The organism is Desulfatiferula olefinivorans (assembly GCF_054657895.1).
Window position 1 is genome coordinate 1 of record NZ_BAAHXV010000004.1, and the last position, 115,343, is coordinate 115,343.

Below are 115,343 nucleotides of genomic sequence, written 5' to 3' on the forward strand. Positions count from 1 at the left end.
TTGCCCGAATTCGTGCGCGAGGTGAAGCAGACTTTTTCCCGCTATTACAACAAAATCAAAGGGCGCAAGGGAACCCTGTGGGGCGAGCGGTTCAAAAGCTTGATCGTCGAAAAAGGAGAAACGCTGATCAACTGCCTGGCCTACATCGACCTGAATGCCGTCCGGGCGGGTATCGTCAAGCGCCCAGAGGACTATCGCTGGTGCTCGATGGGCTATCACAGCCAGACCGGCAACCGGGACGGCTTTCTTTCCACGGATTTCGGACTGGTGGAATTCGGTGAGATGGACGAGGCGGAGCGATTCCGCCGTTATCGTCGTTATGTGTATGAAGCCGGGGCGATAGGCCGGGCAGATGGGAAAAGTAAAAACGTCATCGCAAGGGCCATTGTCGAAAAAGAGCGTGAGCGGAATTTCGAACCCGCCCGAGCCGCCAGATTCATGAACAAAACCAGGTATTTTACCGATGCCGGCATCATCGGCTCCCGAGCCTTCGTGGCCGAACATTCCCAACAGTTCAGACATATCTTCCAATGCAGGCATGACAAAAAGCCCAGGCCCATCCAGGGGCTTGACGGGATTTATTCACTTAAGCGTTTGGGCACCTAAACCGGTTTTAACGCCATTTTTTATCACAGCAGCTGTCACCCTTGATGAAAAGGGGCCGGAGAGCTGTTTCTATTTTTGGGGTGTGGTGGCAACAAAACCTATCGGTCCGGATGCTTTGCTGAAAAGATCCTGAGAAAATTGGGCTTGGTCGGGCGATTTAACTCATTGGCATGAACGCCTCCCTGATGAATGGAGGGTGGCGGGGAGGTGTATCTGGTAAATGTGTATAGTTTGACTGTCCCTGTGTGCAGTTTGACTGTCCCTATGTGCAAGGCAATGGGGTGACGGGTGGATGGGACATGGGATTATTGGCTGTCGGGTTTCTCCGCTAGGGGGGCTTTGTAGTCGCAGCCGTCGTTGACGCATTTGAGATAGGTGCCTTCCCGCTTGCTGGTTTTTTCGACGAGATAGGGGGCGCCGCAGCGGGGGCAGGGCTGGTTGACGGGTTTGTCCCAGCTGGCGAAGGTGCAGTCGGGGTATTTGTTGCAGCCGTAAAAGACTTTGCCGCGCTTGGATTGCTTTTCGACGATTTCGCCGGTGCAGCCGGAGGTGGGGCAGGGTACGCCCAGGGAAGCGCCTGGACCGGTGTCCGCGTGGGCGGACTGGGTGTTCTTGCATTCGGGGTAGCCGCTGCAGGCGAGGAACTCACCGTACCGTCCCTGTTTGATCAGCATGGGCTTTCCGCATTTGCTGCACACTTTGCCTTCGGCCAGTTCGAAGGAGGGTTCCACAGGATGGATAACGCCTTTTTCATCGCGTTCGTAATTTCGGGAATAGGTGCAGTCCGGATAGTTGTTGCAGGCGATGAATGTTCCGTTTTTTCCGATTTTGATGTGCAGCTTGCCGGTTTTGCAGCTTGGGCAGGAAAGACCGGTGTCAAGACCCACGCCTTTGACGCTGACCATGGTGTCCTTGGCTTTTTCGAGTTCCACGGAAAAGGGGCTGTAAAAATCTTCGAGAAGCTTCTTGTAATCCATCTCGGACGATTCCACGCGGTCCAGGTTGTTTTCCATGCGGGCGGTGAAGGCGATGTCGAATACATCCGAGAAATTGGCGACCAGCAGGTCGTTGACGATGAATCCGAGCTCACTGGGTCTGAAGTATTTGTTGACCAGCTCCACATAGCCCTTGCTGCGGATGGTCGACAGGATCGATGCATAGGTAGACGGCCGTCCGATACCGTTTTCCTCGAGTTCCTTGACCAGCGACGCTTCGGAAAACCGGGGCGGGGGCATGGTGAAATGCTGTTTGGGTTCCAGTTTCTGAAGCGTCAGACGCATGCCCTCGGAAAGATCGGGAAGGACTTGTTTGCGTCCGTCTTCCTCCTTTTCCTTTTCGGCTTCGGTGGACATGTAAAGGGTCATGAATCCGGGAAACCTTACGGTCGAACCCGTCAGGCTCAAGGTGTAGGGACCGGCTTCGATGGAGAGGGTATTCTGGTCGATCAGGGCTTCTTTCATCTGGGAGGCCAGGAAACGACGCCAGATCAGGGTGTAGAGATCAAGCTGGGCTTTGTCGAGATAAGGGGCCAGGGCCTCCGGCGTGTTGTGTACCGAGGTGGGTCGGATGGCCTCGTGGGCGTCCTGGACCTTGTTTTTGTTTTTGAAAAACCGGGGCTTGTCGATGGCGTAATCCGAACCGAAACGCTCGTTGATGAACGCGATGGCTTCATTGGCGGCGTCGTCGGCGATGCGGGTGGAGTCGGTACGCATGTAGGTGATCAGGCCCACGGGCTCGCCGGGGCCGAGTTCGATGCCCTCATACAGCTGCTGGGCCACCAGCATGGTCTTGCCGGCGGTGAATTTTAACCGGTTGATGGCGTCCTGCTGGAGCTTGCTGGTGGTGAAAGGCGGCAGGGGATTCCGCCTGGTGGTTTTTTTGGTAATTTTATCGACCCGGTAATCCTGGGTTTCAAGTTCCCGGGTGACGGCCATGGCCGTGTCCTGATCGCCGATCTTGATTTTTTTGCCGTCTTTTTTGGTCAGTTTGGCCTGGAAGGGCGGCGGGGTGTCACCGAGTAGGTCGGCGGTGATCGACCAGTATTCTTCGGGAATGAAAGCCTGAATAGCCCGCTCGCGCTCGCAGATGATCCGAACGGCCACGCTCTGTACCCGTCCGGCACTCAAGCCCCCCTGGATTTTTCGCCACAGAATGGGGGACACCTGATAGCCCACCAGGCGATCGAGGATGCGACGGGCCTGCTGGGCATTATATTTATCGACATTCAGCGTCAACGGCCTGCTCAGGGCCTCGTTGATGCCTTTCGGAGTGAGTTCGTGGAACAGCACGCGGTGAAAGATTCGGTCTTTTTTCTTGAGAATATCGGCGGTGTGGTAGGCGATGGCCTCCCCTTCACGGTCCGGGTCAGGCGCCAGATACACGTCACTTGCGTTGTCCGCGGCGGCCTTCAGGCTTTTGATGATGTTGGCTTTGCCTTTGATGTTCTGGTATTTGGCCTTGAATCCGTCTTCGATGTCGATGCCGATTTCCTTGGGCGGCAGATCCTTGATGTGGCCGGAGGTGGCGGTGATGTTGAACTGTTTGCCGATATATTTTTTCAAGGTTTTCACCTTGGTGGGGGACTCGACGATAATAAGCGGTTTACTCACAATACATCCTTTTTGAGCGAAAACTGTTTCCCGGGGGATTGATCGACCAGCCCCAGGAGTTCAAGTTTCAATAAAATGCCGGAAAGAAGACCCGGTTCCACGGATACCCTCTCCAGGATATCATCGATATGAACGGGATAAGAATCCAGCACCTTTAATACAGACAATTCATTAAAATCAAGACTAAACTTTTTTTTTAAAACGTCAAGCCCCGGGGTTTCCGTTTCCGGAAAAGGCGGGGTGTGCGGGTCAGCCTGAGCGATTCCGGGGAGTTCCTCCAGGATGTCCGAAAGGGTTTCCACCAGTTTGGCCCCCTGTTTGAGAAGGCTGTGGGTCCCGCTGCTTTTGAACGAGCGAATGCTCCCGGGGACGGCGAACACTTCGCGGTTCTGTTCGGCAGCCAGCCTGGCCGTGATCAGTGATCCGCTTTTCTGGGCCGCTTCGATCACCAGGGTCCCGAGGGTCATACCGCTGATGATCCGGTTGCGCATGGGAAAATTCTTGGGCTCCGGTGCGGTGAAAAACGGAAACTCGGAGACCAGGGCACCGTTGTCTGCAATGCGATCTGCCAGCCGGCTGTTTTCCGGCGGATAGATACCGGAAAGGCCGTTGCCCAGAACGGCGACGGTCGGGCCGCCTGCAGCCAGCGCACCCTCGTGGGCTGCGGTGTCAATGCCCCGGGCCAGGCCGCTGACCACCGTTAATCCGGCGCCGGCCAGCCCGGAAGACAGATGTCGGGCATTGGACAATCCGTAACTGCTGGCGCCGCGTGAACCCACAACGGCAAGGCCTGGCCTGTCAGGCAGAGCCCCCCTGACGTACAGGACCGGCGGCGGATCGGGTATTTCCCGCAGCAGGGACGGGTAGTCCGGATCCGCCAGTGTCAGTATCCGGCAGCCCCGGGAGAGGGCGGCCTCGGTGTCACGGACAAGAGTCCCTGGGATGACGTGACCGGTGATGGCCCGGGCCAGCCTTGGCGAAATGCCGGGAACGGTCGCCAGATCCTCCGGGGATGCGCTGAGTACCCTCCCGGCCTGTTCGAAACGGTCGATAAGACGTTTGAAAAGAAGGTTGCCGATACCCGGCACACTTTTCAGGGTTAACCATGAAAGATCATTCATAGAGGCAGAAAAACGGCGTCAACGGGCAGACGGGCACAGGCAGCAGCCGGAGCCGACAGCGGCGCAGGGCCTTGGTGTTCGTGTCATTCAATTTTGTCGAGCATGGCCTCGGCCTTGCTCCCGGGAACGGTGAAGGGGTAGTTCACCACCACTTTTTTCAAATAGGCGACGGCATTTTCCGTGTCTTTCAATGCATGATACGAGTAGCCGATTTTCAGAAGGGCATCGGGTACCTTGCCGCCGTCCGGGTAGGTGTCGATCAGGTGTTTGAAGGTACTGACGGCCTCGGTGTACTGATTCCGGGAATAATGGATTTCCCCGGTCCAGTAAATGGCGTTGTCCGCCAGGGAATGATCGGGAAACCGGGTGGCCACGTCCTGGAACAGGGCCATGGCCCGATCGAAGTCCTTGTTTTTCAGGGCGGAAAAGCCCTGATTGTACAGGGCATCGGCCGAGGCTGTATCGGTCCGGACGGGGGCAAGCGGTTCTTCGGTGACCGATGCCGCCGACAGATCGTTGTCGGTGCGAGTGACCTGATCACGAGACGCGGGGCGGAATGCGCTTTCTGTCTGCTTTGGTGCGATGGGGGCTGTGAGTGTGGTGAGCCCCGATTGCCGGAGATTTTTTTCAAGATCGGCCAGGGTCAGTTCATGGGTGTCGACCATGAACTGAATCACGGAAACCCGATGGTAGATCTCTTCGATTTTCTGATGGGCTTCTTCGAGTTCGGCGGACAACTGGGTCACGGCCTGGCCGGAGTCCGGGCGCATGGTCCGGCATCCCGGGGCGAATGCGACCAGCAGGGCCGTGATCCCAAGGACAACGATACCGTGGATGGAAGAAAACGTCCGGGAATGTGTCATGAGGGCCTCCTCAGGCTGTTTCCGGCAGCCGTGCCGGGCTGCCGGAAACGTGAATCATTGCTCTTTACTTTTCCAGGCCATCAGGATGGGGCTGGCCACGAAAATTGATGAATAGGTCCCGATGACGATGCCGATCAGCATGGCCAGGGCGAAATGGTGGATGACACCGCCGCCGAACAGGAACAGGGCCACGACGACGATCAGGGTGGTGGTCGAGGTCAGGATGGTTCGGGACAGTGTTTCGTTGATGCTCATGTTGATCACCCGGTCAAGGGGCCTGCGGACGTCTTTGGCGATATTTTCACGGATCCGGTCGTAGACGATGATGGTATCGTTGAGCGAGTAACCGATGATGGTCAGAAGGGCCGCGATAATCGGAAGGTTGAACTCGATGTTCAACAGGGAAAAGACCCCAACGGTAATGGTTACGTCATGGACCAGGGCCACAATGGCCCCCAGGGCGAACTTTAGCTCGAGAAACCAGCAGAAGGCGATGCTGATCACAAGGGCGAACAGGATCATGAAAGGCATGCCCGCGCTGACGTTCACAAAGGGCAGTTTGTCGATCTGGGAGATGAAATACACGGGAATGCCGATGGCGGCGGCCATCAGGGCGCTCATCATCCATTTCAGTTCGAATCGGCCGGAAATGTAGATGGCGATCAGAAGGAGGGCAAAAAACATGGCCAGCAAGGCTTTTTTGCGGAGATCCTGGCTGATCTGGGGTCCGACCATGTCCACGCTGACGTCCACCACGCCCACACCGGTCACCCGGGTGAGGGTGGCCTTTAATTCGTCGATGAACGCCGAGTCGGCCATGAACGCCTGGGGTGTCCGGATCTGGAATTCGTTGTCCGAGTCATCGCCGAAACGCTGGACTGCCGACTGGGCAAGATTCGCTTCGGGCAGGGCTTTCTTGATGCCCTCGATGGGAAGCGGTCCGTCGAACTTGATCTGAATGGCCGTGCCGCCCTCGAAGTCAACCCCGTAGCGGGGGCCTTTGTGGGCGATCAGCGAGACGATGCTGACCAGCACCAGGCAGATGGAGACAAGGTAGGCCGCCTTGCGGATGCCGATGAAGTTGATGTTCGTGTCTGATTTGATAAACTGCATATCACGGTTCCTTTATCGTGGGAGAGCTAAATGCTGAGTTTTTTGATATCAAACGATGAAATCATAAAATCGAAAATCATCCGGGTGATGACCAGCGCCGTGAACAGACTGGCCACGATACCCAGGCTCAGGGTCACGGCAAAGCCCTTGACCGGACCCGTCCCGAACTGGAACAGAACCAGGGCGGCGATCAGGGTGGTCACGTTGGCGTCCAGAATGGTCAGGGTGGCCTTGTCAAATCCGGCCGCCACGGCGGCCGCCGGGCTCTGCCCCAATCGGATTTCTTCACGTATGCGTTCGAAAATCAACACGTTGGCGTCCACGGCCATGCCAATGGTCAGAATAAAACCGGCGATGCCCGGCAGGGTCAGGGTGGCCTGGACCATGGCAAGCCCGGCGGCCATCAAAAGGATGTTCAGCACCAGGGCGATGTCGGCGATGAGCCCCGCTCCGTTGTAATAAATGATCATGAACAGAATCACGAGGCCGCCGCCGATGGCCATGGACAGAAGACCCTTGCGGATGGAGTCCATGCCCAGGGTGGGTCCGACGGTCCGTTCTTCGAGAATTTCCACGGGTGCGGGAAGGGCGCCGGCCCGAAGGGCGATGGCCAGCACCTTGCCTTCTTCCTGGGTGAAACTGCCCGTGATGCGGGCGTGGCCGCCGGGTATCCTCATCTGGATGACCGGCGCCGAATACACGGTGTTGTCCAGAACGATGGCCAGGCGTTTGTTGACGTTTTCTCCGGTGATCCGCGCAAATTCCTTGCCGCCTTTCCGGTCGAAATCGATGGACACGAAGTATTCGTTATCCATGGAATCGAAGGACAGGCGGGCGTCGGTCAGGGCCTCGCCGGTCAGCAGCACCTCTTTCTTGATCAGGTAGGGCGTGCCTTTGACGCTGGTCCCGGTGGCGGGGTTTTTCACCATTTCATAGAGAATTTCCGATCCCGGAGGCGGTCCGTTGCGCAGGGCCTGCTGGACGTCGTGGGCTTCATCGACGAGTCGGAATTCAAGGACGGCGGTTTTACCGATCAGGTCCTTGGCGTTTTTTGTATCCCGGATGCCGGGCAGCTGAATGAGAATCCGGTTTTCGCCCTGTTTCCGGATGTCGGGTTCACTGACGCCGAACTCGTCAATGCGGTTCCGGATGGTTTCAAGGGCCTGGTCCGCCGATGATTTCTTGATGCGGGTCACTTCATCCTCGATCAGTGAAAGCGTGACTTCGGTGGATTCCGGGGTGTCCTTCCGGGACTGGATTTCAAGATCCTGAAAATCGTCCTTGAGCAGTGTTTTCAGTTTTTCCCCGGCCTCGAACGAATCAAGCACCACCAGAAGGTCCGGGCTGTTTTCGATCCGTTTGATGGTCCGTGCCCGGATCTGGGCTTTGATCAGGCTGCGCTTGAGATCGTAGAGCCGGGCGTCCATGGAATTCTCCACCGCCTTGTCGGTCAGGACTTCGAGTACGAGATGCATGCCCCCCTGGAGATCCAGGCCCAGATTGATTTTCTTGTGGGGCCAGAGTTCAGGCTCGCCGGTTCCCTTGGAGTACATGACAAGGGTCGGCAGGACAAAAATGACGGCAACGACCATGACCAGAAGAACACCAATAAGTTTCCAGGAAAACGCTTTCAATGCTTCAATCCTTTCTTGATCAATGATGGGCCCAAAACCCTGGGTACAGAGCGTTTCGGGGGGGCCGGATCACGGAAATTACAGTTTGACGGCAATGTTGGCACGGGTGACTTTGATACGGATTTTTTCAGCGATTTCAAGCTGGACATCCGTGTCTTCGACCTTGGCGATCACCCCGTGTATTCCTCCGGATGTGACCACCTTGTCCCCTTTTTTAAGGTTGTTGACCATTTCCTGATGCTCCTTGGCCCGTTTCTGCTGGGGCCGGATCAGAAGGAAATAGAAAATCACGAACATGAGAATCAGGGGGACGAAGGCGGCGAGCCCGCCGCCGGACTGGGAGGCTCCCTGGCTGGGGGCCATGGCATATGCAACGTTGATCACAACTGAACTCCTTTGGATGCAATAATAAATGATGGACGGGTACGACACCCGCCCGGGGCTTTTTCGTCTGATTCGGTTTCCGGCCCGAACGCCGCAGGAAACCGACCTGTAATCAGGACCGATATCGTGTCAACTGATACAGTAAAGCGAAAAAGGTGTCAACCTGCAAATCAGACGGGCCCTATTCGCAAACGATGCGGCTTTCTCCGGACAGCATGGCGTCCGAACCCTCGATGACGACGGCGATGTTCCGCTTTTCCTCGATGGCCAGGATGTCCCCGCGCTTTTTGTTAAGCAGGTACCAGGCCACATCCGCGGGTACATATCCCTTGGCGGTGGTGGCCCCCTCCTTGATGGTTTCCATACTCAGCTTGCGGAGAAAGGACAGGGCGAAGGCCTCGGTGGACTGAACCAGCCCCTTGCCCTTGCAGTGCTTGCAGGTGATGTAATTGCCGAATTCGATGGGTGGACGGATCCGCTGCCGCGACATCTCAAGAAGTCCGAACTGGGAAATCCGGCTGATCTTGGTCCGGGCCTTGTCTTCCTTGAGAAAGTTCTTGATGGTGGTTTCCACGGCGATCTTGTTTTTCGATTCCTTCATGTCGATGAAATCGATGACGATCAGCCCCCCAAGGTCCCGGAGACGCAGCTGGCGGGCGATTTCTTCGGCGGCCTCGATGTTGGTCTGACGGGCCGTTTCCTCGATGTTCCGGCTTTTGGTGGACTTGCCCGAGTTGACGTCGATGGCCACCAGGGCCTCGGTCTGGTCGATGACGATGGATCCGCCCGAGGGCAGGGGCACACGGCTTTCGAAGATCGATGCGATCTGACGTTCCAGCTGGAATCGGGCAAAAATCGGTTTGTCGCCCTTGTGCTGTTTGACCAGGCCCATCTGCCGGGGAGAGATCAGTTTGAGAAAGGTTTTGACCTCTTTGAGGATATTGGGGTCGTCGATCAGAATTTCGGAGACGTCCGGGGTCAGGTAGTCACGGATGGCGCGCACGGCCAGGGTCATTTCCTTGTACAAAAGCGTGGGTGCCGGTTCTTTTTCCGCGATTTTGTTGATGTCCTTCCACAGACGCATCAGATAGCTGACATCTTTGGCCATCAGGGTTTTGGTGGCGTTCTCGCCGGCGGTGCGGATGATCAGACCATACCCTTCGGGCAGCTTCAGCTTGGGAATGATTTCCTTGAGGCGGGTCCGTTCGGCTTCGTCTTCAATTTGCCGGGAAACCCCTTTGTTTTCACTGCCGGGCATGAGAACCACATGACGGCCGGGCAGGGAAATGAAGGTGGACAGCATGGCTCCCTTGTTCATGGAGGCGTCTTTGGTCACCTGGACAATCAGTTCCTGGCCGCGCTTGATGACTTTTTTCAGGCTGCGGTCGCCGGTGGGGTTGTCGTGGAAATAGTCACTGTGAATTTCCTGCATCTGGAGAAAGCCGTGACGGTCACTGCCGAAATCGACAAACACCGCCTGGAGACTGGGCTCGATCCGGGTGACAATCCCTTTGTAGATGTTTCCCTGGATGCTTTCCTTGGATGTGGTCTCGAGATGGAATTCTTCGAGTTTTGATTCGTTGACCCGCGCAATGCGGCATTCTTCGGAGTCAACGGCGTTGATGAGAATTTTTCTTGCCATAAGGGTTATGTTCTGGTTACCTCCACTTAAAGATAAGGGTGCATTTCGTTAATGATAAAAATAATTTATGTATCAATAGATAATTGATCGCGACACGTCAACACAAATGTGCCGAAGGGGGCCGGAAGGCCTGCCGCAACACACAAAAGCCAGGGAAACCGGGTCCGTCGCGGACAGGGGCGGGCCTCTGAATGGTACGCCGGGCTGTTATCGGGCTCCGATTATATAGAAATGATGAAAATTTGCAAGCGGTTGATGAGCATGGTCAATGTCAAATCGAAAAACAGGACCGGTTCCGACGACGATACCGATACAGACAGCCATGGCGGATCATGCCGATGGGACGTGCGTCTGCCCTGTTCCGGCCGCCCTTTTTCTTGCTATTTTCATCATTGTATGGCAATACAAGTGACTGCTCCGGATGATAATTTTTTGTTTTTTCAATTCATTGACCGTCAATCGAGATTGTGGGCAACGCGAAAGGTAAGAAAGTACCATGGATGAAAAGTACATTCCCGAGGTGATCGAGGCGAAGTGGCAGAAAAAATGGGACGACGAAAAGGTATTCAACGTCGCCCTGGCTCCCGATAAAAAGAAATACTATCTCCTTGAAATGTTTCCGTATCCATCCGGTAATATCCATATGGGCCATGTGCGGAACTATTCCATCGGCGATGTGGTGGCCCGGTACAAGACCATGCAGGGGTACAATGTGCTCCATCCCATGGGCTGGGACGCGTTCGGCATGCCCGCCGAGAACGCGGCCATCTCCAACAAGACCCATCCGGCGGCCTGGACCTACGCCAACATCGCCACCATGCGCGCCCAGCTGAAACGCCTGGGCTTCAGTTACGACTGGAGCCGGGAGCTGGCCACCTGCACCCCCGACTACTACCGCTGGGAGCAATGGCTGTTTATCAAGATGTTTGAAAAGGGCATCGCCTACCGGAAGGAATCCTTTGTGAACTGGTGCGAACCCTGTCAGACGGTTCTGGCCAACGAGCAGGTGGAAAACGACTGCTGCTGGCGCTGCGGAAAACCCGTGCGCCAGAAAAAGCTCTGGCAGTGGTTTTTCCGGATCACCGATTACGCCGAGGACCTTCTGGTGCATTGCGATCAGCTTCCCGGCTGGCCGGAAAAGGTCACCACCATGCAGAAAAACTGGATCGGGAAGAGTGAGGGCTCCGAAGCGGTGTTTGCCGTCGACGGCTCGGACGCTGCGATCCGGGTCTTCACCACTCGACCGGACACGATATTCGGGGCCACCTTCATGTGTCTGGCTCCCGAACATCCCCTGGTCGAGGAATTGTCCCGGGGCACGGACCAGGAAGCGGCGGTCAAGGCCTTTGTCGATCGGATTGCCATGCAGGATCGGTCGAGCAAGGCCCTGGAGAACTACGAAAAGGAAGGGGTGTTTCTCGGGGTTTACTGTATCAACCCCCTGACCGGCATGCGCATGCCGGTGTACACCGCCAATTTCGCCCTGATGGAATACGGCACCGGCGCCGTGATGTCCGTGCCCGCCCATGACCAGCGTGATTTTGATTTTGCCAAAAAATACGGTCTGGACATCATCGTGGTGGTCAGTCCCGAGGGGGGCGCCCTCGATGCCGCCGCCATGACTGAGGCCTACACCGAACCCGGTGTGATGGTCAACTCCGGCGAGTTCGACGGCATGCCCAGTGACGAGGCCAAGATCCGTATCACCGATCATCTGGAATCCCGCGGGCAGGGAAAACGCACCGTGTCCTTCCGTCTGAGGGACTGGGGCATCTCACGCCAGCGCTACTGGGGAACGCCCATTCCCATGATTCATTGCCCCACTTGCGGACCTGTGCCCGTGCCCGAGACCGATCTTCCCATTGTGTTGCCCGAAGACGCCGACCTCTTGGAATCCGGCGGATCCCCCCTGGGCACCCTGGATTACTTCAAGCGGGCCGTCTGTCCGTCCTGCGGCAACACCGAGGCCCGGCGCGACACCGACACCATGGACACCTTTGTGGAATCGTCCTGGTATTTCATGCGTTACTGCTGCCCGGATTACGACAAGGGCATGGTCGATCCCGAGGCCGTCCGGTACTGGATGCCGGTGGATCAGTATATCGGCGGCGTGGAGCACGCCATTTTGCATCTCTTGTATTCCCGCTACTTCACGCGGGTCATGAAGGATCAGGGGCTGATCGATTTCAAGGAGCCCTTTACCCGGCTGCTTACCCAGGGCATGGTCAACAAGGCCACCATTTCCTGCCCCGTGCATCATTATATATTCCCGACCGATGTCGTCGAGGGGGAGAACGGTCCCAGCTGCCGTCATTGCGGCAGTCCGGTGGAAATCGGACGGGTGATCAAGATGTCCAAGTCCAAGAAAAACGTCGTGGACCCCAACGAACTGCTCGATCGATATGGGGCCGACACCACCCGGTTGTTCTGCCTGTTCGCCGCTCCGCCCGAGCGGGGTCTGGACTGGAGTGACGAAGGGGTCGAGGGAAGTTTCCGCTTTCTCAGTCGTGTCTGGCGCATGGTCAAGGGCAGTGAGGACCTGCTGCGCAGGACCCCTCCCTATGCGGGCGGTCTGGACGGCCTTTCGGACAAGACGCGGGAGTTGTTCGCAAAAACCCATGCCGCCATCCGAAAGGTCACGTTCGACATCGAAGATGATTTCCATTTCAATACCGCCATCAGCGCCGTCATGGAACTGGTCAACGTGATGACCGCCATGGATCTGGACGGCGAAGACGAGATCCGGGACCGGGTCTTCCGCTTTGCCGTTGAATCCCTGGTGCTTCTGCTTTCTCCCTTTGTGCCCCATTTCTGTGAGGAGATCTGGGAAATGCTGGGCCATGATCAAAGCCTGCTGTCAGAACCCTGGCCCGTCCATGATGAGGCGGCCCTGGCGGTGGATGACATGCTGATCGTCATCCAGGTCAACGGCAAGCTCCGGGGCAAATTCACCATCGCCGCCGATGCCGATGAGGCCGCCGTCAAGGCCCGGGCCCTGGACGATCCGCTGGTGGCCAAGTTCATCGGCGACCAGCCGATCCGCAAGGTCATCGTGGTCAAAAACAAGCTCGTGAATATTGTGATATGAGACGTCTGTTTTTTCAATGGCTTGCAACGATTGCCCTCCTGGCTCTTTTGGTCCCGGGACTCTCGGCCTGCGGCTACCGGTTGGCGGGCGGGGGGGCCCTGCCGTCGAACGTCCGGACGGTCTGCGTGTCGATTTTCGAGAACCGGTCACGGGAAACGGGCATGGAGAACCGGCTGGTGGACGATTTGATGTATGAGTTTACCCGGAACGGCCAGAAGGTGGTTGGCGATCCCGGGGCCGCTCAGGCCGTGTTGTCCGGGACGATTACCTCGGTGTCCGTGGATACGGTCAGCTATGGTGCGGATCTGACCAGTCTGGAAAGCCGTGTGACGCTGACGGCCGATGTATTTCTGCGTTCGTCAACCGGCGAGGAGCTCTGGTCGGTCCGGGGGCTGGTCGAACGGCAGGCCTACGGCACCAGTCGGGATGACAGCCAGATGGGAGACGCCAACCGGCAGGAGGCCCTGGCCCTGGCGTCCCGTCGGTTTGCCGAATCGGTCTATGCCCGCATGACCGATGATTTCTGACAACGACGGGCGTTTTACGAAGCCGTCCAAACAGTGACTTTTGCGAGACCACGCAAAAAAGGCCTGCCGACGGGTATCGGTCAGACCTTTTTGATGGTGAAACGGTGTCTCGGTCGGCGGGGCTTAGGCGTTCATGCTGTTGACCAGTTTGGCCAGCCGGGAAATTTTTCTCGCCATGTTCTTTTTGTTGATCACGCCTTTTTTCGCTGATACGGCAATCACGGACTTTGCCTTGTTCAGAATTTCCATAGCATTTTCAGCGTTTTCAGCCTTGGCGGCACGCACAGATTTGATGGCGTTTTTCATTTTGGTTTTGATCATCATGTTGCGCTTGCGTTTGGTTTCGCTCTGAATGGCGCGTTTTTTTGCTGATTTATGGTTTGCCAACGATCCTACTCCTTATCTTTACGTGTTGAATGGATATTTTTTTAAAATCTGTCGGTGTCGCACCGGCCTGACCGGGCAATCACACGGTATAGGCTCATAAACTTCGACAAATTATAGTTTTTTCTGCGACAAGTCAAGGGAAAAAACGGCTGGGGCAGGGCAATCGCATGCCCCACGGCCATGCTCCGGATTTCGATGAGCGGCACCGTGTGACATGCGAAGGCATGTCCGGCTTTACTCTGTGTCTTTGTGCCTCTGTGAGAGCGATAAAACCGGCGTCTCGTCTCCGAAGGGGACGAGTGATTTCTCACGGAGACACAAAGTCACAAAGAGGGTGTCGTGTGTTCAAGCGGTGTATTCCCTGCCGGCACGGATGACGTGTTTAAGTCGACAGGATTGATCTGAGATCAATCCGCTGAGATGCTCACGGAGGCCGTTTTTTGCTTTTCTTCAAGGATATGAAACATGCGATTACCCTGCGGTGGGGGCCGGGGCATCGGAATCGGCCCTTTTCATTTCATTGAAAAGAGGGTATGCATGGCGGGCAGGGATTGACCGGAAAAGAGAAAAAAGCATGGATGAACACAGTCGGGTGGTGAAGGCGGCAGGCACGGTGGGGGGCTATACCCTCCTGAGCCGGATTCTGGGTTTTGTCCGGGATATGATCACGGCCAATTTTTTTGGGTCGGGCATGATCGCCGACGCGTTTTTTGCGGCCTTTCGCCTGCCCAATCTGATGCGACGCCTGTTTGCCGAAGGCTCCCTGGTTCTCTCCTTTGTCCCCGTGTTCACCGATGTGCTCGAAAAAAAAGGGCGGCATGAGGCCTTTCGGCTGGCGGGATCGGTCCAGAACATTCTCTGCCTGATGCTTGTGGCGCTCACCGTGCTGGGGCTGGTGCTCGCCCCCCTGATCCTGGCCCTTCTGGCACCGGGATTTGGCGAGAGTCCGGAAAAAATGGCCCTTGCCGTGACCCTGGCGCGGATTCTGTTTCCCTATGTTCTGTTTGTCTGTCTGGTGGCCCTGGCCATGGGGATTCTCAACAGCCTGGGGTATTTTTCAGCGCCGGCTCTGTCGCCGGTGTTGCTCAATGTGGTGATGATCCTGGCCCTTTTGATCGGGGTCCGGCTGTCCGATGATCCGGTGTTCCGGATCAAGGCCCTGGCCTGGGGGGTGATCGTCGGCGGGCTGGTTCAGCTGATCCTCCAGATTCCGTTTCTGATCCGTCTGGGTTACCGGTTCAGGGGTCCCCTGTTTCATCCCGGTCTGATCCGGATCGGCCGGATGATGCTGCCCTCGGTGTTGGGCGCGGGGGTGTACCAGGTGAACATCGTCGTCGGAACCGTGCTGGCGTCGCTGCTTATCGAGGGCAGCATCAGCTGGCTTTACTATGCGGACCGCGTGTTCCAGTTCCCCCTGGGACTCTTTGCCGTTTCCATGGGCACGGCGGTGTTGCCCACCTTGTCCCGTCAGGCGGCCATGGACGATCTGGAGGGACTCAAAGACACCTTTGCCCGGGGGCTGTCCTTTGTTTTTTTTATCACCCTTCCGGCCTGCGCGGGACTGGTGGCCTTGAGCGAGCCCATTGTGGGGGTTCTGTTTCTCCGGGGGGAGTTCGGGCCGGCCGACCTGGTGATGACGGCCCGGGCCCTCGTCTTCTACGCTCTGGGTCTGTGCGCGGTATCGGCGGTGAGGATCGCGGCGCCGGTGTTTTACGCCCGCCACGATGCCCGGACACCGGTGACCGTTGCGATCGTTGCCATTCTGGGCCATGTTGTGCTGAGCGTTCTTTTGATGGGGCCCATGGGGCATGCGGGCCTCGCCCTGGCCACCTCGCTGTCGGCCCTTATCAACGCCGCCCTGCTGGTTCGGGCCCTGCGGCGGGCCCTGGGTCCCTTGGGGGGACGGGCCATCGCTCTGTCGTTCTGCCGGTCCCTGGCCGGCGCCCTTTCGATGGGTCTGGGTGTATATGGTCTTGCGGGATATCTGTTTCCGGCCTATAATAGCCCCGTCCTTTTGCGGATCGGGGCACTTTCGCTGTGCATTGCCGCCGGTGTGGGGCTTTATGCCCTTTTTGCCCTGATTGTACGCAGTCCCGAACTTGGCCGCGTGATCGGCATGCTTCACTCAAAGGAAACGCGTGACGGTGAGCCCATTTAAGAAAATTGTCCTGGCCCTTTCCGGATTCGGCCTTCTTGTCCTGGCCCTGGTGATCGTTTTCAGGGAAAACGGTCTTCTGGATTTGAGGGCCAGGCGTCAGCAGCTGGCCCGGGCCGTGTCGGAAAACGAAGCGCTCGAGCAGAAAAACATGGCATTGTACCATGAGGTCCGGCGCCTGAAACACGATGACGTCTATCTGGACCATGTGGCCAGAAAGGAATTGGGCATGGTCAAGCACGACGAAATCATCATCAGGTTCCATTCGGATAAAAAGAAATGATGCGTCATCCCCATCGATTTTATACCCGAACCCTGGCGGACCTTTATCTGGCCCAGGGCTATCTGTCCGATGCCGAGGCGGCATACCGCTTTCTGCTTGATCAGCACCCGGATCACCCGGAAATTACGGCCGCCCTGGAACGGATCGCCCGTCTTCGGGGTCCGTCGGACCCGGGAGATCTGGTTTGTCTGATGAAAACCTGGGCCCGTCTGCTGCGCCGTGAAAAGCATCGGGCCGGATCGGATGGCACATGCTGACGGCACGTTCGATGGCGTTTGAGATCGGCCTGATTCTCCTTCTGGCCGTATTGACGGGCTTTGGCGTAAACGCCCTGTCTCCCCGCGGCATCGCCCTTGTGGGACAGTGGGATGTGGACAAGGGGGTCGTCACCGCCGCAGCGAAAAACGGCCCGGTGGTTCACGACCTCGAGATCCGGCGGGTCCGGGAGGCCTATGATCTGTTCCGGTCGGCCGGGGCGCTGTTTGTCGACGCCCGGGATGAATCCGTGTACCGGGAAGGGCACATCCGGGGGGCCGTATCCCTGTTTCCCTACGATTACGACCGTCTGTTCGGGGATTTCACGGCCCGGTATCCGGACCGGGACCGGCTGATCGTGACCTACTGCTCGGGCCGGGAATGCGAAGACAGCCATATGCTGGCCCAGTACCTGATCGAAGACGGCTACACCCGGGTCCGGGTGTTTATCGACGGGTACCCGGCGTGGGTTGCGGAGGGATTTCCGATTGATGTCACGGATTGACAGGATGTTGAAATCGCCCCGGGCGGAGTGTCTGGCCCGGTGGATTCTTGGGGGGGTGTTCGTTTATGCGAGCATCCACAAGATCACGGATCCCGGGTCCTTTGCCCGGATCATCTACGGATACCAGCTCGTTCCCGGCGTTTTGATCAACGCGCTGGCCATCGTCATGCCCTATGTGGAATTTTACGGCGGGGTATGCCTTGTGCTGGGGGTTTTCCCTCGGGCGGCGGCTGTTCTGATCGAAGGTCTGCTGGCCGTTTTCATTGCGGCCATCGCCGTCAACCTGGTCCGTGGGCACGAATTCGACTGCGGATGTTTTTCCGTGAACACGGGCAGTAATACCCTGTCGAACATCGAGCTGCTGGCCCGGGACCTTCTTCTGTTTCTTGTCGGCCTCATTCCCGTCGTTTTCAGGGGCAGGCCCCTGACGCTCAGGGACCTTTTCCGAGACCCTCATTCATAGCCGGCGATGGTCCGGAAAAATTTGCTGCGGTAAAGACAATGCTCGAGCCGGATCCGGATCACCTCATAGAATCGGCGTGCCGGAAAGCGCATCAGGGCGTACAGCCCTTTGACCAGTTTCATAACCTGCCTCCATGTTCGCGTGTTCGATCAGCGTCTGACGCGGGCCTGCGGGATTTTCGGTTGTCGGCCCCGAATGACTCAAAAAACGCTGTAACGGTATGCCTCCCGATATCAGATTTTCATTGCAGGATAAAGTCTTTTGTTGAAACCATGCGAATTTTCGGGTCACAGGTAGCGAATTTCCGTTTGTTCACGGGCGAAGGAGCCGTCCAGAATTTTTTCGAGGACGTCGACGATGTCACGGTGGCAGGGGTCACTGAAATGCTTGTACTCGTCGACAATGACCTTGAGTTTGGCGGGAATACGGTAATCGATGAGAATCAGTTCGTCCCGCTTCAGACCGCAGTTGTAGATCAGAAGATGCCGGCTGTCCCGGTTGACGTAGAGAAAGATGGGCGTATCCAGGCAGTTGGTGCGCATGACCCTGCTGTATCCCATGTTTTCCGCGCCGCTGAGCAGAAGGGGTCTGAGGGCTGAATCCTTGATCAGTGAAATCCGTTCCATCATCGTCACTCATGGGCCCGGACCGGGCCGTTTCAGGATGAAAAACTGCCTTTTCAAACGCATGAAATGCTGGTAGTGTCGTTAACTGACATTGCGGAAAACCCGAACGACGTGAGGGCTCATCCGGAGCCATCATATTTAAATCACACATGATGCGCTGGCCTCTGTCATAACAGTCTCCCTTCGGTCTGTCAAACCAAAACACCGCTGACCGGGGGACCGTGAGGATGACCGAAGACGGATCTGACGCGGACCGGATTTACGGCTGGAGTAACGATGATCAAAGTCACATACCGAAGTGCGCTGCTCAAAGAATTCATCAAGGCCCTGATGCTGATGATCTTCTGCACTACCCTCTGGTTTCAGGTGTTCGGTGATTTTATCAATATTTATTTCAGGGTCCTTGCCATTGTCGTGACGGCACTGTGTCTGCTGGGCCTGGCGGCGGTGCTTCAGTATATCAACCGGCTCGAAAAAACCATCAAAGAGGCTTACGGCGAATTGTGGTACGCCGACTGAGGCTGAAGGACGCGGACACGAAGAGAAGATGGGCCGATTCGTGACGGCAGGAGGCCGAAGCGTTCACCGGACAGACGGCGCCCGCTTCGGGTGCGGAACCGGAGTCCTCGCAGGGCCGATCAACGATGTCTTGACATAATCCGGCAGGTTGGGTATCTGTTACGGCGTTTAAAAAAGGACTGTTCCATCGGCCCAAGGGGCCGGTTAAGAATCATACGGGATAGCGACAGACAAGGCGGGAAGGGGTATCGCCCTTCTTTTTTGTTTTCGTCATCGGTAAGCCTCTGCGGCTTTTACCGGCTTTTTCCAGAAAAACCGGCCGCTGATCCGTACCGTGATCATTCTTCGTTTCAATGCTGACTGTTTTCGGACAGGTTTTGGAGGAACTTTATGACTGAAATCATTGATATCGTTGCACGTGAAATTCTTGATTCACGGGGCAATCCCACGGTGGAAGCCGATGTGACCCTGGCCTGCGGCGTGACCGGCCGTGCCGCCGTGCCCTCGGGCGCATCCACGGGGGTGCGTGAAGCCCTCGAACTGCGGGACAATGACAAGGGGCGCTATCTGGGCAAAGGGGTTCTGGCAGCCGTCCGCCATGTTCATGACCTCATCGCCCCCGAGCTGATCGGCATGGATGCGGCCCGCCAGAAAGACATCGACCAGGCCATGCTGGCCCTCGACGGCACCGAGAACAAATCCCGCCTGGGGGCCAATGCCGTTCTCAGCGTGTCCATGGCGGCCGCCCGGGCCGCGGCCATGGCTTACGACCTTCCCCTTTACCGCTATCTGGGCGGCATCAACGCCCGGATGCTGCCGGTCCCCATGATGAACATCATCAACGGCGGGGCCCATGCGGCCAACAGCCTGGACATCCAGGAATTCATGGTCATGCCGGTTTCCGCCGTCAATATCCGTGAAGCCGTGCGGATGGGGGCCGAGGTCTTTCATCATCTGAAAAAGATTTTAAAGGCCGAACGTCTCAATACGGCCGTGGGGGACGAGGGCGGGTTCGCTCCGGACCTTTCGTCCAACGAGCAGGCCCTCCAGTACATCATGAAGGCCATCGACGCCGCCGGGTACAAGGCGGGTTCGGATATCGCCATCGCCATGGACGCCGCGGCCAGCGAGTTTTTCAAGGACGGGAAATACGTTCTCGAATCCGACGGACGCAGCCTGAGCGCTGCGGACATGATCGACTACTACGCCGACCTTGTCGATCGGTATCCGATCATTTCCATCGAAGACGGTCTGGCTGAGGGGGACTGGGACAACTGGGCCCTGATGACGGAAAAACTCGGTTCCTCGGTGCAGCTGGTGGGTGACGATGTGTTCGTGACCAACCCGACGATCTTCAAAAAGGGCATCGGTGACGGGATCGCCAATTCCATTCTGATCAAGCTCAACCAGATCGGAACGGTCACCGAGACCATGGATGCCGTTGCCATGGCCAAACAGGCCGGTTACACCACGGTGATTTCCCACCGTTCCGGTGAGACGGCCGACACCTTCATCGCCGACCTGGCCGTGGCCCTCAACAGCGGTCAGATCAAGACCGGCTCTCTGTCGCGCAGCGACCGGATCGCCAAGTACAATCAGCTGATCCGTATTGAAGAGGAACTGGGCCAGGCCGCGGTGTTCTCCGGAGAGCTTCTGGTGGCACGGTCCTGATAGCAACACGGCGGGGGTATGGGGCGTTGAACGTGAAACGGTATGTCTGTCACATCATGGTGGGGCTGGCCCTGGTCGGGGTGTTCGGACCGGTTCGACCGGTTTGCGGCTATGTGCCGGGCACGGCCCAGATTGTCGACCAGTATCTGAAGACCGTGGGCGTCTGTGACAGCCTGACGGTCGAGCAGGAGCACGTCGTTTTCGATTCGACGCTTGAGACGGGCATGGCGGTTTTCAAGGAAACGGTCTCTTACCTGTTTCCGAATCGCTTTCGGTCGGACATCCGGTTGGCCGACGGCTCCGGCGGCCGCACGTTGGTGACGGCTCCGGGCCGGGCCCTGGTTCTGGTCGACGGCCGCGTGTCGGCGGACCGTCAATCCGGGTTTGACGTATACAAGGATGTGCTGCTGTTCAGAAACAGTCTGCTTTTCACGTCCGCGCTCGAACGTCTGGGCATCGATGGGACACAGACCCGGCTGGACCGGTTCGAGGATCGGGTGGTGTTCGTGATCGGCGGACGGGACACCCGGGGTCATACGATTCCGGCCCTTTTTCTGGACAAGAAAACCTTTCTGCCCCTGCGTCTGGTGATCACCGGTTCGGCCGACCATGACCGGGGCGATCTGATCGAAATCCTGTATCTGGACTGGAAAAAATACGGCAAAACCAAATACCCGTCCCGGATCGAGTGCTTCAGAAATCATGTTCTGGAACGGGATATCCGGGTCGAGAAAATCCTGATCGATCCGCCGCTTGACGAAGCCGTGTTCGATGTGACGGCCATCCGGGCCCAGGCTGTCGAGGCAGACACCCCGGCCGTCACGGCGGCTGAACCGGATTCCGAGGATCAGGTTGAAAAAACCATCGATGAATTGGGCCGGATCATCGACAAGGACCCTCTGGCCTTTTGACGCCGGCCCGTCCGGGAAAGACGGGCTTCAGGGCATGGGTAAACCGGTTATTGAATCATTGTGAAAAAACGCGAGGGGGAGGTGACATGGGAAACAGCACAAAATTCATATTCGTGACGGGGGGCGTCGTTTCCTCGCTGGGCAAGGGACTGGCGTCCTCGGTGATCGGGGCGCTTCTCGAGGCGCGGGGGCTGACCGTGTCCATCCAGAAACTCGATCCCTATATCAATGTGGATCCGGGTACCATGAACCCTTTTCAGCACGGGGAAGTGTTCGTCACCGACGACGGGGCGGAAACCGACCTCGATCTGGGGCACTACGAACGCTTCACCAGCGCCTCGCTGGGCAAGGACAACAACTTCACCACCGGCCGGATCTACAATTCCGTGATCACCAAGGAACGGCGGGGGGAATATCTGGGCGGCACCGTCCAGGTGATTCCCCACATCACCGACGAGATCAAACGGAGCATCCTGCTTCTTTCGGGCCGGGTGGATATCGCCATCATCGAAATCGGCGGCACCATCGGAGACATTGAAAGCCTGCCCTTCCTTGAAGCCATCCGCCAGCTGAGGGCCGATCTGGGCAAGGACAATGTCCTTTACATCCATCTGACCCTGATCCCCTACATCGCCGCCGCCGGCGAACTGAAAACCAAGCCCACCCAGCACAGCGTCAAGGAACTTCGAAGCATCGGTATCCAGCCGGACATTCTCTTGTGCCGTGCCGACCGGGAAATTCCCCAGGACATGAAATCCAAGATCGCCCTGTTCTGCAGCGTGGACAAGGACGCCGTAATCACGGCCAAGGATCTGGGTTGCATCTATGAACTGCCCCTTGTGTTTCACGAGGAAGGCCTTGACGAGAAAATCGTCAAGTGTCTGCATATCTGGACCCGGGCGCCCCGTCTGGGCAACTGGAAGGAATTCGTCGATCGGTTCAAGAATCCCAAATATGCGGTGACCATCGGCATCGTGGGCAAGTACGTGGATCTGACCGAGTCTTACAAGAGCCTCAATGAAGCCCTTTACCATGCCGGGATTCCCAATGACAGCCGGGTGACCCTCGAGTTCATCGATTCCGAAAAAATCGACGAATCCAACCAGGAGACCCTGCTCGGTCATCTGGACGGCATCCTGGTCCCCGGCGGATTCGGTTCCCGCGGGGTGGAAGGCAAGATCATGGCCGCCCGCTACGCCCGTGAGAATCATGTGCCTTACTTCGGGATCTGTCTTGGCATGCAGATCGCCGTCATCGAGTTCGCCCGTCACATCGCGGGGCTGACCGACGCCAACAGCACCGAGTTCGACAAGAAGACCCTGTACCCCGTCATCTATCTGATGAAAGAGTGGGTCAACGAACGCACCGGGGAGGTCGAACGGCGGGACGTGACCTCGGACAAAGGCGGGACCCTTCGACTGGGGGCCTATCCCTGCCGTCTCCAGAAAGAGACCTTCGCCTATGAAGCCTACGGACACGAGAATATTTCAGAGCGTCACCGTCACCGTTATGAGTTCAACAATGAATTTCTCGACATTCTCAGGAACAAGGGACTGGTGATCAGCGGCACCTCTCCCAACGGCGGGCTGGTGGAGATCGTCGAAATCCAGAACCATCCCTGGTACCTCGGTTGCCAGTTCCATCCGGAATTTAAATCCAAGCCCATGGCCCCCCACCCCCTGTTCGTGGATTTTATCCGCGCGTCCCTGAAAAAAGCCCGAAGTCAGTCATCATAGACAGACCCCGGCAGGGGCCCTGGTGCCCCTGCCGGATCGACACGCCTCTGCTTTGAATCACCGTTCCGTGAAGGAGAATACCATCCATGAAAGCGTCACAGTTGCGTAAAGGCCATGTGGTCAGTGTGAACGGTTCCCCGTTCCGTGTCCGCGATATCGAGGTGTCGACCCCCACCGCCCGGGGCGGAAACACCCTGTACCGGGTCAAATTCACCGGCGTCACCACCGGTCAGAATCTTGACCAGAGTTTCAAGAGTAATGACACCCTGGAAGAATTAACGCTGGACCGCCGTCCCATCACCTATCTGTACAGTGATCCGGACGGGTATCATTTTATGGATGCGGAGAATTTTGAGCAGTACTCGCTGGCTGTCGATCAGGTCGAGGATCAGAAGGACTGGCTGATCGAGAACATGGAAGGCCTTTTTGCCCTGCTTCTGGACGGACGCATCGTGGCCATCGAACTTCCCGCCGCCGTGGACCTGGACATTGTGGAGACGGCGCCGATGATCAAGGGGGCCACGGCCACCAGCCGGAACAAGCCGGCCACATTGAGCAACGGCCGGGTGGTGCTGGTGCCCGAGTATCTGTCCAGCGGAGAGCGGGTGCGGGTCAACACCGAAACCGGCAAGTTCATGTCACGGGTCAAATAGTTTCCATCCCTTTGGACTCTAAGGAAAGCAGGCGTTTTTTCAGGGCAAGACCTCCGGCATATCCCCGCAGATCCCCGTTTTTTCCGATGATCCGGTGGCAGGGGATGATGATTCCAATGGGATTGCGGGCAAGGGCCCCCGCCACGGCCCGGACCGCCGTCGGGCGTCCGACGGCACGGGCCAGGTCCTGATACGACATCGTTTCACCGTAGCCGACGTGGGCCAGGGCCGCCCAGACCATCTGCTGAAAATCCGTGCCCCGGGGCGCGAGGGGAAAGGACCAGTCGGGCCGCCGGCCGTTCAGGTAGGCCGATAAGGCCCGTCGAACCGGGGCAAGGGCGGCTTCATCCCTGATCGCAGGCTCCGGCAGGATGATCCCGGAGCCGTTGGACCGGTATTCGAGCCGGGTCAGGGCGCCGTTCTCGTTCATTACGAGAAGAAAGCCCCCCCAGTCGTTTTCCATCAGATCATACCGCACCATGGTCCTCATCGACGGTGCGTGAGAACCGTTTCTCATAGATCTTGTCCGTCTCGTCGACGACATGGGCATGCAGACTCCTGAACTCGTCGATCAGACGTCTGGCCAGATCGGTCAATTGGGAACCGCCCCCGGCGTCACCCCCGGTTTTGCGGTTCAGCAGCGGCGCCCCCAGCCCTTCCTCGGTGGCCTTGATCTTCCCCCAGAGTCCGCGGTAACTCATTTTCAACTCTTTGGCGGCGGCGTTGAGCGACCCGCAGCGGTCGATGGCCACCAGCATGCGCAGCCGTCCCAGCCCGAAAATCACATTCCCCTGATCATCCTCGATCCAGATTTTCGAACGGATATGGTAGTTTTGTGGTCGCTCTGCCATGACGTCATCCTTTCATTTCCGAAGGACTATGGCAAAAAAAACGCCGTGGCTCAAGGGTTTTGTGGACCGCGTCAGAGCGCCCGGCCGATGGGGCCGGGCGCTTTCGGTTTTTGATTCCGATACCGAGTGAGGCGGCAGGGGTCAGGGTAAGATGCGTTTTACGAAGCCGTCAGGGTTTGAGCATGCGGGGCATAACCCTGAGCAGGCGGAGCCCGCCGGCCAGGCGTTTGCCGAGGCCTGTGCCGTAGAAAAAATGGACCGCGCCCTTGATGCCCTGGTAGATGGACGCATCGAAGGGGTGCCACCAGAGGTTTCTCCGGGCAGGCGGGGTATAGTAATCGTGCACCACCACCTGGGGATAGGTCATTTCCGCAAAGCCGATGTCGCCGTGGGTCCTTCCGCCGCCGGTTTCCTTGGGGCCGCCCCAGGGGGTTTCGGCCAGGCCGTGGCTCATCAGGTGATCGTTGACCATGGCCACGCCGGTTTTGATCTGCCGTGCCAGATTCTCGGCTTTTTTCCGGTCTTTGGACCAGACCGAGCAGGTCAGGCCCAGGTTGGAATCGTTGGCCAGCGTCACCGCTTCGTCCATGGTTTTCACTTTCATGACCCCCACCACGGGGCCGAAGGTCTCATCGTTCATCACCAGCATGTCGTGGTTGACGTCGGTCAGCACCATGGGGGCCACAAAATGGGAGGTGTCCCCCGTTTTGGGCATTTTGGCCTGGGCGTAGATCACGGCGCCTTTGGACAGGGCGTCATCCACATGCCGTTTGACCGTCTCCACCTGGCGAAGGGTGGTCATGGCGCCGATGTCGGTTGTGAAATCGGTGTCATAGCCCACCTTCAGGCGTTCGGTTTTCTGTTTGAGGATGGACAGGAACGAGGTGTAGACCGATTCATGGACGTAGATTCTTTCGACACCGCCGCAGGACTGGCCCGCATTCTGGAATCCGGCCCAGATGGCGCCCGTGGACGCCCGGTAAAGATCGGCGTCTTCACAGACCAGCATGGCGTCGTTGCCGCCCAACTCCAGGCAGACCGGGGTGAGGGTTTTGGCCGCCAGTTCGGACAGTTGCTTGCCCACGGAAACCGAACCGGTGAAGAACAGCTTGTCGATGCCGTTGTCGAGCAGGGCCTTGGACGCTTGGGAACCCCTCAGGTTCACGTAGGAAAACACGCCCTTGGGCAGACCGGCGGCCTCGATGCATTTGGCAAGGGCAAGACCGGCGAGCTGGGTTTCCGTGGCGGCTTTGAGAATCACGCAGTTCCCGGCCAGAAGAGCCATGATGACTTCGGAAAAGGGGATGGAGAACGGATAGTTCCACGGCGAGATAATGCCCACGACACCGTAGGGAACCCGGACGATCTTGCTTTTTTTGTTGATCAGGAGAAGCCCGCCGGGCATGAGGGATCGGTCCTTGAGAAAGGATTTGGCCTTGCGGCAGTAGTAGGCCACGGCGGCGACGGCAGGGAAAATTTCCGAAGCCAGGGCGTCGATGCGTGTTTTTCCGTTGTTCCGGGCCACGGCTTCGGCCAGCTCGTCCATGTGTGCAACCATGTACGGCCGGATCTTGGCGATCATGGCGACGCGCTCTTTGACCGATAGGGCCTGCCAGGCGGGCTGGGCGGCCCGGGCGTCTTCGATAAAGCGGGCCACGGTTTCGGGGCTGTGGATCGGCGAGTAACCGATGATTTCGGATGTGGCGGGGTTTACACACGGGGTCGTCTCGTCCGATGACAGGGGGGCGTTCTGGTACATGGGGACTCCTTTATGGATGAAGGGAACGAATTGTCGACAATCGATTTTGATTCAGGTAACACACACCCATCCATTGTGTCAAGAATGACATAATGGATGGGTGTAAAAAAACGGTTGGGATAAGGGGAGGGGCGCTCAGCCGTGGCGTCGGGTGATTTTCTCGAACATCACCACCAGCCCGGCGGAAAGGGTGTACAGCGACCGGATGGGGAGCTTCTCTTCGACCCGGGCGTCGAAGAACACATTTAAGTCGGAGCCCATGCCTTCATCGGGTTTCCAGTAGCAGATCAGGACCGGCACCGTTGGAAAGGGGTGAAGCACCAGAGAGATGTCCGATTCGTAATGGTTGTCCACCTTTTTCCCGTTGAACAGGCGCACCAGGTCCTCGAACAGCTCGGTGTGGGTGTCGGCAATGGCTTTCAGAGGTTTTTCACAGCGCTGGTCGAACAGACGGAAGCCGTCTTTGCCGCCGGGCAGCTCCCGGTAGGGCACCCAGTTGCCCGAAAGACCCGTGTGCCGTGCGTTTATGACATGCTGATAAAAGGGCACGGCAAACCAGTGATTGATGTGGATATCGGTGATCAGCCGTCCGTCTTCGGTCAGATGCACTTCCTTGCCCAGACATCGGACGGTCAGGCGGCCGTTTTCGAAGGTTCCGCCCACGGCATCGGCCCGTTCGGCCAAATCGATATCCCGGATTTTCATTTTCAGTTCGTCCATCAGGGCAAAGAACCCGTCGTCTCTTGGGGTGAAGGCCGTTTCTTCCGATGCGTGGGCCGCGATGACCGAAGGGGGGAGTTTCGGGCAGTCGGACAGCTTCATTTTGCCGGTAAACACCTCGGCCGCGAAGGCCATGCAGGTTTTTTGGTTGCACCTTCGGCAGTTGGACTTGTCGAGCAGTTTGAAGATTTCCATGAGGTTCTTGAACTGTGCCATGGTACCTCCTTGCAGGATTGCGTTATTTTTTTCAGGCATTATAACCCCCTGACCCGCCGAAAGGTCAAAGAAAAAACAGGTCCGAAGGGTGTCAAATGAAAAAAACGCATTATATTGTGGTCCGGTCATCCGGCGTAACGGCCGGTGAAACCCTTTGCAAATCAAACGGGTCTGTGCTTGAACGGGCAAGACATCTTTTTTATGTGACTGACGGGGAAAACACGCATGGCGGATTCGAAAAAACCAAAAGGACGTCCGGAGACCGAAACCGAGATCATCCTTGAAAGCATCTCCGACGGGGTGTTCACCGTGGATCATGAATGGCGGATCATGAGTTTCAACCGTGCCGCCGAAGAGATCACCGGCATTCCCCGGAACGAGGCCATCGGCCGTTACTGCTGGGAGGTGTTCCGGTCCAACATGTGCGAGAGGGACTGCGCGCTCAGGAAAACCATGAAAGAGGGGCGGGCCTTTGTCAGCAGTTCCACCTATATCATCAACCGGGACCGGAAACGCATTCCCATCACGGTGTCCACCTCCCTTTTGCGGGACCAGAAGGGAAAGGTGCTGGGGGGCGTGGAAACCTTCCGGGACCACAGTCTGGTCGAAGAGCTTCGCAAGGAGCTGACCTCGCGGTTTCAACTGGGGGACATGGTCAGCGGTTCCGAGGCCCTGAAAAAGATCTTCGCCATCCTGCCCCAGGTGTCTGAAAGCAGCAGTACGGTGCTCATTCAGGGTGAAACCGGAACGGGCAAGGAACTTCTGGCCCGGGCCATCCATGATCTCAGCCCCCGGAAAGACAAGCCCTTTTTTGCCATCAACTGCGGGGCCCTGCCCGACACCCTTCTGGAATCCGAACTGTTCGGTTATAAGAAAGGCGCGTTTACCCACGCGGAAAAGGACAAGCCCGGCCATTTCGCCCTGGCCGAAGGCGGCACGATCTTTCTCGATGAAATCGGCGACACCAGTCCGGCCTTTCAGGTCAAGCTTCTGCGGGTTCTGGAAGAGAAGGCCTATCTGCCCCTGGGCGGCCTGAAAAAGGAGAAAACCGATACCCGGATTATCGCGGCCACCAACCGGGATCTGGCTGCCATGGTCGAGGCAGGGGATTTCAGACGGGATCTGTATTACCGCATCAATGTGGTTCGCCTGTTTCTGCCCCCCCTGCGTGAGCGCATGGAAGACATCCCCCTTCTGGTCGAACGGTTCATCGCCAAAATGAACCGGATCAGGGGCTCCTATGTGAGCGGCCTGTCCCATCCGGCCCTTGCCCGTCTGATGGCCCACGATTATCCGGGCAACATCCGGGAACTTGAAAACATCATCGAACACGCCTTCATTCTCTGCTCCGAGGGGGAAATCGAACTTCGCCATCTGCCGGCGGCCTTTGCCGACAGCCCCATGCCCGATGCGCCGAAGGTGTCGAGCGACCCGGTCCGGGCCGCCGAAACCGACCTTCTGATCCGCACCCTCACCGAACACGGCAACAACCGCCAGGCCGCCGCCCGGGCCCTGGGCATCAACAAGAGCACCCTGTACCGCAAAATGAAACGTCTGGGCATTCCTCTGCCCGAGGGCGACGGACGGTCTCAGTGACCGGTCCATGCCGTCGCGTTATTGCCCCGTAACCGGCGCATATCCGATGCATTTGTGCGACGGTGACTGGTTGGTTTTGTTTTACCTCCCGCAATCATTTCTTGCATAACATTCTTTAATCAAACGATTTGTTTTCGATTTGACCGGAGCACCCCCTTTTCGGCACGGTTGTCGCATGGTGGGATAGCGGTTGCGCCCTGACCGGCGGACCGGAGACCCGGACCACGGCAAATAAATGCCGGGGCCGGTTTAGTGTTAACTGGAATCGGCGGTATGATGAATGTGGCGTTTACAGTCTGGGAAGACCGGATTTCTCCGGTGTTCGATGCGGCTCATGATCTGATGGTCGCGGTGATTGACGATCGGTGTGTCCGTGAGAAGCGTTTTTTTTCCTTTGATCCCAATCGGGTGGCCACATTGATCGGCATGCTTCGGCACGATGCGGTGGATGTCCTGGTCTGCGGTGCCATTTCCGAAACTCCGGCCCGGCTGATATCGGAAAGCGGCATCCATCTGATTCCCTTTATCTCCGGAAATGTGGATCGTGTCCTTGCCGCCGTTGCAACGGGTCGCCCCCTGACGCCGGTGTTTCTGATGCCGGGCTGCGGTCGGAGACGGCCGATGTGCGGCCGAAGGGCCGGATGCCCCCGGGTGGCCGTTGACGGCCGTGAGGGGAAAGAACGAGGCACGGGACCGGGCGGAAATATAAAAAACAAGGCCTGACGGGTCATTAACGACGGTGAAGGACGGATAAAACGGTGAAGATGACATTTCTGCTGGTCTGTGACGGACCGGAAAAACTCAAGGGATTGGAGGCGGGCCTGACGGGTCTGGCCGACACAAAGGTTGTGCGCATGGATTCAGGGTCGACGGTTCTTGCGGGCCTCGAAAACAAGACCCTTTCGGCGGACCTCTTCGTGGTCGACGACACCGTGGGCGGCCTGCCGGGTATGAAACTGATCGAACAAATGGTGGCCGTCAATGCCATGGTCAACACGGCCCTGGTCAGCGACCTCTCCGATGAGGACTTTCACGAATACACCGAGGGACTCGGTATCCTGATACGTATCCCCAAGGACGCCAAACCGGCCGATGCGGCCCGTGTGGCCGAGCACCTGGGCAAGGTACTGAGCCTTTATCAACAGATGGGGTCATAAGGAAAACGTCATGAAGATCAGTGTTGCAAGCGGTAAGGGAGGGACGGGTAAAACCACGGTGGCCACCAATCTGGCCTTCTCCCTGGGCAAACGGGCCATGATTCTCGACTGCGATGTGGAAGAACCCAATGCCCATCTTTTTTTAAATCCGGTCATCGAGACGTCGGAGACGGTGTCGGTCACGGTGCCCGAGGTCAACATGAGCCGATGCACCCTCTGCCGGAAATGCGCAGAGATCTGCCGGTTCCGGGCCATTGCCGTGGTGGGAAAATCCGTGGTGGTGTTCCCCGAACTCTGCCACAGCTGCGGCGGCTGTTTCGAAGTCTGCCCGGAAAACGCCCTGAACGAGGGGTCGCGCGAACTCGGACAGGTGGAAGCGGGCCGGGTCGATGGCCTGAATTTCGCCATGGGCTGCCTGAGGGTGGGGGAAGCCATGAGCCCGCCTCTTATTAAAAATGTGCTGGCCCGGGTCCAGGAGGATCGCATCAACATCATCGACGCGCCGCCGGGAACGTCCTGTCCGGTGATCGCCGCCATGAAGGGATCGGACTTCGTGCTGATGGTCACCGAGCCCACCCCCTTCGGGCTCCATGATCTGGTACTCGCGGTGGAGGCGGTCAAGGTGCTGGGGCTGCCCCACGGGCTGGTGATCAACCGGGCCGACATGGGCGATGACCGGGTCAGGAATTACGCGAGGCAGGAAGGGATTCCCATTCTTCTGGAGATCCCCTATGACAGAAACATCGCCGAATGTTATTCAAGGGGTGTGTTGATCGCCGAAGAATGGCCCGAGTGGAAAGAGATCTTTCAGGAAGTGTTTCAGAAAATTCAATCGTGTCTGCTGTGACACGGACGGTGCGGGTGTAAGTTATGCAGGAAATCAGAGAGTTGGTTGTCATCAGTGGTAAGGGCGGGACGGGCAAGACCAGTCTGACGGCGGCCTTTGCCTCGCTTTGTCAAAACAGTGTGCTGTGCGATGCCGATGTGGATGCGGCGGACCTTCATCTCCTGATGGCGCCCGAGGTGCTGACCCGGACGGATTTCAAGGGCGGCTTCGAAGCGCACATCCGCAAGGACGACTGCATCGAGTGCGGCCGGTGCCGGGAGCTGTGTCGCTTCGACGCCGTTTCCGAGGACTATGTCATCGACCCCATCGCGTGCGAGGGCTGCGGGGTCTGCGTGGATTTCTGCCCGGAGAAGGCCATTGATTTTCCGGAAAAAACATGCGGCGAGTGGTATCTGTCCAACACCCGCTTCGCTCCCATGGTCCATGCGCGGCTGGGTATCGCCGAGGAAAATTCCGGCCGTCTGGTCAGTCTGATCCGTCAGCAGGCCAGAGTCTATGCCGAGACCCACGGCCGGGATCTGATCATCACCGACGGCCCTCCGGGTGTGGGATGCCCGGTGATCGCCGCCCTCAGCGGAGCCACCGCCGTGTGCATCGTTACCGAGCCGACGGTGTCGGGTCTTCACGATATGGAACGGGTGGTCCGTCTGGCGGCCCATTTCAAGATCCCCGGCATGGTTCTGGTCAACAAATGCGACCTGAACCCCGACATGACCGCAAAGATCGAAGCCCTGGCCAAGGAAAGAAACATCACCCACCTGGGAAATCTTCCCTATGATTCGTTTTTCACCAAGGCAATGATCGAGGGAAAAACCATCATGGAATACGGGGAGGATTCCGATATGAAGAAAAACGTACGATTGATCTGGAATAAAATCATGGTGTCTCCCGCGCTGAATTCGAAGGGGATCATTGATTTCAGGCAGGTCATCAAATAACGGCCGTGGCCGCCTTGTAAAGCGCCCGGCCTGCAACGACGAATGAAAGACGTTTGACGCGGTGCGACCGTCGTCTTTCATATAAACACAAACAAGGAGATGTACGAAGTATGATAAGCGGAAGAATTGCAGTTCCCTCCATGAACCCCGGGGGACTCGACGGGATGAGAGCCGGCCATTTCGGCCACTGTGACGTGTTCACCCTGATCGATGTGAAAGACGGTGAAATCATCGAAGTGAAAACCATCGACAACATGGAGCATGTTCAGGGCGGGTGCATGGTGCCCGTGAACCTTCTGGCCGGCCACAAGGTCAATTACCTGGTGGTGGGCGGTATCGGCATGCGTCCCCTGATGGGTTTCAAACAGGTGGGCATCGAGGTGTTCCACGATGACCAGCGTCCGGAAATCCGTCCGGTGGTGGAAGACTTGATTGCCGGGAAACTTTCCATGATCCGTCAGGATCAGGTCTGCGGCGGCGGTGGCGGCCGTTAAAACCCCATCCGAGGGAGGTGCAGCATGAAAATTGCGATCACATCACGGGGCAAAGACCTGGACGCCCAGGTGGATCCCCGTTTCGGTCGGGCCGCCTACATTGTCCTGGTGGATTCCGATACCCTGGCCTTCGAGGTCATCGACAATTCTGAAAATCTCAATGCCTTCAAGGGTGCGGGGATCCAGGCGGCTACCCTGGTCAGCGACAAGGGGGCCGAGGTTCTTCTGACCGGGCACTGCGGTCCCAACGCCTTCAAGGCCTTGGATGCCGCCGGCGTCAAGGTGGCCAACGACGCCCAGGGAACCGTCCGGGACGTGGTGGCCGCGTTCAACGAAGGCAGGTTCACCTACGCCACGGAAGCCGATGTGGACGGCCACTGGTAACAGATAGACGGTTTGGGGCGGCGGACGGGCAGTTGGGATAAAACCATAAGACGATCAGGGACATGACCTGTCCTGCCGCCGCCCCAATTTTGAGGGCTTCGAAAAATGTCCGATATCTGCGTTACGCGTCAGCCCTCGTCACTGCGGCGTACCCTCAGTACGCCTCATTCCTCGGCCTTCGCAAGCCTTGATCTCGAACATTTTTCGAAGCCGTCTAAATATTGACATTTGATGAGACCCTCAATGTTCACCCCAGGGCAGGGACGCCGTTTCTGCCCGACAACCGATGAAAGGACCGGATCGATGAAAAAAGTTGCAGTGGTTGGTTGCGGCTCGTACATGGACAGCGGATACGGATGCCCCGGCGAATGGCGTTGCCTCAAGGCCGCCGCCATGGGCGAGGGAACCTTTGATGAACCCAAGGCCGTGGTGGCCTTCGTGAAATGCCAGTGTCCCGGCCGCAGCATGGTGGCCAATACCGGCATGGCCGTCAAACTTCTCGAGATGAAACCCGATGAAATTTATCTGAGTTCCTGTATGGTTAACGCCAAACCGGGTTGCCCCTACAGCACCCCCGAAGAAAAAGCCGCCATGATCGAAGGAAAAACCGGCATCAAGGTGACGCTGGGCACCCACGCCTACCCCTGATGCTTTAGAAAAGGCCCTATTCACTTGAGAAAATGGTAAATCATTATGCCGATTTATGACTTCATGTGCAACGACTGCGGAAAACTCTCGGAGATTCTTGTGACGTCGGCCGATCAGGAACCGGTCTGCCGGTTTTGCGGCGGACGGAAGCTGGAAAAACGCATGTCCGCCCCCTCGTCCTACACCGGAAGCCGGTCCATGCCGGGCCCCGGTGACACGGCCTGCTGCGGGTCCTCTCCGGACAAGGCGGCAGGCTGCGCCGGACCGGGCAGCTGTTGCGGTCGGACCCAGGGCTGGTAAGTCAGACGGGTGCGGCTCTTTTGTAACATGGGGAGTCTCTTGATCTGATCCACGTTGTTCCGGAAGCGTCGCGCCCGAATCATATCATCGCTTCGGCGAAGGTCCGGGGATCGAAATCCTGGAGGTCGCCGATCTGTTCTCCCACCCCCACATACTTGAGCGGTACATTCAGGGTATGGCTGATGGCAACGGCAATACCGCCTTTGGCCGTACCGTCCAGCTTGGTCAGGGCGATGCTGCTGATGCCGATGGCCTCATTGAACAGTCTGGCCTGCTGAAGGGCGTTCTGGCCCGTGGTGCCGTCTAAAACCATCAGGGTTTCATGGGGCGCACCGGGGAGTTTGGCGGCCACGGTGCGCTTGATCTTTTTCAGTTCTTCCATCAGGTTGACCTTGGTATGCAGTCGTCCGGCCGTGTCGATGATCACGATATCCACATGGCGGGAAAGGGCGGCCTCCATGCCGTCGAAGGCCACGGCGGCCGGGTCGGAGTTGTCCTTGTGGCGTACGATGGAGGCGCCGGAGCGTTCGGCCCAGATGCCCAGCTGTTCCGATGCGGCGGCCCGGAAGGTGTCGGCGGCCACGATCAGCACCGATTTTCCCCGGCCGACGAACCGGGCGGCCAGCTTGCCGATGGTGGTGGTCTTGCCCACGCCGTTGACGCCGACGACCATGATCACATGGGGGCCCGAGGGCGGAAGACCGGCTTCGACCTGGCCGACGTTGAGCATGGAAAAAATCTCTTCGCGCATGGCCGTTTTCAGATTCTCGGCCGAGGTGATGAACGAGGACCGACAGGACAGGTTTTCGATCAGTTTCATGGACGTTTCGACCCCCACGTCCGAGGTGATCAGCAACTCCTCCAGTTCTTCGAGCATGGCGTCATCGAACCCTGTCCCCCCCAGAAACAACTTGTCCACCCTGGCCGACAGGGCTTTGCGGGTCTTTGCCAGGCCGCTTCGGATCGTGCCGATCATTCCGGCCGGGGCGTCGGCTTTCGGGGGCGCAGGGGCCGGTTCTTCAGCCTGAGCCCCCGACTCGGGCGTGCCTTTCGCCGGTCGGGGGGCCGAGGGCCGGGGCTGTGCGGCCGTTTTTTTTCGGGCGGCCTTTCGCCGGAGGACGATCCACAGTAAAACGAGGTCGCTCAGCAGAATCAGGGCGATGATCCAAAGCAGCATCGTTTCGGGGACTCCCGTCAGGGCTGAAAGTCGGGTCAGAAGGGGTGCCGCCGCCGCCGTCACGGTGTCGGCCGTCTGTGTGATAGACGCGGTCAGCTGTTCGATGAGCCGAGCTGGTTCGATAGTAGTCATGGGGTATCCTTACAAAGGTTCTCAATCGGTGATCCCGGGGATCGATAACGCAAGAACCTATGACAGCTTGGCCGATTAGTCAACAGGGCGCTTTCGAAAAAATCAAGGCATTCGGCGGTTTGAGCGTATGTTTCATCCGTTGGTTCAGGCCACCGCCGCCCGATCCTGTTCCGGGTCGGGCAGGCCCGAGAGGTTCACCGAAACGATTTTGGACACGCCTTTTTTCTCCATGGTCACACCGAACAGGATGTCGGCGAACTCCATGGTCAGCTTGTTGTGGGTGATCATCAGGATCTGGGACTGTTTTCCGATGTGCCTGACCAGGGCGTTGAAGCGCATCACGTTGGCGTCGTCCAGGGGGGCGTCGATCTCGTCCATGATGCAGAACGACGAGGGCTTGATCAGGAAGATGGAAAAGACGAAGGCAATGGCCGACAGGGCCTTTTCCCCGCCGGACAGCAAAGACAGCCGGGTGAGCCGCTTGCCGGGCGGCTGGATCATCAGCTCCACGCCCGTGGTCAGGGGCGAGGACGGCTCCGTGAGAACCATCCTGGCCGATCCCCCCTCGAACAGGGTGGGAAACAGTTCGCCCAGTTTGTCGTTGATCAGGTTGAAGGTTTCGAGGAACCGTTCCTGGGAGACCCGGTTGATTTTGGCGATGATGGCTTCGAGGTCGGAAAGGGACCGTGTCAGGTCGTTCTGCTGGTCGATCAGGAAATCGTAGCGGGTTTTCAGTTCCTCGAATTCGGAAATGGCCGACAGGTTCACATCCCCCAGCTGGGTGATTTTGCGGGTCAGATCCTTGAGCTCCGTTTCCATGGCCGTGATGTCGAAGGCGGAAAGCGAGGCCGTGTCGACCTCCTTTTCCTCGAATTCCAGGCTGTACTGGTTGATCCGGTGATGGTATTTTTCCTCGATCCGGGCGGTGAGGCTCTCCCGCTTGAGCCGGAGCTGGGACAGTTCAAGCTCTAAGGCCTGAAGCCTTCCGTTGTCCCGGTCCCGTTCCTTGAGCCGTTCCGCCCTGAGGCGTTCCTTCTCCCTCCGAGAGGCTTCGATGGCCGCAAGGCCGTTTCGGGCCACCCGGTCCTCCTCGGCCGTCCGGGCAAGGTCTTTGGCCAACTGATCCAGCAGGCCCCGGTCCGCATCCAGGGTCCGGCTGATCTGCTCCGATCGTTCCTTCTTTTCAAACATCTCCTGCTCGAGCCTTGATTTCCGTTTCTGTCCTTCAAAAAGAAAGCCCTCCAGGCGCTTGAGGGAGGTGCGGTGGTTGTCCCGCCTTGCGGCAAGGGAGGTGATGCGGACCTGTAGATCAACCACGGCCTTGTTCCGGGCTTCGAGAAGGCTGCTTACGTCGGTCACCGTTGCGGCGGATGATTCCAGGCGGCCTTCGATCACCCGGATATCGTCCCCGATATGCTGGAGACGGTCCGACAGTTCGCTGATTTCCTGCTCGATATCCTCCCGTTCACCGGCCAGTTGTTCCTGCTCCAACTCAAGAACCGTCCGACGCTTTTTGGCCTGTTTGAGGGTCTCCTCACTGAGAAGCTGGGCTCTTTCCGCCTCCTGTTTTTCGGTTTCGGCATCGTTCAGTGCGTCGCCAAGGCCCTGTTCCTCAGCCCGCAGGGCCGACATGGCCTGATCCAGCCTGTCGAGGTCCTGCCTGAGATCCCGCTGCCGGGCCTCCATGGAACGGATGAGGGCTTCGAGTTCCTCAATTTCCTGCTTTTTATGAAAAATCGAGTTGTCTGTGTCCCTGCTGCCGCCGATGATCAGTCCCCGTTCGGTGATCAGATCACCATCCAGGGTCACCCGGGGGCCCCGGTGATCCGGAAGGGACAGGCCCGCCGCAAGGCTTGGAACCACGAGGGCATTGGCCAACAGAGTCCGGGCCAGATTCCGGTCATCGTCGTCAAGGTCCATGTGGTCGATCAGAGACGTGCACCCCTCAGGCACCGGGGACGCGGGCGGCGGGCGAAGACCCAGGCGGACAAGGAAGCCGCATTGTCCTTCCCGCTGTGTCCTGAGATGATCGATCAGGTCCAGGGCTTCTTCAGGGGCATCAACCAGGACCGCCTGAAGGGCCTCGGCGAGGACGGCTTCGGCGGCGGCTTCGTACCCCGGTGCAGGGCGGAGACGTTCGGCAACCAGACGTTGCGCCGAGACGTTTCCGTCCTTGTTGAGCGTCTTCATCACCGTCTTCACACCCTTCTGGTACCAGCCGAACTGGTCGTGGATGGCCGCAAGGGTCGTGTACCGTGAACGGTGGCCGCTGTGTTCCATGTCCAGTGTTCTTAACGCGGCACGCCGGTCGGTGTGGTCGGCTGCATGCCGGGCCAGTTCCCCCCGAACTCGATCCCGATCCCGGCTCAGATCCCGGAGGGTCAGTCGGAGTTCTTCCAGGGCCAGATCGGCCTGCTTTTTCTCGTTTCGGGCCTCGTCGAGACGTCGGGACGAATCCAGGAAATCCTCGTCGATGCGTCGCAAGCGCCGGTCCAGATCGATTTCCCGCTGGCGTGCGTGATCGAGAATGCTGCCCGCCCGGGCCTGGTCTCCGGCCAGCACCATGTGCTGCCGGTGCAGGTCTTTGACGCTTTTCTCCAGGTCCTGAAGCTGTGTTTTCAGAGTGTCCCGGGCCTCCCGCTCTCCGGCCAGTTCGCTTTCGGCCCGGATCAGGTCATCGTCGAGGCCCTCATGGCTGCTTCGGGCCTGTTCGATTTCCCGGGCCAGTTCCTGATTTTTTCGATCCAGCTCTTCGGCGTGGGCTTCGGCGTCGATCATTTCCCGACCCAGCCGGTCGATGTCCCGGGTCAGATGCTCCCGGTCGTTTTCTTTTTTGTCGACGGCACGCTGGAGGTCGAAACGCTGCTGCTCCAGGTCTTCGATGATCTCCCGCTGCCGGGCGGCGTCCCGGGCGATGCCCGAAAGGCGGGCATCTATCTCGATCAGTTCCCGGGATCGACGTTCCTCCGCCTCGGACAGGTCGGCGCAGGCCGTCCGTTTGGCGGAGATGTCCCGGCTGTACCGGTCGAAATACCAGAGGGCGATGCGGATATCCAGGTCCCTTGCCCGGCTCCGGTATTCCTTGAATTTTTTGGCTTTGGCGGCCTGGCGGTCCAGGCTTTCGATCCGGCGTTTGAGTTCGGTGATGATGTCGGACAGCCGAAGCAGGTTTTCTTCGGTGCTTTTGATGCGGGAGAGGGTTTCTTTTTTTCGTTCCTTGAATTTGGTGATGTCGGCGGCGTCTTCGATGAAGAAGCGCCTTTCCTCGGGCCCTGCGTCGGTCAGTGCCCCGATGTTGCCCTGCTGAATGACCGCAAAGGAATGCTTCCCCGATCCGCTGCCCAGGAACAGGTTGTGGATGTCCTTGAGGCGGCAGGGCTGCCGGTTGATCAGATAGGCGCTTTCCCCGGACCTATAGATCCTTCGGGTGATCATGATTTCCGTGTAGGGGTTCATCGTCGATTCGGCGGCGTCGCCCCCGCTGTTGTCAATGGTCAGCGATACCTCTGCCATGTTCAGAGGCTGTTTGCCGTCGGCCCCGGCGAAAATCAGATCCTCAACGGCTTTGCCGCGAAGCTGCTTGACGCTTTGTTCACCCATGACCCACCTGAGCGCATCGACGATATTGCTCTTGCCGCAGCCGTTGGGACCCACCACGGCGGTGATGCCCCTTGGAAACACAAGGGAAACCTTTTCCTGGAAGGATTTGAAGCCGGCGATGTCGAGTTTGATCAGACGCATGGGCAACGGGCCTTTGTCCCGGTCGGGTGACGGATGACGGTCGGGGCGGCGGACCCCCTGGGGCTCCACCCTGAATTTACACTTCTCATAACATGGGACGCCCGACTTGTAAAGCCGGGGATGCTTTTAAGAAAAAAGAGCTGAATCAAGTAGTTATCATTGATCGTGGGGGCCTGTTTTCTATTGACAAACGCCGCGACTTCACATATTGAGTAGGGCGAAAATGGGGAGGGTTGACCACGGTGTCCCGCCTGTCTGTGTGGAAGGTCGTGCCGCATATCGACCGCGATGCCCCGCCGACGAATCGTAAATGCCGGAAAACCATTGAAACGCGAAACGAAACAGGACAAGTCCCGTCATCTGAGCCCCGAGGACCGGGACAAGTATTTTAAAAAGCACATGCAGGGTGCGGTGGTGCGGAGTTTTGGCGGTCTGATCATGATCGGGTTCGCCCTGGCCCTGTACCTGACCGGCTGCGGCAGTGTCCAGGCCTTTGTCGGCGCCGTGATCAGCGGTTTTTTCGTGATTCTGCTCAATTTCCCGGCCTTGTTCGTTATCGAACTGATCCGCAACCGCCTCCTGTTCGATCTCGTATCCTTTCTGATCAATGTGGCCGAAATCGTGGGCTACACCGCCGTCATCTATTTTCTCGGCGATATCCGGGCCGCCTTCCTGGTCCCGGTATACACGGCCCTCATCGCCTATGTCGGGGTCATCGCCCCGAAACGCTATCCTTATATTATCGCCGTCACCTCGTCGGTGGCCTTCGGCGTCATGGTCATCGCCGTGAATCTGGGTATTTTGCCGCCCCAGAATCTGGGGCATCCCACCGGGCCCGGATGGGTCTACGAAACCTGGGTGATCATCATGGTGACCTCCGCCCTGCTCGGAGTGGCCGTGATCACCAGCTATTCCTCGGGCATTCTCAAGGCCGTCCGCAACGACCTGATTCAGAAAAACCGTGAACTGGAACAGTCCCGCCAGGAACTCCGGCTTTACAGCGACAGCCTCGAGCAGAGTGAATGGAAATACCGGCGGGTGTTTGAAAGCATCCAGACCATTTACCTGGAAGTGGAAAAGGACGGCACGGTCATTGAAATCAGTCCGTCGGTGAAAACGGTACTCGGACTCGACCGGGAGACGCTCATCGGATCGTCGATCTTCAGCGGATCTTACCCGGACCCCGCCGAGATAAGGGCCCTGTTCGATGAGACGCTGGCCGCGGGGCAGGTGAGGGACCGGGAGGTCCGGTTCTGCAATACGGACGGCACGGTGCATCATCTGACCGTTTCGGCCCGTCTGGTGGCCGACGACTATAGGCCCGAGGGGCGGCTGGTCATCGATGCCGGCGACGTCACGGCCCGAAAGAAGGCGGAAATGGCTTTGAGGGAAAGCGAGGAGCGGTATCGCATGCTCATCGAGGAGCTCAAGGACGTGGTGTTCATCGTCACCCCCGAAGGGTTCATTGAATTCACCAGCGCGGCGTCCATAGCGTTTGGAGGTTATCGGCCCGAAGACGCCCAGGGCAAGCACGTCAGTGAATTCATCGCCGATGATGAAGGCATCGAGCGGGCCGTTATGCTGCTTCTGGAAATGATGACCCACAAGAAACCGGTGGAATGCGAATTTATCTACAAACCCCTTGTCAAAAAGCCCTTTTATGTCGAGGTTTCGGCCACGCCCATTTTAAAAGAGGGCGAGGTGGCAGGGGTGCTGTGCATCATGCGGGACATTTCCCACCGCAAGCTGACCGAAGAACAGATCCGTCTGCTCACCCAGGAACTGATGAATATCCAGGAAAAGGAGCGCAAGCGCATCTCCTGCGATCTTCATGACGATGTGGCCCAGAATCTGGCGTCGCTGATGATATCCTGTGAAACCTTTTTCGACAACTACGACGACATCCCGCCGGATCTGACTAAGAAGATGAAAAGTTTTTCTTCCGTGCTCCGCCGATCGCTGACCTTTGTCCGGGATCTTTCCTATGAACTTCGGCCGCCGGGTCTTGATCAGCTGGGGCTGATCAAGACCCTGTCGCGCTACTGCGAGGACTTTTCCGAAAAGCATCTGCTCCGGGTGGACTTTTTTTCCGTGGGCATGGGGGGCATCGCCTTTGACGCCGATACGGAAATCAACGTGTACCGCCTGATCCAGGAGGCGCTCAACAATGTGAAAAAACATGCGGATGCCGGCCACGTGGTCATCAAGTTCGTGGCCTCGGTTCCCGATGTCATCATAAGGATCCAGGACGACGGCCGGGGCTTTGACGTGAACACCCGGCTGGCCCAGGCCATGGCAGAAAAACGCATGGGCCTCCACAGCATGACCGAGAGAGTCAATTTCATGAACGGTAAAATCCGCATCAACTCCAAACCGGGGGAGGGGACCACCCTGATCGTCACCATCCCCGGCGACCGGTTCCGGGTATGACCGATCGGTCCGTTTGGACTGAATCTTTTTCGTCCCTGCAGCCACTGGCGTCTTGACCGCAGGGCCGGGAATCCGTATGATACATCCATGACATGGGGGCCGGACCAGCGGTTTTCGCTTTTGCCCCGCCGTGTCGAACAATCGCCTCCCCGTTTTTTTCGTGCCTTTTGAACACCCCGATACGCCTTACAGATTGAGGAGTCATGGTCATGACCAGCGATGAAAAAACCAGAATCATGGAAGAGTTGTCGGAAATCGCCATTTCCGGCCTTCGGAGCGTGGTGGCCGACGGCCGCAAACCCACCCGGGATGCCCTGGTGGCCTATTTTGATGAAATGCCCGAAATTCAGAATTTTATCGATAAACGAGTGGGCGGAGGCGGCGCCCCTGCCGCCGAAGAGAACGAACGGCTGAAAACCCAGAAGGAAAAGCTGGCCCGGCAGCTGACCGCCGTGGAGGAACGGCTCGAAAAGCAGGACCGCATGTCCCGGCGCATCATGGTGTTTCTGGCCGAATGGATGAGAAACGATGCCGATGAGGCCATGGACCAGGCCGTCAGCCGGTTCAAGGAAGCCTTGAAACGGACCGATCCCGAGCTGATCGAAGAGGCCTTCAACGCCTTGAAGACCCTGGCCCTGCGTGGCGATATCGGTTCGGGTGAAAAACAGGAAAAGCCCAAAAAGTCCCTGGTGGGCCGCCTGATGGCCCGGGATTCGGCCGACGAGATCCAGGCCCGCTATATCGAACAGTTTCGGGTGATGTACCAGGAGATCATCAACGAACTGGGTCTTGACCTGGGGGTGGGCTTTCTGCCCAGGCTGCTCCATCTGGGACGACGGATCAACAGTTCCGTGACCTTCGAGGATTTTGCGACCCTTCGAAAAGATATTCTGGACCTGCTCCACGCCTACATCGAAACGGTCTCCACGGACCGCGAGAGCACCGCCGAATTCATCCGGGACATCGGACGAAAACTGGTGGAGGTGGAAAAAGACCTGATCCGGACCTTCGGCCTGACCGACGAGGTCCTGTCGGACAACACCCGCTTCGGAAACGCCCTGATCGACGACCTCAGCGACCTTGAAACCACCGTGAACACGGCCGGCAAGCTCGAGGAACTCAAGGGGATGGTGACCAGTAAACTCAGTTTCATCAAATCCGCCGTCATGAAGAAAAAAGAGACGGACGGCGGCTACAAGCAGCGGCTGGACGAGGATATCCATGCCCTGAAAACCGAATTCGAAGGGCTGAAGAAAGAGGCTCTGGACGCCCGGACCCAGGCCGAGAAACTGGAACGGGAGGTGTTCACGGATCCCTTGACCGGCGCCATGAACCGCAGGGCCTACGAAAAACGGATCAAGGAGGAGTTCGACCGCTACCTGCGCTACAAGCGGACCTTTTCGACCCTTCTGTTCGATGTGGATCATTTCAAGAACTTCAACGATACCTACGGCCACGCCACCGGGGACACGGTGCTGATGGAAATCATCAAACGGGTCAATCCCCTGATCCGTGAAAGCGACATGCTTGCCCGGTACGGTGGGGAGGAATTTGTGGTAATTCTCCCTGAAACCGACCGGAAAGGGGCCCAGGAGGTGGCTGAAAAACTCAGGAAAACCGTGGAGAACATCGCCTTTATCCATCGGGACCAGACCCTTCGGATCACCATCAGCGTGGGGGTCGCCGAAGTCCGCGCCGAGGACCTGAATCCCCTGGACCTGTTCAACCGCATGGACGCGGCCATGTACGACGCCAAGGGAAAGGGCCGCAACACCGTGGCGGTGCGTTAGACGCCTTGTGTTTGCACTGTCTTTTTCATCCTTTGGTCTTGCATCCGTTTGTCTCTTTCTGCTATATCAACGAAAAAAATCGTGACCGTACCCTTGACCGATCCGGGATTCTCGATTGAATCACTATCAAATATTTTCTATCGCGGCCGTATGGAGGAACGCATGACGGATGGAACATCTGTGAGCCTGGAAGATCTGCTGAATCATGAGGATGTGCGTGACATCATCGGCGATGTCAGTCAGGAGACCCGGGAAAGGCGGGCCTTTGTCCCTCCGATCTGTGATGTGTTCTATACCCCTTACACCATCCTCCGGGATGACGATCGCTACCGTTTCGAGATCGATCAGGAAACCCGCAGGCAGCTCCCCCATATCATCGGCAACAAGGTTCAGTCGGTGATCGGGGTCGAATCGGGCGAGGGCGTTTCGCTGGAAGCCGTCAAGGAGAATATCTCGCGGGCCCGGACCATCGGCATCGTCTTTTCAGGCGGCCCGGCCCCGGGGGGGCACAACGTGATCGCCGGCCTGTACGACGCCGCCAAAAAGGCCAATCCCGCCAACACGATCCTCGGCTTTTACATGGGGCCCGACGGCATCATCGAGGGCAATACCGTTCCCATCACCCGGGAACTGGTGGACCGCTACCGGAATCTGGGCGGTTTTTCCATGATCAAGACCGGGCGGACCAAGATCGACACGGCGGAGAAGATGAGCCTGTCCCGGGAGACCTGTAAGAAGCTCGGGCTCGACGCCATCGTCGTGGTGGGCGGGGACGATTCCAACACCAACGCGGCCTTTATGGCCCAGGAATTCTACAATGACGGCATCCAGGTGATCGGTGTGCCGAAAACCATCGACGGCGATATTCAGGTCAAGGATGCCTCGGGGCAGGTGATCTGCGCCATGTCCTTCGGCTTCCATACCGCGGCCCGGTCCTTTGCCAAGAACATCAGCGATCTGTGTACCGACGGCAGTTCCGATGTCAAATACTGGCACGTGTGCAAGGTCATGGGTCGGGTGGCCAGCCACCTGGCCCTGGAGGTGGCCCTCCAGACCCATGCCAACCTGACCCTCATCGGCGAGGATCTGGCCGATTACATCGACGTCAAACGTATGAAAAAAGCCGAAGAAGCCGGCACGGTGGATTACACCGCCTACGGCATGACCCTGCGCCATCTGTCCCGGGTGATCTGCAAGGCCATCATGAAGCGGGCCGCCGTGGGCAAGAATTACGGCGTCATCGTGATTCCCGAAGGTCTTCTGGAGTTCATCGACGAGGTCCAGCTGTTCATCATCAAGCTCAACACCATCATCGCCGATTACAATGAGGATCATGACCGGGATTTCCACTCGACCTTTCCCCTGCTGGAAGACAAGCTCGAGTACCTTCGCCGCCTGGTGCGCGGCATCCGGAAAGACGGCCCCACCATCTGGAACGCCCGGGACGACGAGCTGTTCAACGACATCCCCAGTTTCTTCCAGGAAGGGCTCCTGATGGAGCGGGACAGCCACGGCAACTTCCAGTTCTCCCAGGTCCAGACGGAAAAAATCCTGGTGCAGATGGTTGAGGACTATCTGGAGATTCTCAAGGAAAAGGGCCGTTACAAGATGGGAATCAGCCATGAGTATTTCCGGGAAACCATGGTCCGGGCGGGCCTGGATCCCGACGTGATCGGACCCTCCATTTTCAGGAATTACAACGGCGAGCCCTTCTGTCTGGTCAAGGAGGACATTTTCACCCACAAGACCCTGAAAAAGGCCCTGGTTCGGGACAACATCATCGGCGAGGACGACAAGGTTCCTGCGGCGGTACTCAAGATCTACAACAAATCCGTGCCCAAACTGAAGGTCCAGTCCCATTTCTACGGCTACGACGGCAGGGGGGCGGACCCCACCCGGTTCGACTGCAAATACACCTACAACCTGGGCATGACCGTGTTCAGCCTGGTGGCCAACGGAGCCACCGGTCAGATGGCCGCCATTCGGAACCTGGAAAAGGATTTTTCGAAGTGGGAACCCATCGGCATTCCCATTGCGCCGTTGATGCATCTTGAAGAGCGTGGCGGGAAAATGACCCTGGTGCTTGAAAAGAGTCTGGTGGACCTAAACTCCAACGCGTTCCGGGTGGTCAAGGCGTTGCGGGACACCTGGCTGGCCGCCACCCCCGTCGAGGATCATTTCCGCAAACCCGGTCCCTTGCGCTTTACCGGCGCCAGTGAGGAGGATCGGCCCATGACCCTGGTCCTCAACGCCATCCGGGGATAGCGTCGTGAGGTCAACAGAACCTTATTGCGCGGTCGCCGTCAGGGCAGGGGGGTTACCGTGAAGGACCCCTCGCCGTCCGATTCCGCCCCCGCAGGTTTTTCCTCAATCCTAATATGCTCGTAAGGCTTCGGAAGAATGGCCGCGGCCGCGTATCCGTTGATTTTTGTTCCCGCCGCCACGGTTCCTTCAACCTCAAGCAAAGCCCGGGTTACGAGGGTGTTTTCCCAGGCTGTCAGGGCGGTCCGGTCCAGCATGAGCCGGGCGTGTGCCTCCTCCCGTTTCCGGATTTCCTCGGGAATGCCCCGGGCGTCTTCCTGAAGGTCCTTGAGTCTGTCCGAAAAGGTTCGGATCGAGTCCAGGGCCGACTGGTCCCGGGCCTTGAGTTCGTTTAGGTTTTTTTCCTCGGTGAGGGGCCGTTTGCGCCTCTGTTTCTTCTTCAGCTCGTCCACACGGATTTCGGTGATCCTTATGGCCTGCGCAGCCTTTTTATGAAAGGTGATCAGCGGGGCGATCTGCCGGCTGACCTTGAGCGTTTCGTCGGCCAGGGACGCGTTGGTTTTTTCCAGTTCGGCGATGACGTTCCGGTTTTCGTCGATGGCACGGTCCAGCCGTTCGAGGAGCGTCCGGGCATGGGTCGTAACACCCACGGTGATCTCGCAGGGCACGCTGGTCAGGGTGCCGATTCCCATGGCGCGGACCCCGGCGGCGGCGCAGATGGTGCCGGCCACGATTTTGCTTTTCCGGCATATGCAAACCCCGCTGCACACAATGACGGAGTCCATGATTTCCTGCTCAACGATGACGCTGCCGCAGGTTTCGATGCGGCTTCCCCGGATATATGCGGCCCGCACGTCCCCCTCGGCCCGGATGACGCTGCCGATGATTCCCAGGCCGGCGGTGACGCTGCCCACCACGTCGATGCGGGCGCCGCGGATTTCCCGGGCATCGAGATTGCCGCCGCCGATGGGGTATTCCCCGGTCAGGGTGCCGGAGGTCCGAAGACAGCAATCCCGTTCCACCGGACCGGTGCCCACGCCGTAATCCTTGTCGAAACGCACCTCGGGAAAGACAGACACCGTTCCCCGGACGGACAGAAAGGGTACGCCGGAGGTGGTGGCGAAAATTTTGAGCCGGTCCTCGAACACCTCGGCCCCCGGTCCGGTTCGGATGATCACGTCGTCGACGGGTGCGGCTTCGATGGGACGGCCGAAGACATCCACCCCGGAGTCGGGGGGGATCATCGGTGTTTTTTCGGCCAGAAGGTCGCCGTCGGACACCCGGGGCGGTTCGGGAATCATGATGCCACCCTCGGCCCTCACGTCGGTCAAGGGCCTTCTGGGATGACCCGCGTCGAAACGGTACGTCACCCGGGGCGCTTTGCCCGGGTCCGGGGGGGTGCCACGGGCGATGATGACGGGGCTGCCGCTGTCCGGATTCGCAAGGGCCGCCGTCAGGATGGATTCCCGAACCAGGCCGTGGACGATGCCCATGTCCCGGGCCAGGGCGACTGCCTCCGAAACGGACAGGGGGGCGGTGTTTTGTCGGGGCCGGATCAGCCGTGCCGTGAGGCGGTCGTCGGAAACCTCGATCCTCACGGTATCGGCGTCCTTTTCCCGTTGATCGCCCGCTTCCGTACCGGACGCCTGCCCGGCCCCGTCCTCCGTCGCCGGATGAATCAGGTCGAACAGGGCCTGCATGGCCTCGGCGCTGATCATGCCCGTTCGGACGAAAATGTCCTGGAGGGACGGGGGAATCCCCTTTTGTTTTTCCTCGTTCTGAATGTCGATGGCCTGCCGCAGCTGGTCTTTGGTGATGTAACCTTCTTTGACGGCCAATTTGGCAATCAGGGGCAGCGTGCGCCGGGTCTTGTCGGATTGGGTCATGGCGTCCACGGATAAGGGGTGTGGGTTAGTGACTGATGATCATGGAGGCGAGTATACCATGATCCGCTTAAAATGCAAACGGCCCTGCGGGATCAGGGCAGGGCGATCGCATGTCTGTTCATTAAAACACATGGGCCCCATATATTCATGCCGTTCACGTTTACGGTCACGCGCACGAGCACGTTTACGATGGCGGTGCCGGGCTGTGACAAACCATGCTTCCTTCGTGGTCTTCGTGTGCTTCAGGGAGCGCAGCGACCGGGTGGTTGAATGGTTTGACCTCGAAGCTCACGAAGAAGGAAAAGAGCCCCGGCCCTTTTCTGCCATGACATGCCCACAGGAGCCTTGCCGAGGGACATGCCCCGGCATGTCCGGCTTTTCTCCGCCTTTGTGCCTCTGTGAGAGCGGACGGTCTATGTGATTTCTCACGGAGACACAAAGGCACAAAGTGGGTGTCGTGTATTCAAGCGGTGTCTTTCCTGCCGGCATGATGCCTTGTTTAAGTCGACAGGATTGATCTCAGATCAATCCACGGAGATTCTCACAAAGGCCTTTTTTGCTTTTCTTCAAGGACACATCCATGCGATTGCCCGCCCTGCGGGATCAGTGCAGGGCCGTGGATTATGCCATCTTTTGGGGGATGTAGGTGCACAGGGGCTCTTCGGCCAGAAAGTCGCCGGTGGCTTCGAAGGCCCGGGCCCGGCAGCCCCCGCAGACCCGTTTGTATTCGCAGGCCCCGCATTTCCCTTTGAGCAGGTCGTAATTCCGCAGTTGAAGAAATTTTTCCGAATGGGCCCAGATATAATCAAAGGGCTTCTCGGTCACGTTGCCGCAGTCGGTGTGCAGGTAGCCGCAGGGCTGAACCACACCGGTGTGGGAGATGAAGCAGAAGCCGATGCCGCCCAGGCAGCCCCGGGTCACCGCGTCGAGGCCGTGGGAATCGAAGGTGATGGTCTTGCCCTCCTCACGGGCGCGCTGGCGCAGGATCCGGTAATAATGGGGGGCACAGGTGGCCTTGAGCTGGAGGCTGGTCTTGTCCCGCTGGTCGTAGAACCAGTTGAGGGTCTTCTCGTATTCCCGGGCCGTGATTTCCTGGTCGAGCATGTATTTCCCCCGGCCCGTGGGAACCAGGAGGAAGATGTGATGGGCGGCCGCACCCAGTTTTTCGGCGGTCTGGAGGATCAGGGGAATCTGATCCAGATTGGCCTTGGTGATGGTGGTGTTGATCTGAAATTCCAGCCCCGCTTCTTTGGCGTAGGCAATGCCCTGCATGGCGCCGTCAAAGGCCCCGTCCACACCGCGGAACCGGTCGTGGAAGGTCTTGTCGGCCCCGTCCAGGCTCACGCTGATGCGCTTGATGCCGGATTCGACCATTTTTTTGGTGTTCTCTCGGGTCATCAGGGTGCCGTTGACGGCCATGACCATCCGCAGGCCCTTTTGCGTACCGTACTCGGCAATGTCGAAAATGTCCGGGCGCATCAGGGGTTCCCCGCCGGTCAGAATGATGATGGGGTCGCCCACCCGGGCGATCTGGTCGAGGAGTTCGAAGGAGGCCTTCGTGTCCAGTTCCCCCTCGTAGGGGCCGTTGTCGGCGGCGGCGCGGCAGTGCACGCAGGACAGGTTGCAGCTTCGGGTCGTTTCCCAGGCCACCAGGCGTAGGGTGTCGTTTTTCGACTCCCGGCCCGGATGTCCGGGGTGCTTGGCATGGGGATGGGTCATAGCGTTTTCGTTCCGATTCACGTTAGGCGTTGAGTATCTTGGCCGCGTCCACGGCCGAATAGGTCAGGATCATGTCGGCCCCGGCCCGTTTGATGGAGGTCAGGGTTTCCATCATCACCTTTTCTCCGTCGATCCAGCCCATCTTCTCGGCCGCCTTGATCATGGCGTATTCGCCGCTGACATTGTAGGCCGCCACGGGCAGGTCGATTTCATCTCTGACCCGGCAGATGATGTCCAGATAGGACAGGGCCGGTTTGACCATGATGATGTCGGCGCCTTCCTCCACGTCCATGGCGGCTTCCCGGATGGCTTCCAGGGCGTTGCCCGGGTCCATCTGATAGGTGCGGCGGTCGCCGAATTTGGGGGCCGAATGGGCGGCGGCCCGGAAGGGGCCGTAATACGCCGAACAGTATTTCACGGCGTAGCTCATGATCGGCACCTGGGACAAGTCGTTGTCGTCCAGCGCTTCGCGGATGATGCCGACCCTGCCGTCCATCATGTCCGAGGGGGCCACCATGTCGGCGCCGGCCTTGGCGTGGGACACGGCGGTCCGGGCCAGAAGGTCCAGGGTTGAGTCGTTGTCGATGATGCCTTTGTCCACCATGCCGCAGTGGCCGTGGTCCGTGTACTGGCAGAGGCAGACATCGGTGATGACGGCCAGATCGGGCAGGGCGTTTTTTACCTCCTTGACCGCTTTCTGGACGATGCCGTTTGGCGCATAGGCCTGGGTGCCCAGGGGATCTTTTTTGTCGGGAATGCCGAAAAGCATCACGGCGGGAATGCCCAGGTCAAAGGCCTCCCGGGCCGTTTTTTTCAGGTTGTCGACGGACAGCTGGTAGTGCCCCGGCATGGAGGCGATGGGGTTTTTTACATCTTTCCCGCCGATGGCGAACAGGGGAAGAATCAGGTCGTTGACGGAAAGGACCGTCTCACAGATCATGCGCCGGAAGGCGTTGTTGGCCCTCAGTCGTCGGGCTCGGTATTCGGGGAAGAGCATGGTGCCTCCTTGGGGTCCATGATGAAAAGACCCGCAGGGCCCTTGCCGTGGGCAGGCCCTGCGGGCGGGTTCGAATCCGTATTGATTGCCGGATCAGGGTCTTGTGATTTCTTCGTCGGTCAGATAACAGGCCGGATCTTCGGCCCAGACATCGTCGGTGAGCGCCTCGGCCCGGACCCTGAAATTGCCGCCGCAGATATCCAGCCAGCGGCATGTTGCGCAACGCCCGCCCACGTGTTTTTTCTTTTCCTTGAGCTGAAGCAGAAGCGGATCTTCCGGTTCGGTCCAGATTTTTGAAAAGGGCCGGTTCCGGATGTTTCCGAAACTCGTATGCCGCCAGAACTGATCGGCGTGAACATCGCCGTTCCAGCTGACGCAGCCGATGCCGTGCCCAGAGCTGTTGCCCTCGTTCATCTGGAGGAGTTCCAGCACCTCGGCGGCCCGGGCGGGGTCTTCCTTGAGCAGCCTCAGGTAGACCAGGGGGCCGTCGGCGTGGTTGTCCACGGTCAGCACCTCCTTGGCTTTGCCCAGGTCATGGAGCCGTCGGGTCTCGTCCATGATCAGGTTGACCACCCGTCGGGTTTCCTCGTGCGACAGATCCTCTTCGACCAGTTTCGATCCCCGGCCCGCATACACGAGATGGTAGAAGCAGACCCTCGGGATGTCCATTTCTTCGAGGAGGGCGAACACGGCGGGAATGTCCTTGACGTTGATTTTGTTCATGGTGAAGCGCAGGCCCACCTTGATTCCGGCGTCCTGGCAGTTCCGGATGCCTTCGAGGGAGGCGTCGTACGCTCCCGGAACGCCCCGGAACCGGTCGTGGATGTCTTTCATGCCGTCCAGGCTGATGCCCACGTAGGACAGGCCGATTTCCTTGAGGGTTTTCGCCATGGGTGCCGTGATCAGGGTGCCGTTGGTGGAAATGACGGCACGCATGCCTTTGGAGACCGCGTATTCGGCCAGTTCGGGAAGATCCTCGCGCATCAGGGGCTCACCCCCGGAAAACAGAAGCACCGGAGACCCGAAGGCGGCGAGGTCGTCGATCAGGGTCTTGCCTTCGGCGGTGGACAGTTCGTCGGCATCGGCCTTGGTTTTGGCGTGGGCGTAGCAGTGGATGCATTTGAGATTGCATCTGCGGGTCATGTTCCAGACCACCACCGGTTTCTTGTCAATGGAAAATTGAAGCAGGTGGGAGGGCAGTTTGCCCGAATGACGGCCGTAACGCAGGGCGTCGGAGGGTTCCACCGTGCCGCAGTAGAGTTTGGATATACCGATCATAGAGTCAGCGTCCCATGGGGCTTGGGGTTAAAAACCATTCGGCGGGCCCCCGTCAGTCCGTTCCCGAATGGCCGAGTTCCCGTTTGACCAGGGCGTTCAGGAACGTGTCCGGATCAATCAGGGCGTCGCGTGAAATAAAAAAGCGGCTCCGACCGGTTTTTTCCTGAATCAGCTTCAGGGCCAGCTCAAAACCTGATGAGAATGCGTCGTAAACCTCTTCGAAACGGGCTCCCGGATCGATGAACCGTCCGATCAGATGATCCACGGCGTCCTCTTCGAAGATGATGTTGATGTCGTGTTCTGAAAAAAAGCTCATTTCCAGCTTTTTCACTTCGTCGTAATAGGATTTGACGGTGTCGACGGCGTGGCCGATGCTGGTGACGTTTTTACAGTAGTAGTGGGCCACATGATCGATGCGGTACTGGGTCAGCGTCAGGTTGTGGCGCAGGGAAAGCTGTTTCCAGTTGGCGTCCACAAAGTGTCGGACGGCGGCACGCTCATCGGCCTCCACCTTGCGGTATCGGGCTTCCCAGATGTCGTCGTCGGCCCGGGAACAGAGCGAGGCGATGGCGGCGTCCGGGTCGTCGACGACCTCACGGGTGATCGGGAAATACGGGGTCTGCTCGGTGGGCAGTCTCGTTTCGAAGGGCAGCAGCAGCTCTTCGATGGCGTTGACCAGCCCCCGGGCCCCGGTATTTTCCGCATAGGCGTTTCGGGCGATGCGTTTCAGAACCTCGTCGGTGAACCGCGCGGCGATGCCGTAGGCGGCAAAATCGAGTTTTTTGCCCAGGACCACCGGGTTGTTGGGGTTTTTCAGGATGGAGAACAGGTCGTCTTCGGTCAACCGTTCAAACACGGCCCGCACCGGCAGACGTCCCACAAATTCCGACTCGAACCCGTAATTGACCAGATCTTCCGTACGAAGGCGTGAAAGGAGGTTGAACGAGGCGTCGATGGACGACAGTTCCGAGCCGAATCCGATGGTCTTTCCGGCCGTGCGCTTTTTGATGATCTCGGCAAGGCCGTTGAAGGCGCCGCTGACGATAAAAAGGATGTTGGCGGTGTTGATGACCTGTTTGTCCTTGCGGCCCGTTTTCTGGTAGCGTTCCATTTCCTGGAGCATGGATACCGGATCATGGGGGACCTTGAGTTCCACGTCGGTGTCCTCCATGGGCTTGAGAAGGGCCCGCTGGACGCCGGTCCGGGAAATGTCCGCGCCGATGAGGTTGTGCGCCGAGGCGATTTTGTCGATTTCGTCAATATAGATGATGCCGTGCTGGGCCAGTTCGATGTCGTCATCGGCCTCGCGCACGAGATCACGGACCAGATCCTCGACGTTGCCGCCCACATAGCCGGTTTCGGTGAATTTGGTGGCATCGCCCTTGACAAAGGGAACCCCCAGTTTTTTGGCGATCAGCCGGACCATGTAGGTTTTGCCCACGCCCGTGGGGCCCACCATCAGGATGTTGCTCTTGATGCCGCCGACCATGACGTCCGTCTTGTTGCCGGCGTTTTCAAGGTGTTTGATGCGGTTGAAATGGGTGCAGATTTTAGTCGAAAGGATGGCTTTGGCCTGATCCTGTTTGATGATGTACTGGTCCAGATACGAGATCAGCTCTTCGGGTTTGAGATCGAAGTTGATGCTCTTTTTGGGGGGTGTGTCTCTGGATTCCCTGGCCTGGGACGATCTCTGGGTGAGAACGCCGGGCGAAACGATCTTTACGTTGCCGCCGAACTTCTTGTTCAGAAATTCGCCCAGCTCCTTTTCGATTTCCTTGGGATCGGGTATTTTCTTTTCTGTGTTATCGCTCATAGCCGGATAATATAAACACAGCCCGGCCAAAATGCAAGGGTCGTCACCCTGGAATTCAGGGCGATCGCATGTATGATCGTTAAAACACATGGATCTCTTCCTTCGTGACGGATCATGCCGTTCACGTTTACGGTCATGAGCACGAGCACGATGCCGGAAGGCAACACGTGAACGCAACCGTCAGAGGCTTCAACCGGCGTGGGATGAGAGGCTCGATTAGGTCTCTGCCTTTCGTGCTCGTGCTCGTGAACATGCACGTGAACGAATAGGGCAGCCATGAAATACCGGCAGCCGGACCGTTTGCGTTCAACCCGGCCGATATTTTTTTTAAAGAAATCACCGGTACCGGTCGATAACAGTCAAAAACGTGTATGCCCGTCCGGAGCCTTGATGAACACGTAAAAAGTCAATTTTTGGACGGCGTCGTAACATGTTCGAGATCAAGGCTTGCGAATCCGCAAGGAATGAGGCGTACTAAGGGTACGCCGCAGTGACGAGGGATGAAGCTCAACGCAGAAATCGGACGTTTTATGAAGCCGTCAACCTTAAGGAGTCTTCCGGTGAAACGGAGCGGTACCATCGAAACAGGCGGCGCGGCCTATATTCTGTCGATTGACCATCGACGGGCCGGGACCGATGCGCCTTTTCGCCGCAATCGTTTCTCTCCAACAATATCGGGCAAAGGGGCTCTGTTCGCTTCCTTGCCGGCGGCCCGCATCGTTGCCGTTGCGGTGCTTTTCCTCGTCTGTGTGCGTCCGGACGGAGCCGGGGCGTCCGATTTCCGCGACGTGTCCTGGGGGATGAGCCGTCTGGATGTGCTGGCCGTGGAGGAGGCCGAGCCGGTTTCCCTGAAAGCCCCCTTTATTCATTACCGGTCACGGATCTCCGGGCGTCTTCATCATCTGGTCTACGGGTTTATCGAAGACAGGCTCGCCGGTGCCGTTTATATTGTGGTCACTCGGCGGCCCGACGAATACCGGGTTCTCAAGCAGTATATTGAGAACAAGTACGGACGGCCCCGGACGGCCTATGACGGAGGAAGCGGGAATTATCGCTTTTTCTGGGATGCGGACGACCAGGAAATTACCATCCGGCCGGGCAGGCTGAGGGAGTGTCGCATCGAATACACGGCGAAACACTACAAAGAATTGCGTGCGGATAAGGAAAAAAAGAGAAAAAAAAGGATCGAGGAGGAGCGGCGGTGGGCGTATTAACAGCCTTTGACGTACTTCGAAATCGTGAAGGCCCCCGGGCTTAAAACATTCCGACACACAGAAAATGATTTGCTATTTGACCCGAAAGTGATAATGAACTATAACATGTTATACGTTCCATTCAATATTACAGTAAGTTACCTGCTGTTTTTTTACCACAAAGCCAATTTTAAGGAGAGGGGTATGAGGAGAAAGTGTCTGTTGGGCTTTTTTGTTCTGGCAATCGTCGGAATGGTCTATACATTCCCTGGAATGGCCGTTGCGGACGATCTTATCGTGATCGGCAACCGAAGCGTTCCTGAATCTGAACTGTCTGCGGGGGATATCCAGAGCATCTTCCTGGGCAAGAAAAAAATGTGGGGCAACGGCCTGAAGGTCGAGATGTCCACGCTCGCCGACGGCGAACTCACCGACCGTTTTCTTGACGCCTATGTGAAGAAGAACGCCAATACGTTCAAAAATTATTGGAAAAAACAAGTGTTTACCGGCGGCGGTAAGCCTCCGGTGTCTTTTGATCGTGAAAAAGATCTTGTGGACTATGTCTCCAAAACCAAAGGGGCTGTGGGCTATGTCTCGTCCCAGTCGTACACGGACAGTGTGAAAATTCTCGCCGTCCTCCATTGATGAACCCAACCATCGATTGACGCTATAGACGAATTGCTAAGGATGTATTATACAGGAGGTCAAATCATGAACAAAAGACTTGCGACACTGGCAATAACGATGCTTGTCATGGCATTTTCCGGCCATGCCCAGGCCCTGGATCTCACCGAGACCGGCAAGGTGACCATGCACGGGTTCATCACCCAGGGTTACCTGCTGACGGATGACAATAACTTTCTGGCCGACACCGAAGACGACGGGACCAGCCAGTTCAACGAAATCGGTATCAACTTCTCGAGCGACGTCAGCGAACGTCTGCGCATGGGTATCCAGTTCATCGCCCGCGACCTGGGCCAGATGGGTAACCACGAGGTCACCATCGACTGGGCCGTGGCCGACTACAGCATCATCGACTGGTTCAACGTCCGGGCCGGTAAAATCAAGATGCCCCGGGGCCTTTACAACACGGGCCGCGACATCGACATGCTCCGTACCTTCGTGTTCCTGCCCCAGAGTATCTACACCGAAGGCTGGCGTGACTCCATCAACACCCTGAGCGGCGCAAGCGTCTACGGCTACGTGCCCGTGAGCTTCCTGGGCGACATGACCTACGACCTGTTGGGCGGCAACATCGCCATGGCCCCCGACGGCGGTGAAGCCCGACTGCTCGAAGATCAAGTGCCCACCCTGCTCAATCTCGATGTCCAGGACATGAACACCGTGATGTCCTGGGACGCCTCCCTCACCCTGGACAGCTTTCTGACCCTCGACGGCCTCAAGCTGGCCACCAACTACCTGTATCATGAATTCGACGCCACCTGTGATGTCTGGGATGGGACGGTCGTACCCACGATTATTCCTGGTGTAGGAGCAAGCGGGGATTATATTTTTCCTTCTGAACAGAGCCTGTTCCACGTCGAGATGGACGTGATCAGCGTGGGTCTGGAATACACCTTCGGCAACACCGTGTTTGCGGCCGAGTATTCGGACACGGGATATAAGCTGAATATGCCTTTGTTCAAAAACACACGGGCCATTGACAAGGACTTCCATTCCGTCGGGTATTACGGCAGCGTGAGCCACCGGTTCACGGACTGGTTTGAACTGGGCGTCTACTACTCCGAATACTATGCCAACAAGGATGACAAGGACGGCAAGGACGCCGTGGCGGAATCAGTGGCCTTCAATTCACTGTTCACTGGTCTTGTGGGTGTCACACCGCCGGTCCAGGACCATGCCAAATGGCTGAAGGACACCTGTGTGGCCTTCCGGTTTGACCTGACGCCCAACTGGATCCTGAAGGCGGAAACCCATTTCATGGACGGTGCGGCCCTGCTGTTCAGCGCCGACGGCAACATGAACGCCGCCGGGACGGCCACGGACTACGAGGACAAGTGGATGCTCTACGCCATGAAACTGTCTTACAGCTTCTAAGGTCTGCAAAGGACATTCAAACGGCGCATGAGGCATCATGTGCCGTTTTTTCATGACAGGGGCGCCGCGTCCGGCCTGGAATGACATCGGACGCGGTCTGCCCCGGGGTGCCGTGACCGGTTTTGAAGAATTATTCAATTTTGGGGGATACATGATGCAGAAAAAAACGATCGTTCACATGCTGATGACCATGCTGTTTGTCTGTTCAGGATGGATGACCTCGGTCCAGGCCAAAGAGGTCCGGACCTTTGACGAGCTTTACAAGGCGCTTCCGGGGTATGGTTCGGTCGATCAGGCGCCTGAAATCGACCGGGCCCTGAAAACGGTGATCAAACTTCAGGAACTCCGGGAACAGCGACTGGTGACCATCGACAATCCCAGGGACGTTCAGGTGTACAACCCCCGTTTCCTGTCCATCGGGTTCGATGCCGGCATCCGCCGTCCGGGCAGCAGCGCCAGGGCCAAGGCGACGCCTGCGGTCTATACCCTTCTGTTTGAAAAAAACGACGCCAACGCCCTGACCTTTTACAAAAGCATCTTTCTGGTCTGGGCCGGCGATCAGGACGTGGCCGCCTACAAATCGGTGTCGCCCGACAAGATGACGGAATACTACAGGTCAAAGGGCGCCGAGTACGTGTTTCTTGAAAAAGAGAAGAAGGGTGAACCGGCCAAGCAGGAGGAACTGGTGATCAGCGGTTCCCAGATCAAAAGCGGCGTCATCGCCGAGGCGTTTATTGACCCGGCCGTCACCCGGGACAGTGAACTCCAGTCCATCCTGACCAACTACGCCCTCAAGTCGGCCGAGCCGACCAAGGCGGCCGCGCCCGAAGATTCCACGCGGATCCAGCAGCTCGAAGCCCGCATCAAGCGTCTTGAAGCCCTTCTGGCCAATGTGACCCGGAACGGTAACGAGCTGGTGTTTGCCGGCATGAATGTGCACATCCAGAACGGCACGGGATCGGTGTCCAAAGTCAACGGGACCGGAAACCTCATCGTGGGGTACGATGATCCCGGCGCGGGATCACACAACGTGCTGGTCGGCGCAAAAAACACCTGCAATTCCTACGGCGGCCTCGTGACCGGCGTGGGTCATACCGTATCCAAGAAATACGGCGCCATCACCGGCGGCTCGAACAATGAGGCCACCGGCGATTACGCCGTGATCGTGGGCGGGCACGACAACAAGGCCAGTGGCGATTTTTCAAGCATTCTGGGCGGTCATACCAACAAGGCTCAGGGCAACTATTCGAGCATCAACGGTCAGCAGGAGCGCACCAAGGTCGGCGAAGGCGATAACAAACATTTCCGTAAGGAATAGGCCGGATACGCGGCGTTGATGTTACAACAGTCAAAGGAAACAACGGTATGATGAAAAAACGTCTATCAACCCTGGGCCTTTCGTGTCTGATGCTGATCGGGGCCGTCTGCCTGGTGACGGCCGCTCCGTCGAAGATCGAGGACATGAGCCATAAAGGCGGGAAAATCGGTGCATATCATGCGCTGTTGTTCGGTATCGACACCTATCAGGATGCCGCGATTCCCGGAGTGAAATCATCGTCCAAGGGGGCCGCGGAACTGGCGGCCGTTCTCCGGCAGAACTACGGGTTCAACACGGACCTGATCGTCAACGGCAAAGCCACCGGTGAGGCCGTGGTCAGCGCCATCCAGCTTCTTTCCAAGCAGGTGGGGCTCAACGACACGGTGATCATTTATTTTTCCGGACGGGGCGAGGTGGATCCGTCCGGCAATCAGGGGTACTGGTACCCCGTTGATGCCAAATCCGGCGACGTGTCCACCTACGTGAAAAACGAAACCATCCAGAACCTGATCCGGGATATGAATGCCAACGATATCCTTCTCATCTCGGATTCAAGCTACGCGGACACCTTCTTCGGATCGGCCCACAAACTTCCCGGCGAATTCACCGCCGACTATTACCTGGATCTGTACAACCGGCAGAGTCGATGGGGAATCACCTCGGGAACGGACGGTTCCAAAGAGAACGGGATCAGCACCTTTACGGATCGGATCATCCAGGTGCTGAAGAGCAATGAGAAACCCCATTTCGCCCTTCAGGAACTGTATGAAAAAATCAAGGGTGACATACGGAAAGCCAGTGTCCGGCCCCCGCGCTGCCGATCACTGAGAAGTACAGGTGACCAGGGTGGAGAGCCGGTGTTTGTGCTGGTGCCCTCGGTTCTCGAAAAACTGGCCGCCGCCAAAGACGCCCAGGCCAAGCCCGGTGACAAAGCGGTGCCCAAGGACAAACCGGTCGGCGAGACCACCCTTGCCCTCACCGTCAACATTCCCGGGGCCGAGGTGATCATGGACGGTGTGCCGCTGGGCAAGGCCCCCATTGCCAAAACGGCCGTCACACCGGGAATGCACCAGCTTGAAATCAGCCGTGAGGGCTATGTGACGGTACGGAAGAATGTGCTTGTCAAACGGGGAACCTCCGTGCCCGTGACGGTGGATCTGGTCAAGGAGGAAGTCAAATCCACCAAGGGCAACCTGATGGTCACGGTCGCTCCGGACAACGCAGAGGTCCGCATCGTCAATCTGAACGCGGCCTATGCCCCGGGAATGCTGATCGAAAGCGGCACCTACACCCTGGAGATAACGGCGCCGTTTTGTGAGAAACTGACCCGGGAGGTGACGGTCAAGCCAAGGGAAACCAACAGTTTTTCATTCAAACTGGACTTCGCCAAATCCATCAGCCATAAGACCCTCGGCAATTTTGTGCTGATCAATCCCGGTTCCTTTGTCATGGGAAGTCCCGACACTGAATCGGTCATGCGCAACGACAACGAAAAACAGCACAAGGTGACCTTCTCCCGTCGCATTTACATGCAGGAAAAGGAGGTGACCCTTTCCCAGTGGCGGGCCTTCATCAAATCGGCCAACTACAAAACCGAAGCCGAGGCCGGTGAAGGGGCCCACATCCTGGTGGATTACAACTGGGAAAAGGATACCGAGTACAACTGGGGCATTCCCGGTTTTACCCAGAACGACAAGCATCCCGTGGTTTGTGTGTCCTGGAACGATACCCAGGCCTTTATCAAGTGGATGAACAAGAACAGCAAGGACGGCCTGACGTTCCGTCTGCCCACCGAAGCGGAATGGGAATATGCCTGCCGGGCGGGCACCACCGACCGGTTCTCCTACGGTCCCTGCCTGTCGCGGGATCAGGCGAATTTCGACGGAAACGCCAAGTGGGAAAACTGCCCCGTGGGTCCGAGCAGCACCTCGACCATGGAGGTTGGACAGTTCCCGCCCAACGCCTGGGGATTGTATGACATGCACGGCAATGTGATGGAATGGTGCCAGGATTGGCTGGGCAACTATCCGGACGGTGATGCCGCCGATCCCAAGGGCCCGGGCTCGGGAACCGCCAAAGTGGTTCGCGGCGGCGGCTGGACCAGTTATTCCTACAACTCCCGGTCCGCCAAGCGCTTCAGCCGCAGCCCCAATGCCAGCTATAGCGATATGGGGTTCAGGCTGGTTATCGAACCCTGATAGTTTGTCGGTTGCATGAACAAAAAAAGGCCCCCGTTTCGGGGGCCTTTTTTGTTTTGGGCGCGGCTCTTCCTTTTCGTACCCTTGTGGTTGGACAGTTAAACCACCCGGTCGCTGCGGTCCCTGCAGAGTACGAAGGACACGAAAAAAAATGGATCGGTCATTGGCATGCCACAGCCTGACGCCGTGTGCCATGCCTTGGGCATGGTTTTGTTCTCTCTGTTCGTTAACGCTCGCTGAAGATCGAAAGGCACGTTGGGGGAAGGTCAATTTTGTTTTTTCTGGTTATGCACTTCCCTCAAGTTAGAGGTGATTTTTCAATTGTTAAACCACCCGTTCGCGTTGCTCACTGAAGGGCACGAAGAGTACGAAGAAGTACGTAAATAGTGGGCTTTTCTTCGTGATCCTTCGTGTTCTTCAGTGAGTGCAGCGAACGGGTGGTTAATAAATCTGTAGCTTTTCTCAAGGGGATAACCCCTCACCTTATAGACACATCGACAAAGCCATAACCAACCCAATGTCATTATTTTAAGACCATGATGGGCACGCTGCGTTTTGCCCATCCTACGGGGTGTCGCCTGGGGATGCCTCTTTTCTAAGGGTCATTCAAGGTGTCGATTTAATACTTACCGAATTCTGTGTCATCAAGCCGGATGACGGTTTCCGGCAGAGGGCCGGGAGGGGGAGGGCCATCATGGGGGGGGCGGTGATGACGGGAGCGCGCCGGTGTCTGGGGCCGTCCTTCGGGGAGTTCAAGGGGACGTCCGGGAACCTGCGGTTTCAATTGGAAAATACCCAGAATGTTCCGGGCCTGGCGGGCCTGGGTGGACAGCTCTTCGGCCGCCGTGGAGGTCTCTTCGGCATGGGCCGTGTTCTGGCGGGTGGCATCGTCGATGTATGACAGGCTTTTGTTGACCTGGGAAATGCTCTGGGCCTGTTCGTTGCTGGCGTCGGCGATGTCGCCGACCAGGCCGGCCACCTGACTGATGGATTCGTTCATGGCGGTCAGCGCTTCGGCGGTTTTTTCAGCGATCTGACTGCCGCCTTCCACACGCTTGACGGAGTTTTCGATGAGCTGGGTGGTGTTCTGGGCCGCTTTGGCGCTCAAGGCCGCCAGGTTTCGGACCTCCTGAGCCACCACCGCGAAGCCTTTGCCGTGTTTTCCGGCCCGGGCCGCTTCCACCGCCGCGTTCAGGGCCAAAAGGTTGGTCTGGAAGGCGATGGAATCGATGGTCTGGATGATCTTGGAGATTTCCCGGCTGGATTCGCTGATCGAATCCATGGCCTGCATCATCTTGTTCATCTTCTCAACCCCGTTCTGGCTGGCGTTGCGGGCCATGTTGGCCAGCTCCCTGGCCTGGAAGGCATTCTGGGCGTTGGCGCGGGTCTGGGCCCCGATTTGTGCCATGGTGGCCACGGTCTCCTCGATGGAGGCGGCCTGGTTGGAGGCACTTTCCGTCAGGGAGGTGCTTGAGTCAAGCACCTGATGGGATCCCGCATCGACCTGTTCGGCCGTGGCCAAAAGGTCGCTGACGATGCTGTTCAGGTTGTCGATCATCCGGATCAGGGCCGCACCGAGTTCATCCTTGTCCGAGGCCATGGGCAGATCGATTTCAAGATTGCCCCGTGCGATGTCCGAGGCGGCCCGGGCCTTGATTTTCAATTCGTCGGTGACGGCGTTCAAGGCTGCGCTCATGCGCCCGATTTCATCGACCCCTTCGGGCAGGCGCAGTGAAAGATCTCCGGTTTTCAGAACGGCGGCGAAATCGGCGATCCGGTAGACCGGCCGGATAATGTAGCGACTCATGCTGACAAACAGGGTGATCAGCAGTGCGAGGTTGGTGAACAGGTTGGCGATGGCGATGGTGATCATGGACTGTCGGAGCTCCTGTTCGACGAATCGCTTGGTGGTATAGAGAGTCACGGTGCCCAGCACCGTTTTGTTGTGAATGATATCGATGGTTTTCACCATGTGGTTTCCGGCAATGGGCTCCCGGGCCGGAATGATGCTGCCGTCGGAATCCTTCATTTTTCCGGCGAGAATCGCCTCCCGGCCCTGTTCCTTGACCAGGATGGCGAAGGTGTTTTTCGCCCGCATCTCCGAGACGATGGCGTCATCCATCTGCTGGTCGTCAAAATCCCAGAGGGGAGAGGCCAGGGTGGTGGCGATGCGGACGGCGGTCTGCTCGGCGTCGATGCCCAGGGTCCTTATTTTCGCTCTGCTGTCCATGCGGTACTGAACCACGCCGTAAATGCCTAAAATCAGCGTGGTCACACTGATCAGAATGATCGCCAGCTTGGTCTGAATGCTTTGGTGCCATTTGATGTTCATCGTATGCGTCTCGTGGTTCAATGCATGGGGGCAGAACTGCGTGCGAACGCACAAATCTGCCGGGATGACGACAGGATGTCGCGGGATCGGTGTCCAAAAACGTGTCAGATGGACTTAGGATACAAAAAACAGGCGGTTATGTCAACGCATCTGTTCGTTTTGAAAGGCAAAGAGCGGTTTCGATAACCGAGAAAACATGCTCCGGAGTCAGGCCGAAGGAAGGGTCCCGGTTGTCCCTGTCCGGGTTGTGAAGATGATGGTGGGTCGGGAAAATGCCGGCCGGTGACCAGCAGCGGGGGTCCGTCGGTCCGAACACGGAAAAGGTGGTGACGCCGAAGGCCGTCGAACAGTGATTCACGGCGTTGTCGTTGCAGACCAAAAGGGTTGCGTTTTCAAGGATGGCCCCCAGCTGTTGGAACGTGGTTGGCGGGGCAGGAATCACAGGTCGTTTAGCCAGTGAGGCGACGCGCAGGGCGTCGTCTTTTTCGTCGGGACCCCAGACCACAAGGGACCGGAATCCATGATGATCGGCCATCATGTCCGCGACTTTGGCGAAACAGTCCGCCGGCCATTTTTTAACGGGAAACCGGCTGCCCGGAGACAGGACCAGGGTTCGTTCCGGGGAAAATCCCTGATCCCTGAGGAAACCCTTCATGGCGTTCCGGTCGGCCTCGGATATGGGAATGGTCAGATGACACGACCTTTCGACCATGCCCAGGGGCTTTAAGATGTCGAATTTCTGCTGACCGCTGTATCGGGCCGGACCGAAACGGGCGTGGATGTTGTAAAGAAAATTCAGGTTGTTGCGGTCGTCGGTGTAGCCGACGCGGTAGGGCGCGCCGGTGATGAATGCAAGGATCTGCGAGCTGGGCATGTTCTGCTGGTCGATGACCAGGTCGAATTTCTCCCGGCGGAGGCGACGAAACATTTTCAATCGTTCGATGAGGTACCTAAGGCCCGATTGTTTCGGGATCACGATCAGTTCATCGATGTAGGGATGGTCGCTGACGATCTTCTGGTAGGGCGCCTTCATCAGGTAATACAGACGGGCTTTGGGGTAGCGGGCTTTGAGCGCCTTGAAATAGGCGGTGGTCAGAAACACGTCCCCGAAGGGCTGGAGCTGGATCACCAAAATCTTCCGGATGGTCCGGTGTCTGATTCTCATGCCTTGGTTTTGTAGTCCACGTACTGTTTTTCTTCGACCAGCTCGGAATTGTACGCGAGGTTGATCCGTTTCTTGATGTCGGCCCGCTCGTCGTTGGTGATGTAGACGCTGCGCGCCAGTTCGATGAACTCGGCGTCGAAGGCGTTTTGGGCCTCCTTGATCCGGATTTTGTCCTCGATGTCCCAGAGCGCGAGGTTGACGGCCTTGAGCGATGTGAATTCAGGCGAATCCAGGGAAATGCCGCAGGCGGTCATCGGTTCGAGAAGGATGTCGTATTCCTTCCGGATGTTTGCGCGTTTTGCCGGATCACTGATTTTTTCGAGTTTGATCGAAAGGATGCTGACCTTGTCGACCAGCTCTCCGGTGGAAATGTCTATTTTCATCGGACGTCCTATTGTCAAATGGCGGGTATCATCCCGTGAATGCACTGTTTTTTGAGGTCGGACTATAAAGTCTCGTCAGGAGGATGTCAAGACCAATGTCGTCGGGGCAAAGGGCAATCGCATGTAGGATCTTTTTCCTGGGGGAGGGATTCATGCCGTTCACGTTTACGGTTACGATCACGAGCACGTTCATGACAAATCCTTCCAGAATGCTTTTTATCGGTGTCCGTCCTGATTTTTCCGGTTGATCGGAACTGAATTTAAACGTATGGTGCCTTGATCCGATAACGAAACCGACGATACGTGGACCATGATGACGACGCCTGAACGCATACTGATTATCCGGCTTTCCGCCCTGGGGGATGTGGTGCATACCCTGGCCTTTGTGAACCGCCTCAGAGCGGCCAAACCCGATGCCCATATCACCTGGATCCTTCAGCCCCTGACCCATGACCTGGTCCGGCACCAGACCAATGTGGACCGCTTTGTGGTGTTTGACCGAAAAGGCGGTTTCGGGGCCTTCCGGGCCGTCTGGAACACGCTGGGAAACGAGGTTTTTGACACGGTGTTCATGCTCCAGGTCAGTTTGAAGGCCGGCCTGATTTCTCTGGGGGTCAAAAGCCGGGTCAAGCTGGGATTTGATTTCCGGCGGTCCCGGGAAGGGCAGTGGCTGTTTTCCAACCGGCGGATTCCCCACCGCCCGCCGGGCCATGTGCTTGATCAGTTTTTTGAATTTCTGGACGACCAGAAGGTTCCCGCCTGTCCCCTGGACTGGCATATCGACGTGACCGAGGAAGAGAGGGCCTTTCAGCGCTCTTTTTTCAAGGGCATCGGGCGCCCCGTGGTCTCGTTTGTCATCGCCTCGTCCAATCCTGAAAAAGACTGGCACGCCGAAGGCTATGCCCGGGTGATCGATGCGGTGGATGCCGAACTGAACCTTCAGCCGATGATTGTGGGCGGCCCCAGTGCCCATGAGCGGGATCTTGCGGAGACGATCTGCGCGATGTGCCGGACCCGGCCCATCCTCGCCCTTGAAAAACCCGTGAGGCACACCCTGCTCCAACTGGCCGGATCGGCCGTGGTGGTGGCCCCGGACACCGGCCCCATGCACATGGCCGTGGCCCTTTCCGTGCCCACCGTGGCCTTGTACGGCTTCACCGACCCCCGTCGTTGCGGTCCTTACGTCCGGTTCCAGGACCTTCTGATCGACGCCTATAACCGTCCCGGTGAGACGCCCGGCACCATCACCCGCAAGACCCGGCCCGGCCGGATGGCGACCATCACCGCCGAGGAGGTCCTCGCCAAAATCCGTTATGCCATAGAGACCTACGGCGTGTCGGGAACCACCGGACAGGCGGCGTCTCCGGCGGATTGATTCAGGTTTTTGGAGAGACGGCCTATCTTAGGTTAACCACCCGTTCGCGTTGCTCACTGAAGGACATGAAGAGCACGAAGAAGGTCGTAAAGAGTGGTTTTTTCTCCGTGTCTTGGTGCCTCTGTGAGAGACCTTAAACCGGCTTTCCCGAAGGGAAGCCGGTTTTTTGATTTCTCACGGAGACACAAAGTCACGGAGAGGGCGTCGTGTGCTTGAACGGCGCGTTTTCTTCGGACTTTGGGGCGTGTAGAAGACGACAGGATTGATCTGAGATCAATCCACTGAGATTCTTACAGAAGCAGTTTTTTGTTTTTCTTCGTGGTCCTTCGTGACCTTCAGTGAGCGCAGCGAACGGGTGGTCAACAAACGCCCGGCTTTTCCCCATCAAAGCCATATTGAGCCCGTCAGACCATGATGGGAACGCGTTGCTTTGCCCATCAATTGAACAACGTGAATATGTGTGTCACCCATTGATCGGATCATTGGCCGAGCAGCTTCTGTGCAAACAGCTCCCCCATGGCCGGCGGGAGGGCGTGTTTTTTGACGGCCCGTTGCCAGCGCCGGGCGATGAGGCGGGTGAGCTTCTTTTTTGACAGGCGGCTGTCGCAGGCTTTGTCGAAGTCGATGAGGTACACGGTGCCCGACTCGTCGACCAGGACGTTGCCCGGGTGGAGGTCCACGTGGTGGATGTGGTGTTCGATCAGGCGTTTCGCGTGATCGGCGGCCGTTTGAAGGGCGGTAATCCCTGCGGTTTCGTCGTCATGGAACAGCTCGATCAGGGATCGGTTGTTTTCGATGGTCCGGGTGATCAGAAAGGCCCGGTAGAACATGCTTCCCCGGATGGCCCAGATGAGCGGTTCGGGGCAGGGGATGCCCAGATTGCGTACCTTTTCGAGCATCTCGTATTCCAGGCGGGGCCGGGGTTTTCCCGATCTGAAAAAAGCGTCGCGGGACAGATGTCGCATAAGCCCCCCGCGTTTGTAGTATTTGATGATCACCGGGCCTTCGTTGTCAAGGTGGGTCACGGCTACCTGGGCCCGTCCTCCCAGAATGTCCTCGCCGTCCATGGGCGGTTTTTCAAACAGGCGGATCAACCTGTCTCGGGTCGCAGAATCCAGATCAAGGCAGGTGCCGAACTGATAGGGGAAGTATCGGATGATTCGTGTCATGTCATTTCCATGAGGTCATTGACGGCGTTGATTACGTCGCTTGCGGACAAATCGTTCATGCAGGCGCCGGTGCCTAAGGGGCATCGCCTTTGGCCGTGACGGCTGCAGGGCCTGCAGGAAAGGTCTTTTTCGACCACCCGGGCCCGGTTCTGCCAGGGACCGAATCCGAAGGACGGGGAGGTGGCACAGAAGATCGCCACCGTGGGAATTTTGAAGGCCGAGGCCATGTGAAGGGACATGCTGTCGTTGCAGACCACAAGGCGCGCGTTTTTTACGATGTAAAGGGCGTCGGACACGCTGGTTTTTCCGGCCAGATCGACGGCCGCCGTACCGTCGGCCACCCTGGCGTTGGTCTCCCGGTCTTCGGGCGCGCCGAGAAGGAGGACCGGAAACCCTTTTTCCATCAGATAAAGGGCCGTCTTTCGGAATCCCTGGTGATGCCACATCTTGGTTTCCCAGGCGCTGCCCGGTACCAGAACGGCGTAGGGGCCATCGGGGACAAGGCGTTGAACGGCTTCAGTCAGCTCTGCCCTTTCCGGTGCGAACAGGCGAAGGGCGGTGGAGAAGGACTCGGGCTCGCCATGGCCCCGTAAAATGGTGAGGTTGCGCAGCACATCGTGGTCGTTGGGATTCCGGGCGAAGGTCTGATGGTACATGAACCGGAGACGGGCCTCGCGAAAGCCGATGCGCAGGGGAATCGTCGCAAGAGTGAGAAGGGCCGCGGTCCGGTAGGACCGGTGCAGGGAGTAGACTCGGTCAAAGCCCATGGCCCGAAGGTGTCTGGCCATGGCAAACAGCCCGGAAAACCCCTTGTCCTTCCCCCTTTTGTCGTAGGCGATCACCCCTTTAAGCAGGGGGTCCCGACGGACCAGATGGGTCGAAAGGGGCGTGGTCATCATCCACAGTTCGGCCTCCGGATAAACCTGTTTGATGCCGGCGATGACCGGGGTGGACAAAATGGTGTCCCCGAGAAAGCTGGTTTGAACGATCAGAATTTTCATGACGCCGTGACCGCCTTCAGACTCGCTCACGCCCCGCCCGATCGGATCAGGGTGTCGAAATATTCGATGGTTTTCACCAGGCCCTCCTTGAGGGGCACCCGGGGTTCCCAGTCGAGCAGGTCTTTGGCCAGGGTGATATCGGGTTTGCGCTGCTTCGGGTCATCCTGGGGCAGGGGCTCGAAACGCAGTTCCGATGATGATCCGGTCATCTCGATGATCTGCCGGGTCAACTCAAGGATGGTGAATTCGCCGGGATTGCCGAGATTCACCGGTCCGGTGACCGTATCGGGCGAGTTCATCAGGCGGACGAACCCCTCGATCAGGTCGTCCACATAGCAGAAGGATCGGGTCTGGGAGCCCTCGCCGTAGACGGTGATGGGCTTGCCGGTCAGGGCCTGGACGATGAAGTTTGACACCACGCGGCCGTCGTTGGGATGCATGCGCGGGCCGTAGGTGTTGAAAATCCGGGCCACTTTGATGTTCAGGTTGTGCTGGCGGCGGTAGTCGAAGAACAGGGTTTCGGCGCAGCGTTTTCCCTCGTCGTAACAGGACCGTGGGCCGATGCAGTTCACGTTGCCCCAGTAGCTTTCAGGCTGGGGATGGACGTCCGGGTCACCGTAGACCTCCGACGTGGACGCCTGGAAGATTTTCGCCTTGACCCGTTTGGCCAGGCCCAGCATGTTGATGGCACCGTGAACGTTGACCTTGGTGGTCTGGACCGGGTCGTTCTGGTAGTGGATGGGCGAGGCCGGGCAGGCCAGGTTATAGATTTCATCCACCTCGATATAAAGCGGAAAGGTGATGTCGTGACGGATCACCTCGAAATACGGATGGGCCAGAAGGTGGACGATGTTCTGTTTGGAGCCTGTGTAGAAATTGTCCACACAGATCACTTCGCAGCCGTCGTTGAGCAGCCTCTCACAGAGAAAGGATCCCAGAAAGCCGGCGCCGCCGGTCACCAGAACCCGTTTTCGACTATGCATAATTGTCTCCTCGAATAAGAATCGTCAATGGTTGGTCGACAGGTATCATAAACCCGCGAGGAAGGCCAGATAATTCAATACTTCACCGGAACAGGCGCCGAAACGATTTTTTATAGATTTTTTGAAGGGACCAGTCCAGCTTTCGCATCAGGTTGCCCTTGCGTTTCTGATCGATAGCCGACTCGAACAGACCGTTCATGCTGCCCTGCTCGACGATGGTCGGATGGCACCAGAAAGGGGTGACGCCGATTTGCGGGTCCATCAGGTTGAACTGGTGGTCGATGATGCGGGTGAACGGCCGGGTCGCCAGGAAATCCAGCCGCTTTTGGGCGACGGTCCGGGAAATCGAATAGGAATCGGCCGCCCGGGAGTTGGGGGCTTTGTACAGATGCCTGCCTTTTTTGATTTTGAAAAACGGCACATACATGTTGCAGGCGTTGCTGTAATAGACGGAGGCATCTTCGCCAAGACCCCGGACTTCCTCCATGCAGCGGTTGAAAATTTCTTCGAACCGTTTGTCAAGAACCACATCGTCTTCAAAGATCAGGGCATTGGCGTGTCCGCCGTCGATGAGCCTTTGCCAGGCCGTTGCATGCTTCATGTTGACGGACATGGCCACGGGCTGGTTGTGCATGCAGGGATCGAAACGGGTGGTGATGATCTCGTCGGTCAGATCCGGGATATCGTAATCGAGGATGAATTCGAAATCGATGCCGAAGCTCTTGAACTGGTCGATGATGAACCGTTCCCGATCCTCGTATCCCTGTTTGACATGCAGTACGAACACCTTGTCGATATGAAGCATAAGATTGGAATCCTTGTCGTTAGAAAAATAAATCGATGGACCGCCACGCCGGTCAGAAGGCGAACAGAACGATCAGGTTCGAGAACGCTTCCTCGTCGTCGGTTTTGTAGCCCACTTCCAGGCCCAGCTCCAGGGGAAGCATGGAAAAGAGGGTGGTCTTGGCGCGGAAGGAGCCGCCCACCACGGTGCGGGCTATGTCGGTAAAATGATCCGCGCTGAATGCCCCGTCCCATCCGGCGCCCCAGTCGGCGAACACCGTGCCCTTGAGCAGATTGACATGGAGAACGGAGAGCCCCAGGCCCCGGTCCGGGAAATGGATGGGGAAGTGATATTCCAGGGACAGAAGCAGGTTTTTGGGCAGATACAGGTCGCCTTCGGTGTCGCTGGTCGAGTAGCCCCGGGGCAGGCTGTAGTCCTTGTCGTAGGCCAGTTGCCCCCATTGTTTCTGCACGGCGATGCGGGCTTCCAGGTTGTGGTGGGAAGCGATGGAGGGTAAATACTGGCTGAATGAGACCATCGCGTTTTTACCGGACAGTTCCGAGTCGAGATCAGGCATGGTTTTTTCGTACATGAAAATAATCGACTGGCCCCAGGTGGGCAGCATGTCCCGTTCGGGGGCGTCGGGGCTGCGCTGAACCACAAGATCGGCGAAAAAGGACCGGGCCTCGTTGAAATCGTCATGGAAGGAAAGACCCCGGGTCAGGCTGTCCAGCCATTTGACCCGAAGGCCCGATGTCAGTCGGGACACGATTTCGTCGGGCACCACCCGGTTGATCATGTTGGCGGACAGGGCCAGTTCGACACCCTGTTCCTCGATCCAGTAGTCCCGCCCGGCATAGGAAATCTCGTCGGCCTCGTTGTAGATCCGGGCCAGGATGTCGGGCCGGAAGGACCGGTGGGTCAGGCTCAGGTCGTAGCCCGCGTGCTCGGAATCGAGGCCGTAGTTCACAAAGGCCGAATAGCTGTTCATGCCCACGGGGTCGCCGCCCAGGGCCCAGATGCCGATCTGGGTGTCGTCTTCGTTTGACATGATGTAGGGAATATGGAGAAAGGGCGTCAGAATCCGGGCGTAGGGCACGGGTTTGGGTGTTCCGGCAAAGGCGGGGCAGAGGCGTTCCAGATCGGGATCTGCGGGCTTGCCGCCGGGTTTGACGAAGTATTTCTGACCTTTGACCGGATCGAAGGGCAGGGTGCAGAGTCTGCGCACGCCCCGGTGCAGAGTCAGAAAGGACAGGGTCTTCCCGTCCGGTGAGATTTTCGGGCTGGTGGCGCCGTAGTCCACGGAGGTGAGCTGGTAAAGTTTTTCCTTGAGCATGTCCCAGGCGAAGATGTTCCAGATGCCCGACCGGTTGGAGGAAAACACCAGAAAGGTGCCGTCGGGTGAAAAACAGGGGTCGTTGTCCTCGAACCGGTCCGGTTCGAACAGGGTCCGGAGCTTGCCGGTCAGGGGATCGACCAGGGCGATGTCCGCGTTGGCGCCGCTTTTCACAACGCAGGCGATGGACGAATCGTCCGGAGACCAGACCGGGGCTTCAAACAGCCAGCCGGGTTGGGACACCAGGGGAAAGATATTTTTTCCCGCATCGTCGACGACGATCAGATCGGTCCACATGCCGTTGCGCCGGGCGGCCACATACTGTCCGGTGGATCGGCTGAGATCGGCGGAAAACACGTGGGCGTTTTGGGTGAGCCGGGCGCGTTTGCCGGAGGCGAGATCGAGAACGGTCAGGTCCGCGTCGATCAGATCCCCCTCACCGAGAAGGCGGGGATAATAGCCCCCGTACACCACGCCTGCCCCCCCGTTGACGGGTGAGATCCCATTGATGACATTCATGGTACCCGTTTCGACGGTCCGAAGCACAGCGAAGGTCCGGGGATCGATCTCCACAAAGGCGTTTTTCGAATCGTAGGCGGTCCGGTAGGCCATCAGGCTGCCCGCCTCCGTCCAGAAATGGGCCTCGATGTCTCCCAAAGGCTCGGCCAGGACGACCCGGGCTTCGGGGAGGACCGCCTCGTTTGCCAGATCCTTGAAGGCCTGGGCTTGTTTCTGGTAGTCGAACAGGAATTCCTGATAGAAAAGATCGGCGCTTTTGTGGGTCACGTGGCGCAGGGCTTCATCGGTAAGGCCCAAGGGATGCATGGCCTGGTATGTGCTGAGCCGTGCAAAGGCGTCCTCGCCGTAAGTCCGGGTCAGGTACTCGACCATGTGGTACCCGGCCAGGTAAAACCGGTCCCCCGGCGGCTGGTAGGGGGGATAGATCCCGGCGGCGGAAAGGTTCCACAGCCCCTCGTCCTCGCTCATCGACAGCATTTTCCCCCGGAAATAGGAACAGCGGCCCCGGCCCCCGTCGGTAAAGAGGGTTTCCGCGTTGGTGGTGACCCCTTCGATGATCCAGCCCGGTGACAGGATGTTGGTGATGGCGCTGTCACGTCCCAGATATCGGCTCAGTTTTCCGTACCAGCCCAGTTTGGTGGTGATGTGGGCGAAATGGGCGTATTCATGGGTGAACACCGCGTCCATGGCATCGGAGACGGGGCCGAACCCCCGGACGCCGGCATGGGGCGTTTCGTACAGGGAAATCCGGTTGGGAAAGGGCGAATAAAAGCCGTTGAACAGGTCCGTTCCAGGATTCAGGACCACGGGGCAGCGATCCGGAGACACGCCCAGCCAGCCCGAGACATCGGTGTAGACCTCGTCTGAAAGGGACATAACCCGGGCTGCAAAGGCTTCGTATCCCTTGGGATAGTACAGGGTGTGGTGCTCCGTTTCGATGGTCTGCCATTCCCAGCCGGGGTTGTAACGGGCCAGGGACAGGGCCGGACAGAGAAGGATGATCGTGCCAAGGACAAGGCCTCCGATGGAGAATCGTTTCATGACGGCTCCGGTTTTTTTGTGTAAAGGGACCGATAGGATAATCAATGTTCACCATACCTACACAAAGGCGGCGAAAAATTCAAACCTGAAATGCGGTTGGACGGGGTGGAAGGCGTTTTTTCAGACGATCAGGACCCCGAATCGACGGGGACGATGTAATCGGCCAGGTGGCTGGAGGTGCGCCGCATGTTCAGGCTGAGCAGGCGGGCGATACCTTTGAGGATTTTGATGCCGATTTTGGGGTGCTTGTCGAGGATGGTGTTGAACCCCTTGCGGGACAGGATCACCAGGGTGGAATTTTTCCGGGCTTTGACCGTGGCGGACCGGGCGATGTTGTCGATGATCGACATTTCACCGATGGTGCTGCCCCGGGTCAGGGTGGCGATGACGGCCCGCTGTCCGGTCGCCGACAGTTTGAGGATGTCCACGGCGCCCTCGACCACGAAACAGATGTAATCCCCGGGGTCCCCTTCCTTGAACAGAACCTTGCCCTGTTCAAATTCGAAGAAATTCATGTAATCGGCCGCAAGGCCCAGTTCCACGGGGGTCAGTTCATCGAACAGGGACATGGTGATCAGAAAATCGATGATCGTTTGTTTGACTTTGCCGGCCTGCTTTGGTTTGACATCCATATCGGTCTGATCCACATGCCTTTCGATCGGAATACGGGTGCGGGGCCGGACATACGGAGCATGATAAACCTCGGCCCATTCTTGTTTTTCACTGGGAAAACTGGTAGAAACGACAGTATTAAAATAATGAAAAAGATCGAGGATGTAAAGCTTTTCCTCCAAGGCAGACGCCTGCGGCTTCGGCCTTTCCGTTTCAACGAAGACAAAACCGGAAAAGACCTGCGATGCGCGACAGAAATTTCGACGATCTGGCCGAGAGACTGAAAACCAGGGTTTACGGGTCACCCAAGGGGCGGCTCCGCATGGATCTGTTGAAGGAGGATCTTCTTGCGGCCGTGCCCGGTATCGACGGCCCCGAGGCCCTGTCCGTGCTCGATGCCGGGGGCGGCATGGGCCAGGTCGGTGTGGAGTTGGCCCGCTTGGGGCATCGCATCGTTTTGTGCGATATTTCAAACGTCATGATCCGGGAGGCGGTTGCCCGGTTTCGAAAGGAAAAGCTCGACGACCGCTTGACCGTGGTTCACGGACCCTTTCAGGATCTGGCACGCAACCGGGACCGGTCATTTGATCTGGTGCTGTCCCATGCGGTGCTCGAATGGCTTGCCGATCCCCGGTCGGCCATCGGTGATCTGGCCGCCTGCCTTAAACCGGGGGGGCATCTGTCGTTGATGTTCTACAATCAAAACGCCCTGATCGTTCACAACGCCCTCAAGGGCAACCTGAAAAAAATCAGGGACGGGTGTTTCGCCGGGCAGAAGGGCAGCCTGACGCCCCAGAACCCCCTTTTGCCGGACCATGTTCTTTATGACCTTGCGGCGGCCGGTTTTTCCGTGGACCGGATGACCGGCATCCGTGTGTTTTACGATGCCATGCCCCACGAGGTCCGCAAGAAACTGACCTACGAGGATATTCTCGATCTGGAGAGAACCCACGGCCGCCGGGAGCCTTTTGTCCGGTTGGGCCGTTATATCCATGTGATCGCACACCATCAAGGAGGACCGACATCATGACCGATTCATTGCTTGGCGCCGTTGAATGGCTGGGACATTCGTCGTTTCGGATTCTTGGAGACCCGGTGATCTATATCGATCCCTACGGCATCGAGCCCGGCCCGCCGGCGGACCTGATTTTGATCTCCCACAGCCATTACGATCACCTGTCCCCGGAAGACGTGAAGAAAATTCAGAAGAAAGAGACCGTTATCGTCACGGAAAAAAGCGGCGCGAAAAAACTCTCCGGCGACGTGCGTGTCGTCGCACCCGGTGACACGCTGACCGTCTGCGGTGTGACCGTCGAGGCGGTCCCGGCCTACAACATCGGCAAGACCTTTCATCCGAAAAAAAACGGCTGGCTCGGTTTTGTCATCGATATTCGCGGCGAGCGGATCTATCACACCGGCGATTCGGATCTGATCCCTGAGATGAAGGCGATCCGGGCAGACATCGCCCTTCTGCCCGTGTCCGGCACCTACGTGATGACCGCGCAGGAGGCGGTGGATGCGGCCCTTCTGATCAAACCCTCCGTGGCCGTTCCCATGCATTACGGAACCCTGGTGGGAGAGGCCTCGGACGCCGAAGTGTTCAGAGACGGCCTCAGGGGAAAGATCCGTGTGGTGATCCCCGAAAAAAAATAAGGGATGCTCGAAAAAATCAAACCCCTTTGACCGGATCTGTCAAACCCCCGTGTTAATCTGGCGTCAACATCAACCTCAACAGCACGGGAGGACGACCATGACACGATCCCTTGATCAGACCGGCGACAACCATCGGGAATACCTGGAATACCACGGCAACACCAGTATTGTGAGGGTTCGGATCACGCGACGGAAGACGGTGGAACGGACCTGGCTTCTGTTCGATACCGTCGAGGAGGCCATGGAGTATTTCCATAACGCCATGGCCTGAGGCAGGCCGGGGTTTCAGGCCGGACCAAGAATTTTTTTGGCTTCCTCATGAATGGAACGCCTGAGAGACTCGGGCTCGAGGACGTCGGCCCCGGCGCCCCAGCTGAGGAGCCAGAACCGGATTTCGTCGCTGCCTTCGACCTCGGCTTCGAACAAAATGGAGCCGTCCGGGTTGTCGGTGATGCGCTGGCTTTCGTGCCACTTTTTCTCCCGGATGTACCCGGCCACCTCGGGCGCGAAGCGGACTTTGACCCGCAGCACGTCGCCCTTGAACACCCCGAAGCTGGCTTTCATGAATTCTTCGGCGGTGAAGTCGTCGGGTTTTTCGAAGGTCTCTTCGGTGACCTCCGGACGGCTGATCCGGTCCACCGCGAAGATCCGCACGGCCTTGCGCACCGTGCAGTAAGCGATCAGGTAAAAGGAGTCGTCGAAAAACCATATGGTGTAAGGCGCCACGATCCGGGTGCTTCGGGAATTCCGGCTCATGGTGTGGTAGGAGATGGATAGATAGTGCCGGCTGTTCAGGGCCCCGTTGATGATGTCCAGGGTTTCCGTAAGGCCCCCCTGTTCCTTATAAGGCCGGTGACCGATCTGAACGTTGGCTTCCAGGTCGCTCAGGTAGCCGAGCAGTTCATCGGGCAGGGAGGTCTTGATTTTGTGGAACAGGGATTTCAGCGAACTGTAGAACACCGTGTGTTTGAGCACCTTGAGCATGTCCCGGGCCAGATAAAGGGACATTAGCTCGGTGAGGGTCATGGGAATGGGCATGTTACCCCGGGCCGAATCCATGATGGTCCACACATTCCGGCCGTCCACCGTTTCGAAATAAATGGGGAATCCCCCCGCCTGGAGAGCCTCCAGATCCCGGTATACGGTTCTCGGGTGGCAGTCCAGCTCCAATTCCTCGACCAGTTCGTTGACCGTTTTTCCCTGATGGGCCGTCATCAGGGTCTGGATGACCTTCCACTGACGTCCCAACTGATCGCCTCGCGCCATATTCTCGCTCCTCGAATGGATGTGTGATGTCCGCCAGTGTAATGCGCCTCTACGGTCAGGTCCAGAAAAATGTGAAATGCAATACACAGTTGGTCGGGATGATTACACGGTGTTGTGTGGACGGAGATGTGGTTATTTTTTAACTATTTGAAAAAACGAATGATATTTAAATTGATTTGTGGCATTTCACGGCATGTTAATTGCAAAGCCTCAAGTCGGCAATGCCGGTATGAACGAAATTCAATAATCACAAAAACAGGAAGGAGTAAACGCAGATGAAGCATTTTTTATTTTTTTTAATCATTGCAGGGGCCGTTATGATCGGTCACGGTACGGCAAACGCGATTGTTTTTTCAGGAACGGCAATGGGCGAATGGACCGATGTCAGCTCAAACGATGAAAGCGACAGATATAGTGTCTCCAATAATGATAACGGCGGTACGGCACGGTTTAACTGGGGTATTCCTGCAACCACGGATTTTGACAATCAGTTTTCCTTTGACGGTGTGGGAAGTGATCCCGGAGAGGCCGGTTGGACAACGGATTCGGACACCGGCGATTATTTTAGCGTGGGTCAGTTTTCATACCGCAACGGCAGCACGACAAATTCCACCGGCATCACAGGCGTCACCCTGGATCTGACCTTGAGGATCACCGATCCTACCAGCATGGACAATGAGTTCCTGTTTGATTTCAGTATCACCAATACGCCGAACACGACCGGAAATCCCGTGGAAGACGGTGATTTCGTGTCCACCATCAATTCATTTTCAAACACTGTTTTTACCTACGACGGTATTGATTACACCCTGGAATTGCTGGGCTTTTCAGATGATTTTGGCGAAACGATCCGTCAGGATTTCAGCAGTCCCGAAGGCGGCATGGCGTTCGCCGGCATTTATGCCCGAATCACGTCGGATATTCCCGATGCAGCTCCGGTGCCCGAGCCTGCAACCATGCTGCTTTTGGGCTCAGGGCTTTTGGGCCTTGTGGGTTTCGGACGAAAGAAACGAAAAAACTAACGGTCCTGCTTAGATTTTTAAGCGCGGCAGTTATCAGTATTGAAAACGGTAATCTTCGGTTAAGGGGGTTACCGTTTTTTTATGCACTCATGATTCGGTTAAACGCTTTTTATCAGATGCCCCGTCAGACCTTCGTCCCGGACCCCGTCGAGCTCTACCGTCTGAAGCGTGTTGAATAAATTGTCCGGGCCGTCGATGAACACGGTGGCGTAGTTGCCGGTGAGGCCTTTGAGCCGGCCGCTTTTCCGGTCCCGCCGGGTTTCGATGAGCACCTCAGAGCGGGTCCCGGCCAATGATTCGAGAAAGGCCTGTTTCTTGGCGACGCCCAGGGCCCGGAGCCGTTCGGTCCGCTGTTTGACGATGTCTGCGGGTACCGGATCGGGAAAGGAAGCCGCCGGGGTCCGGGGACGGGGTGAAAAGGGAAAGACGTGCAGGTACATGATCGAAAGGGAATCGATCAGATCGTACGTGTTGGCGAAGGCCTGCTCCGTTTCGCCGGGAAAGCCGATGAGGGTGTCCACCCCGATGGCCGCATGGGGAATCCGGGTGGTGATGGCCGTGACCCGGTCCCGGAACAGCTCCCGGTCGTAGGGCCGGTGCATGCGTTTAAGAATGGTGTCGTCGCCGCTTTGAAGGGGAATGTGGACGTGGGGGCAGAAAAGATCCGAGGCGGCGAGAAGGTCGATGATCTCGTCGCTGATTTCCGCAGGTTCGATGGAGCCGATCCGGATTCGGGGAAGGGGGCGCTCGGTCTCGATGCGCCGGAGCAGGTCGGCGAAGGTCTGTGCCGGGGAAAGATCAAGCCCCCAGTGGCCGATGTGGATGCCGGTCAGGACCGCTTCCTTGTAACCGGCCCGCCCCAGGTCGTGGAGACGTCTTACCGCCTCGTCCGGTTCCATGCTCCGACTCCGTCCCCGGGTATGGGGAACGATGCAGTAGGTGCAGAAGGCGTTGCAGCCGTCCTGGATTTTCAGAAAGGGCCGGGTCCTGCTTCCGGCCACCGTTACGTCGATGGCCGAAAACCGCGTCTCCTTGCAGCTCGTGTCGCAGTCCGCCGAGACCAGGAGTCTGGAATGGGGCGATGCGGCGTCCATGTCTGCGAGGATCAGGTCGGGAATCAGGTGCTTTTCCCGGTGGCTGATGATGCGGTGGACGCCCTCGATTTTGCTGATCTCTGAGGCTTCGGTCTGGGCGTAGCAGCCGGTGACGATGATCCGGGCCCGGGGACAGTTTCGGATGATGTTCCGGATGGTCTGGCGAGACTGCATGGAGGCCTTGCCGGTGACCGTGCAGGTGTTGATGATGCAGACATCGGCCTCCCGGCCCTTGCCGGTGCGGGTCCAGCCCTTGCGGGAGAGGGCCAGGCCGATGGCTTCCGTTTCGAACTGGTTGACCTTGCAGCCCAGGGTGGTGATCATGAAGGTGGTCATGGCAAACTCCTTGAGGGCCTCACGCAATCCATCCTCCGCCCAGCACCTCGTCTCCGTCGTAGAACACCGCCCCCTGGCCAGGGGTGACGGACATCACCGGTTCGTGAAAACGGACGATCACGGCGGAGGGGCCGTCAGCCGTCAGGGTGGCTGCGGTTCCGGGATGGGCATACCGGATCCGGACGGTCAGGTCGGCCGGGAACGAGGGGGTGCGGCCGATGAACGTCACGTCCGTCACACGGCAGTGATCGCGGAACAACGCTTCTTTGGGGCCCACGATCAGGGTGCAGGACTCCGTGTCAAGGCCGGTCACATAATAGGGATACGCCGCCGGGCAGTTGATGCCCCGCCGCTGGCCGATGGTGAAGCCGGATAATCCCTGATGCCGTCCGATGGTTTTCCCGTCCACGGTGACAATGGGGCCGGGAGATGCCGCGAAACCGGGTCGGGAGGATAGAAATTCCTTGTAATCTCCGGTAATGAAGCAGATATCCTGGCTCTCTTTGGCGGATACGGGGGCAAGCCCCATGGCCTCTGCTTCACGGCGGATGTCGTCCTTGCTGGTTTCCCCCAGGGGGAAGAGGGCGCGTTTCAATTGTTCCTGATTCAGAAAAGCCAGAAAATAGGCCTGGTCCTTGGCGGGGTCCAGCCCCCGGTGAAGATGGACCGTCTGATCGGCGTCAGTCCGGGTCCGCACATAATGACCCGTGGCAATTCGGCCGATGCCCAGGTTCCCTGCGGCCTCGAGCAGCACGCCGAATTTGATCCGGGGGTTGCAGCGCAGGCAGGGGTTGGGGGTTCGGCCTTTCCGGTATTCATCGACAAAATAGTTGACCACGTGTTGCTCAAAGGTGTCGGACAGATCGATCACATGGATGGGAATATCGAGCTGGTCGGCAATGCGGGCCATGGCGGCCCGGGCTTCGTCGGGTCGGGCAAGGGCACCGTAACCGGTGACAAAATGGATGCCGGTGACCCGGTATCCCTCGCGGATCAGAAGGTGGGCTGAAAACAGGGAATCAATGCCGCCGCTGACGGCGACGGCCACACGCGTACTCATCAGAAAAACTGTTCGTCCTTGGGATTGACCTTCATCGCCCGGGTCGGACAGGTGAGCACGCACAGTTCGCAGGCGTTGCATTTTTTCTGATCAAATTCCACGCTCATTTCAGGACGCTTGATCCACAGAGCCCCGGTGGGGCAGACCGCCGTACAGGCCCCGCACTGGGTGCAGTTCTCCATCACGCGGATCACCTCCTGGGCCGCGTTCTGGACCTTGACGCCCCGGCTTTTGAGAAAGTCTACGCCTTTTTTGAAGTTCGATTTGGTGCCCGACAGTTCAAGGACCATCACCCCTTCCTGGCGGGGAAAAATGCTGGCATGCTGGATGGCAAAGGTCAGGTTGAAGTCCTTGGCCAGATAGCAGACCACCGGGTCACTGATGGTTTCCTTGGGGAAACGGAGCATTAAAATTCTTGAATACACAGAAAAACCTCCAGCCGGTATAGGGGTTGGGCTAAAAAAAGCACTTTATCCCTAATACCCGGCCCTGTCAATCGTGACGGCTTCGTAAAACGTCCGATATCTGTGTTACGCTTCATCGATCCCCGTTGGCGGCCCGGATGATCCGCTCGCCGATCTTTTCGGCGGACAGGCCGAACAGGTCGTCCATCCTGAGCAGCTCCAGGTGTTTGTCGTCCCAGTTGACGCCGCCTTCCTGGACGATGTTCCGGATGCGCTCGTGCTTGCCGCCCAGGGCCTTGACCTTGGTGAACAGGGGGAGCCGCTCTTCCTTGAAGGTCACGTTGACCGACAGGATGTATTCGATGACACTGGCAGTTTTCGACATGATGGGAATGGACAGGATGTTCCGCTCGTCCTTGAGCCCTTTGCCGATAAAGACGTTTCCTTCGCGCACGATGATGCTCTTGGTTCCCTTGAGCCGGTGGTCCGTTTCCACCCGTGAGGGGATGGTTTTAAAAACCCCTTCCTTCCGGATCACGTCGATGGTGGTCTGGGGACCGGCCTGCCCCAAAAGGCTCAGGTTGTTGATCTTGTACATGACCAGGCCGGCGATGCCCGCAATGACGCCCTGGAGGTTGCGCAGCACCAGGATGTTCGAGCTGGTCAGCTGGGACAGGGCCACGCCCAGGCGGTTCAGGGTTTCGAACAGGAGCCCTTCGACCTTTTCGCTGATGCGGCTGGTGCCGACGGTGACGGTCTTGGCCTGGTGTTTGATGGCGTCGATGGGCCTTGCCATGCTGTTGATGGATTCGTTCATGCACTCGAACAGGGCGTCTAACATGTTGAGCGGCGTGCCCTTGATGGCGAAGTCGGTTTCGAAGTCCGACACCGGCAGTTTGCCGGACAGGTATTTGAGGATCAGGGTCAAATCCGAGGCCGTGTTGAATCCGATGACGGCGGGCAGGGTCTTTTCCCGGCGGCGGCGCCGGAATTCGTTGTAGAAGCTGGTGATTTTCTCCCTGAACTTGTTCTCGAGAAAGACCTCGTAAACGTTGAGGCCCTTCTGGGCGTAATCGTCGATGATGGCGGCCAGTTCCTCGCGCTGGGTGAACATGAACCGGGACCCCTCGTTGATGGCAAGGGCCGCGTAGTATCCCCAGATGTGACCGGCCAGGGTGTTGACCAGGGGCGCGAAATGCTCCCGCACCGCCGGGACGCGGAACACGCTTTTGGCGTAGGCGTCGAACCGCGTCTCGCCCTCGCTTGTGATAACGATGGGCAGCGCCTTGTGGGCGTGGAAGATCGCCGTGTCCTTGATGATGTCTCCGAGCACGCTTTCCCGGGTTCCCGCCGCGCAGACGATGATCAGGGGTTCCGACGAGAGATCGATGTGTTTTTTGTCTTCGACGAAATCAGACGAAATGGTTTTGTAGCACAGTTCGCTGAGCTTGATGCGGATCTCGTCGGACGAGGCCTTGTTGGCACCGCTTCCCACGGCGGCCCAGTAAGTTTTTTGAACGGCGTAGGTGAGCGCCGATTCCCGGATCTGCTCCCGGAGCGAAAGCACCTGTTTCATGATCCGGGGCAGGGTGAGGATGTGGGCGATTTCATCGGACACGAAGGCCTCGTCCCGCTTGCCGGTCAGGGCGGCGATGTGGAGACTTAAGAGGGATCCGGCCACGATTTGTGAATAGAAGGCCTTGGTCGAGGCCACGGACATTTCGATGTCCCTTCCGCTGCTGGTGTAGATCACCCCCTTTACCTTGAAGGTCAGGTCCGAATCCCGCCGGTTGACGATGGCCAGGGTGTGGGCGCCCCGTTCCCGGACCATGTCCACGGCCAGGTTGGTGTCCGTGGTGGTGCCGGACTGGCTGATGGCGATGACCAGGGTGTCTTCCATGCTGGTCGGCCCGTCCTGGTCTTTCATCATGAACCCGGAAAATTCCGAAGCCTTGAGTGCGGTGATCTGGACGGCGGGATCGTGGATGTAGTGGTTCATGATGCCCGCGCAGGCCAGGGCCGCCACGCCGGCCGTACCCTGGCCCACCAGGAAGACACGGCGGATCCGGTTTTCCCTGAAGGCCGAGACGATGGACGGCGGCACCACGGTCTCGCCCAGGCTGGTCACATAGCGTTCCGTGTCGCCGTCTTGTTTGATTTTCCAGCGGTTGCGGATGGTTTTTTCCACAGACAGCGGTGATTCGCTGATTTCCTTGAGAAAATAGTGGGGGAAATCCTGGCGGTCGATGTCCCGGGAGGTGATCTGGGTGGTTTTGACATCGGCATCGGTGAGGTCGATGGGGGTGCCGTCGTAGTACATGGCCTCGATGCCGGACACCAGGGACGTGTCGTCATGGGCGTTCTGGTCGAGGATGAACACCTGGCCCTGGGTTTTTCCGTTGACGCCGTCGACGATCTTTTCACCGTCCATTTTGATGAAAAAAGGCGTTTCCTCGACGAAACCGTAAACTTCCGAGGCGGAAATGAAATGGTCCTTGGCAAGACCCACGAACACGGCCTGGCCGCTGCCCCGCTGGGCCAGAAAGAGTTTTCCCGGGGCGAGGTCCGTGTGCATGGCGATGGCATGGGACCCTTCGAAGTCGTTGAGGGCCTTTAAAAAGGCGTCTTTGACGGGAAGCCCGCTTTTCAGGTACCGCTCGATCTGCATGGGGATGATCTTGGTATCCGTGGTGATTTCGGCCTGGAGCTTGTCGTAGCGGTCTTCGTATTCGTCCTTGAGTTTGCGGTAGTTGTCGATGTCTCCGTTGAGACAGACGTGGATGATCCCGCTTTTTTCCGTGCGGCAGCCGGTGGTTTCGTTGTCCACGGGGTGACAGTTGGCTTCGGTGATGGCGCCCACCGAGGCCCATCGGGTGTGAGCCGATACCGTATGATTCGTCACGGGGCAGCCCGAAAGGGTCTGGAGCATGGTGTCTCCGGCGATGCGACGGCGCAGGAAATGGACATTGTCTCCTAGGCTTCCGATTTCGGCGGCCACCTTGTAGGCGAAGGTGATGGTGACATGGCTGCCGTCGGCCGAATCGGCGATGCTGATGCCGTTGTTCAGAAGGACATCACGATTGGTCCGGGCCTTGAGCTGGCCGTAGAGGGCGCCGTCGATCAGTCTGCGGCGGTAGGCCTCGAATTCATCTTTGGTCAGGGTGAACAGCAGGGAAATGCCCGCCGAATCCCGCCCCCGGACCTCCAGGCGGTCGATGGCGTTCAAGACCGTGTTGATTTTTTTGAATATCCGGACGCTCGACTCGGAGATCTTGCCGTGTACCGGCTGGATCAGGTCACGGACCTTGGTGAGGTTGGCGCCGATCTCCTGTTTGAGGCACCAGTGACTGTCCAGAAGGCATTCAATGCGGTCGGCAAGGATGTCCGCATCCGACGGGGCCAGGATGCCGGCATGGCGCTCCATGGCCTGCCTTTCGGCGCTGATCAGGGTGTCCAGCCGTTCGGCCAGGGCTCCCAGGGCCGACGAGAGGGCGTCATCGAAAAACAGGGCCGTAAAGGCCTCATCCCGGTTGAGTTCCCGGGCGGCTTCCCGGAAATCCCGGACCAGGTCCTCTCCGCCCAGGTAGTGGGTGGACAGGGACAGTTCCTGTTTGGTACAGGCCGGGTAATCATGGTTTCCGACAGCGTCCAGCATGGCCGACAGGGCCGTCATGTCAACGGGATGGGCAAGGGGTGCCGTCCGGTGGTAGGTGACGAGGCCGGAAAGGCCGCAATGGAGCAAAAGGGGCCGGTAGGGCAGAACGACAAGGCAGTCCCGGTTCGGAAGGGGCCTGCCCAGACACAGGGGCAGATTGAAAAAACGGGTGACGCGTTCGATGAGGTTCTGACAAACAGGTATGTGTGATGTCATGATGGAATCGATATCCTTGTGGGTTGAACCGAAAGGGTACTCCGGCTGTCGGGTTTAAGGCCGCATCGCGGCCCCAAGGCATGGTTTAACGGGTTTTGTATGACGGCGGCTCCTGATCGTGCCGGGCCAGGAGTTGCTTGGTGTCGTTTTTGGCAAACCGGTTTCCGAAATAGCGTTTCATGACCATGCGGGCGTAGTTGCAGGCCTTGGTTCCGATGTACTTTTCATGGCCAACCAGAACGGACAGGGCCAGTTGTTCCCCCCCGTCTTTTTCCTCGGCAAAGCCCACGAACCAGTCGAGGCGAACTTCACGGTCCTTGCTGAAGATCGACCCTGTTTTACCGCCGATGGTCAGTCTGCACAGAACCGGATCCTTGCGGTAGCCCCGGAAACTCTTGCTGCCTGTTCCCCGACTGATGGTGGTGGCCATGAGGGTTTTGAGCACATCGGTGGTTTCCGATCGGACGGCGCGATTGAGCGGCTGGGCCGAGCCCTGATAGACCACCTTGCCCGTTTCATCGGTGATCTGATCGATGATGGTCGGTGAGATCAGACGTCCTTCGTTGAGGATGGCCCCCGAAAGCAGGGCACCGTGAAGGGGCGATATCAGGGTGTTTCGGTTGAATCCGCAGGCGATTTCCGCCCACTGGTAAGGGTCGTCGGTCAGGCTGACGGCACTCTGGGGCAGGGGCGCTTCGAAGTCGATGGGGCGGTTGAAGCCGAAGGCCAGGGCGTATTTTTCAAGACCGTCCTTGCCGAGTTGGATGGAGCCCAGTTTGCCGAACACGGGGTTGACCGACTGGGCGAAGGAGTCGGCGAAGCTGATCTTGTTGGTGTATCGGTTGGTGCTTTCCTTGAGTTGCCGACGGTAGAGGGTGTATTTGTCGCCGTTGAATTTCATGCGGGACTGTGGGGTGATTCCGCATTCCTCCACGGCCGCCGCCGCCGTGACGATCTTGAAGATGCTGGCCGCCGGGTAGCCGGTGGAGAGGCAGGGGTCAACGGCCTCGTTGCCGGAATCGAACCCGGCCATGGACAGGATTTTGCCGGTGGCGGGGTCCATGGCCACGATGGCCACGTAGCGGGGTTTGCCCCGGGTGCGTTTCCGGGCCCGTTCGAACTGGTCGAGAATGAAGTTCTGGAGATCGGTGTCGATGGAGGTATCGATATGGAGGACGGTGTCGCCTGAGGTCAATTCGAAGCTTTTGTCCCGGATGTTGGAAAGGGGGCGAGTCCGGATCAGGTCACGGACCTCGTTTTTGCTGATGGTGGGATCTTCCGGGACAGGGGCGGGGACGGGCTCCATGCCCCGGAGCGAGCCCAGGGCCTGGACGCCCAGGGCCAGGCCGTACAAAACGGCCACCATGACGGCGGCAAAACCCATCAGCCGGGGAAGGCGCTGGAGCAGCCGTTGCCGGGCCTCCTGCTTTCTCATGTCCCGCTGCAGGGACCGCCAGCTCTGTGATTCACGAAAGCCCATCGCGTATAATATCGAATAATATCAGTTAATATTAAAAACTAAGCGTTTGGAAATATTGCTTAAAAAACGAGTTGAACCGGAGCCCGAAATTACTGCATTTATGGACCATATATTATGGAAAGTCAATAAAAATCATGCGTTTCAGCGTTTTGGGGGTAGACCTGCCCCCGGTCGGAGGGACGGGGCAGGTCGTCATGGGTCGTCGGCTCGTCTGAACAACGTGGCGGAAATTCTTCCGGGCAGGGTTATTTTTTCCGTGTGATACGATGAACGATGCGTCCGTTCCGGTCGATAAGCCGGACCGTCAGGTCCTCGGCCGTCACCGTGCACAGGGAAAAACCCGAGGCGGCCCCGGCAAAGACCTGGCCGTCTTCGGGCACCATGGGGCGGAACTCCGCCGCCGAGGCGTTGACCAGATAGTCCACGTCGGAGTCAGGGACCCTGAGATGCTGAAAATTGTGGATGTGGCCTCCGACATAAAGATCGACGGCGTGCCGGTCGAGCAACGGCTGGAGCCGCTGCTGAAGGTCCAGACGTTCGGACAAGGCCTTGGTCGTTCCCCCATGGACCGGATGATGACCCATGACGATTTTCCATGCGGACGGGGCGGCCGAAAGGGTCTCGTCGATAAAGGCCAGCTGGCGGGTGATGGACTGCTCGCCTGTGTCGCCGTAGTCCGGGTCGTCACGGTATTTGTCGATGAGGGGGGTGGTGTCGATGAAGACCAGAAGGAGCGAGGCGTCATGATCGATCCGGAAGGTTTTGGCATAATACCGTCCGGGCATCTGCCACCGCATGCTGACGGTTGAGTAATCGATGACGGCCCGGGTGTTTCCCTTGCTTTCATGATTGCCCAGAACCGGGTACCAGGGAATCATCAGCTCGGGGTGGCTGTAGATCGTTTCGAAATTGGTCATCCACAGGGGATCATGGATGGACCGGACTCCCATGAAATGATGAACGTCACCCAGGGCGGCGATGAATTCCGGATCGGTGAGGGCCGCCACCTGTCCCATCATCTCTGCCACGGGTTTCTGGTCATAGTACCCGTTGCGACCCAGATCGCTGACGATCATGTAGGTCAGGGAGTTTTTCAGGTGGCCCAGGGCCTCGAACTCAGCTGCGTCCACAGGCGCCGGAGAGGTGCCTGTAAGGGCGGTTGCCACAGGGACGGACCCACACGGGGTAAGCAGGAAAACGAGAAGGACAAAACGACAGATGAACGATTTCATCATCACTCCTTTGAAGTCAGAGGCAGGTTGGGATCAGCTTCCGGCCTGGCTGGCGATCAGTTCGTCGACCACGGCCAGGCTTCCCTGGGCCCAGGTTTTGACATCACGGCTGCGGGCCGCCCTGGCAAAGGACCGTTTGGCCTGCTTCCAGTGCTTGAGATCCATGGCGCAGAACCCGGCCATCAGATTGGCCTTGCCGTGTTCCGGGTCACGGCGAAGCACCTGCTCGAAGGCCCGGGATGCTTCTTCCACACGCCGGGCCTGGTAAAGGTACTGGCCCTTTTTCAAAAAAAGGTCGATGCCGGGAGCCTGGTCGATGGCCGTCTGGATCAGGGATACGGCCTCGTCGTAGCGAAGTGCCCTGGCGTAGAGATCGGCCAGAATGGTGAGCCTCTCGGGTGTCACGGTCCCGCTGTACGCTTTTTTCAGACAGTCCGCCGCTTTGAGCGGTGCATGGATATAACGGTAAAGATCGGCCAGGTTCTCCCAGTCCCGGGTATCCTGGGGGCCGATGTGTCCGGCGATATCCAGGGCCGCCGCCGCCTGTTCGAACTGGTTGAGGTCCATGTGGATCTGGGCCATCAGGCGCCAGTTGTCCCCTTTGTCCGGCTGGTGTTCGAGCAGGCGGGTTACGGTTTTTTTCGCATCGTCGAGTTTTTTCGATCGGATCTGGACATGGGCCAGAAGGGTCAGCCATTCGACACGGGGCGAGGGGCTTTCCGTAATCAGCATCGTCAGGGTTTTTTCAGCCAGGGGAAGGTTTTCGGCCTGCCAGTATGCCGATGCCGCCTGGAACAGCAGACCCGGCTCCGGCTGCATGCCGGATTGCCGCTTCAGCCCATGGGCGAGGGAAAACCATCGGCCCGCCTCGTCGAATCGCCCGGCCCGGTAAGCGGCCACGGCGGCACTGACCGTCAGGTCCACGTGCCCCGGATGTCGGGTCAGCCCCTGGGTGTAGGTTGAAAGGGCCTGCTCCGGATGGTCCTGGACCATCAGGACATACCCTTTCATCAGGAAGATTTCCGGAGGGTGAGCCGACTGATCGTTCAGGTAACCGTCAAGGGCCGACAGGGCTTTATCGGTCTGTCCGGCATCCAGGGACTGTTGGGCCAGGAACAGGGCGTTTTTCGCCATGCGGGGCAGGGGGTCTCCGGCGGATGCAACATTCTGGGAGAGCAGCACCCCCATCAGCAGCACCGGCATCAGGTGTGTGAGTTTTATGACAATCGACGGCATGGATCGTGTCCTCCTTTTGATTATGCGTCTTGCTACAATTCAAACCGGATGGGCAGGGTGACCCGGCTGTCCACCGGATTCCCCCGGTATGTTCCGGGTTCGAAGCGCCATTTGCCCACCGCGTCCACGGCCTTCTGGTCAAAGATCCCCGGCGGAGTGGCGTCGACCACACGGATATCGGTCACCTGGCCGTTTCGGGTGACCACGAACTGGACGACCACCTTGCCCTCGATCCCCTTTCTCCGGGCGTCGTGGGGATACACCGGTTCGATCTGGCTGACCAGTCTGGGTTTTTTGTCCAGTTCGTTCAGGTGAAACACCGAATCGAGACCGGCCATGCGGGGTGGGGCCACCACCGCCATGCCGGGGCCCTTGCCGCCGGCCACATCGAAGTCCGGGGTGTCGAGGTCAAGATCCGGCATGGGCGGCGGGGGCTGGTCCCGGTCACTGAGGGCGGCCTCATCGGGCAGGCGCCGGATCTCCTCATCGTCGGGTTTGGCTTGTTTGCGGGCCTGTTCGGGCTCGTCGATCAGCCGGGGTTTCTCCATGGTCACCACGGTGGCCGGATCACCCGGATCACGGATGCTTTTTTCCGTTTCAGCCAGAAACGGGATCAGGGCGAACAGCACAAGGTTGATCGCAAGGGTCGACAGCACGATGAGAACCGGGCGGGCCAGGGGCCGGAGGCGTCCATCCAGCAATAAGGAAAGGCTCATAAATCCTCTCAGTGCCTGGGTTGCCGGGCGGCGATGCTGATGTTGCCCACACCGGCCAGACGGCAGGCATCGAGCACCTGAATCAGGGTGTCGGTGGTGCTCATCTTGTCCGCCGCGATGACCACCGATCCTTTGGGAGTTTCAAGAATATACTGCCTCATGCGGGGCCGTACGGACCTGACATCGATGTGTTTTCCCTGGATCCAGACCTGGCCCTCGGCGTCGATACCGATCACCAGATTGGCCGATTCACGGGTTTCGGCCGATTCGGCCACGGGCCGCTGGACGTCCACACCGGATTCCTTGACGAAACTGGTGGTCACCAGAAAGAAGATCAAGAGAATGAAAATCATGTCGATCAGGGGGGTCATGTTGAGTTCCGTGCCGCTTTTGCGGCGGTTCCGGACGATACTGACACTCATGGCGTTACTCTCCCGAAGGATGTTGGATTTCCCGCAAAAGCCCCAGGCAGAAGCGGTTCATTCGGACCTTGATCCATTCGGACCTGCGGTGAATGAAATTGCCCAGGACCAGGCCCGGAACGGAAACGATCAGGCCGGTCTGGGTGGTGATCAGCGCTTCCGAAATGCCGGAGGCCATGGCTTTGGAATCGGCGTTGCCGAACAGGGCGATGATGTCGAAGGTCTTGATCATGCCGGCCACCGTCCCCAGAAGGCCCAGAAGCGGGGCAACGGCGGCCAGGATCAGAATCGTTTTCACGTGGCGGCCGATGGCGTTTTCATGGATACGCTGAATACGGAGCAGTTCCTTTTTGCCGGGGGGAATACCGGCTTCCCGGAATACGGCGAAACGCGCCATGATGTCCAGCTGCCAGGGGGCGGCCTCAAAACCGGGTTTTTCCTGTTTCACCAGGCATTCACGGACCGGTTTTTCCACGGCCCGCCACCGGCGGAATTCCGTGAGTTTCATCAGGATCAGGGCCCACATCCAGACGGAGACAGCGATCATCGGGATGATCACGCCGCCCCCGCTTTTCATGTAATCGATGGTGGACGGTACGATATCAGGCAGCAAGGGCGTTGTCTCCCCGTGTGATGGCGCCCTTTTTGAGAAGCGTCAGGATGATCGTGTTTCCCTTTTCCTCGATGTCGCCCAGAAGATTGTCCACGCGGCGTTCGAGAAAATGATGGGCCAGCATGATGGGAATGGCCACGGCCAGTCCGATCTGGGTGGTGATCAGGGCTTCGGAAATACCCCCGGACATCAGTTTGGGATCGCCGGTGCCGAACAGGGTGATGATCTGGAAGGTGTTGATCATGCCGGTGACGGTGCCCAGAAGGCCGAGCAGCGGTGCGATGGCCGCCAGGACGGCCAGGGTGGCGATAAACCGCTCGAGCCGTGGAATCTGCCTGAGGATGGCTTCCTGAATGGCGTTTTCCATCACATCCAGGGTCATCCCAAGATGGTCGAACACGGCCCCGATGACGCGGCAGGTGGGATAACGGTTGTTCGTCTCGCAGAAGGTCCGCGCCGAATGAAAGTCGCCCTTTTCGATCATGCCGTGGATCCGGGTCATGAGGGTGTCCGAATTGGTTCTGATCCGCATCAGGAAAACCAGGCGTTCCAGGCACAGCAGAAGGGCCACGGCACCGACCAGGAAGATCGGCCAGATGAGAAAACCGCCCCCCTCGATCCACTCGCCGAGGCTTTTCCTGCCGGACAGCACCTTGAACACGCCGCCCCCGGACACATCCACGGGCAGATAATCGGCGGCACCCGAAACAAACCGGGCCACTTTGCGGCGGACGGACCGGGGAAGATCGGCGGCGGCATCCATCAGCCGGAGGTCTTCACCCAGGCGAAGATAACCGGCGTCCCCGTTCTCCAGGCGGTAAACGGCGCACAGGGAACCGATCCGGACGATGTCTCCGGTTCGGCGGTTGAAATCCGGTCCGATCAGTTCATGGGTGTAGGCGTGGATGTCTCCGGAGGCCTCCATTTCGGTCCAGATGATGTCGACCAGGCTCCGTATGGCATCCATGCCGGGGAAGGCGGACCGTGTGATCAGGGGATCGATGTCGGTGAGCCGCTGGGGATATTCCGCCGTGATCGGGCTTTCGGCGATCAGGGACAGGGTTTTCTGGGCCCCGTTGAACACGGCGTCCTCGATGTTCTTGATTTCTTCCGCTTCGCTTTCGATTTTTTTCTCGAGGTCTGAATGCCGGTCGAGAAGGGCCTTGAACATGGTTTTTTGTTCGTCGAAACGCATTTCGGCGGTTTTCATCTCGGCGGACAAGCGTTTGAATTCGGCCTCAAGCTGCTCCCGGTCCATCCGGACCAGGGTAAGGGTCCGTGCGACCGCCTCGCGGGTCATCCGGCTTTCGTGGAGGATGCTCTCGCCGAAGCCCGGCGTACCGGGTTCCGAGGCGTATATGGACTGGGCCGGGGCGAGGAGTCCCAGGATGATAACGGTCATGATCAATCGGGTCATGGGGTCACACCTCCGATGGGTAAGTCGACGAGTTCAACGGATTTCTGCTGACGGGCCATATCGAGCGTGTCCCGGATGGCCCGTGAAAACCGGTCGTCGAGCCGTTCAAAGGTTCCGGTTTCAGGATTGAGGCGGCCCACCTCCCTGCCGTTCAGGGCGCGGTAAAAAAGGGCCAGACGTCCCAGGCGGAGCACGTCGGCTTCGACGGTGCGGCCGTCGACGGCAAGGGTGCGGGTTTCGGCCTCGATGGACCGGCCGTATTCGGCCTCCACGTTCAACGCTTCGAGAACCCGGTTGAGTTTTTCACTCAGGCTCAGATGGTAGTCGTTGACCGAATCCTTAAGAAAGACAAGACGGCGACGGCGCTCTTCGGGAAGAAAGGAAAGGTCCTCGTCGATGAAAGCGGAAAGGCGCGAGAGGGTGTCGTCCAGATAGGGTTCCAGGTCCCGTCTTAAGGTCTGCATGTCTTCGTCCCGGCGTTCCAGGGCGGCCAGGGTCTGCTGTTCGGTTTTGATGTAGGCGTCGTATTTGGTGTTCTGATAGGACAGCCATTCGATGCGGGTGTTGAGCTGCCGGATTTCCCCGATCAGTTGCTGTTTTTCCATACTCCAAGAGTCGGCTTTTTTCTGGGCGCTGATTTCAGCGTCGATGGCCCGGTCGAGTTCGGATCGGAGGGTCGGGATGTCCTGGGCCTGGATGACATGGGCCACAAGGACCAGGGCCAGGCACAGGAACGGTGTGGTGCGGGAAATGATGCGTTTTCGTGTGATCACGGGGATCATCCTTCCTGGTGTGTTGCCCCCCTGCCTGCCGGCCGGGGGGGCGTGATTCAATGAATTATAAGGACAGGGCGTCTGCGATGGCGCTAAAGGGTACCACCTTGAAATTCTGGTTGGCCGAAGGGTCGGTGTTGAACCCGTCCTGGACCACCAGGATGCCCCGCGCGTTGTCGCCACCAAGGTTCGCCGATGTCACATCCAGGCCGTCGGTTTCCTCGGCGCCGTCGATGCCCCGTTCGGGGTGGGGTGCGATACGGAAAAACCCCCGGAAGGCGTTGTCGCCCTTTCGGTCATAGACCGCGTAAAGATTCCAGCCCTGGATCGAGGCGACCAGATAGCCGTCACCGTCAGTGCCCGTGTATAAGGCCAGCCCTTCGATGTCGGCCGTCAGGCGTCCGTCGGGAAGGACCCGGTCCACGGCACGGCGGGTGTCGCCGTCAGCGGGCCGGGCGCCATAGCGCCAGATGCCTTTGTTTTCTTCGCCGATGTAAAGCACCCCCATCTCATCGTCGGCCACGCAGCCTTCGGTCTGGGAGCCCACATGGAAGGTCCGGACCGGTGTTATGCCGATACGGTCACCGGCCTCGGGGGTCAGCTTCCACTGGTTCACCTGACCGTCCTTGGCATTGGCGAACGCGTAGATCGTGCCGTCCTCGATGTCGGTGTACAGGCAGAAGCCGTAGGGCGAGGCCATGCCGGTGTCGAGCGCGTCCGCCGAGATGTCGCTCAGACGTCCGGTGCCGGCGTCGATGGCCCAGACCGACAGGCCCCTGGTCGTCCGGTTGGTGGCCATGGCGATATCGGTTTCCCTGCCGCTTTCGAGGCGGAAGCCGTAACGGACATCCACGTTGTTGACGTTGCCGACGGGAAGAAACTGTATTTCTTCACCCTGGAGATTGTACACGGCAAGACCCGCCTTTTTGTTGGTCCCGAGGATCAGGCTGCGGGCCGGGTCGTCGGAATGGATCCAGATGGCCGGATCATCGGCGGCGTCATCCGCCGAGGACACGGGCCGGGTTTCCATGACGGGGTAAACCTGAGCCACCCGATCCGGATAGGGGGCTGCGGCTTTGCCGTGGATGCAGCCGAACGCGGCTGTGCCCAGCAGGACAACCATGGAAAGGGCGGTCTTTGTTCGGGTTAAAAATTCCACTGGACACCTGCCTTGAACTGTCTGCCGTATTCTTCGTATTGGGAAAGACCGCCGGATACGGCATAGTAGGCCTTCAGCGGTTCGTCGTTCAGGTTGATCACGTCGGCGAACACGGTGAGGGATTGGGTGATTGCATAACTGGTGGAGAGATCCACCTGGATGTGTTCGTCCATGTAACGGTCCTCGGACTCGATTTCACCCAGGCTGTCCAGGTAGTCGTCGCGGTAGGATGCGGCCACCCGGAATGAAAAACCGTATTTTTCATAGAAGACCGATGCGTTGCCGATGATGTCGGACTGGCGCAGGAAGGAGATCTTCCGGGCGGCTTGTCCGGCGGTGGCCGGAACCGTGGCCTCGCTGTCGGTCAGGGTAATGTTGGCGTTGAATCCCAGGCCGTCCAGGGGCGAGGGCAGGAATCGGAACTGCTGCTGGTAGCCGACTTCAATCCCGTAAATTTCACCGCTGTCTCCGTTGTTGAACGTGGTCAGGTCGCCACCCAGGTCCGAAGCGCCCTGAAGGGTCTGCTCGAAAATGAAGTCTTCGATGTCCTTGTAGAACGCGGCCACCTGGATCATGCCCAGATTGGGAAGGTAGTATCGGACCGATGCGTCAAGGTTCATCGACCGGAAGGGGTCAAGATCGGGGTTGCCCTGAGTCACGTCCGTCCCGTCGATTTCGATGGCGTTGCGGGACTGTTCCTGGGTGGGCCGGGCCAGGGTGTTGGTCCAGGACGCCCGGAAAACAAGGCCTTCATGGATGTCCCAGCGGTAATGAAGTCCCGGCAGCACATCGGTGTAGCGGTTGTCCGCACGGATCGGATCCACGGTGACGGTGGCGCCGTCGTCGGTCACCCGGAATCCGTCACTCGTGAAATCCGTATGTTCCACCCGGACACCGGCGATGAGGTTCATGTCGCTGAAGGACAGGCTGCCCATCAGGTACCCGGCATAGACATCCTCGTTGGTGGTGTAGTCCTCCAGGGAGGAGTCGACCACGTCCCGCTCCATGGCGAAGGCGGCGGGGTCGTTTCTGAATCGGTCGGCCAGATTGGCGGACTGCAGGGGAATGGCCGGATCGAAAAAGGTTTTCCGGCCCGATCCGGTGTTGCCTTCGAGGGTGTCGAACGCTGAAGGATTGTCATCGCTCACATAGGCTTCCACATCGTTGGTGCGCTCGCTCTGAAGAATGCTGCCGCCGAATTTGAGGTAGGCGGGAAGGGCCGTTGCCAGATCCCGGCGCAGGTTGATCCTGCCGTACCAGTTGGTCACCTCGACGGTCTGGTTGGCATCGGCGACTTCATCGAATTCGTAGTTGGCGGCCACATGGGGATCGAGCCCACCGGTGAACAGAACCTCCGGGTGGTATCCGGAGATGCCGCTGTACGTGCCTGTGGCCACGTCGCCCAGTTCATAGACGATTTCCGTATCGTTTGGCGTTTCCTCCTCGGAGTGGGAGTATCCGGCGATGTAGTCCAGTTCCCACTGGTCCAGGTTGTTTTTACCGCCGGCGGAAACAACGTATTCCGACATGGTTTCCTCACGATCCTTGAGCTCGTTGGTGACCTCGAAATCGGCGGTTCCACCGGTGGCATTCGATGAAATCAGATCATCGACCTCGTATTTGACCAGGCGTCTCAGTTCGTTGTCCTTCAATTGATTGTAGTTGCCCCGGAGGAAATACCGGTCTCCGGCGTTGGGGCGGAATTCAAGGTTGGTCACAAGACCCCAGCGTTCGCGCATCAGGTCGTACTCACGGTATTCCAGTTCGGTGGGCACCCAGTTGCCGCCGTCAAGTTCCCAGGGAGACGCCTCCTGGTTGTCCGAGGCCAGTTCCCGTTTGTCGTAGCTGACGGCGCCCAGGAAGCCGAACCGGTTATCGGTTCCGAACTGATCGCTGAAGCTGGTTGAAAACCGTCCGTTGGTCTTGTCGGCCAGTTCGTTGTGATTGGCCTGGATCGTTCCCTTGAACGAGCGACCTTCCTTGTCGAAGGCGCTGGGCATGTCCACGGACACATGGCCCCCGATGCCGTCGTGGGGCTCGTCCGGCAGCACGGTCTTGGACACGGACAGGCTTTCGATGATGTCCGAGGGAATGACGTCGAGCAGCACGGCCCGGTCCGAATCATCGGGCGAGGCCACGGGAATGCCGCCCAGGCTGGTGGAGTTCAGGTTGGGATCGATGCCCCGGATGACGACGAACCGTCCTTCTCCCTGGTCTCTTGCCACGGACACGCCGGGCAGACGGCTCACCGACTCGGCGGCGTTCTGGTCCGGCAGCTCGCCGATGGCGTCTGAGCTGACGATGTTTTTGAAGGCATCGGCGGCCTTCTGCATGTTGAGGGAGCGCATTTCCCCGTAAAGCCGTCCTTTAACCACCATTTCGGACAGTTCAAGGGAACCTTCGCCCAGACTGACGTCTAAAATCAGGTCCTTTTCATCCGCCACGGTGACGGTACGGGTAACGGGCTCGTATCCCTGGTATTTAAAGGTAAGGGTGTGGCTTCCCGCAGGGAGGGTCAGCCGGTAAAATCCGTCTCCCTCACTCTGGGTCACGGTCTGGGCCGAGTCGCTGGTCACGGAGGCCCCTTCGAGGTAATACCCGTAAAGGGCATCGCTGACATGGCCCTTGACCGTCCCGGCTGATTGGGCATAGGCGGGAATGCAGAGTGTCAGGGTGATCAGAATGGAAGATAATCGGGCTTTGAACACCCCTTTGAATCGGTTTTTCACTGGGTCCTCCCTTGCAATGATTGAGCGGTTGTCATGATGACCTGCCATCGAATTTGGAGTGACACTACTACGGCCTCCCTGTTAGCGGATGGTTAGCGCCCCGTGTTTTTTGTGTTAGCCGGTGATTTGCCGGGACCCGTTCATGGAATAGAAAAAATTTGCCCGATGGCGTCATGGCGTGCTATGGTCCGGTAAAAAAAGCCTGAGATCAAAGGCTTGGTGACACCGGTCGCCGAATGGTTTATTCCGAGGGGAGTGAGGTGGGAATGGATTTAACGCTCAATGTTCTGATTGTCGATGATCTGGTCAACATGCGTCGGGTGATGAAAAATATTCTGCGGGGCATCGGCTTTCGGACGATCTATGAAGCCGGTGATGGGAAAGAAGCCTTGAAAATGCTCGATACTCACGAGGTGGGATTGATCGTTTCCGACTGGAACATGCCCAACATGTCGGGCATCGAATTCCTCAAGGCGGTCCGGGCCTGTGAAAACCATGCGAAGACCCCCTTTCTGATGGTCACCGCCGAGGCCACCCGGGACAACATCATGGAGGCCATAAGGTGCGGAGTCTCCAATTACGTGGTCAAACCCTTCCAGGCCGATGTCGTCGAAGACAAACTGAAATCCATCCTCGAAAAAGCGTCCTGACAGCCGGTCCTTCAGTCCCGACACCCCTTTCCTAAGACGGGAAAGGTCAATCGGAAACGGGTGCCTTGCCCGGGTTCGGAGTCGATATCAAGCTCGCCGTCCAGGGTCTTGACGGCCTCGGCCACCGCATCCATGCCCACCCCGCGGCCGGACAGGTCCGTCACATGGTCCCTCGCGCTGAATCCGGGAAGGAGGATCAGGGCCGTTTTTTGGGGATTGTCCATGGCGCCGATCGCCTCGTCGGGCACAAGCCCTTTGCGGACCGCGACGGCCGCGATTTCATCGGGGTCGATGCCTGCGCCGTCTTCGGAAAATTCGATGACATACGATTCGCCTTCCCGGGCGGTTTTCAGGTGAATGGTGCCCACGGGCGGTTTGCCGGCGGATTCACGGATGTCCGGGAACTCGATCCCGTGATCCAGGGCGTTTCTCAAAAGATGAATGAGGGCCGTGATAATCTGGTGATGGGCCTCCGGATCCAGGAGAACCGGTTCGCCTTCCGTTGAAAGGACGGCCTGTTTTTCAAGGCTGCGGGACACGTCGGCCACAATGTTGTGAAAACGGTTGTAGGCCACGTCCAGGGGCTGCAGGGTCAGTGTGTGCAGGGCGTCTCCCAGGCCGTCGACGGCCGTTACCAGTCGGTCCGGATCGGACGACAACGTTTTGAGCGCTTCGATCTGTTTCAGGATGAGCCGAAATTTGTCTTCGTCGATCCGGATGTTCCGCCGCCTGTTCCGGATGGCGGCGGCGTGCTCTCGGTTTCGGTTGAATACCTTCTGGACGACGGCATCACTGCTGACAAGCAGCTCCGCCATCGTGTCGAGAAGGCCCCGGAGCCGGTCTGATGCGAGGGTCCCGTCGATCATGCCGGTCTCGAAGGTGATTTCGTTGGAACGATAGCGGGAAAGAATGTCTTCGGCGGCATGGGCCAGGCGTCCGAATTCGTTCATGCCGTAGGTCCGGGCCTGCCCTTTGATCGAGTGCAGCAGCCGGAACAGATGATGATAGATCGGGAGCCGGTCTTCGGCGTCGGTCAGGGTGTCGAACCCGGACCGTGCGTCGTCGAGCATGCGCCGGGTATCGTCCATCACGTCGATCAGTTCGGCGGGGTTGTTGGTGTTGACGACGCAGGACAGCATTTCCATTTCAAAGTTGTGGGCCGTTTCCCGCTCGGCCAGGGCGATTTTCTGGCGCATGCGCTCCGACACGTCCAGGATGGTCACCAGCAGGTTGAGTTCGCCGTTCTCATGGACAACACGGTGGAAACTGTGCCGGTAATAAAGGCGGCCCCGGTCCGAATCGTGCTCGATCACGTCCGGGGCCAGATCGCCGATCAGGTCCCAGTCGTAGGCCAGATCAAACGCAAGTGCCAGCCACTGGCGAAGGGAATCCCGTTCTTTTTCCCGCTCGTCTTCCCAATACAAAACGGATTCCAGCGGCATGCCGTCGATTTTTTTTGTCCGGAAAAACAGGGTTTCCACGAACCGTGAAAAGGAGGGGTTGATCCGTCCGTTTCGACCGATGGTCAGGATTCCCACCGGCACATGGTCGAGGATGTGTTTCATCTCGCTGTTCAGGACCGACAGTTTACCGTGCTGCTTGTCGCTCAGACGGATGATGCGTTTCTGCTGCTTGCTGAGTTTGGCATAGGCGGCAAGAAGATCGCTGAAACGGGGCAGAAGGGGGTTGTCCTTATTTTCACTCGCGTCTTGAATGTCTGTCGCCATGGATATCACGGCATCTTCTTCATCAAACAGGGTATGGATGGCCATAAGGGTCTCCGTCCGGGATGACTGAAACGTTGTTTTTGCCTGGGATGCTTTCATTTAATGTCATCGGCAGAACCGCGACGAAATTGAATTAAAGTTTGTCAAATCGTGAAAAAATGCCATAATGTCCGGGCTTACGTCGTTTTGACAGCGGGCGTAAACCCATCATGCGCGTGACGCATATCCAAGGAGGAAAACATCATGGAAAACAAGGCGTTTCAGGATCTGTATCCCGACGAACTCAGTCACTGCTACGGCTGCGGCCGCCTCAACGATCATGGGTATCGGATCAAGACCCACTGGGTCGGCGATGAGACCGTGACGGTATTCGAACCGTCGCCCCACCATATTTCGGTACCGGGATTTGTGTATGGCGGCCTGATTGCCTCCCTTGTCGACTGCCACAGCACGGGAACGGCTTCGGCCGCCGCCTCCCGGGCCGCCGGAAAGATTATGGGTACGGATCCGGCCTTTCGATTTGTCACCGCATCCTTGACCGTCGACTACCTGAAGCCGACTCCTCTGGGCGTGCCCCTTGAACTTCGTGGACGCGTGGAAGAAATGACTGAAAAGAAGGTGGTGGTGGCGAGCACGGTTTCGGCCGGGGGCGTGATCTGTGCCCGGGGACGTGTGGTGGCGGTGAAAATGCCGGACACCATGTCCCGTTGACGGCAATTCGCATCGAGAAGGATGATCCATGATACAAAGTGCATCCGGCCTGATTGTTTTCTGTGCGCTGGCGTTTCTTTTCAGTGAAAACCGGCGACGGGTCTCCCCCAAGCTGGTCGTTTCCGCCCTGTTGCTGCAACTGGTTCTGGGCTTTGTTTTTTTGAAATTCGAACTGATCCGTTCGGGTTTTCTCTGGTTGAACGGCATCGTCCTGGCCTTGGACAAGGCCACGGCAGACGGCACAACCATGGTGTTCGGGTATCTGGGCGGCGGCCCTCTGCCTTTTGCGGAGCCCTATCCCGGAGCGGCCTTTGTTCTGGCCTTCAAATCCCTGCCGCTGATTCTGGTGATGAGCGCGTTGTCGGCCCTTCTTTTTCACTGGAAGATCATCCCGGCTCTGGTCCGGCTGTTCAGTCTGGCCCTCAACCGAACCCTGGGCACGGGGGGAGCCGAGGGTGTGGGCATTTCCGCCAATATTTTTGTCGGGATGGTCGAGGCCCCCCTTCTGATCAAGCCCTATCTTTTGTCCATGACCCGCAGTGAACTGTTCACCATCATGACCTGCGGTATGGCCACCATCGCCGGAACTGTGATGGTTCTCTATGCATCCATTCTGAGCGCGGCGGTTCCGGGTATCCTGGGACATATTCTCACCGCCTCGATCATCAGTGCTCCGGCCGCCATTTTGATCTCCAAAATCATGGTGCCCGAAACCGGTGACCCCACCGAAGGCGGACTTGCCGCTGACCGGCCCTATTCGGGGACCATGGACGCCGTGACCCGTGGGACGATCCAGGGCGTTGAACTCCTGATCAATGTCGTGGCCATGATCATCGTGCTGGTGGCCCTGATCAGCCTGGTCAACATGTTTCTGGGGCTTGTCCCGGGAGTCGGCGGCCAGGCCCTGACCCTCCAGCGGCTGCTGGGCTGGGTGATGGCGCCCCTGACCTTCCTGATGGGCATTCCCTGGTCCGAGGCCCCGACCGCGGGTTCCCTGATGGGCACCAAGACCGTACTCAACGAATTTATCGCCTACCTGGATCTGGCCCGACTGCCCGAAGGGGCTCTGTCCGAGCGCAGTCGGATCATTATCTCCTACGCCCTTTGCGGCTTCGCCAACCCGGGCAGTCTGGGCATCATGATCGGCGGCATGGGGGCCATGGTTCCCGAACGGCGGAACGACATCGTCTCTTTGGGATTGCGCTCGATTATCGCAGGCACCCTGGCTACATGCATGACCGGCGCTGTGGCGGGATTCTTTTTGTCCTGAGGGTCTCGTATATCCCGGGCTTCACGATTGACGCCGGTTTCGAAGTGTATTACAAAGAAAGGGCCTGGCTGGCCCATGCCCGTGATCAGCGATCAAACGACCCCAAACGCTTTACAGGATTTTCAGGAGACATGTATGACCATATCAAACGGCCTGTATATCACAGGCACGGAAGCCCGCAGCGGGAAGTCGGCCATTGTTCTCGGCGTGATGGAACTGCTGCTCAGAAAGATCGACAAGGTAGGCTTTTTTCGGCCCATCATCGCCGCCGGTCAGGAACGGGACAACAACATCCATCTGATCGCCGATTATTTCGGACTCGATCTGCCCTATGAAAACATGTACGGCATGACCGGCAAGGAGGTCACCGACCTGGCGGCCCTGGGTAAACCCACCGAAATCTACGAGCGCATCATCAAAAAATATAACGAACTTCGGGAAAAGTGTGATTTCGTGGTCTGCGACGGGACCAACTACGCCGCATCCACGGCGGTCTACGAGTTCGACATCAACGCAGAGATCAGCAAGAACCTGTCCTGCCCCGTGCTTCTGGTGGCCAATGCGGCCGGGAAGACGGTGGACGAGGCCGTTCGCACCGTGGACGTGGCCCTGGAGTCCCTCAACCTGAAGAAATGTCACACCCTGGGCACGGTGGTGAACAGCATCCATCCGGACTACGGCGATGAGATCCGGCGGCGGCTTCTGAAAAATCCCCTGATGGCCGGTCAGCTTCTTTACACCATTCCCGATAAGCCGGCCCTCCGGCGGCCGACCCTGGCCGAGGTGGCCCGGGCCCTTTCCGCCGAAGTCCTTTGGGGTGACCGGGAAATGACCCGCCACGTCCATACGTTCAAGATCGGCGCCATGCAGATCCAGAACCTGTTCAACGAAATCGACCGGGGAGCCCTGATCATCACCAGCGGCGACCGGGCGGACATCCTGGTGGCCTGTATGGCCGTGGTGGCCTCGTCGGCCCGGAAAAAGATTTCGGGTATCGTTCTGACCGGCGGGATTCGCCCCGACCAGACCATCATGCAGATGATATCCTCGTCGCCCAGGATGGTTCCCGTGCTGTTTGTCAAGGAGGATACCTTCCACGTGGCCACGAAAATCAACCGGCTGCACACCAAGATTTCTCCCACCGATGAACGGAAAATCACCGAGCTTCTGGCCATGTTCGAGAAAAGCGTCAACGTGGACGAGCTGGAACGTAAACTGGTCACCACCCGGACCCGGATCGTCACGCCCAAGATGTTTGAGTACAACCTCATTCAGCGTGCGCGCAAATACCGGCAGCATGTGGTGCTTCCCGAAGGGGCCGAAGAGCGGATTCTGAGGGCGGCGGAGATGCTGATGGATCGCGAGGTGGTGAACCTGTCTCTTCTGGGCGATGTGGATGTGATCCGTGAGAAGATCGACACCATGGGACTCCGGCTGGGCAACGCCCAGATCATCGATCCGGAAAAATCGATGCACTTCGAAGAGTACGTTCAGACGTATTATGAACTCAGGAAACACAAGGGCCTCACCCCGGAAAACGCCCGGGATATGATCCGGAACGTGAATTTTTTCGCCACGATGATGGTGTACAAGGGTCATGCCGACGCCATGGTGTCCGGATCGATCCACAGCACGGCCGAGACCATCCGGCCCGCGCTCCAGATCATCAGGACCCAGCCCGGCGTGTCTGTCGTGTCCAGCGTCTTTCTGATGTGTCTGGCCGATCAGGTGCTGGTGTACGGCGACTGTGCCGTGAACCCCGATCCCAACGCCCAGGAACTGGCCGAGATCGCCCTGAGTTCCGCCCAGACCGCCCGGACCTTCGGCATCGATCCCCTGGTGGCCCTGTTGTCCTACTCCACCGGGGAATCGGGAACCGGCGCCGACGTGGACAAGGTGCGCGAAGCGGCCCGCATCGCCAAGGAAAAGGCGGACACCCTCTATCCGGGTCTCAAGATCGAGGGCCCGATTCAGTACGACGCCGCCGTGGACGCCGCCGTGGCCCGGACCAAACTGCCCGACAGCGACGTGGCCGGACGGGCCACGGTCTTCATCTTTCCCGACCTCAACACCGGCAACAACACCTACAAGGCCGTTCAGCGCTCGGCGGGCGCCGTGGCCATCGGCCCCGTACTCCAGGGACTCCGTCACCCGGTCAACGACCTGAGCCGGGGATGCACCATTCCCGATATCGTCAACACCGTGGCCATCACGGCCATTCAGGCCCAGTCGAACAAGGGCCTGGTCTGATTCGTCAACCACATCCCTGTCTACGGACAGGGATGAACACCAACCCCTTTGCGAGGAGAGAGACTGATGAATGGATTATTGAAACGCGTGCTGATGCTTGGCTTTTGCCTGACCCTGCTTCCGTTTGCGCCGATCTGTGCCGAAGAGGATGCGGATTCTGCTCCGACCTACACGGAAACGGGCCTTCAAAGCAGCGGCAAAAACACGGCGGGCATCGTGGTGGGCGCCGTGACGGTGGACGGACAGAACTATCAGCAGGTGGGCATCCGGGCCGACATTCCCCTGGGCAAGCTGGGCATCGGGCTTGACATCCAGCTTCTGATCGACGAGGAAGGCTCGGTGCGGGACGAGGACTGGGACGACGCCGAGGATTATTTCAACATTCTGTACTATCTGCGATGGGATCGGAAAGGGGCCCCGTTTTACGCCAAGATCGGGTCGCTGGATTACAGCTACATCGGTTATTCCAATATCGTCAACGGCTATTCCAACGCCATTGAATACCCGGACTACAAACGCATCGGCATGGAGATGTCCTTTCAGACCGAAAAATTCATGGGTGAGCTTCTAATCAACGACTACAAGGAACTGGCCGAAGACGAACCCTCGGTCGTGATCGGAACGCGGCTGGGTTACCGGATCCTGCCCAAGCTGGTTCTGGGCGCCTCCGTTGCGGCCGACCTGAACGAGTACAACGGCCTTCGCGACACCGATGACGACGGGTACCCCGACGAGATGGACGAATTCCCCTATGACGGGAGTCTGGTGACGGAAACGGAACGCCTGCTGGCTGCCGGAGTGGCCCAGACCACCATCGACGATCTGGTGGCCCACGGCCAACTGGACGGTCTGACCCGGGCCAACTTGCCGAACTATAAAGATGAACGCTCGGACCTGACCATCTGGGGTCTTGACCTCGGCATTCCCGTCATCGAGGGGGATTTCATCAAGATGGACATCTATTCGGCCTTCACCGATATCGTGGATTACGGCTGGGGCGTGACGGCCCCGGGTTTCCGCACCATGTTCGGTGAGTTCGTGACCCTCACGGCCGAATACCGTTTTCAGTCCGAGGAATTTTTATACGGTTATTTCAACCACACCTATGAGCTGGAACGCGCCCAGGTGGTGAACGACGGCGTGAACAAACGGGCCGTGACCAAGCAGGAAAGCCTCGAAAGCATCACCGAGGACATGGACGGTTATCTGGCCGGCCTGTCGGTGAACCTGTTCAACTATGTCGCGGCCAGTGCCCAGTTCCAGAACATGAAGGGCGGAGATATTGAAAAGAAATCCCTGCTCGGCGAGGTGATCCTGAACAACAAGGCCATCGACATCCTGCCCACGGTCAAGGGCTACTACGCCCAGAACAACGTGGACAGCCTCAAAGAATGGCGCACCCCCAGCACCGTGGCCGGGATTATCGTCCAGCTGAACATGGGCGGCACCACCCTTTCCTTCAATCACCAGTACACCTTCGTGGACAAGAACGGCGACGGCGTCATCGACGGCGACGACGAAACCGTCAAAACCCTCAGCGTCAGCTCGACGGTCACCTTCTGATGGTCTCAAGCGTTCTCCCCCCGTGGTGAAAAATGTCGGGGGGAGGACGTTGGCGGACGGCGTGGACGCCTTGATTGGACCGTATGATCGTGTTCCGGAACGGCTTTTCGGCACCCGGGAAGGATGAATTCGATAAAGGTCTTCCATACCATCAAGGGCTTGGCTGTGGCACCTGAAAAAACAACATCCTCAGGCTTTCGGTTTTCGATCCGGCTTACGGTGGTGGGTGTTTTTATTATTGCCACCATTCTGACCGCGTCGGTGGCCATTGGCCTTCAATTTTATTTCAGCCGGACCCTGGCCCTGGATTCGGCTGTATGCACCTACCGGCACACTGCCGACCTCACCTCCAGCTACCTGAATGATATTGACGACAACGCGGTTCAGATCCTGTCCATCCTGTCCGGGCAACCCGAACTGATTGTCGAAGGCCGGGCCGCCGCCGGAACCTTTCCCCTGATCGCCGGTATGATGGCGAACCACCCCCTTTTTTACGGGATTTACATCGGGTTCGGCAACGGAGACTTTTTCGAGGTCATCAATCTGGACAGCAGCCCGGGTGCCCGCCTGAGCCTCAAGGCGGTGGCGGGGGATCGCTGGATCATCATGGACGTTCGCGACGAAGGCGACCAGCGGCTTCGGCATATCGCGTATTATGACGACGCGTTTCGGCAGACCCGTTCCCGGACGGAAAAAACGGATTTTGATCCGCGCATCCGGCCCTGGTTTGTCCATGCACGAACAGACAGGGTTTATAAAACCGATCCCTACCTGTTTCATTATCTTCAGGAACCCGGCCGGTCCTATTCCATCAAAATGCCGTCTCACGATGCGGTGCTGACCATCGATATCACCCTTTCATCCCTGTCCGGATTTCTGAAACGACAGACCCGTGACCCGAACGCCGAGATTTACCTGTATCAGGACAACGGAACCCTGATAGCGTCCAATCAGTGGGAGGACCGTGAAGATCTTCTCCCGCCTTCGGGGGCCCTTCCTCTCAGCGAAGACATGCGGGCCTATGTTCACCGGCTCGGTAAAATCCGCGTTTCAAACGAGCTTGACTGGCCGCCCATCGATTTTGCCGTATCCGGGAGCCCCCGGGGATACACGGTGGATCTGTTGCGCATGATCGGGAGTATGGCCGGCCTTGAGGTCGAGTTTGTCAACGGCTACGCATGGAATGATCTGTTGGGCTTTTTCAAAAACAAACAGATCGATGTTTTGCAACCGGTGGTTATAACCCCGGACAATGCGGCCCTGGGGATTTTGAGTGATCCGGTGCTCTCCCTTTCCTATGCCGCAGTGACGCGGGCGGGGGAACCCGTGATCCGTGATATCGGTCAGATGCGGGATAAACCCATCGCCATTCCGGCCGGGTGGTCCATTATCCCTGTGATCCGTGAGGCGTTTCCGGATATAAGGATTCTCGAAACCGACTCTTCGGAAGACGCCATCCGCGCCGTCGTCGAACACACGGCCTACGCCACGGTGGACGCCTCGGTTATTTTGCATCATACGGCCGCCAGTTATTTTGCCAGGGGGATCATGTTCCACGAAAACATCCGCCTGGGCGACAAACCCCTGCCCGGGGAGCTGCATTTTCTGATTCAAAGCGACATGCCGATGCTGGCGGAGCTTTTGAATGCCGCCCTTGCCCAACTGGGTGAGGCGGCGATCCGGGATCTTCGGCAAAGATGGTTTCACGGTCAAGAATCATCCGCGGTGCACAAAAAGCACACCGTGCCCTATGAAGTCCTCGTGGATGCGGGAGAGCACGCCGAGAACCTGGGCACGCTCTCCCGGAAAAACATAGGCGGCCGTCCCATGCTCATTTACATCACACGCTTGCAGCAGGATAACGGGGCGGGCGATTATTTTGCGGTGGTGACGCCGGAGAAGCATCTGCTTGCTCCGAGCATGCAGCGGGTCAGGATTTCCATCGCCGTCACCGCGGGCTGCCTTTTGTTGCTCCTGCCCCTCACCTGGCTGTTCGCCGCGCCCATCGTGCGCCCGATCAAACGACTGGCCCTTGAAAACGACAAAATCAAACAGCGCCGGTATGATAAAGTGGAACTTCATGATACCGCCATCAAGGAAATCTTTGAGCTGTCAACCTCCATTGTGGATATGGCGCTCACCATCAAACAGCATGAAGAATCCCTCAAAACGCTTCTCGAATCGTTCATTCAGCTGATTGCCCAGGCCATTGACGATAAATCCCCGTTTACCGCAGAACATTGCGCCCGGGTGCCGAAACTGGCGCTGATGCTGGTGGACGCGGCGTCCCGATCGTCCCGGAAACCCTTTGATGAGTTCCGGCTGCATGGGGGAGACGAATACCGCGAATTCCGGATCGCGGCCTGGCTCCACGACTGCGGCAAAATCACCACCCCGGAATACATCGTGAACAAGGCCACAAAGCTGGAAACTCTCTATAACCGCATCCATGAGATCCGTATGCGCTTTGAGGTATTGTGGCGGGATGCGGAGATCGATTATCTGAAAAAGGCGGCAGACCGGCCGGGATCAGCGGCCGAGGCTGATGAAGCGCTTGAGGAAAAACGCAGGCGACTTCAGGACGATTTTGCGTTCATCGCCGGCCTGAATATCGGCGGTGAATCCATGACGGACGACGAGCATCGGCGTCTTCAGGAACTTGCAACAATGACGTGGCAGCGTCATTTTGATGACCGCTTAGGCCTTTCTCCCATGGAAGCCGATCGTTGTCCCGCAGAAAAAAAACCGCTGCCGGTCACGGAAAACCTGATCGCAGACAAGCCGGAGCACCTTATCGCCCATTCCCATGACATGACCTACGATCAAAAATACGGCATCACGATGGATATTCCTGACCACCTTTATGATCGGGGTGAGCTCCACAATTTGTCGGTGAATCGGGGCACCCTGACCCGGGAAGACCGCTTCAAGATCCAGGAGCACATGATCAGCACGATTAAAATGCTCGAAAGTCTGCCCTTTCCGGAAGAACTGGCCAGGGTGCCGCGATATGCCTCCACCCACCATGAAACCCTTCGGGGGACGGGCTATCCCCGGAAACTTTCCGGTGACGAGCTGTCGATCCCCGAGCGAATCATCGCCGTGGCGGATATATTCGAGGCCCTGACCGCTGCCGACCGGCCTTACAAAAATGCCAAAAAACTCAGCGAAGCCGTCGATATCCTTTATGCCATGGTCGAAGCCGGCGATATTGACCGGGATGTCTTTGAGCTGTTTTTGACCAGCGGCGTCTATCTTACCTACAGCAAACGTTATTTAAACCCGGAGCAGATCGACGACGTGATTATCGGGCGCTATGTCAGGCCATGATAAACATCCCGGCGTCAAAGGCCGGATGCCCTATGGTTTGACCGAAACCAGTCAGCGCACCGCCTTATAAAATGCTCATAGTCCCGATGATGGTCAAAACGCAGGGCCTCACGTCAACGGCATTGAGAAGAAAGTAAATCCTCAACGGCATGGATCACGTTGAACGGTTTTGAAAACTGAGGATGGTTGATGATCAGGTTGATCACTTCTTTTTTAAGCGTCACTTTATTTTCCAGGCCGACGTAGTGACCCACCCTGCCACCGTAGAGCATGTCCTGCATGGGATAAGTTGATAGGGCTTTTAGTAATTCATCGGCTTTGTTTTTCTTGGCAGTAAGCCCTTTTCTTTCGTTGTCGCTTAAAGACATATAAAAGTCGATATAACTCTGATAGAAATCCTTTAACGTTCTGATGTACTGAATTTCTGAATAGAGTAAGTCTTTCTCGGCATCGATGCAGTATGCTGAACTGTTGATCAGGAATAGATTTAACAAAAGCGTTTTGATTGACTCGGAATTTTTTTCAACATAATCCTCGCCAAATTTGGTTTTAAGGTCTTTCAGCCAGTCGCTTGAGTATTCTTTTCTAAGACCCGATTCGTTGGAGCTACACGCCTCAAGCGCTGCATAGTCTTTACGATACAATGTAAAAAGGTTTCGAATCGCTATTTTATGTTCCTCAAGATTATAATTGTAAAAATTTTTTAAATATTGACTGAATTGCTCGTCAGAAAAATCGTTCAATACAAGATTCAACTCGTCAGCCTTATCAACGCTCAAGATGTGATTGGCATCTGCAATGACGTTGCCGCCTGTGATGAGATGAACACTGATTAAAAACATGCTGATTAAAAGTTTGTCATGCAAATGCATCGGCCATGGCTCCCCAGAATTTTTCCAATTTGCCATTTCCAATATGCCTTAGCTTTTCAGTGGCGCAAATGTTGAAAGCGACTGTGCGTACAGGCCCTCCGATCATCTGCATTGCCTGGGCAAATGTGGCAAAATCGGTTTGATGTACTGCAATTAGTGTGTTGATGCCTTTAGGGCTGGGGCCAAACATATTACAAAACACGCCCACGGGTACAAAAAATTGAAACGCATTGGCAAGTTTAAGTCTTCGGTTGATATCCGCGATCTGCTTTTGGCAACAGTCCGGCAGATTGATATTATGAATATTGGGGTAAGCCATTTTTTTCACTTTTTGAAAAATTAATAGGAACTATCGTGATTATTTTTCGGGAATATTAATGCTTTTAAATATTATGTCAAGGTAAAATGTGATTTGGTTTTGAGTGTCATGGAAAGTGATCTCACTCCGACATTACCCGGATTTACGAGACGATGATCAGCAGCGGCAGGGAAACGGCGCCGATGTCGGCGAGGGTATGGCAGATCAGGGCGGGGAGAACGCTTTCATTGGTCCGGGTGATGAGGCCAAGCAGGTAACCGTAAGCTGCGGCGGCGAGAAAAAAGACCGGGCCTCCGATGACGAGATGGACACCGCCGTAGATCAGTGCCTGAATAAGGTTTGAGCGATTGAACGAACCGGACCACGCCATCAGGAGATTCAAGAGCACGACCCGGTAGAGAATCTCTTCGGACAGTGAATTAAGACAGGCGAGAAGCAGGGCGGGAGGAAAAAAGGCAACGCCTTTGAATCCAAAATCATGGGTAAGGAAAAGGTAAAGGGCATAGGCCGCACTCACAAGAAAGCCCGCCGGGAACGTTGTGGAAAACCGTGTCCAGGAAAGGCGCTCTTTCAGACGGGTTCCGCCCTTGAGCCAGGCAAGGGATGCCAGGGCAAAAAAGACAACAGGCAGATAAACCAACACCCGACCCCATGTTTCGGCAGGGGAGGGCGCTCCGTGGAAGGGCCAGGGAACCCCGTGTCGGGTCACGGCCCGGAACGCGGCCGTGCCGGCCATGATGAGACTGGCCAGGAACCCGGCAAGGATAAGTCCCGGCCGGGGAGCTGGAGGCTGAGCCGCCTGTGCCGTTAGCCGTGGTTCGTTCGTCATTGAGCCTTCCTGTTCAGGGCGGGCCGAAGGCGGCTCGCGTGATTCGGAACTTGCGTTGACGCGCCGAGCATGATGACGCCCATGATCAACCCCAGGCCGATGAACACCAGCATGCTCCATTGGGCCTGCGTCATTCCTTTTCCCACGACGGTTTCCGTCCGGATTCCTTCCAGCACAAAGCGAACGCCGCCATAACCGATCAGGTAAAGTGAGGGGATCATCCCCATTTTCAGCCCGGTTTCTTTGGTGATATAGATCCGACGGTACAGGGTCTTGAGGCCCCAGAACAAACACAGGTTCAGCACCATGGCATACAAGGGAACCGGATGGTGGAAGGACACGGCGTGTCCAAGCCATGAAAGATGGATCGGCTGCCCCCAGCAGCATCCCACCAGCAGGCACCCGCAGCGCCCGACGGCATGCCCCAGGGGAATGGAGGCAAACAGGGCATCGGCCAGGCGGCGTTTCTCAAACCCGCACGCCTGACCCAGAACCAGAAGAAAAAGAGTCGGCAGGATCAGGGCCCCGTGGAAGGTCTGGTGGGGCCCTGAGACAAACTGTTCGACAAAAAACCGGACGCTCCACTGATCGGCCGGATAATAAAACATATTGGCGGACCGTGAACCGATGATTCCCAGGGGAAAGACCATGATGATCATCCCGGCGGAAAAGGCCCGCAGCCGGCTTGCCGGATACCCGGCCCGGACCAGCTGCCCCATGAAAAAGGTCCCGGCCGCCGCGAGCCCGAGGATGATCAGGCCGTAGTAAAGTCCGTTCAGGATATAACCCAGAAACGGAAAACCGATATGCCCTGACAGCAGAGGATAAAGCATGGCTTGGCTCACTCGACGGCAAACACGCGGGAGGCGCCTTCATAAGGCGAAACCGCGCCGGTCCAGCCGGATTTCCAGTTTCCGAAATGACGGATCCGGTACTGCCCCGGCGCGGCATTGTCCGGAATGGTCCAGGAAATGGTGACCTTTGAGTTGGCCACGCCGCTGCGCTGCCAGTGGTAGACCGTCTCCGGGTCCCAGTCCCGGGCAACGGGCCGGGCATCGGTGACCTGATCTTCGCAGACCTCGATTGTGTCACAGCCGATCATTTCATCGTGGCAGATCGTCGTTGTCGTGACCGCCTCCACCGTCAGAAAGGTGTCCTGGAGCCTTAAATCGTTTCGGGGATGGCCGCCCCAGAACACGACACGGACCGTGTCGCCGCGCCTGTAACCGGGCTCTGCGTCGGTTTCCACATCGCCGAAGTCCTTGCCCAGGGGGGTGTCGTCAAACACCACCTTGAAGGTGTTGAGGATCTGCCTGTCTCTGATATCCCGCGGGGTCGGCCCGGGGGCCGAGGGGACGCCTGTGGCCATGTCCGAGGCGATGCCCGCAAACCGCTGTTGATAGGCGGAAAGCGAATGGGGCCCGAAATGGGTGGACGCCCCTTCGTAATGCTGCAGCGCGTATTCTTCCCGGGTGGCGGTGTAACCGGCATAGGCATTGGACACCGCCGCGACGACCACATGATCAACCGTGCTCCCCATGGCATTTTTCACGGTGTCCCGCAGCCGCCGTCCGGCCATGGTGGTGATTTCCGTGGGGAACCCCACGACGGCCAGTTTTCCGATTTTGAGAATCTGAACCGGCAGCACCTCGGGCGAAAGGGGAATGCCCTGGGGCCGGATCCGTCCCATGGGCAGGATAATCGGTTTTTCACCGTGGCAGTCCTGGTCCTCGGGCATCAGGGTAAAGGCCCAGGGAAAGACCGTTCCCAGAATGGACACGGGATAAGGATAGGTGATGCCTTCGCCGATATCGATGCCCTTCCCGTCTTCGGTGCTGCCGGCAAGCATGGACAGGCCGATGGCCGCGCTGCAGGTGGCGGCGGAGTCCACTCCGTCCGGAAGGAATTCCCCGGCAATGGGTTCCTGTGAAAAATCGACATACTGGTGGCGGTAATCAACGCCCGGCCCCAGGGGCTCCGATGCCGCGTGGTAGAGTTCCATCGCTTTCCGGTACTGCCGCTCACCGATGGTTTTCATATGATCGAAATCATCCACCCCGTTGGGATAGCCCCAGAAAATATTGGGGGACACATCCCCGGCATTGGTCTGGGCAAAGGCGGCCACAAAGGGGTGTGCCTCCGCGTAATTCGTCCCCATGCTCTTTTCAAAAAGATACGAGGCATACCCTTTGTTGTCGCCGCTGATCAGCCGGTTGGTGTTACCCAGGCTGGTGGGATGGACGGCAAACCAGTTGAGGGTTCCCATGGCCCGGCCGTCATGCGTGACGAACTTTAAAAGCGTCATGGTTTTATCGGTATTGGCATCATAGCGGCTGATTTCGTCTGCAGGGTTGTTGGCATAGGCCTCGGGCGACCGGTTCCAGCCGCAGTCATCCAGCTCGCCGGTGTTGATCAGAATGGTTCCGGGGGCGAGGGCCTGGTGGGCACGGACGATGGACTGAAAGATCCCATCGGACACGCAGTTGAAATTTGTGTCATCGTATCCCAGCATGGACAGGTTATACATGGCATAGTGGGAATACCCCCCTGGAGCGCTGTGGGTGTGATTGGCGCTGATCAGGACGTTCTGATCCGTATAAAACCCGCCAAATTCGCCCCCCAGTAATTCAACCACCCGCTGTTTGACTCCCTGGGGAATGATGCAGGTATCGGCGCTCACAAAAACCACCCGTTTACCGGACAAGGGGTCCGCGACCACAAAGGCCCGGGACCTGATCCGCATGCTGATGCCCTCGGTTTTCTGATCGGGCATGGAATAGCCCATCATGCCCAGTTCAGCCGCAGGCCCGGTGATATCGTACATCCCCGCACCGATGAGAACATCCGAAGCCTGGGCCGTGACGGCCGTCAGACAAAAAAACATCACCACCGGAATAAGCCGGGTCATCCGTGAAAAACCCTGTGCCGCGATTGTCATTTTTAACCCTCCCTTGATAAATGGCCTGTGAACGTCTGGTATGGTCCCGGAAACATGACAGCACAGCCAAAGACCCAGGATGTGACCCTGGCCGTCATGTGTGGTAAACTTTAATCAATAAAACAATGGGTTGCATTCGAGCTGGAGGATATTCGCCCTGCGCGTAAACATCGTTTGCAAGCAGAACGGTTTAACTGAGTGGTTGCTCACTCATCCATCGCACAGGGCGGGGCCGGCTGTCAAATGTTTTTTTGTACGTCCGGATGATAAACACCGCTGAAAATAACGTTCATGGGCCAGCCTTTATAGCGGTTGCCAAAAAAACGTTACCTTTAATGGGCCTCCGGCGGCCGGCTTTTGAAAAGCCGGACAAACGGATTGGGTTCGTAAGACTCGAATAAAAGGAGCATTCTGACCCATCGGAATATCCAGAACATCACGCTTGTTATGAAACGTGATAGTTTAAGACCTGTTTTGTCAAACGTTTACAAAAAGTTTGGCCCCCGGCAGGGCCGTCGGAGACGTGAATCGGAACAGACTTATGACAACCACTATAGATGGCACAGCCCGCAACGACGCATAAAAGGGTTGGGAGCTGTTGGACAGAGCTACGAAGTCAAATTAAAACGGAGATTTACCCCACAACCCCCAGCGCCCCGCGAACGAACCGCATGATGCCTTTGACCATTTTTTCGTCGTTGTCCAGGGCGTCGTCGCCGGCAAAAATCTTCATGCGTTCGGCGAAGTATTCGGATGTGTAGGAATACTGGAGCGTGATGATCAGGTTGTCGAGGCAGAAGGCGGTGACGGCATCGTCCAGGTCCGGGGCGATGACGCCCTGCTGTTTCGCCTCGGCGATCAGTCCCCTCAGGTAGACCGCCGTGATGGTTTCCATTTTCCGGGAAAGCCGGCGGGAAAGGTGGGCCAGGCCTTCAGAGGCCATGTCCTGATAGATCTGGTTGAGTTCGGGGTTCAGCCGGGAATACTTCTGCACCGCCCGGATGATGCGCTCGAACTTGTCGAAAATATCCCCGTCCTGGGTGTTGATGGTTTTGAGAATGGATGCGATGATCTGATAGCCGTTTTCACCGACGGTCAGAAACAGGGCTTCCTTGGATTCGAAATAATTGTACATGGACCCGATGCTGATGCCCGATTTTTTGGCGATGACATTGATGTTGGCCGTGGCAAAGCCCTTGCTCGCGAATTCGGCCGCGGCCGTGGCGAGAATTCGGGTCCGCTTCTCCTCGGGAATATGGTCAAAGGCCTCTTTGTGGTAAATATGTTCGGACGGCTCGTTGAGGCCGGCGGGTTCTTTGTTCGTGCTCATCGCGTTATCCACTCCGTTTGGCCGGGTTCGACCGGGTGTCAATGACGTTCATGTGAAACAAACCATGCTGTGAATATCCACGCTTTACCCCTAAAGTCAACCTCAATTGATCGAAAAGGCAGGGCAAACGTATGCTGTACCCGGTTGATTGCGTTTTTCCTGAAGCGGGTCAGTCGCCTGGACCTGCCCTTGGCTTGGCATATCCTGACGCCGTGCACCATGCTTTGGGCATGGTCTTGTAATCTCTGTGCCTCTGTGCCTCCGTGAGAAAAAAAAGACCGGCTCTCCTTCGGGGAAGCCGGTTTAAGGACTCTCACAGAGACACAAAGCCACGGAGAAAAGCCGGACATGCCGGGGCATGTCGCACGGTGCCGCCCATCGAAATGGGGAAGTTGTCCGGAGTTCCGTGGACACCTTACATAACTATTGGTCTAAGCTGATTAATGGTTTGAGTTAAGTAAGATGTCACCAGATCCCTGGACTACAATGTGGCCCGCCATCCTGTATTCACCATCAAAACCAGTGACGGCACCTATGATATCTCCGGACCGGCCCTGGATCTGGATACCTGGCATACCGTGGCCGGACGGTATTCAAACGGCCAACTGGAACTTTCGGTTGACGGAACGGAACTGACACCCGTGCCGGTCACCGGAACCCTTGCCTACCCAGGCACCCATAAAGGGCTTGTGGTGGGTAATGGCTTCAACGGATACATGAATGGGTTGAAGATGATGATGACCTGCCCGAGGATTTATCCAGAAAGATCATCAAAACCCTTCACGCTGCCGGTGCCCGCAAGATTGCCGCCTGCTTCAGCGACGACGAGGAATACCAGGTCTACTGGGCCTACGACGGAACGGCATTCAAAATCCTCTACACCCGTGATGACGACGAGGACATGGACGAAAAAATCATGGACCTGGACCCGGACGAAGCGCTTCAGTGGGTTGCAAAAAAATTCAACAAATAACCCGTATCAGGAGGTCCGGCTTACCTCTCATTAACATTACAGCCGATTCTTTTTCTATCCTTTGCGCATATGATACAAGGCACGGTTTCGTTTTATCAAAGGTCAACAAAAAATCCGCCTGCCGTTCGCCCGATCATATTTTAAAAGCCTGCGGCTGAGACCCTGTCGGGCATCGGCTTGGCAAAAGGCAACCGTCGGTCACCTGACGGCGGCCGATCTGATAAAAAGGCAGCCTTTGCGGGTTGCCCTTCAAATTATTATTCGTTTGCTTCTTTAAGAACGGTATCTATCAGTTCTTTACGCACATAGATGCCATTTTCAGGAAGAGCTTGAACGTAGGGTTTGATGTGTTGGATTATCCCTTGTTTCTTTGCGCGAAGCAGCAAGCCAATGGTTCCGATATGTTTCAGGTTTGATGGCTTCGTAAAAAGTCCGATTTCTGCGTTGCGCTTCATCCCTCGTCACTGCGGCGTACCCTAAGTACCCCTCATTCCTCGGGATTTGCGACGCCTTGAACTCGAACTTTTTTCTTTACCATCTTTTGATGAATTATTACGAGTTCATCAGGTTTAATCGTTTTGCGATTCTCCTGGCGTGCGAATCATCGAGTAAAATGGTGCAGTCCCGTATGGTCTGTGCCAGGGCTATGGCTTCAGCCTCACCCGTATCAACAAGAATGTTTAGCGGTTCAACCAATAATGGGTCAGGCTTTTGAAAATCAAACCATGAAACTTGACTTACCTCATAGGCCCCGGGCATTCCTTTGCCTTTGACCGTCACCTCCGTCCACACGTAAGTCGGAACAATGACTTTGGAAAACAGGTGTGGCAACAACTCAAGCTGGTTGATTCTGGCGAGAGCGATAAGGGGGCCGCTGTCTGGGATAGCTACCGGTTCACGCATTTCCCAATTCATCTGTGATCTGCTCGTCGTCAAGGTTTATAACCGGTATTTCAAAACGGCTTATCTCAGCCATGAAACTGAGCTTGTTCATTCCGCAAAGTTCCGCTGCTTTACCGAGTGAAAGCCGTTTAAGTTCAAACAGCTTGACGGCCAGTAAAACCCGCATTTCCTACTCAAACGCCTCTTTTGACTTGCCCGCCAATATTAAAAGATCGTCATTGTAAGGTATTGAAAGCACGTTCATAACGTCACACCTTTTTGGTTTTCCCATTTACCGTTTATTCACGATTATAACGCAAAGACCATGATAGGTACATACTCTAATTGATCGAAAGGGCAGGGCAACCGCATGTCTGTACCCGGTTGATTGCGTTTTTCCTGAAGCGGGGCCGTCGCCTGGACCTGCCCTTGGCTTGGCACATCCTGACGCCGTGCACCATGCCTTGGGCATGGTCTTGTAATCTCTGTGCCTCTGTGCCTCCGTGAGAAAAAAAAGACAGGTTTTCCTTCGGGGAAGCCGGTTTAAGGACTCTCACAGAGACACAAAGCCACGGAGAAAAGCCGGACATGCCGGGGCATGTCGCACGGTGCCGCCCATCGAAATGGGGAGGATGACTCATGGGGATACTATCGGCATCGAACGGTGTGGGTATCGATAGCGATAAAACAGGACACTTATATGCGATTACCATGATCAAAAGGGCAGGGCATCTGAAATTTTGACGTTCGTTATTTTCAGCTTGACATTTTGTGAAACATTCATGAGTATGGCCTTGTGAGTGACTGCTCACTCTTTCCTGAATGAATCACAACCGATGATTGACAAATCGTTAAGCCAAGGA

97 protein-coding genes are annotated in these 115,343 nt (G+C 57.7%); 42 read left to right on the forward strand and 55 right to left on the reverse strand.

Features of this window, described 5'->3' with window-relative positions; translation table 11 throughout:
• Nucleotides 1-606, forward strand: a 606-nt coding sequence (locus ACYQ11_RS04285; protein WP_459922510.1) for a transposase, incomplete at its 5' end; no start/stop codon positions are given.
• Between the two features lie 305 nt (nucleotides 607-911).
• Here ACYQ11_RS04285 and topA read toward each other — a convergent pair.
• From topA to ACYQ11_RS04320, 7 genes are all read right to left on the reverse strand, one after another.
• Nucleotides 912-3,215 (reverse strand): type I DNA topoisomerase, encoded by a 2,304-nt coding sequence (gene topA / locus ACYQ11_RS04290; RefSeq protein ID WP_459922511.1) that lies wholly within the window; start codon nucleotides 3,213-3,215, stop codon nucleotides 912-914.
• Entirely contained in the window at nucleotides 3,212-4,336 is a 1,125-nt protein-coding gene (gene dprA, locus ACYQ11_RS04295; RefSeq protein WP_459922512.1) for a DNA-processing protein DprA, read from the reverse strand. Before dprA ends, topA begins: the two co-directional genes overlap by 4 nt.
• Nucleotides 4,337-4,419: 83 nt before the next feature.
• Nucleotides 4,420-5,199, reverse strand: a complete 780-nt coding sequence (gene ybgF / locus ACYQ11_RS04300) for a tol-pal system protein YbgF (RefSeq protein WP_459922513.1) — start codon at nucleotides 5,197-5,199, stop codon at nucleotides 4,420-4,422.
• Between the two features lie 54 nt (nucleotides 5,200-5,253).
• Nucleotides 5,254-6,312, reverse strand: coding sequence for a protein translocase subunit SecF (gene secF / locus ACYQ11_RS04305; protein WP_459922514.1), 1,059 nt, complete (start codon nucleotides 6,310-6,312; stop codon nucleotides 5,254-5,256).
• A 26-nt stretch (nucleotides 6,313-6,338) separates the two neighbouring features.
• Nucleotides 6,339-7,946 carry a protein translocase subunit SecD gene (secD, locus tag ACYQ11_RS04310; RefSeq protein ID WP_459922515.1) on the reverse strand — a complete coding sequence of 536 codons (1,608 nt, stop codon included), beginning with the start codon at nucleotides 7,944-7,946 and terminating at the stop codon, nucleotides 6,339-6,341.
• A 78-nt stretch (nucleotides 7,947-8,024) separates the two neighbouring features.
• Complete coding sequence (gene yajC, locus ACYQ11_RS04315; RefSeq protein ID WP_459922516.1) at nucleotides 8,025-8,330, reverse strand: preprotein translocase subunit YajC; 306 nt, start codon at nucleotides 8,328-8,330, stop codon at nucleotides 8,025-8,027.
• Nucleotides 8,331-8,511: 181 nt separating this feature from the next.
• Nucleotides 8,512-9,972: an Rne/Rng family ribonuclease gene (locus tag ACYQ11_RS04320; protein WP_459922517.1), complete on the reverse strand. Its 1,461-nt coding sequence runs from the start codon at nucleotides 9,970-9,972 to the stop codon at nucleotides 8,512-8,514.
• Nucleotides 9,973-10,468: 496 nt separating this feature from the next.
• Between ACYQ11_RS04320 and leuS the strand changes: the two genes are divergently transcribed.
• Nucleotides 10,469-13,060, forward strand: a complete 2,592-nt coding sequence (gene leuS / locus ACYQ11_RS04325) for a leucine--tRNA ligase (RefSeq protein ID WP_459922518.1) — start codon at nucleotides 10,469-10,471, stop codon at nucleotides 13,058-13,060.
• Nucleotides 13,057-13,587 carry an LPS assembly lipoprotein LptE gene (gene lptE, locus ACYQ11_RS04330; protein WP_459922519.1) on the forward strand — a complete coding sequence of 177 codons (531 nt, stop codon included), beginning with the start codon at nucleotides 13,057-13,059 and terminating at the stop codon, nucleotides 13,585-13,587. The genes leuS and lptE overlap by 4 nt, the downstream gene beginning before the upstream one ends.
• 123 nt (nucleotides 13,588-13,710) lie before the next feature.
• Here lptE and rpsT read toward each other — a convergent pair whose 3' ends face one another.
• Nucleotides 13,711-13,974 (reverse strand): 30S ribosomal protein S20, encoded by a 264-nt coding sequence (gene rpsT / locus ACYQ11_RS04335; protein ID WP_459922520.1) that lies wholly within the window; start codon nucleotides 13,972-13,974, stop codon nucleotides 13,711-13,713.
• Between the two features lie 574 nt (nucleotides 13,975-14,548).
• Here rpsT and murJ point away from each other — a divergent pair.
• Genes murJ through ACYQ11_RS04360 form a run of 5 tightly spaced genes read left to right on the forward strand, consistent with a single transcriptional unit; the run spans nucleotide 14,549 to nucleotide 17,635 of the window.
• Nucleotides 14,549-16,132 carry a murein biosynthesis integral membrane protein MurJ gene (murJ, locus tag ACYQ11_RS04340; RefSeq protein WP_459922521.1) on the forward strand — a complete coding sequence of 528 codons (1,584 nt, stop codon included), beginning with the start codon at nucleotides 14,549-14,551 and terminating at the stop codon, nucleotides 16,130-16,132.
• A complete protein-coding gene (locus ACYQ11_RS04345) occupies nucleotides 16,119-16,412 on the forward strand; it encodes an FtsB family cell division protein (protein WP_459922522.1) in 294 nt (97 codons plus the stop codon). The genes murJ and ACYQ11_RS04345 overlap by 14 nt, the downstream gene beginning before the upstream one ends.
• Nucleotides 16,409-16,669: a tetratricopeptide repeat protein gene (locus tag ACYQ11_RS04350; RefSeq protein ID WP_459922523.1), complete on the forward strand. Its 261-nt coding sequence runs from the start codon at nucleotides 16,409-16,411 to the stop codon at nucleotides 16,667-16,669. Before ACYQ11_RS04345 ends, ACYQ11_RS04350 begins: the two co-directional genes overlap by 4 nt.
• Nucleotides 16,663-17,172 (forward strand): rhodanese-like domain-containing protein, encoded by a 510-nt coding sequence (locus ACYQ11_RS04355; protein WP_459922524.1) that lies wholly within the window; start codon nucleotides 16,663-16,665, stop codon nucleotides 17,170-17,172. The genes ACYQ11_RS04350 and ACYQ11_RS04355 overlap by 7 nt, the downstream gene beginning before the upstream one ends.
• 4 nt (nucleotides 17,173-17,176) lie before the next feature.
• Nucleotides 17,177-17,635 (forward strand): MauE/DoxX family redox-associated membrane protein, encoded by a 459-nt coding sequence (locus tag ACYQ11_RS04360; protein ID WP_459922525.1) that lies wholly within the window; start codon nucleotides 17,177-17,179, stop codon nucleotides 17,633-17,635.
• Here the strand turns inward: ACYQ11_RS04360 and ACYQ11_RS04365 are convergent.
• A complete protein-coding gene (locus tag ACYQ11_RS04365) occupies nucleotides 17,626-17,757 on the reverse strand; it encodes a hypothetical protein (protein WP_459922526.1) in 132 nt (43 codons plus the stop codon). The two genes, ACYQ11_RS04360 and ACYQ11_RS04365, sit on opposite strands and share 10 nt — an antisense overlap.
• A 165-nt stretch (nucleotides 17,758-17,922) precedes the next feature.
• Nucleotides 17,923-18,264, reverse strand: a complete 342-nt coding sequence (locus ACYQ11_RS04370; protein ID WP_459922527.1) for a hypothetical protein — start codon at nucleotides 18,262-18,264, stop codon at nucleotides 17,923-17,925.
• A gap of 273 nt (nucleotides 18,265-18,537) precedes the next feature.
• On the opposite strand from ACYQ11_RS04370, the gene ACYQ11_RS04375 reads away from it, so the two are divergent.
• The 5 genes from ACYQ11_RS04375 to efpL all read left to right on the forward strand — a co-directional run bounded on the left by ACYQ11_RS04375 (nucleotide 18,538) and on the right by efpL (nucleotide 23,751).
• Nucleotides 18,538-18,780: a hypothetical protein gene (locus ACYQ11_RS04375; RefSeq protein ID WP_459922528.1), complete on the forward strand. Its 243-nt coding sequence runs from the start codon at nucleotides 18,538-18,540 to the stop codon at nucleotides 18,778-18,780.
• 390 nt (nucleotides 18,781-19,170) lie between these two features.
• Nucleotides 19,171-20,451 (forward strand): phosphopyruvate hydratase, encoded by a 1,281-nt coding sequence (gene eno / locus ACYQ11_RS04380; protein ID WP_459922529.1) that lies wholly within the window; start codon nucleotides 19,171-19,173, stop codon nucleotides 20,449-20,451.
• 32 nt (nucleotides 20,452-20,483) lie between these two features.
• Nucleotides 20,484-21,362 carry a hypothetical protein gene (locus ACYQ11_RS04385; RefSeq protein ID WP_459922530.1) on the forward strand — a complete coding sequence of 293 codons (879 nt, stop codon included), beginning with the start codon at nucleotides 20,484-20,486 and terminating at the stop codon, nucleotides 21,360-21,362.
• A gap of 86 nt (nucleotides 21,363-21,448) precedes the next feature.
• Entirely contained in the window at nucleotides 21,449-23,098 is a 1,650-nt protein-coding gene (gene pyrG, locus ACYQ11_RS04390; protein ID WP_459922531.1) for a CTP synthase, read from the forward strand.
• Nucleotides 23,099-23,184: 86 nt separating this feature from the next.
• Nucleotides 23,185-23,751 (forward strand): elongation factor P-like protein EfpL, encoded by a 567-nt coding sequence (gene efpL, locus ACYQ11_RS04395; RefSeq protein WP_459922532.1) that lies wholly within the window; start codon nucleotides 23,185-23,187, stop codon nucleotides 23,749-23,751.
• Here the strand turns inward: efpL and ACYQ11_RS04400 are convergent.
• The 4 genes from ACYQ11_RS04400 to ACYQ11_RS04415 all read right to left on the reverse strand — a co-directional run bounded on the left by ACYQ11_RS04400 (nucleotide 23,744) and on the right by ACYQ11_RS04415 (nucleotide 27,297).
• Entirely contained in the window at nucleotides 23,744-24,232 is a 489-nt protein-coding gene (locus ACYQ11_RS04400) for a methylated-DNA--[protein]-cysteine S-methyltransferase (RefSeq protein WP_459922533.1), read from the reverse strand. The genes efpL and ACYQ11_RS04400 overlap by 8 nt on opposite strands.
• A complete protein-coding gene (locus ACYQ11_RS04405; protein WP_459922534.1) occupies nucleotides 24,219-24,602 on the reverse strand; it encodes a winged helix-turn-helix domain-containing protein in 384 nt (127 codons plus the stop codon). The genes ACYQ11_RS04400 and ACYQ11_RS04405 overlap by 14 nt, the downstream gene beginning before the upstream one ends.
• 169 nt (nucleotides 24,603-24,771) lie before the next feature.
• The gene (locus ACYQ11_RS04410) at nucleotides 24,772-26,361 is read right to left on the reverse strand and encodes an aldehyde dehydrogenase family protein (protein ID WP_459922535.1); all 1,590 of its coding nucleotides are present in this window, start codon (nucleotides 26,359-26,361) and stop codon (nucleotides 24,772-24,774) included.
• A gap of 135 nt (nucleotides 26,362-26,496) precedes the next feature.
• Nucleotides 26,497-27,297, reverse strand: coding sequence for a DUF3786 domain-containing protein (locus tag ACYQ11_RS04415; protein WP_459922536.1), 801 nt, complete (start codon nucleotides 27,295-27,297; stop codon nucleotides 26,497-26,499).
• Nucleotides 27,298-27,522: 225 nt separating this feature from the next.
• Between ACYQ11_RS04415 and ACYQ11_RS04420 the strand changes: the two genes are divergently transcribed.
• From ACYQ11_RS04420 to ACYQ11_RS04460, 9 genes are all read left to right on the forward strand, one after another.
• Nucleotides 27,523-28,893 (forward strand): sigma-54 interaction domain-containing protein, encoded by a 1,371-nt coding sequence (locus ACYQ11_RS04420; protein ID WP_459922537.1) that lies wholly within the window; start codon nucleotides 27,523-27,525, stop codon nucleotides 28,891-28,893.
• A gap of 273 nt (nucleotides 28,894-29,166) precedes the next feature.
• The gene (locus ACYQ11_RS04425; RefSeq protein WP_459922538.1) at nucleotides 29,167-29,616 is read left to right on the forward strand and encodes a NifB/NifX family molybdenum-iron cluster-binding protein; all 450 of its coding nucleotides are present in this window, start codon (nucleotides 29,167-29,169) and stop codon (nucleotides 29,614-29,616) included.
• 35 nt (nucleotides 29,617-29,651) lie between these two features.
• The gene (locus tag ACYQ11_RS04430) at nucleotides 29,652-30,050 is read left to right on the forward strand and encodes a hypothetical protein (protein ID WP_459922539.1); all 399 of its coding nucleotides are present in this window, start codon (nucleotides 29,652-29,654) and stop codon (nucleotides 30,048-30,050) included.
• A gap of 10 nt (nucleotides 30,051-30,060) precedes the next feature.
• On the forward strand, nucleotides 30,061-30,897 hold the full coding sequence (locus ACYQ11_RS04435; RefSeq protein WP_459922540.1) for an ATP-binding protein: 837 nt from the start codon (nucleotides 30,061-30,063) through the stop codon (nucleotides 30,895-30,897).
• A gap of 41 nt (nucleotides 30,898-30,938) precedes the next feature.
• Nucleotides 30,939-31,835, forward strand: a complete 897-nt coding sequence (locus ACYQ11_RS04440) for an ATP-binding protein (RefSeq protein WP_459922541.1) — start codon at nucleotides 30,939-30,941, stop codon at nucleotides 31,833-31,835.
• A 110-nt stretch (nucleotides 31,836-31,945) separates the two neighbouring features.
• Nucleotides 31,946-32,329, forward strand: coding sequence for a NifB/NifX family molybdenum-iron cluster-binding protein (locus ACYQ11_RS04445; RefSeq protein WP_459922542.1), 384 nt, complete (start codon nucleotides 31,946-31,948; stop codon nucleotides 32,327-32,329).
• A gap of 24 nt (nucleotides 32,330-32,353) precedes the next feature.
• On the forward strand, nucleotides 32,354-32,713 hold the full coding sequence (locus ACYQ11_RS04450; protein ID WP_459922543.1) for a NifB/NifX family molybdenum-iron cluster-binding protein: 360 nt from the start codon (nucleotides 32,354-32,356) through the stop codon (nucleotides 32,711-32,713).
• 303 nt (nucleotides 32,714-33,016) lie between these two features.
• Nucleotides 33,017-33,361: a CGGC domain-containing protein gene (locus ACYQ11_RS04455; RefSeq protein ID WP_459922544.1), complete on the forward strand. Its 345-nt coding sequence runs from the start codon at nucleotides 33,017-33,019 to the stop codon at nucleotides 33,359-33,361.
• 45 nt (nucleotides 33,362-33,406) lie between these two features.
• The gene (locus ACYQ11_RS04460) at nucleotides 33,407-33,661 is read left to right on the forward strand and encodes an FmdB family zinc ribbon protein (protein WP_459922545.1); all 255 of its coding nucleotides are present in this window, start codon (nucleotides 33,407-33,409) and stop codon (nucleotides 33,659-33,661) included.
• Nucleotides 33,662-33,740: 79 nt separating this feature from the next.
• Here the strand turns inward: ACYQ11_RS04460 and ftsY are convergent, their stop codons facing one another.
• Both ftsY and smc read right to left on the reverse strand, forming a co-directional pair.
• The gene (gene ftsY, locus ACYQ11_RS04465) at nucleotides 33,741-34,970 is read right to left on the reverse strand and encodes a signal recognition particle-docking protein FtsY (protein ID WP_459922546.1); all 1,230 of its coding nucleotides are present in this window, start codon (nucleotides 34,968-34,970) and stop codon (nucleotides 33,741-33,743) included.
• A gap of 144 nt (nucleotides 34,971-35,114) precedes the next feature.
• Nucleotides 35,115-38,711, reverse strand: a complete 3,597-nt coding sequence (gene smc, locus ACYQ11_RS04470) for a chromosome segregation protein SMC (RefSeq protein ID WP_459922547.1) — start codon at nucleotides 38,709-38,711, stop codon at nucleotides 35,115-35,117.
• 324 nt (nucleotides 38,712-39,035) lie between these two features.
• Here smc and ACYQ11_RS04475 point away from each other — a divergent pair, with 324 nt between their 5' ends.
• The 3 genes from ACYQ11_RS04475 to ACYQ11_RS04485 all read left to right on the forward strand — a co-directional run bounded on the left by ACYQ11_RS04475 (nucleotide 39,036) and on the right by ACYQ11_RS04485 (nucleotide 45,196).
• Entirely contained in the window at nucleotides 39,036-41,141 is a 2,106-nt protein-coding gene (locus tag ACYQ11_RS04475; RefSeq protein ID WP_459922548.1) for a PAS domain S-box protein, read from the forward strand.
• 209 nt (nucleotides 41,142-41,350) lie between these two features.
• Nucleotides 41,351-42,931, forward strand: a complete 1,581-nt coding sequence (locus ACYQ11_RS04480) for a sensor domain-containing diguanylate cyclase (protein ID WP_459922549.1) — start codon at nucleotides 41,351-41,353, stop codon at nucleotides 42,929-42,931.
• 162 nt (nucleotides 42,932-43,093) lie between these two features.
• The gene (locus ACYQ11_RS04485) at nucleotides 43,094-45,196 is read left to right on the forward strand and encodes a 6-phosphofructokinase (protein WP_459922550.1); all 2,103 of its coding nucleotides are present in this window, start codon (nucleotides 43,094-43,096) and stop codon (nucleotides 45,194-45,196) included.
• Between the two features lie 38 nt (nucleotides 45,197-45,234).
• Here ACYQ11_RS04485 and ACYQ11_RS04490 read toward each other — a convergent pair whose 3' ends face one another.
• The 5 genes from ACYQ11_RS04490 to ACYQ11_RS04510 all read right to left on the reverse strand — a co-directional run bounded on the left by ACYQ11_RS04490 (nucleotide 45,235) and on the right by ACYQ11_RS04510 (nucleotide 52,886).
• Entirely contained in the window at nucleotides 45,235-47,079 is a 1,845-nt protein-coding gene (locus ACYQ11_RS04490; protein WP_459922551.1) for a flagellar assembly protein A, read from the reverse strand.
• Between the two features lie 621 nt (nucleotides 47,080-47,700).
• Nucleotides 47,701-48,798, reverse strand: coding sequence for a heme b synthase (ahbD, locus tag ACYQ11_RS04495; protein ID WP_459922552.1), 1,098 nt, complete (start codon nucleotides 48,796-48,798; stop codon nucleotides 47,701-47,703).
• Nucleotides 48,799-48,820: 22 nt separating this feature from the next.
• The gene (gene hemB, locus ACYQ11_RS04500) at nucleotides 48,821-49,795 is read right to left on the reverse strand and encodes a porphobilinogen synthase (protein WP_459922553.1); all 975 of its coding nucleotides are present in this window, start codon (nucleotides 49,793-49,795) and stop codon (nucleotides 48,821-48,823) included.
• 93 nt (nucleotides 49,796-49,888) lie between these two features.
• Entirely contained in the window at nucleotides 49,889-51,073 is a 1,185-nt protein-coding gene (gene ahbC / locus ACYQ11_RS04505) for a 12,18-didecarboxysiroheme deacetylase (protein WP_459922554.1), read from the reverse strand.
• A 52-nt stretch (nucleotides 51,074-51,125) separates the two neighbouring features.
• Nucleotides 51,126-52,886, reverse strand: coding sequence for an AAA family ATPase (locus ACYQ11_RS04510; RefSeq protein WP_459922555.1), 1,761 nt, complete (start codon nucleotides 52,884-52,886; stop codon nucleotides 51,126-51,128).
• Nucleotides 52,887-53,446: 560 nt separating this feature from the next.
• Between ACYQ11_RS04510 and ACYQ11_RS04515 the strand changes: the two genes are divergently transcribed.
• The 5 genes from ACYQ11_RS04515 (at nucleotide 53,447) to ACYQ11_RS04535 (ending at nucleotide 59,653) form a co-directional block, all read left to right on the forward strand.
• Entirely contained in the window at nucleotides 53,447-54,100 is a 654-nt protein-coding gene (locus ACYQ11_RS04515) for a hypothetical protein (RefSeq protein WP_459922556.1), read from the forward strand.
• 183 nt (nucleotides 54,101-54,283) lie between these two features.
• A complete protein-coding gene (locus ACYQ11_RS04520; protein ID WP_459922557.1) occupies nucleotides 54,284-54,724 on the forward strand; it encodes a hypothetical protein in 441 nt (146 codons plus the stop codon).
• A gap of 66 nt (nucleotides 54,725-54,790) precedes the next feature.
• Entirely contained in the window at nucleotides 54,791-56,137 is a 1,347-nt protein-coding gene (locus tag ACYQ11_RS04525; protein ID WP_459922558.1) for a hypothetical protein, read from the forward strand.
• 151 nt (nucleotides 56,138-56,288) lie between these two features.
• Entirely contained in the window at nucleotides 56,289-57,455 is a 1,167-nt protein-coding gene (locus ACYQ11_RS04530; protein ID WP_459922559.1) for a hypothetical protein, read from the forward strand.
• A 47-nt stretch (nucleotides 57,456-57,502) separates the two neighbouring features.
• Nucleotides 57,503-59,653, forward strand: a complete 2,151-nt coding sequence (locus ACYQ11_RS04535; RefSeq protein ID WP_459922560.1) for an SUMF1/EgtB/PvdO family nonheme iron enzyme — start codon at nucleotides 57,503-57,505, stop codon at nucleotides 59,651-59,653.
• Nucleotides 59,654-60,272: 619 nt separating this feature from the next.
• Here ACYQ11_RS04535 and ACYQ11_RS04540 read toward each other — a convergent pair.
• The 3 genes from ACYQ11_RS04540 to ACYQ11_RS04550 all read right to left on the reverse strand — a co-directional run bounded on the left by ACYQ11_RS04540 (nucleotide 60,273) and on the right by ACYQ11_RS04550 (nucleotide 63,533).
• Nucleotides 60,273-61,985, reverse strand: coding sequence for a methyl-accepting chemotaxis protein (locus tag ACYQ11_RS04540; RefSeq protein ID WP_459922561.1), 1,713 nt, complete (start codon nucleotides 61,983-61,985; stop codon nucleotides 60,273-60,275).
• A 136-nt stretch (nucleotides 61,986-62,121) separates the two neighbouring features.
• Entirely contained in the window at nucleotides 62,122-63,150 is a 1,029-nt protein-coding gene (locus ACYQ11_RS04545) for a glycosyltransferase family 9 protein (RefSeq protein ID WP_459922562.1), read from the reverse strand.
• On the reverse strand, nucleotides 63,147-63,533 hold the full coding sequence (locus ACYQ11_RS04550; protein ID WP_459922563.1) for a DUF6165 family protein: 387 nt from the start codon (nucleotides 63,531-63,533) through the stop codon (nucleotides 63,147-63,149). Before ACYQ11_RS04550 ends, ACYQ11_RS04545 begins: the two co-directional genes overlap by 4 nt.
• A 310-nt stretch (nucleotides 63,534-63,843) precedes the next feature.
• Between ACYQ11_RS04550 and ACYQ11_RS04555 the strand changes: the two genes are divergently transcribed.
• Complete coding sequence (locus ACYQ11_RS04555) at nucleotides 63,844-64,908, forward strand: glycosyltransferase family 9 protein (RefSeq protein WP_459922564.1); 1,065 nt, start codon at nucleotides 63,844-63,846, stop codon at nucleotides 64,906-64,908.
• 479 nt (nucleotides 64,909-65,387) lie between these two features.
• On the opposite strand, the gene ACYQ11_RS04560 is transcribed toward ACYQ11_RS04555, so the two are convergent.
• From ACYQ11_RS04560 to ACYQ11_RS04585, 6 genes are all read right to left on the reverse strand, one after another.
• A complete protein-coding gene (locus tag ACYQ11_RS04560; protein WP_459922565.1) occupies nucleotides 65,388-66,077 on the reverse strand; it encodes a lipopolysaccharide kinase InaA family protein in 690 nt (229 codons plus the stop codon).
• On the reverse strand, nucleotides 66,074-67,078 hold the full coding sequence (gene waaF / locus ACYQ11_RS04565) for a lipopolysaccharide heptosyltransferase II (protein WP_459922566.1): 1,005 nt from the start codon (nucleotides 67,076-67,078) through the stop codon (nucleotides 66,074-66,076). Before waaF ends, ACYQ11_RS04560 begins: the two co-directional genes overlap by 4 nt.
• Nucleotides 67,079-67,104: 26 nt before the next feature.
• On the reverse strand, nucleotides 67,105-68,061 hold the full coding sequence (locus tag ACYQ11_RS04570) for a UDP-glucuronic acid decarboxylase family protein (RefSeq protein ID WP_459922567.1): 957 nt from the start codon (nucleotides 68,059-68,061) through the stop codon (nucleotides 67,105-67,107).
• An 82-nt stretch (nucleotides 68,062-68,143) separates the two neighbouring features.
• On the reverse strand, nucleotides 68,144-68,866 hold the full coding sequence (locus tag ACYQ11_RS04575; RefSeq protein ID WP_459922568.1) for a glycosyltransferase family 25 protein: 723 nt from the start codon (nucleotides 68,864-68,866) through the stop codon (nucleotides 68,144-68,146).
• Nucleotides 68,867-68,918: 52 nt separating this feature from the next.
• Nucleotides 68,919-71,741, reverse strand: coding sequence for a hypothetical protein (locus tag ACYQ11_RS04580; protein WP_459922569.1), 2,823 nt, complete (start codon nucleotides 71,739-71,741; stop codon nucleotides 68,919-68,921).
• Between the two features lie 128 nt (nucleotides 71,742-71,869).
• Complete coding sequence (locus ACYQ11_RS04585) at nucleotides 71,870-72,373, reverse strand: cyclic nucleotide-binding domain-containing protein (RefSeq protein ID WP_459922570.1); 504 nt, start codon at nucleotides 72,371-72,373, stop codon at nucleotides 71,870-71,872.
• Nucleotides 72,374-72,597: 224 nt separating this feature from the next.
• Between ACYQ11_RS04585 and ACYQ11_RS04590 the strand changes: the two genes are divergently transcribed.
• The 3 genes from ACYQ11_RS04590 (at nucleotide 72,598) to ACYQ11_RS04600 (ending at nucleotide 74,277) form a co-directional block, all read left to right on the forward strand.
• Entirely contained in the window at nucleotides 72,598-73,383 is a 786-nt protein-coding gene (locus tag ACYQ11_RS04590; RefSeq protein WP_459922571.1) for a methyltransferase domain-containing protein, read from the forward strand.
• Nucleotides 73,380-74,006 carry an MBL fold metallo-hydrolase gene (locus ACYQ11_RS04595; RefSeq protein WP_459922572.1) on the forward strand — a complete coding sequence of 209 codons (627 nt, stop codon included), beginning with the start codon at nucleotides 73,380-73,382 and terminating at the stop codon, nucleotides 74,004-74,006. The genes ACYQ11_RS04590 and ACYQ11_RS04595 overlap by 4 nt, the downstream gene beginning before the upstream one ends.
• A gap of 97 nt (nucleotides 74,007-74,103) precedes the next feature.
• Nucleotides 74,104-74,277, forward strand: coding sequence for a hypothetical protein (locus ACYQ11_RS04600; protein ID WP_459922573.1), 174 nt, complete (start codon nucleotides 74,104-74,106; stop codon nucleotides 74,275-74,277).
• Between the two features lie 14 nt (nucleotides 74,278-74,291).
• Here ACYQ11_RS04600 and ACYQ11_RS04605 read toward each other — a convergent pair whose 3' ends face one another.
• Entirely contained in the window at nucleotides 74,292-75,272 is a 981-nt protein-coding gene (locus tag ACYQ11_RS04605; RefSeq protein ID WP_459922574.1) for a helix-turn-helix transcriptional regulator, read from the reverse strand.
• A gap of 365 nt (nucleotides 75,273-75,637) precedes the next feature.
• Here ACYQ11_RS04605 and ACYQ11_RS04610 point away from each other — a divergent pair, with 365 nt between their 5' ends.
• Nucleotides 75,638-76,294 carry a choice-of-anchor K domain-containing protein gene (locus ACYQ11_RS04610; RefSeq protein ID WP_459922575.1) on the forward strand — a complete coding sequence of 219 codons (657 nt, stop codon included), beginning with the start codon at nucleotides 75,638-75,640 and terminating at the stop codon, nucleotides 76,292-76,294.
• Between the two features lie 98 nt (nucleotides 76,295-76,392).
• Here ACYQ11_RS04610 and mtaB read toward each other — a convergent pair whose 3' ends face one another.
• The 14 genes from mtaB to ACYQ11_RS04680 all read right to left on the reverse strand — a co-directional run bounded on the left by mtaB (nucleotide 76,393) and on the right by ACYQ11_RS04680 (nucleotide 94,836).
• Nucleotides 76,393-77,724, reverse strand: coding sequence for a tRNA (N(6)-L-threonylcarbamoyladenosine(37)-C(2))-methylthiotransferase MtaB (gene mtaB, locus ACYQ11_RS04615; protein ID WP_459922576.1), 1,332 nt, complete (start codon nucleotides 77,722-77,724; stop codon nucleotides 76,393-76,395).
• Between the two features lie 19 nt (nucleotides 77,725-77,743).
• Nucleotides 77,744-78,784: a tRNA 2-thiouridine(34) synthase MnmA gene (mnmA, locus tag ACYQ11_RS04620; RefSeq protein WP_459922577.1), complete on the reverse strand. Its 1,041-nt coding sequence runs from the start codon at nucleotides 78,782-78,784 to the stop codon at nucleotides 77,744-77,746.
• Entirely contained in the window at nucleotides 78,784-79,209 is a 426-nt protein-coding gene (locus tag ACYQ11_RS04625; protein ID WP_459922578.1) for an NIL domain-containing protein, read from the reverse strand. Before ACYQ11_RS04625 ends, mnmA begins: the two co-directional genes overlap by 1 nt.
• A gap of 112 nt (nucleotides 79,210-79,321) precedes the next feature.
• Entirely contained in the window at nucleotides 79,322-83,059 is a 3,738-nt protein-coding gene (locus ACYQ11_RS04630) for an SIS domain-containing protein (protein WP_459922579.1), read from the reverse strand.
• 85 nt (nucleotides 83,060-83,144) lie between these two features.
• Entirely contained in the window at nucleotides 83,145-84,539 is a 1,395-nt protein-coding gene (locus ACYQ11_RS04635; RefSeq protein WP_459922580.1) for a penicillin-binding transpeptidase domain-containing protein, read from the reverse strand.
• A 245-nt stretch (nucleotides 84,540-84,784) separates the two neighbouring features.
• Complete coding sequence (locus ACYQ11_RS04640) at nucleotides 84,785-85,705, reverse strand: metallophosphoesterase (protein ID WP_459922581.1); 921 nt, start codon at nucleotides 85,703-85,705, stop codon at nucleotides 84,785-84,787.
• A 99-nt stretch (nucleotides 85,706-85,804) separates the two neighbouring features.
• Nucleotides 85,805-87,007: a tetratricopeptide repeat protein gene (locus tag ACYQ11_RS04645; protein ID WP_459922582.1), complete on the reverse strand. Its 1,203-nt coding sequence runs from the start codon at nucleotides 87,005-87,007 to the stop codon at nucleotides 85,805-85,807.
• A gap of 32 nt (nucleotides 87,008-87,039) precedes the next feature.
• The gene (locus ACYQ11_RS04650; protein ID WP_459922583.1) at nucleotides 87,040-87,723 is read right to left on the reverse strand and encodes an energy transducer TonB; all 684 of its coding nucleotides are present in this window, start codon (nucleotides 87,721-87,723) and stop codon (nucleotides 87,040-87,042) included.
• 8 nt (nucleotides 87,724-87,731) lie between these two features.
• Nucleotides 87,732-88,145: an ExbD/TolR family protein gene (locus ACYQ11_RS04655; RefSeq protein ID WP_459922584.1), complete on the reverse strand. Its 414-nt coding sequence runs from the start codon at nucleotides 88,143-88,145 to the stop codon at nucleotides 87,732-87,734.
• A 4-nt stretch (nucleotides 88,146-88,149) separates the two neighbouring features.
• Nucleotides 88,150-88,758, reverse strand: a complete 609-nt coding sequence (locus ACYQ11_RS04660) for a MotA/TolQ/ExbB proton channel family protein (RefSeq protein ID WP_459922585.1) — start codon at nucleotides 88,756-88,758, stop codon at nucleotides 88,150-88,152.
• Nucleotides 88,748-90,175, reverse strand: coding sequence for a MotA/TolQ/ExbB proton channel family protein (locus tag ACYQ11_RS04665; RefSeq protein ID WP_459922586.1), 1,428 nt, complete (start codon nucleotides 90,173-90,175; stop codon nucleotides 88,748-88,750). The genes ACYQ11_RS04660 and ACYQ11_RS04665 overlap by 11 nt, the downstream gene beginning before the upstream one ends.
• Nucleotides 90,172-90,948: a DUF3450 domain-containing protein gene (locus ACYQ11_RS04670; protein ID WP_459922587.1), complete on the reverse strand. Its 777-nt coding sequence runs from the start codon at nucleotides 90,946-90,948 to the stop codon at nucleotides 90,172-90,174. Before ACYQ11_RS04670 ends, ACYQ11_RS04665 begins: the two co-directional genes overlap by 4 nt.
• Nucleotides 90,949-91,012: 64 nt before the next feature.
• Nucleotides 91,013-92,107: a phytase gene (locus ACYQ11_RS04675; RefSeq protein WP_459922588.1), complete on the reverse strand. Its 1,095-nt coding sequence runs from the start codon at nucleotides 92,105-92,107 to the stop codon at nucleotides 91,013-91,015.
• Entirely contained in the window at nucleotides 92,095-94,836 is a 2,742-nt protein-coding gene (locus ACYQ11_RS04680; RefSeq protein ID WP_459922589.1) for a TonB-dependent receptor, read from the reverse strand. The genes ACYQ11_RS04675 and ACYQ11_RS04680 overlap by 13 nt, the downstream gene beginning before the upstream one ends.
• Before the next feature lie 266 nt (nucleotides 94,837-95,102).
• On the opposite strand from ACYQ11_RS04680, the gene ACYQ11_RS04685 reads away from it, so the two are divergent.
• Nucleotides 95,103-95,486: a response regulator gene (locus ACYQ11_RS04685; RefSeq protein WP_459922740.1), complete on the forward strand. Its 384-nt coding sequence runs from the start codon at nucleotides 95,103-95,105 to the stop codon at nucleotides 95,484-95,486.
• Between the two features lie 11 nt (nucleotides 95,487-95,497).
• On the opposite strand, the gene ACYQ11_RS04690 is transcribed toward ACYQ11_RS04685, so the two are convergent.
• On the reverse strand, nucleotides 95,498-97,258 hold the full coding sequence (locus ACYQ11_RS04690; protein ID WP_459922590.1) for a chemotaxis protein CheA: 1,761 nt from the start codon (nucleotides 97,256-97,258) through the stop codon (nucleotides 95,498-95,500).
• A gap of 198 nt (nucleotides 97,259-97,456) precedes the next feature.
• Between ACYQ11_RS04690 and ACYQ11_RS04695 the strand changes: the two genes are divergently transcribed.
• The 5 genes from ACYQ11_RS04695 to ACYQ11_RS04715 all read left to right on the forward strand — a co-directional run bounded on the left by ACYQ11_RS04695 (nucleotide 97,457) and on the right by ACYQ11_RS04715 (nucleotide 106,337).
• On the forward strand, nucleotides 97,457-97,924 hold the full coding sequence (locus ACYQ11_RS04695; protein WP_459922591.1) for a PaaI family thioesterase: 468 nt from the start codon (nucleotides 97,457-97,459) through the stop codon (nucleotides 97,922-97,924).
• Between the two features lie 28 nt (nucleotides 97,925-97,952).
• Nucleotides 97,953-99,194 carry a NupC/NupG family nucleoside CNT transporter gene (locus ACYQ11_RS04700; protein ID WP_459922592.1) on the forward strand — a complete coding sequence of 414 codons (1,242 nt, stop codon included), beginning with the start codon at nucleotides 97,953-97,955 and terminating at the stop codon, nucleotides 99,192-99,194.
• A gap of 135 nt (nucleotides 99,195-99,329) precedes the next feature.
• Nucleotides 99,330-101,444, forward strand: a complete 2,115-nt coding sequence (gene pta / locus ACYQ11_RS04705) for a phosphate acetyltransferase (protein WP_459922593.1) — start codon at nucleotides 99,330-99,332, stop codon at nucleotides 101,442-101,444.
• Between the two features lie 66 nt (nucleotides 101,445-101,510).
• Complete coding sequence (locus ACYQ11_RS04710; RefSeq protein ID WP_459922594.1) at nucleotides 101,511-103,007, forward strand: hypothetical protein; 1,497 nt, start codon at nucleotides 101,511-101,513, stop codon at nucleotides 103,005-103,007.
• A 123-nt stretch (nucleotides 103,008-103,130) separates the two neighbouring features.
• The gene (locus ACYQ11_RS04715; protein ID WP_459922595.1) at nucleotides 103,131-106,337 is read left to right on the forward strand and encodes an HD domain-containing phosphohydrolase; all 3,207 of its coding nucleotides are present in this window, start codon (nucleotides 103,131-103,133) and stop codon (nucleotides 106,335-106,337) included.
• A 113-nt stretch (nucleotides 106,338-106,450) separates the two neighbouring features.
• On the opposite strand, the gene ACYQ11_RS04720 is transcribed toward ACYQ11_RS04715, so the two are convergent.
• The 6 genes from ACYQ11_RS04720 to ACYQ11_RS04745 all read right to left on the reverse strand — a co-directional run bounded on the left by ACYQ11_RS04720 (nucleotide 106,451) and on the right by ACYQ11_RS04745 (nucleotide 112,625).
• Nucleotides 106,451-107,209 carry a hypothetical protein gene (locus ACYQ11_RS04720; RefSeq protein ID WP_459922596.1) on the reverse strand — a complete coding sequence of 253 codons (759 nt, stop codon included), beginning with the start codon at nucleotides 107,207-107,209 and terminating at the stop codon, nucleotides 106,451-106,453.
• On the reverse strand, nucleotides 107,196-107,528 hold the full coding sequence (locus tag ACYQ11_RS04725; RefSeq protein ID WP_459922597.1) for a hypothetical protein: 333 nt from the start codon (nucleotides 107,526-107,528) through the stop codon (nucleotides 107,196-107,198). Before ACYQ11_RS04725 ends, ACYQ11_RS04720 begins: the two co-directional genes overlap by 14 nt.
• A 142-nt stretch (nucleotides 107,529-107,670) precedes the next feature.
• Nucleotides 107,671-108,357 carry a CPBP family intramembrane glutamic endopeptidase gene (locus tag ACYQ11_RS04730; RefSeq protein WP_459922598.1) on the reverse strand — a complete coding sequence of 229 codons (687 nt, stop codon included), beginning with the start codon at nucleotides 108,355-108,357 and terminating at the stop codon, nucleotides 107,671-107,673.
• Entirely contained in the window at nucleotides 108,354-109,190 is an 837-nt protein-coding gene (locus ACYQ11_RS04735) for a prolipoprotein diacylglyceryl transferase (RefSeq protein WP_459922599.1), read from the reverse strand. Before ACYQ11_RS04735 ends, ACYQ11_RS04730 begins: the two co-directional genes overlap by 4 nt.
• Before the next feature lie 8 nt (nucleotides 109,191-109,198).
• Nucleotides 109,199-111,295: a neutral/alkaline ceramidase gene (locus tag ACYQ11_RS04740; protein WP_459922600.1), complete on the reverse strand. Its 2,097-nt coding sequence runs from the start codon at nucleotides 111,293-111,295 to the stop codon at nucleotides 109,199-109,201.
• Between the two features lie 634 nt (nucleotides 111,296-111,929).
• Complete coding sequence (locus tag ACYQ11_RS04745; RefSeq protein ID WP_459922601.1) at nucleotides 111,930-112,625, reverse strand: TetR/AcrR family transcriptional regulator; 696 nt, start codon at nucleotides 112,623-112,625, stop codon at nucleotides 111,930-111,932.
• Nucleotides 112,626-113,113: 488 nt separating this feature from the next.
• Between ACYQ11_RS04745 and ACYQ11_RS04750 the strand changes: the two genes are divergently transcribed.
• A complete protein-coding gene (locus ACYQ11_RS04750) occupies nucleotides 113,114-113,632 on the forward strand; it encodes a LamG domain-containing protein (protein WP_459922602.1) in 519 nt (172 codons plus the stop codon).
• 223 nt (nucleotides 113,633-113,855) lie between these two features.
• Here ACYQ11_RS04750 and ACYQ11_RS04755 read toward each other — a convergent pair whose 3' ends face one another.
• The 3 genes from ACYQ11_RS04755 to ACYQ11_RS04765 all read right to left on the reverse strand — a co-directional run bounded on the left by ACYQ11_RS04755 (nucleotide 113,856) and on the right by ACYQ11_RS04765 (nucleotide 114,667).
• The gene (locus ACYQ11_RS04755; RefSeq protein ID WP_459922603.1) at nucleotides 113,856-114,053 is read right to left on the reverse strand and encodes a PIN domain-containing protein; all 198 of its coding nucleotides are present in this window, start codon (nucleotides 114,051-114,053) and stop codon (nucleotides 113,856-113,858) included.
• Between the two features lie 97 nt (nucleotides 114,054-114,150).
• Nucleotides 114,151-114,513: a PIN domain-containing protein gene (locus ACYQ11_RS04760; RefSeq protein ID WP_459922604.1), complete on the reverse strand. Its 363-nt coding sequence runs from the start codon at nucleotides 114,511-114,513 to the stop codon at nucleotides 114,151-114,153.
• Nucleotides 114,494-114,667: a UPF0175 family protein gene (locus tag ACYQ11_RS04765; RefSeq protein ID WP_459922605.1), complete on the reverse strand. Its 174-nt coding sequence runs from the start codon at nucleotides 114,665-114,667 to the stop codon at nucleotides 114,494-114,496. Before ACYQ11_RS04765 ends, ACYQ11_RS04760 begins: the two co-directional genes overlap by 20 nt.
• Nucleotides 114,668-115,343 lie beyond the last annotated feature (676 nt).

Bases quoted from the DNA above. Each gene is read 5' to 3' on its own strand.
- ACYQ11_RS04600 (WP_459922573.1), top strand. From the start codon at position 74,104: ATGACACGATCCCTTGATCAGACCGGCGACAACCATCGGGAATACCTG.
- ACYQ11_RS04555 (WP_459922564.1), top strand. From the start codon at position 63,844: ATGATGACGACGCCTGAACGCATACTGATTATCCGGCTTTCCGCCCTG.
- efpL (WP_459922532.1), top strand. From the start codon at position 23,185: ATGAAAGCGTCACAGTTGCGTAAAGGCCATGTGGTCAGTGTGAACGGT.
- ACYQ11_RS04575 (WP_459922568.1), bottom strand. From the start codon at position 68,866: ATGCTTCATATCGACAAGGTGTTCGTACTGCATGTCAAACAGGGATAC.
- eno (WP_459922529.1), top strand. From the start codon at position 19,171: ATGACTGAAATCATTGATATCGTTGCACGTGAAATTCTTGATTCACGG.
- ACYQ11_RS04425 (WP_459922538.1), top strand. From the start codon at position 29,167: ATGATGAATGTGGCGTTTACAGTCTGGGAAGACCGGATTTCTCCGGTG.
- ACYQ11_RS04725 (WP_459922597.1), bottom strand. From the start codon at position 107,528: ATGGCTTACCCCAATATTCATAATATCAATCTGCCGGACTGTTGCCAA.
- ftsY (WP_459922546.1), bottom strand. From the start codon at position 34,970: ATGACTACTATCGAACCAGCTCGGCTCATCGAACAGCTGACCGCGTCT.
- lptE (WP_459922519.1), top strand. From the start codon at position 13,057: ATGAGACGTCTGTTTTTTCAATGGCTTGCAACGATTGCCCTCCTGGCT.
- ACYQ11_RS04590 (WP_459922571.1), top strand. From the start codon at position 72,598: ATGCGCGACAGAAATTTCGACGATCTGGCCGAGAGACTGAAAACCAGG.
- ACYQ11_RS04595 (WP_459922572.1), top strand. From the start codon at position 73,380: ATGACCGATTCATTGCTTGGCGCCGTTGAATGGCTGGGACATTCGTCG.
- waaF (WP_459922566.1), bottom strand. From the start codon at position 67,078: ATGAAAATTCTGATCGTTCAAACCAGCTTTCTCGGGGACACCATTTTG.
- ACYQ11_RS04570 (WP_459922567.1), bottom strand. From the start codon at position 68,061: ATGCATAGTCGAAAACGGGTTCTGGTGACCGGCGGCGCCGGCTTTCTG.
- smc (WP_459922547.1), bottom strand. From the start codon at position 38,711: ATGCGTCTGATCAAACTCGACATCGCCGGCTTCAAATCCTTCCAGGAA.
- ACYQ11_RS04695 (WP_459922591.1), top strand. From the start codon at position 97,457: ATGGAAAACAAGGCGTTTCAGGATCTGTATCCCGACGAACTCAGTCAC.
- ACYQ11_RS04655 (WP_459922584.1), bottom strand. From the start codon at position 88,145: ATGAGTGTCAGTATCGTCCGGAACCGCCGCAAAAGCGGCACGGAACTC.
- ACYQ11_RS04630 (WP_459922579.1), bottom strand. From the start codon at position 83,059: ATGACATCACACATACCTGTTTGTCAGAACCTCATCGAACGCGTCACC.
- ACYQ11_RS04700 (WP_459922592.1), top strand. From the start codon at position 97,953: ATGATACAAAGTGCATCCGGCCTGATTGTTTTCTGTGCGCTGGCGTTT.
- ACYQ11_RS04485 (WP_459922550.1), top strand. From the start codon at position 43,094: ATGACGGATGGAACATCTGTGAGCCTGGAAGATCTGCTGAATCATGAG.
- ACYQ11_RS04525 (WP_459922558.1), top strand. From the start codon at position 54,791: ATGAACAAAAGACTTGCGACACTGGCAATAACGATGCTTGTCATGGCA.
- ACYQ11_RS04410 (WP_459922535.1), bottom strand. From the start codon at position 26,361: ATGTACCAGAACGCCCCCCTGTCATCGGACGAGACGACCCCGTGTGTA.
- ACYQ11_RS04375 (WP_459922528.1), top strand. From the start codon at position 18,538: ATGATCAAAGTCACATACCGAAGTGCGCTGCTCAAAGAATTCATCAAG.
- ACYQ11_RS04405 (WP_459922534.1), bottom strand. From the start codon at position 24,602: ATGGCAGAGCGACCACAAAACTACCATATCCGTTCGAAAATCTGGATC.
- leuS (WP_459922518.1), top strand. From the start codon at position 10,469: ATGGATGAAAAGTACATTCCCGAGGTGATCGAGGCGAAGTGGCAGAAA.
- ACYQ11_RS04685 (WP_459922740.1), top strand. From the start codon at position 95,103: ATGGATTTAACGCTCAATGTTCTGATTGTCGATGATCTGGTCAACATG.
- ACYQ11_RS04720 (WP_459922596.1), bottom strand. From the start codon at position 107,209: ATGCATTTGCATGACAAACTTTTAATCAGCATGTTTTTAATCAGTGTT.
- ACYQ11_RS04360 (WP_459922525.1), top strand. From the start codon at position 17,177: ATGTTGAAATCGCCCCGGGCGGAGTGTCTGGCCCGGTGGATTCTTGGG.
- ACYQ11_RS04550 (WP_459922563.1), bottom strand. From the start codon at position 63,533: ATGAAAATAGACATTTCCACCGGAGAGCTGGTCGACAAGGTCAGCATC.
- ACYQ11_RS04370 (WP_459922527.1), bottom strand. From the start codon at position 18,264: ATGATGGAACGGATTTCACTGATCAAGGATTCAGCCCTCAGACCCCTT.
- ACYQ11_RS04450 (WP_459922543.1), top strand. From the start codon at position 32,354: ATGAAAATTGCGATCACATCACGGGGCAAAGACCTGGACGCCCAGGTG.
- ACYQ11_RS04400 (WP_459922533.1), bottom strand. From the start codon at position 24,232: ATGGTGCGGTATGATCTGATGGAAAACGACTGGGGGGGCTTTCTTCTC.
- ACYQ11_RS04545 (WP_459922562.1), bottom strand. From the start codon at position 63,150: ATGAGAATCAGACACCGGACCATCCGGAAGATTTTGGTGATCCAGCTC.
- ACYQ11_RS04665 (WP_459922586.1), bottom strand. From the start codon at position 90,175: ATGACCCGATTGATCATGACCGTTATCATCCTGGGACTCCTCGCCCCG.
- ACYQ11_RS04435 (WP_459922540.1), top strand. From the start codon at position 30,061: ATGAAGATCAGTGTTGCAAGCGGTAAGGGAGGGACGGGTAAAACCACG.
- ACYQ11_RS04645 (WP_459922582.1), bottom strand. From the start codon at position 87,007: ATGCCGTCGATTGTCATAAAACTCACACACCTGATGCCGGTGCTGCTG.
- ACYQ11_RS04455 (WP_459922544.1), top strand. From the start codon at position 33,017: ATGAAAAAAGTTGCAGTGGTTGGTTGCGGCTCGTACATGGACAGCGGA.
- ACYQ11_RS04690 (WP_459922590.1), bottom strand. From the start codon at position 97,258: ATGGCCATCCATACCCTGTTTGATGAAGAAGATGCCGTGATATCCATG.
- ACYQ11_RS04490 (WP_459922551.1), bottom strand. From the start codon at position 47,079: ATGACCCAATCCGACAAGACCCGGCGCACGCTGCCCCTGATTGCCAAA.
- ACYQ11_RS04520 (WP_459922557.1), top strand. From the start codon at position 54,284: ATGAGGAGAAAGTGTCTGTTGGGCTTTTTTGTTCTGGCAATCGTCGGA.
- murJ (WP_459922521.1), top strand. From the start codon at position 14,549: ATGGATGAACACAGTCGGGTGGTGAAGGCGGCAGGCACGGTGGGGGGC.
- ACYQ11_RS04535 (WP_459922560.1), top strand. From the start codon at position 57,503: ATGATGAAAAAACGTCTATCAACCCTGGGCCTTTCGTGTCTGATGCTG.
- ACYQ11_RS04320 (WP_459922517.1), bottom strand. From the start codon at position 9,972: ATGGCAAGAAAAATTCTCATCAACGCCGTTGACTCCGAAGAATGCCGC.
- ACYQ11_RS04445 (WP_459922542.1), top strand. From the start codon at position 31,946: ATGATAAGCGGAAGAATTGCAGTTCCCTCCATGAACCCCGGGGGACTC.
- ACYQ11_RS04540 (WP_459922561.1), bottom strand. From the start codon at position 61,985: ATGAACATCAAATGGCACCAAAGCATTCAGACCAAGCTGGCGATCATT.
- dprA (WP_459922512.1), bottom strand. From the start codon at position 4,336: ATGAATGATCTTTCATGGTTAACCCTGAAAAGTGTGCCGGGTATCGGC.
- ACYQ11_RS04350 (WP_459922523.1), top strand. From the start codon at position 16,409: ATGATGCGTCATCCCCATCGATTTTATACCCGAACCCTGGCGGACCTT.
- mnmA (WP_459922577.1), bottom strand. From the start codon at position 78,784: ATGAGTACGCGTGTGGCCGTCGCCGTCAGCGGCGGCATTGATTCCCTG.
- ACYQ11_RS04480 (WP_459922549.1), top strand. From the start codon at position 41,351: ATGACCAGCGATGAAAAAACCAGAATCATGGAAGAGTTGTCGGAAATC.
- ACYQ11_RS04765 (WP_459922605.1), bottom strand. From the start codon at position 114,667: ATGCGGGTTTTACTGGCCGTCAAGCTGTTTGAACTTAAACGGCTTTCA.
- secF (WP_459922514.1), bottom strand. From the start codon at position 6,312: ATGCAGTTTATCAAATCAGACACGAACATCAACTTCATCGGCATCCGC.
- ACYQ11_RS04735 (WP_459922599.1), bottom strand. From the start codon at position 109,190: ATGCTTTATCCTCTGCTGTCAGGGCATATCGGTTTTCCGTTTCTGGGT.
- ACYQ11_RS04715 (WP_459922595.1), top strand. From the start codon at position 103,131: ATGAATTCGATAAAGGTCTTCCATACCATCAAGGGCTTGGCTGTGGCA.
- ACYQ11_RS04760 (WP_459922604.1), bottom strand. From the start codon at position 114,513: ATGAATTGGGAAATGCGTGAACCGGTAGCTATCCCAGACAGCGGCCCC.
- ACYQ11_RS04420 (WP_459922537.1), top strand. From the start codon at position 27,523: ATGGCGGATTCGAAAAAACCAAAAGGACGTCCGGAGACCGAAACCGAG.
- ACYQ11_RS04355 (WP_459922524.1), top strand. From the start codon at position 16,663: ATGCTGACGGCACGTTCGATGGCGTTTGAGATCGGCCTGATTCTCCTT.
- ahbC (WP_459922554.1), bottom strand. From the start codon at position 51,073: ATGATCGGTATATCCAAACTCTACTGCGGCACGGTGGAACCCTCCGAC.
- ACYQ11_RS04605 (WP_459922574.1), bottom strand. From the start codon at position 75,272: ATGGCGCGAGGCGATCAGTTGGGACGTCAGTGGAAGGTCATCCAGACC.
- ACYQ11_RS04580 (WP_459922569.1), bottom strand. From the start codon at position 71,741: ATGAAACGATTCTCCATCGGAGGCCTTGTCCTTGGCACGATCATCCTT.
- mtaB (WP_459922576.1), bottom strand. From the start codon at position 77,724: ATGACCACCTTCATGATCACCACCCTGGGCTGCAAGGTCAACCAGTTC.
- pta (WP_459922593.1), top strand. From the start codon at position 99,330: ATGACCATATCAAACGGCCTGTATATCACAGGCACGGAAGCCCGCAGC.
- ybgF (WP_459922513.1), bottom strand. From the start codon at position 5,199: ATGACACATTCCCGGACGTTTTCTTCCATCCACGGTATCGTTGTCCTT.
- ACYQ11_RS04585 (WP_459922570.1), bottom strand. From the start codon at position 72,373: ATGGATGTCAAACCAAAGCAGGCCGGCAAAGTCAAACAAACGATCATC.
- ACYQ11_RS04460 (WP_459922545.1), top strand. From the start codon at position 33,407: ATGCCGATTTATGACTTCATGTGCAACGACTGCGGAAAACTCTCGGAG.
- ACYQ11_RS04730 (WP_459922598.1), bottom strand. From the start codon at position 108,357: ATGACGAACGAACCACGGCTAACGGCACAGGCGGCTCAGCCTCCAGCT.
- ACYQ11_RS04740 (WP_459922600.1), bottom strand. From the start codon at position 111,295: ATGACAATCGCGGCACAGGGTTTTTCACGGATGACCCGGCTTATTCCG.
- ACYQ11_RS04755 (WP_459922603.1), bottom strand. From the start codon at position 114,053: ATGAAGCGCAACGCAGAAATCGGACTTTTTACGAAGCCATCAAACCTG.
- ahbD (WP_459922552.1), bottom strand. From the start codon at position 48,798: ATGACCCATCCCCATGCCAAGCACCCCGGACATCCGGGCCGGGAGTCG.
- ACYQ11_RS04510 (WP_459922555.1), bottom strand. From the start codon at position 52,886: ATGAGCGATAACACAGAAAAGAAAATACCCGATCCCAAGGAAATCGAA.
- ACYQ11_RS04530 (WP_459922559.1), top strand. From the start codon at position 56,289: ATGATGCAGAAAAAAACGATCGTTCACATGCTGATGACCATGCTGTTT.
- ACYQ11_RS04610 (WP_459922575.1), top strand. From the start codon at position 75,638: ATGGGCGAATGGACCGATGTCAGCTCAAACGATGAAAGCGACAGATAT.
- hemB (WP_459922553.1), bottom strand. From the start codon at position 49,795: ATGCTCTTCCCCGAATACCGAGCCCGACGACTGAGGGCCAACAACGCC.
- ACYQ11_RS04365 (WP_459922526.1), bottom strand. From the start codon at position 17,757: ATGAAACTGGTCAAAGGGCTGTACGCCCTGATGCGCTTTCCGGCACGC.
- ACYQ11_RS04415 (WP_459922536.1), bottom strand. From the start codon at position 27,297: ATGGCACAGTTCAAGAACCTCATGGAAATCTTCAAACTGCTCGACAAG.
- ACYQ11_RS04650 (WP_459922583.1), bottom strand. From the start codon at position 87,723: ATGAGCCTTTCCTTATTGCTGGATGGACGCCTCCGGCCCCTGGCCCGC.
- pyrG (WP_459922531.1), top strand. From the start codon at position 21,449: ATGGGAAACAGCACAAAATTCATATTCGTGACGGGGGGCGTCGTTTCC.
- ACYQ11_RS04710 (WP_459922594.1), top strand. From the start codon at position 101,511: ATGAATGGATTATTGAAACGCGTGCTGATGCTTGGCTTTTGCCTGACC.
- ACYQ11_RS04560 (WP_459922565.1), bottom strand. From the start codon at position 66,077: ATGACACGAATCATCCGATACTTCCCCTATCAGTTCGGCACCTGCCTT.
- ACYQ11_RS04745 (WP_459922601.1), bottom strand. From the start codon at position 112,625: ATGAGCACGAACAAAGAACCCGCCGGCCTCAACGAGCCGTCCGAACAT.
- ACYQ11_RS04635 (WP_459922580.1), bottom strand. From the start codon at position 84,539: ATGGGCTTTCGTGAATCACAGAGCTGGCGGTCCCTGCAGCGGGACATG.